The sequence below is a fragment of the Corynebacterium tuberculostearicum genome (assembly GCF_022347385.1).
Taxonomy (GTDB): domain Bacteria; phylum Actinomycetota; class Actinomycetes; order Mycobacteriales; family Mycobacteriaceae; genus Corynebacterium; species Corynebacterium tuberculostearicum_M.
This window is the reverse complement of the sequence record NZ_JAKRDT010000001.1, coordinates 57,401-172,743: the sequence shown is the minus strand read 5'-3', so window position 1 is coordinate 172,743 and position 115,343 is coordinate 57,401. Positions and strand designations below refer to the sequence as shown.

Sequence of the window (115,343 nt, the reverse complement as noted above, 5' to 3'; positions counted from 1 at the left end):
AGTACCGGATAGGGCCACGTCTGGGTGCTGTCGCGCCCCTGCCATTCGCGTGGATACCCCAATGACGTCTCGATGTGGTCAACGCCGTCCACATTCATGCGAGACGGCATATGAAGGTGCCCATAGATGACGGACTGCGCGTTATAGCGCCGCGGCCACGACCGCGTATGCCTAGTTCCGCACCACAAGGCAATTTCCGGAAAGCGCAACAGCATGGTTGGTTCTTGGACCAACGGCCAATGGTTAACCAACACAGTAGGACCATGTACTCGGGAAAGGCGCTTGATGGAATAGGCCAACCTGTCCCAACACCACGCCCGCACGTCTACGAAGGGGGCGATGGCGAACTCATCGGTCATCATCAGTTGTTTTGCGCGCGCCGCCTCAATGGCTTCGTCCACGCTAAGGCCATGCGGACGGAAACTGTAATCATACAAAGTAAATAGCGGAACGATGGTGGTCCCGTGAAATACCGGATACGGGTCTTCGGGAGTGATAACTCCAATCTCCCTGCACCTTTCCACTAGGTGCGCATACTTTTCTCGGCCTTGATACCGATCCTGGGAGCGGGAGAATAACTCATGGTTGCCCGGCACCCAGATGACCCTGGCATAGCGATCATTGAGCTGGCGCAAAATACGAATGATGAGATCGGTACGCTCTGCGACGTCCCCAGCTACAATCAGCCAATCCGCAGGATCGGGCGGAGTAAGCTGATCAATGCGCTCGCTATTGGCGCTGACCGCTCCATGCAGGTCAGAAACCGCCCACACTGTTGGCATAGGTTTCTCACCTGTCTTCCTAGAAGCTGCGCGCTGCACGTAGCCGCACACCACGCGAGAGTATCAACACGCCCACTTTAGCGCAGCTAGCCCTCCTGCACTACGGCCCATTTCATCGATCGGAACCGGTAGACGACACCCACCATGCGGAAAGCAATGAAGGCGGCGAGGCCACACCACACGCCGGTTAAGCCTGTGCCCATAAAGTGCGCCAAGATAACGCCCGGCAAAAATCCCACTAGGACCGAAGAAATGGTCAGCGTGCGCAGGAACGCAGCATCGCCGGCGCCGAGCAAGACACCATCGAAGGCGAAGACCACGCCACCGCCGATAACCATGGCTACCAGGATCCACCACGGCTTAGAGATGGCATCGAGCACTTCCGGAGAGGAGGTGAAGATGCGCGGAATAATCCCTGCACCAGCAGCAAATACGACAGCCAAGAGGCCAGAGAAAATCGTAGAGTACAACGCCACCTTGCTGCCCACACTGCGTGCGTGCCGCGCAGAGCCAGCACCTAGTGCAGCACCAGTCAATGATTGCGCGGCAATGGCCAACGAATCCAAGATGAGGGACATGAAGTTCCACAGCTGCATCATGATCTGGTGACCGGCCAAAGAAGCGGTACCAACGCGGGAAACCACAGCCGTGGCGGTAAGAAAGGCCACCTGGAAGCTGGCTGAACGCAAAATAAGATCGCGGCCTAAGATGAGCTGTTCGCGTACCACATGCCATTGAAATTGCCAGGAGCCGGTATGTTCCTTATGCAATTCGCGGACGAATAGCGCGGCAATAATGCTCATGCCTAATACCGTGGCAATGGCCGAGCCTGCCAGCCCCCAGAAATGGACGAAGATGGGCACCGCAATAGCGCCGGGAATCATGCCAGACAACGTAAAGTACAGCGGCTTCTTCGTATCTTGGACACCGCGCATCCAGCCATTTCCGGCCATTTCCACCAAAGTAACGGGAATAGCCAGTGCTGCGATGCGCAGCCACAAGGCCGTCCCGGCGGCCGTGGTGGGATCACCGGTTAAGGCGCGTGCAAATACGCCGCCAAAAATCCACATGATTACCGCGAGCAGCCCGCCTACTCCTAGGGCCACATAGGTGGCTTGCACGCCTTCAGCAACCGCAGCTTCGCGTTTGCCGGAGCCAAAGAGCCGAGCAGAACGAGCGGTCGTGCCGTAGGACAAGAAAGTCAACTGTGTCGTCACCACGGAGTGAATTGTGGTGGCTGCAGCAAGTGAGGCGAGCTCTTGGGCACCTAGACGACCAACAACCGCGGTATCTAGCAAAAGGTAGAGCGGCATGGCCGCAAGTACGCCAAGCGCGGGAAACGCGAGGCCAAAGACCTCGCGTGCGGTTACCGTGCCAGCGGTGGAGCGATCCTGAGCGTTCATTCCATCCGTCTGCCTATTTCTCATTGGATAGCGGCCACCAATTCCTTAATAATTTTTTCCGGAGCCCCGTAGGCGGTATAGCCCGCGGCCGGTACATGCCCGCCGCCGCCGAAGGTTAGCGCCACCGAAGAACAATCGATGCGAGAAGAACGCAAAGAAACTGCCCACACCTCCGGAGCTTGTTCCTTAAACACCACGCCGACGGTGGTTCCTTCAAGCGCGCGAACGAACTCCACTAGTGATTCGACAGCCGAATCGGAGTGTCCCTGGATATCTTCCAGCCGCGCGACGAGAATGCCTAGGGTGTGCTCCCCTGCTTCTTCGAGGCGCAAACCGGCCAATACCCTACCGATCATCTGAAGATCGTCCGGAGTGGTGGAATCTAACAGGTCAGCTGCGATCTGCTTGGTATCCAGATCGTAGTGCATGAGGCGGGTAGCAATATCGTGCATAGCCGGCCTACCCCAGCGGAAGCTGCCAGTATCGGTCATCAAACCGGCATATAAGCAGTGTGCAATATGACGGTCAATCTGAATCTCCAATGAATCCAAGATGCTCAGCAACACCACGGTGGTGGATTCACATTCAGTGTCCACCACATTGATGGCACCAAACCCTGGATTAGAAGAATGATGGTCAATGCACAGAACCCGGCCCTGCTGGGCTAGCTGCTCAATCCGATCCGCAAAAAAGCCCGTTCGGCCCAAAGAACCACAATCAACGGTGACGTAGAGGTCATAGCCTTCCGGCAGCTCACGACTAGTGGTGACGTCGTCGGCGGCAGGAATGGTGTAAAGGTTACGGGAAATTTCCCGCTCCTGGCCCACAACGGCACACACATCTTTGCCCCGTTGGCGCAGCGCGAGCAGCAACGCCGCAGCAGAGCCGATGGCATCGGCATCCGGCCGCAGGTGCGTCACAATGCAGATGCTATGAGCATCATGCAAAGCGGCAACTGCCGGCTGGTATTGCTTCTTAGTCACTTAAGCCTCGTCTTCATCGGAGGTCTTATACGGGTTCGCATCCCCTGCCGGCTGGGCGTTTTCCTTCAGCTTTGCCAGTTCTTCATCGCGGGCGCGAGCACGGGCCAGAAGTTCTTCCATATGAGCGGAGGCCTCCGGAACGGTATCGACCTCGAAGGTGAGCGTCGGGGTAAACCGCACCGAGAGTTGATCACCCACAATCTTGCGCAGTTGACCTTTAGCGCGCTTGAGGGCTTCTTCTGCTTGAGCGAAGTCTGGCTCGGAGTCGATGTCTTTTCCGCGCACGGTATAAAAAACGGTGGCATCGTGCAGGTCGCCCGTGACTCGAGTATCCGTAATGGTCACCAACTCGAGGCGGCGATCCTTAATCTGGCGTTCGATGGCGCTTGCCACGATTTCCTGAATGCGCTTGGCCATGCGCGCTGCGCGTGCGTGATCGACCATGTGAACCTCCCAGCTCGAAAAGAATCTATCTCTAAAATTACCGCCAACCGGTACAAGAAACCACCAGTTTAGTGCCGAATACCGGACAATGAAAACCCGTCGCGGCAGCGCCTGTAGGCAGCGGCGCCCACGGCGCCCTCAACTCACAGACGCAGGAATAGCACAAGGCCCGCTTCCCATCTCCCCGGGCCTTCCCTACTGAGTGCTGGCAGCACATTCAGTGGGGACGGCGGGAGCGGAAGCGGGCCTTGAGACGGCGGCGATTAGTCGCGCGGAACCTCGACCTCTTCGTAGGCCTGGATGATGTCGCCTACCTGGATATCCGGGTAAGAGAGCACCATACCGCACTCGTAGCCGGCCTTGATCTCGGTTGCGTCGTCCTTTTCGTGACGCAGGGACTCAATCTTGGCGTCGGCAGTGATGACGTTGTTATCGCGCAGCAGGCGAACCTTGCCGTTGCGGACAACCTTGCCCTCGGTAACCATGCAGCCGGCGATGGTGCCCACCGCGGAGGACTTGAACAGGGCGCGGATTTCGGCCGCACCGGTGTCGCGTTCCTCGTAAATCGGCTTGAGCATGCCCTTGAGCGCAGCCTCGACCTCTTCGATGGCCTTGTAGATGATCGTGTAGTAACGAATATCCACGCCCTCTTGGGTGGCCATCTCCGTCGCCTTGCCTTCCGCACGAGTGTTGAAGGCAATGATGACGGCGTCGGAAGCCGCAGCGAGAGAGACGTTGGTCTCGGTCACAGCGCCCACACCACGGTCGATGATGTTGAGCTCCACTTCGTCCTCGGTCTTGATATCCAGCAGGGCATCTTCCAGTGCCTCGACGGAACCGGCGTTGTCGCCCTTGAGGATGAGGTTGAGGGTCGAAGTCTCCTGCAATACCTTGTCCAGATCCTCCAGGGAGACGCGCTTGCGCTGCTTTGCCTGCAGGGCAGAGCGCTTGCGCGCATCACGCTGGTTAGCAATCTGGCGGGCAACGCGGTCATCTTCCACCACGAGCAGGTTATCGCCTGCACCCGGCACACCGGACAGACCCTGGACCTGCACCGGACGGGATGGGCCAGCCTCTTCGACGTCGCCGCCGAACTCATCAAGCATGCGGCGGACACGGCCGTGCGCATCACCGACGACGATGGAGTCACCCACGTGCAAGGTACCGCGCTGAACGATGACCGTTGCCACCGGACCACGGCCGCGGTCCAGGTGCGACTCAATGGCCACGCCCTGTGCGTCCATGTCTGGGTTAGCGGTCAGCTCCAAGGCGGCATCCGCGGTCAGGATGACCGACTCAAGCAGCTGGTCAATGTTCTTGCCTTGCTTCGCGGAGATATCCACGAACATGGTGTCGCCACCGTACTCTTCCGGAACCAGGCCGTACTCGGTGAGCTGGCCACGGATCTTATCCGGCTGAGCCTCCGGCTTATCCACCTTGTTCACGGCCACGACGACCGGAATATCGGCAGCCTTGGCGTGGTTGATGGCCTCCACGGTCTGTGGCATGACGCCGTCATCGGCGGCAACCACGAGGATGGCCAAGTCGGTGGACTTAGCACCACGGGCACGCATGGCGGTAAAGGCCTCGTGGCCCGGGGTATCCAGGAAGGTGATGGTGCGCTCGCCGTCCACGTCCACCGTGGTTTGGTAGGCACCAATGCCCTGGGTGATGCCGCCTTCCTCGCGGGCGCCCTCGTTGGTCTTACGGATGGCGTCCAACAGGCGGGTCTTACCGTGGTCAACGTGGCCCATAACGGAGACGACTGGAGGACGATTCTCCAGTGCTTCCTCGCCACCTTCATCCTCGCCGAACTTCAGGTCGAAGGACTCGAGCAGCTCGCGGTCCTCATCCTCAGGGGAGACGACCTCGACGTTGTAGTTGATCTCGGAGCCGAGCAGCTGCAGCGTATCTTCCGATACGGAAGCGGTTGCGGTCACCATTTCACCGAGGTTGAACAGTGCCTGTACCAGTGCTGCTGGATCCGCGCCGATCTTCTCGGCGAAGTCAGACAGGGATGCACCGCGACGCAGGCGGACGGTCTGGCCCTTGCCGTCGGGCAAGCGCACGCCGCCTACGACATGCTTCTGCTGCTCCTCGTACTCATGGCGCTTCTGACGCTTGGACTTCTTGCCCTTACGTGGAGCGCCACCTGGACGGCCGAATGCACCTGCGGTGCCACCGCGACGTCCGCCGCGTCCGCCTCCGCGGAAGCCGCCTGGACGGCCGCCACCTGGGCCACCGTGGCCTGGCCCGCCGTGACCGCCGCGACCGCGGCCGCCGCGTCCACCGCCGCTCGGTGCCTTAGACGGCATCGACGCAGGGTTCGGGTGGGACGGCATCATAGCCGGGGATGGACGGCGACCGCCGCCACCCTGGTTATTGCCTCCCTGGCGGCTATTTCCGCCCTCGTTCTGGCCGCCGCGCTTGCCGCGGTTATCGCCGGGCTTATTGCCGCCACGCTGACCCTTGGAGCCGCCTGGGCGGGGGCCCGGACGGTTGTCGCCGCCACCCGTGGAGAACGGGTTATTGGCTACGCGACGGGAACCGCCTGGCTTCGGCATTGGACGAGGCATGGAATTGCCTGGGGTCGGGCGCTCGCCCGACTTCTTGCCGCCAGCCTGGCCTGGCTTCGGTGCGCCCTGGCCAGGCTTCGGTGCAGCAGCCATAGCACCAGGCTTCGGCGCCTGAGCACCCGGCTTCGGGGCAGCTGGCTTTGCGCCGGGCTTAGCAGCACCCTGACCTGGCTTCGGTGCGCCCTGACCGGGCTTCGGGGCAGCGGCCTTCGCGCCCGGCTTAGGCGCCTCTGCGCCCGGTTTAGGGGCAGCAGACTTCGAGCCCGGCTTAGGGGCGCTCGCCTTTGCGGTGCTCTTAGCGGCACCCTTGGCAGGCTTATTGTCTTGCTTCTTCTCGGCGGCGTCATCGCCGCCGGACTGTGCTTCATAATGTGCTCGCATCTTCTTAACCACCGGCGGTTCGATGGTGGAAGAAGCAGTCTTTACAAACTCACCCTGTTCCTTCAGGGTGGCGAGCAGTTCCTTGCTGGTTACTCCGAGCTGCTTTGCGAGCTCGTGAACACGTAGCTTTCCGGGCACTTGTCTCCTCTTGGTATCGACTAGGAGTCAAGGCCGCGGAAACTGGCCTGACCCCTAGTTAGGTGTGTAGGACTTTCATCGCTGATGCTTCATCGTTGTGCGCTCATCAGTGTTCGGTCTTCCTTTGTAACTCTGGTTCGTACGAATCTAACGCGGCATCTTCCGCGCTAGGTACTTGTCGGCTATGCGCTTCCAAGTACTGCCGTACCTGACCTGTGTCCACGGGTGCGGACGTGCGAAGCGCGCGCTTGAAGGCGCGTTTGCGCTCCGCTAGCTCGAGTGCAGAAAGTGTGGGGCTAATCCACGCCCCGCGGCCGGGAAGCCGGCGGTGTGGATCTGCTACCAGACGGCGGCCGTGCGGATCATCACGGTCGATGACCACCCGTAGCAAGTCCGTATCTGGCAGGCGGCGGCGAGTAGCGATGCAGGTCCGGAGTCTTTGCCTCTCAGACATCCAACTCCTTACTTTTCGCGTCGCCAATATGCCCCAATCTGCAACTGGGCCGTTTACTAGCCTACGCTACAAAAGCGCAGATCCTTAATTAGCGTCAGCGTCCGAGTGAATATCGATCTTCCAACCGGTCAAACGGGCAGCAAGACGGGCATTCTGCCCCTCTTTACCAATAGCCAGGGACAGCTGGTAATCCGGCACCACCACGCGCGCGATTTGCGCCTCGTTGTCCACAACGGTGACCTTAACCACCTTCGAGGGGGCCAAGGCATTGCCTACGTAGACCGTGGGATCCTCGCTGAAGTCGATGATGTCAATCTTTTCACCGCCGAGCTGGCGCATGATGTTGTTGACGCGCTGACCGCGCGGGCCGATGCAGGCTCCCTTAGCGTTGAGGCCCTTGGCATGGCCCACAACGGCCACCTTGGAACGGTGGCCTGCCTCGCGGGCAATGGCAATCATTTCTACGCTGCCATCGGCAACTTCTGGAACTTCAAGCTCAAAAAGGCCACGCACCAGCTCCGGGTGAGTGCGAGAGAGATTGATCTGTACCTGGGCGCCATTGCGATTAACGCCTACGACATAGGCCTTAATACGGTCACCGTGCTCAAGCTTTTCGCCCGGAATCTGCTCGGCAGGCAGCAAGATGCCATCCTGGGACTCCAGCTCAGAGCCCAGCTGGACCACGACGATTCCGCGGGCATTAGCGCGCGCATCGCGCTGGACGATGCCGCTGACAACGCGGCCGGTAAGCTCCGAGTAGGAATCGTAGGTGCGCTCTGCCTCGGCCTCGCGCAGCTTGCGCAGAATGGCCTCGCGCACGGCCTGTGCGCCCACGCGTCCAAAGTTTTCCGGGGTGTCATCGTATTCGGTGGTTACTTCCCCAGTTTCTGGGTCGCGCTCCGAGACAATGACGCTGACTGCACCGGTTGTGGCGTCGATATCGACGCGGGACTTGGCACCTTCTACCTTGCCGCCAGCATTAGACTCGCGGTAATCCAGGTAGGAATACAACAAGGCACCCGCAATCGCTTCCAGCAAGTCCTTTACGGGGACGTTGCGCTCGGACTCGATGGTACGAAGTGCCTGTAGATCAATATTCACTTGTCATTCCTCTCGGTTGCCGGTTAATTCTCGGCTTCTTCAAACGTCTTGCGCACTGCCTCTAACTCCTGTTCGGACGGCTGTGCAAACTCAATTTCTACCACTGCCCGGGCAATGTTTTCCAATCGTTCAGCGCGCACCTGCACGTCCTTTTTGCTTGCCGTGATGAGGATTACGGCATCGGCGGCGTCGTTAAGCGCGCCAATGCGCGCCGATTGAGTCTTGCCATCGCCAAGGTCAAAGGAGACCTTGCGCCCCCGATTGCGGCGCCAGTGGCGCGGGGCGGTGAGCAGCAGGTCCACGCCGGGGGTGGAGACCTCCAAGGTATAGCCGGCGCCGAAGTTCAGCTCTCCTTGCGCTTCCTTGTCATCAAAGAAGGCAGAAATCTCGTTGGATACTTCCTCCAACACATCGGAGCTAGGGCGCTTATCGCCATCAATACGGATAATGACCTGGGATTTCTTTCCCGCCTTGGTGGTTTTAATGTCTTCTACGTCCAATCCCCGCTCAGCTAGTTTGGGTTGCAGGAGATCGGTCAATTGTTGTGCATCTGGGAAAGCCATGCCCACTAGCCTACGTGCTACGGGGTACAGTCTTTTGCGTGAACCGCCGACGTATAGCTTTGACCCTCGTAGCCACAACCGCCACCCTGCCCGCCTTGGCTGGGTGCCAAGCGGTTGATTCCGTCGTCGACTATTTTGGCCCGCGGCCAGAGAGCAGGCTGCTGGCGCTTGCCGACGCCGCCGCCACCGACGCCTTGTCCCTCAGCGGCGTCGATGACCATGCCGCAGGGCTGCGCAGCTCCCAGGCGGACGCCCTGTATGCCGAAATTACACGGCTATGCGGCACGGATGATGCTGGCAATCCCCCACGCTCCTGCGAGGTAGAGCGCCCTACCGAGGCCAATCACGCCGCAGACTCTGGCGAAATTATGGAAAATGCCGCCTCCGCTACCACCGAGGCAGCCGATGAGGTCACCGTTGAATCGCGCACCCTAGTTACCGAGCAGGCCATCGCGCTCAATGCTTGGCTGCCTGGCGATGCCCCCGATATCCCCGAGCTTTCCCAACCGGAGCAAAAAAGCGCTGCTGATCTCCTGAGCTGGGAGTATGAGCAGGTATACGGTCTAGATTTCGCGCGCGCCTACGTTGGCCCCGAGCACGAGGACAAGGTGGATCATCGCCTAGCTGTTCATCATCGCCGCATCGACGCCCTCCAGTATGCACTAGCCCGTTACGGCAACATTCCGCAGCCGGAGTCGGCCTATACTTCCGGAGAGCAAGAACTACCCCACGATTCTGCTTCCGCGCTGGGCTTTATCGATGGCCTTGCCGAAAACGACGGCCGCAAGTGGTCCGCCGCCGCCACAGGTGCAGCGCAAGAAGAATCCCCGGATCAGGAATGGGTTACGTGGCTCATTGGTATCGCGGCGGAGTCCCACGGCATGCGCTAGACCACTACCACCCCGGCCAGCCCCACCTGTCCATCCCCTGACAACGGGCCAGCGAAATGGCAGCAACCTCTACGGCCCTATGCATTGCCTCGGCTCCTCCAGCATGCGTAGGTTGGTTCACCATGAGCTTGCAGGAGATTCCGCAAGCTAAACAGACACAAAGAGAAGGAGTTTCCTCTCAATGCGTTCTAAGAAGACCATGTTGACCGTATCCGCCGCGGCACTCGGCCTTGCTGGCTTGGCCGCGCCTGCTGCTACCGCCGCACCGGCTAGCGCCTGGGATCAGGTAGCTGCTTGCGAGTCCGGCGGTGACTGGCACATCAATACCGGAAACGGTTACCAGGGTGGTCTGCAGTTCAACGCGCAGACCTGGGCTGCCAATGGCGGCACTCAGTACGCCCCGACCGCTGACCAGGCAACCCGCGAGCAACAGATTGCCGTGGCCGAAAGCGTCCTGGCCACCCAGGGTGCTGGCGCTTGGCCTAACTGCGGCGGCCCCGTCGCCGGCTAGTTTCTAGCTTCGGCATTTAACACGAAGCCGGCCTCCTCCCCTTCCCGCGGAACCCCGCGGAGCAAGGGAGGAGGCCGGCTTTTGTGTCCACCTGGCTGGCTAGCATGCAGCCATTGTGGCTTTAGGCCTCATGCTTGGCGATATTCCAGGCATACATCATCAACAACACCTGCAGCGGCTGGCGGATGATGTGGTAGAGCTTCTTTGGCCACCCTGCCTTGCGCTCAATCCAGGCGTGGTACATATTGGCCGGCCACACCGCAGCAAAGAGCGCGAGTGCGGAAGCACCGCCGAAGCCGCGGGTGGCGCGGCGGCGAAGCAAAGCACCGGTGGCAATCTCCCACAGGCCCGAAGCAAAGTTATAGAAGCGCGCAGGACCTGGCAGTTGCGGCGGGACAATGGATTCGAAAGTCTTCGGCTTCACAAAGTGCAGTACGCCCATTGCTGAAAGCACCGTGGAAAGCCCATTCTTTTGAAAGTTCATGCCTTCCACGGTACCCCGCCGCGGGCCCGTGCGAGGACAATTAGCCGCGCACGAGCTCGAGGATCTTGTCCACGATGTCCTCGGCAGGAACCTCGAGGGTCTCTCCCCCGCGGATGCGCAGCTCAATCTTGCCTTCCTTGAAGGCACGGCCCAAGATGGCCACGAAGGGCATGCCAAGGAGCTCTGCATCCTTGAACTTCACGCCTGGGGAGACCTTTGGGCGGTCATCGAAGAGCACCTCAAGTCCCTTGGCAGATAGCTCCTCTACCAGCTTGTCGCCGGCCTCCATGGCGGCGGCGTCCTTGTTAGCCACGGCCACGTGCACTTGGTAAGGAGTGACGGCAACCGGCCAGTTGAGGCCCTTGTCATCGTGGCGCTGCTCAGCCAGGACGGCCAGCATGCGGGTAATGCCAATGCCATAGGATCCCATGGTGGGAACGGCACGCTTGCCGTTCTCATCCAAGATTTGCACGTCAAAGGCCTCGGTGTATTTGCGGCCCAGCTGGAAGATATGGCCGAGCTCAATGCCGCGCTCCAAGGTCAAGGTGCCTTGGTTATCGGGAGCCAGGTCGCCTTCTTTAACCTCAGCGGCCTCAATGAACTCATCCACGGTGAAATCGCGGCCGGCTACGCAGCCAACCACGTGGCGCTCGCTCGCATCGGCGCCGGTAATCCACGCCGTACCCTTGACCACGCGTGGATCGGCCAGGACCTTGATGCCATTGGCATTTAGAGCGCGCGGGCCAACATAGCCCTTGACTAGGAAGTCATTGTCTGCAAAGTCCTTGTCCCCGGCCAACTCAAACTCCACCGGCTCGAGTGCGGCCTCAAGGCGCTTCTCATCCAACTCGCGATCGCCAGGGATGAGAACGGCAGCCAATTCAGACTCGCGCTCTTCGCTCTCTGCGGACGGGTGGTAGAGCTTGACCATCATGCACTTGAGGGTGTCTGCAGCGGTGGCCTCGCGGCCGTCGACAGTAATGCCTGCGCCCTGGGCCCATTCGACCAGCTTCTCAATGGTCTCTGCTCCCGGGGTGTCATGCTCCTGTGCCTCTGGCTGGCCCTCAATATCCTTCTCCGCCGGTGCTGGGGTCACCACGGCCTCGACGTTGGCTGCGTAGTCGCCCTCGGTGGAGCGCACAAAGGTATCCTCGCCTACCTCAGATACGGCGAGGAATTCCTCGGAGGCGGAGCCGCCCATGGCACCAGAGGTGGCCTTACAGATGGCGTAATCGATCTCTAGGCGGTTGAAGATATTCTGATACGCCTTGCGGTGGCGGCCGTAGGACTCGTCCAAGCCCTCATCGGTCATGTCGAAGGAGTAAGAATCCTTCATCGTGAATTCGCGGCCACGCAGCACACCAGCGCGGGGGCGCTCCTCATCGCGGTACTTGGTCTGAATCTGATACAGCGTGACCGGGAAATCCTTATAGGAGGAGTACATATCCTTGACCGCGCTGGCAAACATTTCCTCGTGGGTAGGGCCAAGCAGCATATCTGCGTTCTTGCGGTCCTTGAGGCGGAAGAGGTTATCGCCGTATTCCACCCAACGGTTGGTCTTTTCATAAGGCTCGCGCGGCAGCAGGGCAGGAAATAGCATTTCCTGGCCGCCAATGGCGTCCATTTCCTGACGGACTACATCTTCAATCTTGCGCAGGGTGCGCAAACCCAACGGCAGCCAGGTATACACGCCCGGCGCGACGCGGCGTACATAACCGGCGCGTACGAGCAGCTTGTGGCTAGGGACCTCGGCATCGGCGGGGTCCTCACGAAGGGTTCGGAGAAATAGTTCAGAAAGGCGGGTAATCATGCACAAAAATATACCCCGCTACCCTGTATATATGCTCATTATCCTCCCTCCTTCAGAAACTAAGGCCCATGGCGGTACGGGACAGCCCCTGAACTTCAGCCAGCTGTCCTTTCCGCAATTGCATGCCACCCGACGAGAAATTGCCGCTGAGCTGCAGTCTCTTCCGGTAGACGAGGCCATGGAGGTACTCAAGCTTTCGGAAAAGCTGCGCGGTGAGGCCGAATCCAACCAGGGGCTTTTTACCACCCCCACCATGCCGGCCGTGTTGCGTTATACCGGCGTGCTTTTTGATGCCTTGGATGCCCCTTCCCTGCCCACATGGGATCGCCTTGCTATTGGCGACGCCCTCTTTGGTGTCCTCCGCGCCAGCGACCCCATTCCGCATTACCGGCTTTCGGGTGGCTCGAAGCTTGGCGGCCGCACCATGAAGTCGCGCTGGGGCAAGCAGATTACGCAGGCGCTCGAGGGGGTGGACGAGCTTATTGTGGATCTGCGCTCGGGCACTTACCAGCAGCTCGGCCGGGTAAAGGATGCGGTAACGGTACGGGTGGAAAGCGTGCAGGACGATGGATCGCGCAAGGTGGTCAGCCACTTCAATAAGCACTACAAGGGCCTGTTAGCCCGCGAGTTGGCGCTCTCGCCTGCCGACGCCTATAGCGCCGCCGACGTTGCCGCCATCGCGCGCGCCGCGGGTATGACCGTTGAGGAGCCGGGGCCTGGGTCGAGTGAGCTTACGCTCGTCGTCAAGCGCTGAGCCCAACGCTGCCCGCTTAGCGCAGCTGCGGGTTATACAGCAGGCTATTGCGCTGTACCGAACATTCGGTAGCCACGCGGACCGAGCGGGCAACATGTCCGGACTCGCGCAAGGAATAAAGCTGGCTAACTACCCTATCACGCAGATCCCAGGGCGAGATGGTGTTGAGATAAATCTTGGTGCCGCCTTCGAATCCGGCAAGGGTAGAAATGCGGAGCTTGATGAGAATGCGCCATGGCTGAGCGACGTCGACATCGGCAGGCTTGTGGTGCCACTCCTCATTGCAGGGAACCTCGCGGCCGACAGCAGCGTGGGCAGCATGGACGAGGTCGCTCATGGCGCGGATTTCTTCTTCCGACTGCCGCCACGGCTCGCAGGTCGCGGACTTGGAGTAGACCTCCAAGGTGGGATAGCGGTGCCCAAAGCCGGCGAAGAGGACGGCATGGTCGTTTTCCGCAATGATGAGGTTGCGGCTAGCGGCATAGTCCACCGCCCACTCGTTGTACATATTCATATTGCTGCGCAGCATCTGTACCTCCCGGTGGGAGGCCATGCCGCGGTCATCGATGGCAACGAGTTGCTTGTGCAGGTGCTCAAAGGAGGCGCCGGCTGGCTGCAGCCAATTTTGGAAGGCCACCACATAGGGTGCGTAGCGGTTGCGTTCGTAGAGGTCGCGCATGGCGTCAATAGTCAGCTGCATAAAGAGCAGGTGCTCTTCGGCGCTGAGGGTGCCGGAAGATACCACTTGGGAATCATCCTGTGCACCGCGCTCAAAATGGCGGCCCGCCACGATGACGTCGTGGCCACCTGCGAAAAAGCCCGCCGCCTGTTCTATAAGTTCCTCGTCGCTTGCCTCGGGCAGGTGCGCTGCCTTTCGCTTCGTGCGCACGATATTGAGCACATGTTCACGGCCGGCAGGATCTGCAAGGTAGTTGTCCATGCGTTGGCGGGTCTCAGCATCCATGTCGAAGCCGTAGTTGGCGTGCCAATAGTCAAAGGAGACGATTTCAAACAGATTTGGAATGCGGCGAAAGGCCGGGACGGTGTGGCCGTATTCGCTCAAGGGCAATCCACGCACAATCCCGCCGGACGGCAGGATGCGGGCCTTTTCCGGCGGGGTATCAGTCATGCGCCCTGAACAAAAGGCGCAGCGGTGGGTGAAGTCTTCTTCCTGCAGTGGCTGCGGGTTAGCCACTGGCGTGGACAGCGGGCGGTTGCCGCGGCCCGGCACGGTCCACACTTCGGTCCCGGAGAACGGGTTGACCTGCTTGACCGTGCCATCCCGCATGGTCTGGATAGGTTCTATGCGGGCAAAAAGTGCATCACTCATGCCCACCAGCGTAGTTAGTTCTGGGAGTTATTTGGCGACGGACCGACGGCGGGACACTGCGCACGCACCGCCGACGCAGACTGCCAGCGTGACGCCCAGAATCAAAGCAGACACACCGCGGGAATGGTCCAAGGGGCCCAAATCGCTACCCAGGACCAAGGTCTGCATATTGGCGAAGGGCAGGCAGCTCAACAACGCTTCTGCCCACGAAGCGTCAAATGCCATAAGCGCAGTTTCAAGAACAAAGAACTCCACCACGAGGATCATCGCCGCAAATGTGCCGCTACGCAAGAGATAAGCCAACCCCATAGCCAGCAGGCTAAAGCCGGCCCATTCCAGGTAAGCAAACACCACTCGGTTGCAATCCGGCCACTGGTGAAAGCTTGTGAAGTCAATATCGCCGCCGAGTGCCGCAATCAGCAAGGTTCCCACAGCTATACCCAGCGTGGCAGCGAGCAAGAGTGATACCAGGATGACTAAGAATTGGCTGAGCACTATGCCAACGCGGCGATTGGAGGAAAGATAAGACCATGCAACGGTTCCCTTTCCCAGGTCACCTCCGACCATCATCGCGGATGCAAAGATCATCACCACCATGGCGAGGTCACTAGCTGCCAAGACATCACTGGATTGAAACTTGCCGTCCGCGGTGCCGTTGAAGTCATAGCCCCAGGCCGTAAGCACGCCGCCGGCGGCCATGCCGAGTGCCACGATGGCGAGGTAGACCCAGGTAGAGCGAAGAGAAAAGAGTTTGCGGGATTCTGAAACCACAGTATTCATTGAAAATCTGTCCTTAAAGGTTGAGTTATGCGTTTAGGCGGAGCGGTAGGCCACGTGGTCGGCGGTCGCGCCGAGGTAGGCCTCTTCCAAGGAGGGCTGTTTGCGTTCCAAGCTGGAGATAAGAATGCGGTTATCCAGGCAGATGCGGCCGATGTCGGAGCCTTCGAGGCCGCGCACGCGCAGGACCTCACCGTCAAAGGAGGTTTCCGCATCGGTGCCGTGCAATAGGCGCAGGAGTTCATCGGGCTGGTCAACGATGACTTCGAGGCTTGCGCCACCAGTTCCGTTGACGAATTCATCCATGGTGCCCTCGCCCAGCAGCTTGCCTTTGCCGATGACTACGAGGCGGTCTGCGGTGAGCTGCATTTCCGAAAGCAGGTGGGAAGATACGAGGACCGAGCAACCGGCCTCGGCGAATTCGCGGATGCGGGCACGCATCCAGTGCACGCCTTCGGGGTCGAGGCCGTTGACGGGTTCGTCGAGAAGCAAGTGCTTCGGCTCGCCGATGAGCGCACAAGCAAGGCCCAGGCGCTGCTTCATGCCTAGCGAATAGCCGCCCACGCGCTTAGTGGCTACCTGGGTAAGGCCGACGCGGTCCAAGGTGTCATCCACGTGGTTCATAGACACGCCCTGCAACGCGGCCATGTAGCCCAGGTGAGCACGGGCGCTGCGGCCCGGGTGGAACCAGTTCGCATCCAGCAAGGTGCCCACCATGGTGGCGGGATTGGACAGTTCACGGAAAGGCGTGCCATCAAAAGTCGCGGTGCCGGAAGTCGGAGTCTCCAGACCCACGCACATGCGCATGGTGGTGGACTTGCCGGAACCATTCGGTCCGAGGAAGCCGGTGACTTGACCGTCTGGAACCTCGAAGGAGAGGTCATCTACTGCTTTAAAGGAGCGGAAATTCTTGGAAAGGTGTGAAACTTTGAGCATGGTTCCCATCGTGCCGCCTGACCGGCACAAAGTAACCATCCTTGGGAGTGATTTAGCAGGTCATACCTAGGGATGAGAGAGCAGTTCCTCCACCGAAACCACGCCATGAGTAAGCGCGTAGAGCACGGCATGCACGCGGTCACGCGAGCCGGTTTTCGTCAAGATGTGGCGCACGTGAGTCTTGACCGTGGCCATGGAGACGAACTCGCACTCCGCGATTTCGGTATTCGAATACCCCAGTGCCATCAGCTTGAGGACGTCCAGCTCGCGTGGCGTGAGATCTTCGGCCGGAGGGGCGGTAGCTGCTGCTGCAACGGGGGTGGCATGTAAATCGGGCTGTGCTGCAGACTGCTCGCTGCGCAGTTGCTGCAGCACCTGGGCGGTAATGCGCGGTGATAGGACGGCCTCGCCGGAATGTACGGTACGAATAGCGGCGAGGAGCTCCTCCGGTTCGACGTCTTTAAGCAGGAATCCGGAGGCCCCAGCGGAAATTGCTCCGTGAACAAAGTTCTGGTCATCGAAGGTGGTTAACATAATGACCTGGGTGTCCGGGAATTCCGGCAGCAGCCTTTCTGTGGCGGCGATGCCATTGACGCGGGCCATCTGGACATCCATGAGCACAATATCGGCAGGTTGCGCGCGGGCGAGGTCGAGGACTTCATCTCCATCGGATGCCTGCCAGGCAACGTCCAAATCCTCTTGGGAGCCAAGGAGCATGGCGAACCCGGCGCGCACGAGGGGCTGATCATCGACTAGGCCGATACGGATGGGGCCAGCGGGCGCACCTGTTGGCTGCTCAGGGTTAGTCATTGGGTACCTCCACGGTAATAAAGAAGTGTCCATCCTCGGTGCGGGTAGCAACGCTGCCGCCATAGGCCTTGACACGCTCGCTCATTCCAATAAGTCCGTAGCCGGGCTTGTGATTATCCGGCATGCGTGCGGCCGGATTTTCGGCACTCAATACTAGGCCGTTTCCAGTAGAGCGGAAGCGCAGCACTCCCCTTTTATCGCGGGAATGCTTGAGCATATTGGTCAAAATCTCTTGCACCACGCGGTAGACGGTGAACTGATAGAGTTCGTCGCTTTCGGTCGGCAGGTCCTCCAGCCCGTGCACGATGATATCGAAACCGCTGCGGCGGGCTTCCGAGATGAGTCCTGCGATATCACTCGCGCCGGGCGCCTTGGTATCGGCGCGGGAATCTCCATCTCGCAGCACAGAGAGCAAACCGCGCATCTGCTTGAGGGAATCGCGGGAGGTAGAGGCGATGGTTTCCAAGGCTTCTGTGGCCGCTGCGGGATTTTTGGCGGCGGCGAACCGGGCGCCGTCGGCAAGAGCGATAACGCCCGCTAAGTTATGCGCCACGATGTCATGCATCTCGCGGGCAATGCGGTTGCGCTCTACCGCGCCGGCCATTTCCGCGCGCTCTTTCAGCAATTGCTGATCCTCGCGCTTTTTGCGGTCATTGGTGCCAAGCAAGAAGAAAAATCCCATGACCGGCCACGCGATGGCAATGACTGAGCCGAAAGCAGGCAGAGGGCCGATGCTGGCATCTTCCAGACCAAAGTCGATGCCATCTATGAGTCTCCGCCCATAAAGGTCCGCTGCAGTGGCCGCCAAGGTGCCTAAGGCAATCCACCCTATCCAGAACCGTTGTAAGCGCTTGGGTGAATGAGCGCCTATAAGAAATACGCAGTATGCCACTGGGAAGAAGTGAGCGTTACCCATTGCAGCCAGCGGGGTAAAGATGCACACCGTTAATGTGATCGCAATAAACCCAATGGCGTATTCCTTGAGCTTAGGATGTAGCCAGAGTGCTAGTGGAATACCGACTGCATAAACTACGAGAACCAGCTCCTGGAAAAGCGAGGTTCTATCAATAACACCTTCTGCCGCCGGCACCGAAGAAACCCAGAAAACCAACGGAATGATAATTCTCCACGGTGGGCCTACCCACGCGCGAAGTGCATCGGGCCATAGCTTCTTCATGATTTTCTAGGCTAGCGCAGGCTCTAAGCTTTAGTCCTCATCCCTGGGGCTGACTAGACTGGCGGGCATGCACCACGAGTTCTTTGAGGTTGATGTTTTTGCCACGGGTGCCTTTAACGGCAATGCCTTGGCGGTGATCGCGGGCGCCGACGGCCTAAGTACCGAGCAGATGCAGGCAATCGCGAACTGGACCAACTTTTCTGAGACTACCTTCTTGCTCAAACCTCACGACGCCCGCGCGGACTACCGCGTGCGCATTTTCACCCCGTACGAAGAGTTTGATTTTGCCGGCCACCCCACCTTGGGTAGCGCTGCCGCGTGGCGGGCGCTGGGCAATAGCCCGCAGTCAGAGGGAACTATCGTCCAAGAATGCGGCGTGGGCTTGGTAACCGTCCGCGAAGAGGGCGAAGTTTTTTCCTTCGCTACCCCGCCGCTGCGCCGCGAAGAACCGCTGAGCCCGGCGGAGCTGAAGGAGGCCTGCGCTGGGCTGGGGCTAGAAAGCTCAGATATTGTGGACCATGGCTGGGTGGACAATGGCCCGGGCTGGCGCCTGCTTCAATTGCGCGATGCCGCAGCGGTGCGCGCGATTGAGCCCCGGGCCGAGCGGCCCAAGGTCGGCGTAGTGGGCCTTAACCCCAAAGCCGCAAAGGGCGAGCCGGCCTATGAGGTGCGGGCCTTTACCACCCAATTCGAAGACCCAGTCACCGGTTCTTTCAATGGCGGCGCCGCGCAGTTTATGCGCTCGCGTAACTTGGTGCCGCCGCGCTATACAGCAACACAAGGCAGCCAAATTGGCCGGGCGGGCGAAGTATTTATCAACGATGACGGCACGGATATTTGGGTGGGCGGCCGCGCCCAGATTCGCGTGCGCGGAACACTGGAGGTTTAGATGCAGCTACACCACGATTTTGCCCAGAAGCTTCCCCACTTGGTTCGCCCCACCGAGGGTGAGGAGCAACCGAACCCACAGATGGTCATCCTGAACGAGGAACTAGCCAGGCAGTTGGGCTTTGACCCGGACTGGCTGCGCTCCTCCGAAGGCATAGATTTCCTTACCGGCCGAGCAGGCGGCCACGCCATGGCCTATTCCGGCTTCCAATTCGGCGCGTTTAACCCGCAGATGGGAGACGGCCGGGCCATGCTCTTGGGCGAGGTGGAAAAGGACGGCCGGCTGTGGGATCTCCATGCCAAGGGAACTGGGCTTACTCCCTTTTCCCGCCTCGGGTCCGATGGCCACGGAACGCTGTCTTCCATGCTGCGCGAGTACCTAGTCTCTGAAGCTATGCATGCCTTGGGCGTTCCCACCACCCGGGCGCTGGCGGTTATTTCCACCGGTCGGCCCATTCAGCGCGGGCACGTGCAACCGGCCGGCATTGTGGTACGGGTAGCGGCCAGCCATATCCGCGTCGGTACTTTTCACCTAGCCGCGCAGACGGATTACACCCGCCAGTTGGCCGACTATGCCATTGCGCGACACTACCCTGGCGCGGACTACCAGGAGTTTTTCACCCAGGTGATGGATGCGCAGATCCGCACCGTGTCCCACTGGATGCGCTTGGGCTTTATTCATGGCGTGATGAATACGGATAACACCACCATCTCTGGCGAGACCATTGACTATGGCCCCTGTGCCTTTATGGAGGCCTATTCGCCTGCGACGGTCTTTTCCAGCATCGATAGGCAGGGCCGTTACGCCTTTGGCAATCAGCCCTCCATTCTGGGATGGAACCTGGCCCGCTTGGCGGAATCCCTGCTGCCGCTTTTTGATTTGGACATGAATAAGGCCATGGACTTTGCTCAGGAATCCATCAACGGCTTTAGCGACCGCTTTGCGGACCAGCGCAGAGCAGATTTAGCACAGGCTTTGGACACCTCCCTGGAGGTCGCTTCTTCTTATGCGGCCGCCATGCAGCTCAACGGCCCAGATATCACGCTGGCTCACCGCGCTCTTGCCGACGCCGCCGCGGGCCACCCCACCCACGCCCGCGAGCTCTTTGCCGAGGGAGACTTCTTAGATGACTACCTTGCGTCCTCGCCCGATCCTTCCCGCGTCGATAGCGCCATGCCGCGGGTCATCCCGCGCAACCTCGCCGTAGAATCCGCACTAGATGCTGCCGAACGCGGGGAGATGGGCCCGTATCAGGAGCTCCTCCACGCGGTCACCCACCCGTGGGAGCCCAACCCAGCGTTCGAATCGCCGGATCCTCATGGTCTCGAGGGCTACCTCACCTACTGCGGCACCTAGGGCTGCCATTACCTGCCTAATACGCACGAAACCCTCGCACCGTCACGAAGGTGGTGCGAGGGTTTGTGAGGCCGAAAGCTAGCTCTTAGCGGTCCAGCTTCAGGGTCTTCTGGGTGTACTCCCACATCTCGTCGTACAGCTTCTCATCGTTGCGCAGCTTGATGCCATAAGACGGAACCATCTCGCGGATCTTGTCTGCCCAATCAATCATGTGCTCGCCGAAGCAACGCTCCAGCAGCTCCAGCATGACGGCCGGGGCAATGGATGCACCCGGGGAAGCACCGAGCAGTCCGGCGATATTGCCCTCCTGGTTATTCACCAAGGTGGTGCCGAACTCGAGGGAGCCGAACTGCGGAGCACCGGCAGGCTTAATCACCTGGACGCGCTGGCCAGCGATAACGGTCTCCCAGTCGCTTTCCTTTGCTTCCGGTACGTACTCGCGCAGGGCTTCCACGCGGTCCGAGAAGCTCTTGCGCACCTCATCGACCAGGTACTTGGTCAGGCCGAACTCCTGCACGGCAACGCCGAGGTAAGAGGTGATGTTGTCTGGGCGGATGGACTTGAACAGGTCCAGGTAGGTTCCCTTCTTCAGGAACTTCGGGCTCCAGCCACCGTAAGGTCCGAAGAGCAGGCCCTTCTCGCCGTCGATAACGCGGGTATCCAGGTGCGGCACGGACATTGGCGGGGCGCCCACAGCAGCCTTGCCGTAGACCTTTGCCTGGTGCTGCTCGATAAGCTCTGGGTTCTTGGAGCGCAGCCACAGACCGGATACTGGGAAGCCTGCGTAACCGGCAACTTCCTTCACCTTTGCCTTACGCAGCAGGTCCAGGGCGTAACCGCCGGCACCTACGAAGACGAACTTGGCCTTAACTACGGTGATGTCGCCGGTGTGCTTGTTCTTGGAGTACACCTTCCACGCGGAGCCATCACGCTTGATGTCGATGACCTCATGTCCGTAGCGGATCTCGGTGCCGGAGGCCTTGGCCGCGGTCAGGAACTGCTTAGTCAGTGCACCAAAGTTGACGTCAGTACCAGCGTCGGTCCAAGAAATGGCCACCTTATTGGAGAAGTCACGGCCCTTCGCCATCAGCGGCAGCTTTTCAGCAAAATCGGAATCGTCTGCGGAGAACTGCATGCCCGGGAACATGTGCTTCTCGCTCAGCACATCATAGCGGCGCTTGAGGTAATCCACCTGGATTTCGCCCTGTGCGAAGGACACATGCGGAACCGGGTTAATGAATTCGCTCGGGTCGGTGAGAATACCGTTGTTGAGCTGGTGGGACCAGAACTGGCGAGACTTCTGGAACTTCTCGTTGATGCCCAGAGCCTTGGAGATATCAATGCGGCCATTCTTCTCCGGGGTGTAGTTCAGCTCGCACAGTGCGGAGTGGCCGGTACCGGCGTTATTCCACGGGGAGGAGGATTCCAATGCGGGGCCATCCAGGCGCTCAAAGACCATTTGGGTCCAGCTGGGCTCCAACTCGCGGAGCATAGCACCCAGGGTGGCGCTCATGATGCCAGCACCGATTAGTGCTACATCGACCTCGTCTACAACCTGTGCTGTCTTCTTAGCGGAGGACACTGTGTTATTACCTCTTCGAATTGAAAATAGATATCCATCGGCGCGGTCTACGCCTTGATTTTTAGCGCTTAGCGCCCCGCGCCACCATTGCTACACTATGACAACCTGGCAGTGCGTCACGCATTAAGGCCTTACTCTACGCTTTTCTCATCCAATTTGGGATTTCTCCCCCAGACCAGTGGCGAAAATGTGGGAATTTCCGCCCCCACTATTTCCACCCCACCGGCAGCACCATAAATTCTTCATTGCACCTAGAATCGAAGCATGGTTACACACTCCCCGGTATGGGGCCCGGACAAACTTGGCCCTGACTATGAAGCTGCCACCATTGACTTGGGTACAGACCCCGATGGCGAGGGCGACGTGGTCACCACGCTGGTGCACTACGCGCCGGAGCACGCGGGTGGTACTGCACGTGAGTCAGCCGCCCCGTCTCGCCCGGCGCTGGTGTGGCTACACGGCATGACCGATTATTTCTTCCACACCCACGTAGCCGAGCACTTTGCCGCCGAAGGTTATGACTTTTATGCCATCGATCTCCGCAAGTGCGGCCGCTCGCGCCGCTCGGGCCAGTCGTGGCACTATGCTTCGGACCTGGCGCTGTACTTTACAGATCTCACCGCCGCACTTGATGCCATCCCCAATGAGGAGGTCATCTTCATCGCCCACTCCACCGGCGGCTTGATCGCCCCGCTGTGGATGGATCATCTGCGCCGAACTGACCAAGAACGCCACCAGCGCTTGGCGGGCCTCATCCTGAACAGTCCGTGGCTCGACATGATGGGCGTGCCCGGCCAGGTCCTCACTCCCCTCAAGCCGCTGCTCTACACATTGGGCCGCATCGCCCCCATGACTCCCCTGCCCGGTGGCAATCTCACTGCTTACGGCGAGTCCGTGCATAAGGATTTCTACGGCGAATGGGATTTTGATCTTCGCTTTAAGCCATTGGCCGGCCATAAGAAATATGTCGGCTGGATAGCCGCGGTATTCCACGGCTTTGATGCTATTCACAGCGGCCGCGTTGATGCCGGTGTCCCCATCTTGACGCTGCAGTCCACTCGCACCCAATTGGGTCAGCCTTACTCCGACAGCGTGAACCACGCAGATGTCATCATCGACGTTGCGCAAACGCGGCGCTGGGCAAAGGAACTTAGTGCCCACTACACCTTGCATCCCATCAAGGGGGCTAGGCACGATGTGTTCCTATCGCTTCCGGACCCGCTCCAAGAAGCTTTTGACGCCTGTGACAAGTGGCTGCCCACCGACCTAGAAACCCCACAATCTACTCAGTAATTAAGCCCCTATATATAAGGAATAAACGTGACTACTTCACACCAGTCCCACACGCCCGCTGCCGAGGAACATTTCGACCTCATCATCATCGGCACTGGCTCCGGAAACTCCATCCCTAGCCCGGATTTTGATGACCGGAGAATCGCCATCATTGAAAAGGGCACCTTTGGCGGGACCTGCCTCAACGTAGGCTGCATTCCCACCAAGATGTATGTCTACGCCGCCGATATTGCCCTAGCGGCGCGCGAGGCCGGCCGGCTCGGCCTTGATGCTCAGGTCACTAGCGTGGATTGGGATTCCATCGTGGACCGGGTCTTTACCAACCGCATCGACCAGATTGCCCAGGGCGGCGAACAGTACCGTCGCGGCGAAGAAACCCCGAACATTACCGTGTTTGATGAGCACGCCCGTTTCGTCGGCCCGAAGACCATTCAGACCGGCGAGCATGTCATCAGCGGCGACCAGATCGTCATTGCCGCCGGCTCCCGTCCGGTCATTCCGGAGGTCTATGCCAACTCGGGCGTGAAGTACTACACCAATGAAGACATCATGCGCATGGACCACCAGCCAGAAAGCCTCATCGTGGTAGGCGGTGGCTATATCGCCATGGAGTTTGCTCATGTCTTTGACGGCCTCGGCACCAAGGTGACCGTGGTCAATCGCTCCGAGACCTTGCTGCGCCACCTGGACGATGAACTGTCCAGCCGCTTCAACCAAATTGCTCGCGATCGCTTCGACGTGCGCATAGCCAATGGCACCAAGCTCGAGGAAACTGACACGGGCGTGCGGTTGGAATTGGACAATGGTGAGTCCATAGAAGCAGAGGCAATCCTGGTTGCCACAGGTCGCACTCCAAATGGCGATCAGATGGATGTGGATAAGGCAGGCATTGAGCTGCTTGCCGACGCCCGCGTGAGCACCGACGAGTTCGGCCGCACCACCGCCGAGGGTGTTTGGGCGCTTGGCGATGTCTCCTCGCCGTACATGCTAAAGCACGTAGCCAATGCGGAGACCCGCGCCGTGCAGCACAACCTGCTCCACCCCGAAGATCTCCGCCCACTGCCCCACGACAATGTCCCTGCCGCGATCTTTACCCACCCACAAATCGCCACAGTGGGCCTAACTGAGAAGCAGGCACGCCAGAAGGGCTTCGACGTCACCGTCAAGGTACAGAACTTTGGCGACGTTGCCTACGGCTGGGCTATGGAAGATAGCACCGGCATATGCAAGCTGGTGGCAGACCGCGATACCGGGCAGCTTCTCGGTGCTCACCTCATGGGTCCACAGGCCTCTACCTTGATCCAGCAATTGATTACCGCGATGGCCTACAAGTTGGACATGCGGGAGTTCACTCGCAACCAATATTGGATCCACCCTGCACTGCCAGAAGTGGTAGAAAATGCCCTTTTGGGACTGGAGTGGTAAAAGTAAATTGTTACGTGAGCTTTCTCACATTCTTCCAGTTTCTTTCCAGGTTTTAGGACGTTTTCCCACTTCACGCCAAGGAAGCCCCATTCACAATTTCAGGAAATTCACCACCATAAAGGGGCCCAAATTAAGTTAATCGCTGAACTTCCAGTCTTTGACGTGCAAAAGGACGGGAGTTTTACTAAATTCACTTGGGACACCGGCTCGAGCCGATACGAACACGGCTACCGCGTGTTTATGAATACCACCTGTGTATTCAATAACACTTTGGTTTCCCAGTGCGGAAGCCTTGCAAGTACGACTTTTAAGGAATTTTGATATGCGTATCCGCAATGCAGCAATCGCTGGCGCAACCGCTCTCGCCGTTGCCTTCGGCGGCACCACCGTCGCTTCCGCTGCCGACACCGTCAACCAGAACGGCAACAACGTCACCGTAGAGCAGGCTAACCCTTCCAAGACTGGTAAAGGCCAGGCCGAGGACCAGACTCCAGAGGACTACACCCCTTCCCTGTCCTCCAAGCTTGGCCACAAGCTCGAGGGCGACAAGGCAGCTAACGGCGTTGCCATCTTTGGTTCTTCCAAGGACTTCTCCGGCCAGCCAGCATGGGCAAAGGTCTTCTACGGTGCAACCGTTGTAGCAGGCGTTGGTGCCCTGCTCGGCGGCATCATCGGCCCTGTTTACAACTTCTTCGTACACGGCCCGTCCTTCTAAGCAACAGCCACACGGCTCAATCAAAACTTCCGAAAGGTAATTTTCACAATGCGTAACTTCCGCACCGCAGCCGTTGCTGCTGCTACCGCTGTCACCGTAGCTTTCGGCGGCGTTGCCGTCGCTTCTGCAGAGTCCTCCACCGCCAACGAGAGCACCGGTTCCTCCCTGTCCTCCAGCTCCTTCACCCAGAAGGGCAAGGAGTGGGGCGCATGGACTCCGGGCGAGGACGGCAAGCCGGTAGTAACTGCAGACAACCAGGTCACCGGCGAGGACATGTTCGGCAAGGAAACCTCCGAAACCATCCCGGAGTGGGCTTCCAACTGGAAGAAGGGTGCTACCGCACTGGGCATCACCTCCGTTATCGGCGCAATCATCGGCGCTTACAACTACGCTGTTTACAACGGCATCATCCCGCAGCACATCCTGGACCCAATCTTCCGCCGCTAATTGTTAGCCGCAGATTGGCTCTAGATAGCTAGGGCTTGCACGGGCCTCGTTCTTGTAACGAGGCCCTTTTTGCTATATATAGTCGCTCCGATACGGCCGACTGCTCCGTGGGAAGTCGGCAAGAATACAAAGGCCGCCTCCACTCCCCTTCTCTGGAAATGGAGGCGGCCTTCAGTTTGTTCTGAGACTAAGTACTAGTCCTCATCTGGAATGGTAAGGATTTCATTGCCGTCTTCGGTGATGACGAGGGTGTGCTCAAACTGGGCAGTGAACTTGCCGTCGGTGTTTTGGACGGTCCAGTCATCATCCCAGATCTCGTAATCCAAGGAGCCGAGGTTAATCATCGGCTCAACAGTTAGGGTCATGCCAGGCTCAAGGATGTCGCGGTACACGGTCGAGTCATGGTGTAGGACCACAAGACCGTTGTGGAAGGTTGGTCCGACGCCGTGGCCGGTGAAATCGCGCACGACGTTGTAGCCGAAGCGCTTGGCATAAGACTCAATAACGCGGCCAATGACGTTAATCTCACGGCCGGGCTTTGCGGCCTTGATGCCGCGCATGGTGGCCTCCTTGGTGCGCTCTACCAGCAGGCGGTGTTCCTCGGAGACATTACCGGCGAGGAAGGTGGCGTTATTGTCGCCGTGGACGCCGTTCTTATAAGCGGTGATATCGATATTGACGATGTCGCCATCCTCAATCACGGTGGTATCCGGGATGCCGTGGCAGACAATCTCGTTGAGGGACACGCAGCTGGACTTGGGGAAGCCGCGGTAGCCCAGCGTGGACGGGTAAGCGCCGTGGTCGCACATGTACTCGTGCGCCACGCGGTCCACGTAATCAGTGGTTACGCCCGGCTGCACGGCCTTTCCGGCCTCCTTGAGGGCGTTGGCTGCGATCTTGCAGGCCTCACGCATCTTCTCAATAACCTCTGGGGACTGGACGTAGGGCTCGCCTACGCCCTCCTGCACCTCGTCTTTCCACACGTACTCGGGGCGCTCGATGCTCTCCGGCACGGTGAGGATCGGAGTGGGCTTGCCTGGCTTTAGCTTTCCTCGATTACTCATGGTTTCCCATGGTAGTCCTCTGCGCCCATAATGCAGCAGCCGGGGTCACGAGGGCAGGCGGGGTTTCTACCCTTCGGCCGGCGGAGCCGCACCCTCGTGCGGTCCGGACCGGTAGTCATCGACCTTCTGCAAGAAGTTGCTAGTGATATTGACCGAGACATCGGAGCCGCCGCCCAAAACCACGAGGGTGGCAAAGGCGATATCGTCTTCTTCCCGGTAACCGGTAAACCAGGCGTGCGAGCCCTCGTTAATCTCGGCCTCACCGGTCTTGCCGTAAATCGTGCCGCCCGCCGCCATGCTGCGTGCGGTACCGCTAGTAACCACTTGGCGCATCATGGCGCGGACGTTATCTAGCACAGGCTTCGAAATCTGCTGCGGCTTATCGGAGGCTTTGGTTTCGTGGCCTTCGATAAGCGTGGGCGTAGGCGTCTTGCCATTGGCAACCGTTGCGGAGACAAGCGCCATGCCGAAAGGGCTAGCCAAGTCGTAACCCTGTCCATAGCCAGCTTCAGTGCGCTCGAGTGGTTCTTTGCCCTCCGGAATGGAACCGGTAATGGTAGTAAGGCCCGGTATATCGTATTCCACGCCGAAGCCAAACTTTTTGCCCATATCCTTCAACTCACCAGGCTTAAGCTTGGTGGAAATATCCGCGAAGGTAGTGTTGCACGATTGTGCAAAGGCTTGGCTGAGCGGAACGCTGCCTAGGGCGAAGGCGTTGTAGTTGGTCACCACGCGGCCAAAGATATCCATGGTGCCAGGGCACGGAACGATGGTATCGGTATTAAGCCCTTGCTTTTCTACGCCGGCCGCGGCGGTGAGAATCTTGAACACCGAGCCCGGAGGGTACTGGCCTTGGAGGGCTACGTCGCCATCTTCATCGGCCTTCTCGGTTTGGGCGACGGCCAAGATATCGCCATTGGAGGGCCGAATGGCTACGAGCATGGCCTGGGAATCGGCACGCTCATTGACCGCCTCTTGCGCGGCACGCTGCACGTCGTAGTCCAGACCTACCTTGATCGATGGCGCCGCATCAGGGTCGTGCTTTTCCACATCAGAGAGTGCTGCGCCATTCTCATTGACCACAGAAATGGACCAGCCGGTTTGGCCATCAACCTCATCCTGAACCGCGGAACGCACGCGCGACATCAGATCGGGTGCCAGGCCACGGTCGCGGGTGACCAGAGCCGGTTCTTCATTGAGGCGCACGCCGTCTATGCCTTCCACCTTGGGGCGCACGGTCTTGGCTTGATCCTCCGTAAACATGGTGACGGAAAAGGAGCCGTCTGCATCCTCCAATTTTTTCGCCAGATCCTTGGCATCCATCTCCGCAATGGAGTCATCCTGGCGGTGGGCGGCAGCCAGTGCGCCGCTGACCTTGGAAGCGGTGGGCCGCACATCATCCAGCGAGCTGGTATCTACCACCAGCCGGTAATTCAACCCCGGGCTCATCAATTCCACCCCGTTGGAAGAAACCACGCTGGCGCGCTCTGCTTCCAGCGCGCGCAGTTCCAGGTGCTGATTTGCTCCCAGGTCGGGGTGGATAAGGCTCGGCTTCCACCGCACCGTCCATTCATCCTCGGTCTTGGTCAGCGTCATCTGCGTGTCATAGCTCAAGGTACGATCCTTAGGCAGATCCCAGGTGACCTTGTAGTTCGCCGTGGCGAGGTTCTCATCCTGGTCCACGCCTTCAAGCTCCATGTCGAGCCCCTCGGCCTGCAGGCCGGAGTAGGTGGCATCGAGGGCGGAGGTGGCGTCCGAGGGGGCGTCGGTAAGCGCGGCTAAACCGTCATTATTCCGGGACTCCATCCCCCGGAGGAATTCCTCCGCCACCGGTTCCGCGGAAACCGGCTTCGGCGTACAGGCAACCACGCTGGTGGAGGCGAGCGTGATAGTTGCAACCAGCGCGACCAACTTCTTCATGTCTTGGCACTCTAGCAGCGCAAGCGCCAAAAAAGACTGCCCCACACCGAAGTGCGGGGAAGTCTGCTCAAAGTGGGTGAATTACTGGGTTACGCGAACCTCAGCCTTGGCGCCTTCCACGGCTTCCATACCCTGCTCATCGGCAATGCGCATGGCCTCTTCAATGAGGGTTTCCACGATCTTGTCTTCCGGCACGGTGCGAACGACCTCGCCCTTAACAAAGATCTGCCCCTTGCCATTGCCGGAAGCAACGCCGAGGTCGGCATCGCGGGCCTCGCCTGGGCCGTTGACAACGCAACCCATCACGGCAACGCGCAGCGGGAACTCCATGCCGTCCAAGCCGGCGGTAACTTCCTCCGCCAGCTTATAAACGTCCACCTGGGCGCGGCCGCAGGACGGGCAGGAGACGATCTCCAGCTTGCGCGGGCGCAGGTTGAGCGACTGCAGAATCTGGTCGCCCACCTTGATTTCCTCTACCGGCGGAGCGGACAGGGACACGCGAATGGTATCGCCAATGCCCTCTGCCAGCAGTGCACCGAAGGCAACCGAAGACTTGATGGTGCCCATGAACTTCGGACCAGCTTCGGTCACGCCGAGGTGCAGCGGGTAATCAGTCTTTTCCGCCAGCTGGCGGTAGGCCTCCACCATCAAAACCGGATCGGAGTGCTTAACGGAAATAGCGATATCGCCATAACCGTGCTCCTCAAAGAGGCCAGCCTCCCAAATAGCGGACTCGACGAGTGCCTCCGGGGTGGCCTTGCCGTACTTTTCCAGTAGGCGCTTGTCCAAGGAGCCACCATTCACGCCGATGCGGATGGGAATGCCGGCATCGCCTGCGGCCTTAGCAACTTCCTTCACACGGCCATCGAACTCGCGGATATTGCCCGGGTTTACGCGGATGGCGGCGCAACCAGCATCGATGGCCTGGAAGATGTACTTCGGCTGGAAGTGGATATCCGCGATCACCGGGATCGGAGACTTCTTGGCAATGGCCGGAAGTGCCTCCGCGTCGATGGGCTTAGGGCAAGCCACACGCACGATATCGCAGCCGGAAGCGGTCAGCTGTGCGATCTGCTGCAGCGTGCCGTTGATGTCGTGCGTCTTGGTATTGGTCATTGACTGCACCGAGATGGGCGAGTCAGAGCCGACGCCGACCGGGCCCACCTGCAGCTGACGAGTCTTGCGGCGCGGGTGCAGGACTGGTGGTGGGCCGTCTGGGATTCCTAGACCGATGGGGGTCGACATGAATTCTCCTTGTTGAAGCACAGTAAATACATACGGTGGGTGATTAACGCCCCCACTCTAGCACTGCTTGCTTTATGCCTGAAGTGCGCGCAGCGGGGGCTGCGGCGGCTAGCCAAATAGCCGAATGGGGTTGACCACATCGGCGACGATCACGATGGCCCCAACACCCATCAGCAGCGCGGCCATAACATAGGTCACCGGCATCAACTTGGTGTAATCGGCCGGCCCCAGAGCTGGCTTGCCCGCCAGTGTGCGGATGCCATCGCGCAGCTTTTCATAAATGATGACGGCGATATGTCCGCCGTCAAAAGGTGGCAACGGAATCAGGTTAAAGAGCGCGAGGAAGAAGTTCAGCGTGGCCAGCATCATAAAGAACATCGACCACAGGGAGCGCTCCGCCAATTCGCCGCCCACGCGGGAAGCGCCGACGACGGACATCGGGCCATCGGTCTCGCGTTCGTGGCCGAAGATGGAGGCCACCACACCCGGAATTTTGCCCGGGAATTGCTTCAGCCCGTCGATCGTTGCGCTCAGCGAGTAGGTGCTAAAGCGCCAGGTTGCCGGTAGGGCGTCGACGGCGCCGTGCTTTTCGACGACATCGATAAGCTGATTGCTCAGCCCGATCGAACCAGCATCCACTAGCTCGCCGTCTTTGTTCAACCGCTTGACCGTATCCAGGTGAACCGGGAAGTCCTTTTCTTCCCCACCGCGCTCAACCGTCAGCGTGATGGTCTCACCGGGGCGCTGCATTACCTCATCGCGCAGCTGGGTAAAAGAATCCAGCTTCTGGCCATCGAGGGCCACGATGATATCGCCCTCCTGCACGCCGGCCTTTCCTGCGGGGCCTTCACCCGTACACTTTTCCAGTTCTTGGTTCGGCTTCTGGTTGGCCGAGCAGGTCACCTCCCCCACGCGCGGGCGCACGTCAGCATCCGGGTTGGGTAGACCGGCCGTCATCGCCACAAAGTAAAGGATGACAAAGCCCAAAATCAGGTTGACACCGATGCCGCCGGCCATCACGATAATGCGCTGCCACCACGGCTTTTTATACATCGCATGGGGTTCTTCTTCCGCGGTGAGGAATTCGTCCTGGGCCGTCATGCCAGCGATATCGCAAAACCCGCCTACTGGGAAGGCCGCAAGTCCATATTCGGTGTGGCCCTTCCGGAAGGAAAATAAGCGCGGGCCAAAGCCAATAAAATAACGACGCACGCGCATGCCAAAGGCACGCGCGGTGAGCATATGGCCTGCTTCGTGGAGCGCTACGGTAAGCCCGATGCCAAGGGCGAAAAACACAATGCCCAGCAAGTTTGCCATGGTGTGAAAGCTTTCTATTCAGCCAGCGAATCAATCAGCGCATTCGCGCGCCTGCGCGCCTCGCCTTCTACCGCGAGGATTTCATCGAGGCTAGAGACTACACCAGCAAACTCGGATGCGGAATCAAGGATCGTGCCCACGACGTCCACGATCTCCGGGAAATGGATGCGCCCGGACAAGAACGCGGCCGCTGCCTCCTCATTGGCGGCATTATAAATGACCCCTGTTCCCTCGGCCGCGGCTCGGCGGGCGAGGTTGACGGCGGGAAAGGCGGCATCGTCAAGCGGCTCAAAACGCCAATCATGCGCCTGCGCAAAGTCCAAGGACGGCTGGGCACCTGGGACGCGGTGCGGCCAATTCAGCGCTAGCGAAATGGGCAGCTTCATCGACGGCGGCGAAACCTGGGCGATAGTGCAGCCGTCCTTGAAGGTGGCCATGGAGTGAATAATGGACTGCGGGTGCACGGTGACATCGATGCGCTCAGGTGCGATGTCAAAGAGCAGCGTCGCTTCAATAAGCTCCAGGCCCTTGTTAATGAGGGTGGCGGAGTTGAGGGTATTCATCTGCCCCATGGACCACGTAGGGTGCTGCGCTGCCTGCTCAGGGGTCACGTCCCACATCTCTTCGCGCGACCAACCGCGGAAGGGGCCACCAGAGGCGGTAAGGACAAGCTTATCCAGCTCCCCCTCCTCGCCGGCACGCAGACACTGCGCCATGGCGGAATGCTCCGAGTCAACAGGGATAATCTGGCCAGGGCGCGCCTTCTGCGTAACCAGCGTGCCACCCGCCACGAGGGATTCCTTATTGGCCAAGGCTAAATACTCGCCCATCTCCAGAGTGGCCAAGGTGGCCTTGAGCCCCAAAGACCCCACCAAGGCATTGAGTACCGTATCGGCCGGGGCCGAGCGCACTAGGTGCTCTGCAGCGTCGGCGCCACTCAAGACCGAACCGCCTAAAGCGGCCGACACCTCGGCGGCGGCGGCCTCGTTGGCCACGGCAACGTGGTCAAACGAAAGGTTGAGGCTACGGGCTTGTTCGATGATGAGCTGCGGGTTGGAGCCACCCGCAGCGATTCCCACGACGTCGAATTTATCGGGATTATCCGCAATGACTTCCAGAGCCTGCGTGCCGATTGAACCGGTGGAACCAAGAATGAGTATTCGCTGAGTAGTCACGCCTCCACCCTAGCGCCCACCACCATTGGGCGTGCGCGCCAGGTACGCCGCACTGCGACGGGGGTGTTTAATCGCCATCTCAGGTGCGATGTTTTAGAATGTGTAGCAGACAAATGGCATTGGTGTGCCCGCATGCCCATCGCACAGACGGACACACGCAGAAGCGAAGGAGAGCAAGTGTCTTCCCACAAGCCGGTACCGCAGGTATTTGACGGTGTTTCTACTGAGGACGTCCCATCCGCAGGATTCGGTTGGTCCCGCATCAGCCGCTCTGGCGTACAGATCGCCGGTTGGATCTCTGTCCTGTTCCTGCTTGCCTACAACTTTGGTAACCACAAGGGCCACGTTGAGACCATCTGGCTCATTGCCTTGGCTATCTTGATCGCCGTTGGCCTGCTCATCCACGCTTTCCAGCCTAAGTTGCACCAGGTCCGCACCGTGACCGCCCGCAACCAGCCGGTGGGCCACCAGGAGCCGGACTGGGTCTACGACCAGAAGACCAACACCGGCGTATACGCCGAGCTGACCGATTCCCAGCTGCGCGCGCTCAACATTGAGCCTTCCCGCGTTTCTCACCTGCGCGTTGAGCCAGGCACCAACAACGCCACCCCGGTTTCCTCCGGCAAGCACACGCTCTAAGCTTTTAGTACGCTTTAGCTACCGCCGCCCTTCCCCGCGAAGGTCGGTGGTTTCTTTATGCCTCCGCTTGGCGACGCCCCTCCTCCTCACCAACACATTCTGTCGTTTAGGACCCACTCCCAGCCCCACGGACCCAACCGCGCCCTGGGAGGGCAGCGATACGGCCACTGTCGCGGGGGCCGGAGGATTAAGACACCCAGTGCCCCACCTTGGCGTAAATCTCAGGCAGGGAGTTGTCCACGCGTTTTCCGCTTACCCGGAGGGCAACGATATAACACGCAACTGGAACCACGATGACGAGGATAAACCCCAGCGCAACCAGCGCCATATTCGAGCCGTAGCCGATGGCCATTGGGATGACGCCAGGGATGATCGGCGTCCAGCCAATAAACAAACTCAAGATTGCGCTTAAGAAGGCGCTGGCCGAGTAGCCGGATTTATCTGCCCACATGCTGCCAGCGGGCCGCGCGGTGGCAAAGGGATTAAAGGTGGAAAGCAGCAATGACAATCCCGCAGAAGAAATGAAAATTCCCAGTGCTACTACCATCAAGCACCCAGTAAGCGCTTTGTCGGCGCTCACCGCGAAAAGCACCGCCCCCGAGAGGACGAAAGTTATGGCTGTAGGCGCCAAGTGGGCCCTGTGCCGCGCGTAGAGAAACGTGCGCGGACGAACTGGGGCGGCCATCTTTACCCACAGGCTTGGACCGTCGTAACCGAAGTCATTGGTGGCTACAATTCCGCCGAAAAGTCCCAGAAATAGCACTCCTATAGACGGCATGACGGAATCAGTAGTAAAGCCCTGAATGATAAAAACGATTGCCAAAATCGGCTGCATGATGATGGTGCCGATAAGGCGGGAGTCACGGAAAATGTAGCGCAGCGAGCGCGTAAATTCCATGGCAGCTGGACCGCGATAGGAAAAAGAGCCCAAAGAAAAGCGGCTTATCCCCTTGGGCTTTTCGCGGCGTTGGTGCTTCGGAGACAAGAGTGTGCGGCGCTCGAATTGCAGGCGCAGCAACCGGTGCCACGCCCAGATGGCTGCGCCCAGCGACGCCGCAGCGATGAGAAACTGCAAGAAGGCTACTACTGGTTCGCCTTGGGCGAGCGCGAGCGCCCAGCCCACAGGTGCGCCTACGGGCGTCCACGCAAGGCCCTCTCCCACAGTTCCCAACGGGAAGTCAGAGCTAGCGAGGGAAGCAAGCCGATTCGAACCAAAGATGAGCAAGAACACCGCCAGCACACCCAAAACTTTGAGGGTGGTCGAGCTTAGCTCCGCGACAGTAGCCCCGACATAGACCGCGAGGTCCACTAAAACCAGCGTCAGAACTAGGTCAAAGAGCATGCCCAGGCAGAAGGGCAGGATGAATAATGCCTTGCCATTGGCCGCCAAGATCACACTTCCCGCCACCGCGTAGGCGATGGAGAGCAAGACTGATACTGGAGCGCGCAGATTGAGTACTGAGGCAATAGCTAGTGCCGGTGTGATGTCTTTTAACCGCACCGGCAACGCGGAAAGCTCACGGGCAGAAAGCTGATTCTCCCCGCTGGGCATGATGAGGGTGATAACGATAAAGGCCAGCGTGCCTACAGCAGGGGCCACGGCCAGCGCTTGCATTTTTCCAGTTCCGATGGAGATATCTGCCGCAGCAAGAGCTCCTAGCGATGCAAGGCCGATGAGCCCATAGAGCAATAGGCAAATAGGGATCATGACCGCCGCGGCATTCGCCTTGAGATTGCGCGCCCACAGTGTGCGGTGCAGCTTGAGGAGCGTCGAAGTCATTGCGCCTACGCCTCCCCTTCCCCGCGCTGCGGCTCGCCGCCTTCACGACGCAACCAATCGAAAGAGCCCGCATCAAAATCACTCCCACCGGCAAAGTGGATGAAGGCATCCGTCAGGCTGCCACCTTGGCGCACCTCCTCCACATGGCCAGCAGATAGCACCTGTCCTCCCGCGATAATGGCTACATGATCACACAAGCCCTCCACCAATTGCATGACGTGTGAAGACAGGATTACGGTGCCACCGCGGGCGGCATAGGCGCGCAAGAGCTCCTGAATGAGCTGGCCGGAGACTGGGTCCACCGCTTCCAAAGGCTCGTCGAGGATCACTACCTCTGGGTTATGCAGGAGCGCACCTGCCAAAAGGATCTTCTTAGTCATGCCGGCGGAATAGTCCGCGATGGGTTTATCGGCGGCGTCGGCAAGCTGCAAGGCATCCAGCAGCTGTGCGCTGCGATGCTCCACCTCGGCTTGGTTCATGCTGCGCAATGCGCCTAAATAGAACAGGTACTCCGGGCCAGACAAGCGGTCGAAAACGGGAGCGCCATCAATGAGCAGGCCCATCGCCGCCTTGGCCGCAATCGGTTCCTGCCACGTATTGTGCCCAGCGATGAACGCCTCACCGCTATCGGGGCGCAGCAGGCCGCACGCCATGGTCAGCATGGTGGTCTTGCCAGCTCCGTTAGGGCCGACGATGCCATAAATAGAGCCCCGCGGGATGTCGAGGCTCAAATTCGACACCGCGGGGCGTCCAGCGAAAGATTTATTCAGACCGCGCACGGCAAAGGCCTGCGCGGTGGGGTCATCTGCAAGCGGCGGATAATTTGGAATAATCATATCCGCCAATCTTATCAGTTAGGCGGACTTATCTTCCCGTTCATCCGCTGCGAGCTGACCACACGCCGCCGCAATCTCATCGCCCTTTGTATCGCGCACCGTGCAAGGAACGCCTTGGGCCTGCACGCGGCGCACGAACTCGTCTTGGCGGTCCTGCGGGGCTGCATCCCACTCCGAGCCCGGCGTGGGATTGAGCGGAATGACATTGACGTGAACCTTGGAGCCCAGCTTCTGATGCAGCTTGCGGCCCAGCATATCCGCGCGGAAATCCTGGTCATTCTTATCGCGAATCAGCGCATACTCAATGGACACGCGGCGAGCAGACTTATCCGCGTAATAGCGCGCAGCATCGAGCACCTCATCGACGGACCAACGGTTATTGACCGGCACGAGGCCATCGCGCAGCTCGTCATCCGGAGTGTGCAAGGAAACGGCGAGCGTGCAGGCCAAATCCTCGTCCGCCAGCTTACGGATTGCCGGAGCCAAGCCCACGGTAGACACGGTCACGTTGCGCTGGGAAAGACCAAAGCCGGCACCATCCTGGCCGGTAATCTGACGCACGGCCTGCACCACGCGCTTGTAGTTAGCCAGCGGCTCACCCATGCCCATGAAAACCACGTTGGACAGGCGGCCGCCTTCTGCCGCCATTGCGGCGGCAGCATGGCGGAACTGCTCAACGATCTCGCCCGTAGACAAGTTACGGTCCAGACCGCCCTGGCCGGTAGCACAGAACGGGCAGGCCATACCGCAGCCGGCTTGGGAGGAAATACACAACGTGGCGCGTCCTGGGTAGCGCATGAGAACCGACTCCAGCAGCGTGCCATCATGCAAACGCCACAGGGACTTAGTGGTCTCGCCATCATCCGTGGAAGTAGTCCGAATGGGCTTCATGAGCTCAGGGAAGAAAGCTTCCTTGACTGCTTCGCGCTTGCCGGCGGGGATATCGGTCATATCCTCTACATTGTCGGTATAGTGCTCGTAATAGTGCTTAGCCAGCTGCTTTGCACGGAATTTAGGTAGGCCAATTTCTGCGAGCTTGTCAATGCGCTCGGTTTCGGTCAGGTCCGCGAAGTGCTTAGGGGGAAGTCCGCGGCGCGGGGCGGAGAAGTTAAGTTTCACTGGTTGAGCCATAGTGTTGCCCATCTTTCCACGGTCTGCGTGGGTTTTTCCAATTGAAAGCCATGCCAAGTGGCATAATCGACAGGTTTAAAGAAATAATGGATGCATGACAAATCCGAATTACCCCGCAGATGACTTTTCTTCTTCCGACGCAGACCTCTCCTCGACGGAGCTGAACACTTCTGCACCGGAGACCGATTCTAGCCTAGAGCCGACGGTCTCTGACTCTACTTCTCACTCCACCCAGCCTTCCGGCAAGGCGAAGGGATCTTTCGCAGCCAGCACGTGGATCGCGCTCATCGTAGATTTCCTGCTCCTGATTGTCCTCATTGTTTTCATCATGCAAAACCAGCACGAGGTTCCCATGAACTTCCTGGGCTGGTCCGGTGAGTTCCCTGCCGGAATTGCTTTCCTCATCTTCGCCATTGGCGGAGCACTCATCATGGCGCTGGTGGGTGGCTGGCGCATGTTCGAGTTGCGCCGCCAGCTGCGCAAGCAAGCTCAGCAGGTATAAATCTCAAAAAGCCGCCGCTCCCCTTTTCCCGCCTTCTTAGGAAGGACTATTGGGGAGAGGCGGCTTTTGCGTACCCGCTGCTTCTATGGCGTAAACGTTGCCAGGAAGCTAATGGCCACCCAGGTAACCATGGCGGAAGGCAGCATGCCATCCAGGCGGTCCATCAGTCCACCATGGCCTGGCAGCAGGTCCGACATATCCTTGATTCCCAGCTCACGCTTAAACTGTGATTCCACCAAGTCGCCCAAGGTGGCGCAAATGACGAGGCCAAGGCCCATCAGGCCGCCCACCCAGGCATCGTGATGGAGCAGGAACTTCACGGTAAGCGCGCCGGTGACCACGCCGAAGACGATGGACCCGGCAAAGCCCTCCCACGATTTCTTGGGGCTTACTGCGGGGGCCATGGGATGCGAGCCAAACATCACGCCAGCGATATAGCCACCAGTATCGGAGGCCACCACGCACAACATGAAGACGACGATGGAAGCGGCACCACTGGCAAACGGGGTCGATACCAGCGACAGCATTGCTGCGAAGGTGGCAAAAAGCGGAATCCATGTCAGCACAAAAATGCCGACGGACATATCCCGCAGGTAGTTAATTGGCGGGCGATGGCGACCATTATGGAAGAGGCGACCAAACATAAGCGCCAGCACAGCGGTAACATAGACCGCCACAAGGCCGGGCGCGCCCAGTGGCCACGAGACCCACACCATGGCTTGGCCCAGAATAATGAGCAAGGTGCGCGGAATATAGTAGGAATGCTCCCGCAGGCGGCTGAGCACCTCCCACATAGCAACGCCAACTGCAAGGGCGACGACCGCGTACCACGCGAGCGGGCCGGCCCATACGGCGAGCACGACAAGTGCGCCGAGGCCTACGCCAACGCCGATAGCGGCCGGCAAATCGCGGCCTGCGCCATTCTTCGGCTGAGGCAATCGGCGGTTTATGGCGTCACTCACCGTGACCGGCTCCTTTCGCTGCTTCTTTCGCGCCCCCTCGCTAACGTTCACTGCTCGCCCTCCCCTACTCCAGACTTCGGAGCTGTAGGCCGCGGAACAGAAAAAGCGCCGCCGGCCGGGGACGGGCACGGCGGCAATGACGGGAGGTGCTAGACCTCCATCAGCTCGTTTTCCTTGTTTTCTACCAGCTTGTCCACCTGCTCGATGTAGCCGGAAGTAATCTTTTCCATTTCCTTTTCCGCTGCGATGACCTCGTCCTCGCCGGCGTCGCCGTCCTTCTGCAGCTTCTTCAACTGCTCCATGGCCTTGCGGCGAATATTACGGATAGCAATCTTGCCGTCCTCGCCCTTGCTCTTGGCCAGCTTCACCATTTCCTTACGACGCTCCTCCGTCAGCTGCGGAACGGTCACGCGCAGAACTTGGCCATCGTTGGTAGGATTCACACCCAAATCCGAGTTGCGGATGGAGTTTTCAATCTCATGAATCATGGACTGCTCATAAGGCTTGATGAGCAGCATGCGCGGCTCCGGTACGGAAATGGTAGCCATCTGGGTAATCGGGGTAGGTACACCGTAGTATTCGGCTACCAAGCCGTTGAACATGGTGGGGTTCGCGCGGCCGGTACGAATGGTCACCAGCTGCTCGCGGGTGTGCTCGACGGAAGCGGTCATGTGCTCTTCTGCTTCGAGCTGAATCTCATCGATCATGAGGTTAAATCATCCTTAAACGAATAGGGGTGGCTGTATAAAAAGGTAGCAGGTTCGCGGCCCTTACAGTATTAGGACTGCACCAGCGTGCCGATAACTTCGCCGCCTGCGGCACGGGCGATATTGCCCTCCTCCAGCAGGTTAAAGACCAAAATCGGCATATCATTGTCCATGCACAGGCTAAAGGCCGTGGCATCTGCAACCTTGAGGCCCTTTTCAATGACCTCACGCGGAGTGATTTCGGAGTACAGTTCCGCATCCGGGTTGGTGCGTGGGTCATCGGAGTAGACGCCATCGACTGCCTTGGCCAAGAAAAGAACCTCGGCACCAATTTCCAGGGCACGCTGCGCGGCAGTGGTATCCGTGGAGAAGTACGGCATGCCCATGCCGGCGCCAAAGATAACCACGCGGCCCTTTTCTAGGTGGCGGTCAGCGCGCAGCGGCAGGTACGGCTCGGCAATCTGTGCCATGTTGATGGAGGTCTGCACGCGGCAGTCGACGCCCTGCTGCTTGAGGAAGTCCTGCAATGCGAGGGAATTCATTACCGTGCCCAGCATGCCCATGTAGTCCGAGCGAGCACGGTCCATGCCGCGCTGGGAAAGCTCCGCGCCGCGGAAGAAGTTTCCGCCGCCGATAACCACTGCAATTTCGATTCCCTGGCGGGAGACCTCGGCGATTTGGCGGGCTACGTTTTCAACCACGTCTGGGTCGATACCGACCTTGCCGCCGCCGAACATCTCACCGCCCAGCTTCAGCATTACTCGCTTGTATCCGGTTCGCTTAATATCTGCAGCAGTCACGCCTACTTCGTCTCCTTAACGCGGGGCAGTTTCAATCTCCGCCCTATCTTACCCATATATCTTTCGCATCCTCACACCGCCTGCCGGTGCAGTCCACTAGGCAATTGCTACGTGCCGGACCCTCACCTGCGAACGGACGATCCGCACTAGTTGCCACGGTGAGCGCACAACAAAGCCCACGAAGGGTGGTCCTTCGTGGGCTAAGTGTTAAAGCGGGGTGGGCTTAAGCGCCAACCTCGTAGCGAACGAAGCCGGTGATGGTGGTGCCAGCTTCTTCAGCAACCTGCTTTACGGTCTTCTTGTTATCAGACAGGGAAGCCTGCTCCAGCAGAACGATGGACTTGAAGAAGCCGTTCAGGCGGCCTTCCACGATCTTCGGCAGGGCTGCCTCTGGCTTGCCCTCCTCACGAGTGGTGGCCTCAGCGATCTCGCGCTCCTTCTCGACGATCTCTGCAGGAACGTCCTCGCGGGTGAGGTACTCAGCGTTCATTGCAGCAATCTGCAGGGCTGCGGCGTGAGCGCCTTCCTCGCTGCCCTCGTAGGAAACCAGAACGCCCACTGCCGGCGGCAGGTCAGCGGAACGCTGGTGCAGGTAAACGGCAACGTTGTCGCCCTCTACGGTAACTGCACGGCGTGCCTGCAGCTTCTCACCGGTCTTTGCGGACTCCTCGTCCACGACCTCGGAGACCTTCTTGCCGTCGATCTCAATGTTGTTGAGCTCGTCAGCGGAGTTTGCCTTGGCCTCAGCAGCAGCGTCAGCAATCTTGGCTGCGAAGGTCTTGAAAGCCTCGTTCTTAGCAACGAAGTCGGTCTCACAGTTGATCTCGACCATGGTGTTGCCGGAAACGGCGATGAGACCCTCGGTAGCCTCACGGTCAGCGCGCTTGGAGACGTTCTTAGCGCCCTTGATGCGCAGGTACTCAACGGCCTTGTCGTAGTCGCCGTTGGACTCTTCCAGAGCCTTCTTGCAATCGAGCATGCCGGAGCCGGTAGCTTCGCGCAGTGCCTTGACGTCTGCAGCAGTGTAGTTCGCCATAGTTGGGGCGATCCTCCTTGAAAATCAAACAGTGTTCGTTCAAACAGCGTAGTCGACGCGGTGAAATCGCGCCGCTTTAGGGTGGCAGAAACCACCCCTTTCCCACCTATGCATGAAAGTGGAGCTGGTTTCAGCAGCACCCAGCATAGATAAAACCAACCCCCGCCGCCGTTAAAGCACGGTGGCGGGGGTTGGTAAACAGCCTTGGGCAGGAATTACTCCCTTGCTGCCCCACACCAAAAGTGCGTGGGGTATTCAGTTAAACGCAGGTAAGGAAGATTCCTAGCGAGAAGTTAAGACTACTTCTCGGCCTTGTCTGCGGATGCTTCCTCAGACTTTTCCGCAGAAGCTGGGTCGGAAGCTGCGGCAGCTGCCTCAGCGTCACGCTTTTCCTTCTCAGCGGAGTCGCCGGCAGCTTCCTTAGCTGCAGCCAGCTGACGCTCCTCACGAGCCTTCTTGCCTTCCTCAACAGCGGAGGCAACGATGCCGGAGAGCAGCTTGGTGGAGCGGATGGCGTCGTCGTTGCCCGGGATCGGGAAGTCAACGTCGTCCGGGTCGCAGTTGGTGTCCAGGATGGCAACAACCGGGATGTTCAGCTTGTGAGCTTCCTTTACCGCGATGTGCTCCTTGTTGGTATCAACAATCCACAGTGCGGATGGGGTCTTGGCCATATCGGAGATGCCACCCAGAACGCGCTCGAGCTTGGCGCGCTCACGGTTGAGCATGAGAACTTCCTTCTTGGTGCGGCCCTTGTAGCCGTCCTCACGCTCGTCCATTGCCTGAAGCTCCTTCATGCGCTTCAGACGCTTGGAAACGGTCTGGAAGTTGGTGAGCATGCCGCCCAACCAGCGGTGGTTGACGTAAGGCATACCGACGCGGGTTGCTTCCTCAGCAACTGCTTCCTGAGCCTGCTTCTTGGTACCAACGAACAGGATGGTGCCGCCGTGTGCAACGGTTTCCTTGACGAACTCGTAAGCCTCGTCAATGTAGGTCAGCGTCTGCTGCAGGTCGATGATGTAGATGCCGTTACGGTCGGTGAAGATGAAACGACGCATCTTCGGATTCCAGCGACGGGTCTGGTGGCCAAAGTGCACACCAGCGTCGAGGAGCTCGCGCATGGTTACAACTGCCATGATTCGCTCGCTTTCTTTTTATCTTGTCTTTCGGTTTTCCAATTGTGCGGTGTTTTATTCCGCACCCTAGCAACGAAGGCCCCGCTGACACCTTGTTTCCAAGGACCACGTCAACCGTCAGGCTGTCTCTTCCTTCCAGCAGGAAGCGACAACTTCGCCGCGCGTAGTCAATGCCTCCACGAGGTGGACACACTGCTGCCCCAAAGAATAATCCCTATACGCTGGTTTTTCCAAACCGAAGACAGCTTATCCACAACTTCGCCGCAGCCACTTTGCATCAATCGTCACAACCAGCTCAACCACATCATGCAACCCAAGTTGTCCACAGCTAAAAGGAACGGACTTCCCAAATGCTTGTCTCCGGCGGACACTGTGCCCATGAATCACTTTCTTTCCCCCTCCGCATTTCCCGCTTGCCGACGCCCCACCTTCCTCCCCACCACTTTCCTCACCCTTCTTTCGCTTCTTATTCTGTCTTGCCCACCGGCCACGGCCTATGTCGACCCTGCTTCCGGCAAACCTAGCCCGGCGCGGGTACTACGCGGATTCGACGCCCCAGAACAAAAGTGGAGCCCTGGCCACCGCGGCGTCGACATGGCCCTATCGGTGGGCTCACCGGTGGTAGCCTCCGAAGATGGCGAAGTCGCCTTTGTGGGCACGGTGGCCGGCAAACCAGTTGTCTCCATTGCTCACGCGGATGGAGTGAGAACGACGTATCAGCCCGTGCACGGCTCCGTAAAGCAGGGCCAAGAAGTCCGCGAGGGCCAAGTTATTGGCCGTTTAGGCAATCCCGTCGATGGCTATCCCGGACTGCACTGGGGCGCACTCATCGCAAAGGATACCTACATAGACCCTTTAACCCTGCTGGATATGCCGGTAATTCGCCTCAAACCGCTTTAGGCTCGGGGATGGGCTTGGCCGTATACGCGTTGCAAGCGCTGCGCGGACACGTGGGTATAAATCTGCGTGGTATTAAGCGAGGAGTGCCCCAGTAGTTCTTGCACTACGCGCAAATCTGCCCCGCCTTCTAAAAGGTGGGTTGCGGCAGAGTGGCGCACCCCGTGCGGGGTAAGCCCCTGTGTACCAGTGACTTTGGCGGCCTTTTCTACAATGCGGCGCACCTGGCGTTGATCGATGCGCCCTCCCCTGCTGCCAACAAAAACCGCTTCAGTATCGGCCGCAGCGATTTCTCCACGGCCTTTGTCAATCCACTGCTTTAAGGCGTCTTCCGCTGCGTGCCCGAAAGGCACTACACGCTGCTTATTACCCTTACCGGTGACGTGCAAGGTACCGCGTTGAAAATCAATATCCCCTAGATCTAGCCGGACCAACTCCGCCACGCGCATACCGGAGGCATAGAGCAACTCCAGGATGGCACTATCGCGAAGGAAGTGGACTTCATCGGCAGAGACCGCATTGCCCATAAGCTCGCCGGCCTGCTCAGGAGCGAGAACCGTGGGAAGGTGACGCCCCACTTTGGGCGTAACTAGGCGGGCAGCAACGTCTCGCTTCAGGTGCCCTTCGCGCACTGCCCAAGTAGAAAAACCCTTCGCTGCCGCGGTGCGCCGTGCCAGGGTGGAACGCGACTTTCCTTCCGTAACAGCTTCTGCCAACCATTGGCGCAAGCTGTTGAGGTCAAACTCCGCGAAGGTAGGCACGCTGCGTGCAAGGTCGCGCAAGTCGGAGCGATACCCGCGCACCGTCGCTTCTGCGCGGCCTTTGACATGTAGTTGGAAATCCGCGAAGTCCTCAATGGCCTCAGCCATCTGCCCCTCAACTTTCGGAGACTTCGCGGACTTTCCATCTTCACTCATGCCACAGCAGTGTACTCGCCCTACGCAGGTGCCATTTATTCCGTTTCCCGGCGCGCCCAGGTATTGCCATGGCGGACGACAACGCACATCTTTTCCAGTGCCAGTAGTAAGTGAACTGTCAGCGGTAAACGGAATCCCGCTTCGCGCGCAATGTCTTCTGCCGTTGCTTTCTCCTGTCCTAGCGGTGGCGTCGCGTCAAACACGCGCAACTCATTGCGGGAGAGGCGTTGGGTCATGGTTGCCGCAAAATTGATTTCGTACTGTGCGCCTGGGTCCACTTCCCCGGCGCGACTTACTAGAGCGCGAATTTCATCAGCACTGGTAACCAACTGTGCGCGGCCTTCTTGAATGCGCTGGTGGCAGCCCAACGAACCGCTAGTAGTTATCGGCCCGGGCACCGCCATCGCAACGCGCCCAAGCGCTTCTGCCCAGTTGAGGGTGTTCAATGCGCCCGATCGAAATGCCGCCTCCATAACGACCGTGCCGTGGCTCAATGCTGCCACTAAGCGATTGCGTGTTAAGAACCTGTGGCGCTTCGGCGCGGTTTCCGGTGCGAATTCAGAAACGATGCAGCCGTTATCTGCAATCTTGGCAAATAAGTTGGCATTGCGGGCTGGGTAATCCCTATCGATGCCACACGCTGCTATAGCTACCGTGCGCCCGTTGTTGTGCAACGCTGTTTCGTGCGCGACGGTATCCACTCCCAGCGCGCCGCCAGATATTGGAGTCCATTCATGCTGAACCAATCCGGACACGACGTTGTGGGTGGCCTGCCAGCCATAGCGAGAAATAGCACGAGTACCGACGATGGCCACAGCTTGAGCAACCTCTGCCTGCAATGGCGCACCGCGCACCCACAGGCTATGCGGTGGCAATGCTTGGTCATCAAAAGTAGCTGGGGCCTCCCCGCTGTGCTGATAGAAGCCGAATGCAGAGTCAAACTCTTCTGTGGGCCACTCTGGGCTTTCTGCCGTAATGAGCCGTGCCCCGACCCTTTCGGCTGCCGCCATGTCTTCGGCTTGCCGCAACCAGTCATAGCGAGAGGCCGTGCGCGCCAAAAGCGGACCAATCCAGTCAGCACGGTGATAGATTCCGTGGGCGATTTCCTCTGCTGGGTACTGCGTTAGCAAGGCCTGCAGAGCAGCAGAGGGGCCTTCCACCACTCGGTTGAGGTATACCCAGGTCGCATACGGAGTAGAGAGGTCGAGTTCGCTCATGCCGCGAGCCTCCCTACATTAATTGAGCCGCGCAGATCGAGCGCGCGCCCCACTTCATCCAGGTCCGGCTGCGCCTTTCCTGCTAGATCCGCCAGGGTCCAGGAGAGCTTCAATACGCGGTCCACTCCGCGCTGGGATATTTCGCCATCTGCCAAATAAGCGGACAGCATTACCATCGCGGCTTCGGCGGCTGGCCTCTTTCGGCGCAAATAGGACGAAGGCACTTCCCCATTGGTGCGCGCGGTGATGCCATCCGCCCACCAGCGCGCGGCGGCACGTTCACGGGCCGCGGCGACGCGCTCGGCGATAACTGCGGATTCCTCTTCTCCCTCCGCGTTAATAGTTGCCGCCTGCCCCGTTAGCGTGACCACCATATCCAGACGGTCTCGCAGCGGACCGGAGAGGTTGGATAGATAGTTCATGCGTTCATGCGGATTGCACCTGCACTTGGACGGGTCTTCGGCCGCACACCTGCACGGGTTTGCCGCCATGACCAGTTGGAAGCGAGCAGGATAGGTAACCTCGCGGCGCGAGCGCGCCAACCGCACGTGTCCTTCCTCCAGCGGTGCACGCAATCCATCGAGTACCGGCGCGGCTACTTCACTGGCCTCGTCGAGAAAGAGCACACCATTGTGAGCCAAGCTCACCGCACCAGGTCGCGGATGACCGGAACCGCCGCCAAGTAATGCGGCCCGAGTTACCGAGGCATGCGGGGCAATGAATGGGGCGCGTTCGATAACCTCACCTGGAGTTCCGGTTAGCGAATGAATCGCAGTGGTTTCTATCTGCTGATCTGGGGTAAGCGTAGGCAGGATGGTGGGCAGACGCGAGGCGATCATGGACTTTCCAGACCCAGGCGGCCCGATCATCATCAAGTGGTGGCCGCCGGCAGCAGCAACCTCGGCAGCCCATTTGGCATTGGATTGACCAGCGATATCGCTAAAGTCGAGTCGCGACGCCGCCGCAGGCGCGGGGCTGAGCGACCCCGAAAAGCTTCCAGCCTGCGGCAGCCCACGGTTACTGCAAGCCCAGCTGAAGGCTTCCTTCAACGACGACGCAACGAGTACGTCCATGTCCGGCACCAATGTGGCCTCTGCGGCATTGCCAGGCGGAACGATAAGAGTTGTTATTCCCTGTTCCCGTGCGGCGAGAAGAGCGGGGATAATGCCTGCTACAGACCGAACGGAGCCGTCGAGACCGAGCTCGCCCAGGACCAAGGTGCGCTGGAGACGTTGGGCGGGCGAGGGAGTACTGCCATAAGACGGGAAGTCGGCCTCCGCCTGTGCCGCGAGGATCGCAAGCGCTATGGGTAGGTCAAAGTGGGACCCGGATTTGGGAAGCGAAGCCGGGGACATGGAGACCACCACTTTGGTCTTGGGCCAGGGAAGATGGGAATTAAAGGCTGCGGTCCTGATCCGGTCCCGGGATTCGGAGATTGCGGTATCCGTCTGGCCTACAACGTGTATCCCTGGCAGCCCATGGCCAACGTTTGCTTCTACCTCAACCAACTGAGCTAGGACTCCATTGAGGGACATGGTCAAACAATTACCTAGAGCCATCTTCGACCGCCTTGAAGTGTTCCAGCGCAAACCCCTGCCCGCGCGCGACCAAGGCAATGACGTCGAATCGCACCTCAGACAGTGGCCTTCCGTCGAGCCACTGCGCCGCGGCTTTACGCAGGCGCGCGAGCTTCTGCGGGGTTACGGCCTCAGCTACCCCGTAGCTAGAATTGGCGCGGGTCTTTACCTCAACAAAGACGATGGTTCCGTTAGGTTCCCGGGCGATGAGGTCGATTTCTCCCACCCGATAAGAGACGTTGGCAGCGATGATTTCTGCTCCGCGCTCGCGCAGATAGCGCGCTGCGAAGGCCTCTCCCCTTTTGCCTAAGACTTGTTTATGGCGAGGCTTCTTCGTGGCCAAGCGGTGTTCTGAATTAAAGTGCATTGCGGTTTCCTTGTGCGTTGGGAAATTCATTGGCCAGCACAGAACACCGCAGTTGGCAAGGCTTATACAAGGGACGCAGTAGCAAAAAGGCCCTAGCTGTGGATAACCAGGCTCTGCACCTCTGTTATCCACAGCTAGGGCGCGGCGCTGTGTGCGCCGTCTTGACAAAGTTATTCCGGCATCATGAATTCCGGCTTATCCAGCTCCTCGATATTGACATCCTTGTATGTAATAACGCGGACGTAGCGCACAAAGCGCGCGGAGCGGTACATATCCCATACCCAAGCATCAGACATGCGCACCTCGTAGTAGACATCAGGCCCAGAGGTATGCGGAATGAGCTCTACCGCATTAGCCAGATAAAAGCGCCGCTCAGTTTCAACGACATAGGAAAACTGGCTGACAACGTCCCGGTACTCGCGGTAGAGGGACAGCTCTACCTCAGCCTCGTAGTTATCGAGTTCCTCTGCACTCACGGTGGACCTCCAGGTTGTGGGTTAGCTCGCTATAGCTTAGCGCGAGAAAGGCTAGATTTTAGCTAGGCACGCGCGGCAAACTCCGCATGAGCGCGGCGGACATTCTCATAGCTCATCCGGTGCTCCGGGCACGCTCCAAGCGCCGCAATTGCGGCCTCATGCGCCTTGGTTCCGTACCCCTTATGGCTGCCTAACCCGTAGCCGGGGTACCGCGCATCCAGCTCGTGCATCAGGTGGTCGCGGCTGACTTTGGCCAATACACTCGCCGCGGCAATGCACCGTGCGGCCGCATCGCCACCGATGATGGGCAGGTGGGGTTGAGTGAGGCCGGGGATAAAGAGGGCGTCGGTAAGCACATAGCCCGGAGGTGCCTCCAGGCGCGCAACCGCCCTGCGCATGCCGGAAATATTGGCGTGTTGGATGCCGCGCTTATCGATGTCCCCCGCACCTATGTGCACCACAGACCAGTCCACAGCCTTGTCTTTAATGAGTGGAAAAAGCTTCTCGCGCTGTTTGGGAGTGAGCTTCTTTGAATCTGTAAGCTCCGCCAACTCCTTGATCGGACGATCGGGCATGACGCAGGCTGCGATGGTAATTGGTCCACAGCAGGCGCCGCGCCCAGCCTCATCCACGCCGGCTACCGGGCCTAAACCGGCCTTGTTCAAAGCGACCTCGTAGGTGCGTCGCTGTTTAAGCCGCCGCATGCGAGATTTCCGGGTGTTGCACCCCGCCCCAACGCGAAAGCGGCAAAATGACGGCCTCGACGCGCCCGCGGACGTTGTCTACCGGCACGGTGCCCTGCAGGTGGTCGCCCAAGTGCGCACGGGAATCGAGGGAGTTGGTGCGATTATCACCCATCACCCAAAGGCTTCCCTCGGGGACGGTGACCGGGCCAAAATACTCGCCGCCGCACTCCTGCGAGCCCACGCTGGGGTCTACGGGAATCTCCGGCGGATCGAGGACGAAGGATTGGTCAATGGGCTTTCCGTCCACCATGACCGCGGGGTCGCCTGCCTGACAGCTCACCGTCTGCCCGCCGGTAGCAATGACGCGCTTTACCAGGATATTTTCCCCATTGGGAAGCAGACCTACGGCTGCCAAAGCGTTCTGCGCGCCGCGTACAAAAATATTGCGCGAGCGATTGACCTCAAACTCGTTATTCCACGACTCGGGCCCTTCAAAAACCACCACCTCCCCGGGCTTGGGGTCCGTGAAGTAGTAGCTGACCTTTTGCACGGCAATGCGATCATTTTTGCAGCCGGCACACCCGTGCAGGGTCGGTTCCATCGAAGCAGAAGGAATGACATACATCCGCCCCACCAGCGCCTGCAGGAGCACCAGCAGGACAAAGCCTGCCACCACGGGGATGAGAAAATCCCGAGTGCGCAGGCGTTGGGAGGAAGGCTTATTCCTGAATGTCCGGGTCATCGACCCCACCAATGCGGGTAAACGGCCAGAATACAAATTTCACCTTGCCGCGGACGTTTTCTACTGGAACCGTGCCGTGGAACTTATCGGTCATGTGGTAGCGCGAATCGGCCGAAGCGGTACGGTTATCGCCCATCACCCAGATATTGTCCTCTGGGACCTCGACGGGACCGAAGTACGGACCACCACAGGCCTCCGAGCCGGTCGACTCATCTACCGGGTACGTAGGCGGGTCTTGCACATAGTCTTGCTCGATGGGTTTGCCATCTACCATGACTGCAGGATCGCCCTCCTGGCAGGACACCGTCTGTCCGCCGGTAGCGACCACACGCTTGACCAAGGTGTTTTCATCTGGTGGTGTCAAAGATACGAAGCTCAACGCATCCTGCACGCCATGAATGACCGGGTTGGACGAGCGCGGCGAGACATAGCTGGAATTCCAGTCCTCGGTGCCCTTAAATACGACAACATCGCCTGGTTCAGGCTCTCCATCGCCGTAATAGGAGATCTTTTCCGTAAAGATACGGTCATTTGTGCAGCCCTCGCAGCCATGCAGTGTCGGCTCCATCGAACCCGATGGGATCACATACTGCCGGCCGATAAAGTTCTGGAATAGTCCGACGATCACGAGAACCGTCGCCACTACCAGAAGGGTTTCCAGCAGCCACGGCATTTCTTTCTTCTTAGTCGCCTCTTTGCTTTGCTGAGTGGCGTCGCCCTGTACTGGGTGGGCCCCCTCGCCTTCTGGCGGCTGTTCCTGCGAGATGCTGTCTTTATTCACGCGCTAGATCCTAGCAACCCCACGCACCGTTTCCGGTCTTATCCCCCTCGCTGCAGGGGGATTCACAGTGAACTTTCCGTTTAGATCATGCTTCTAACTTTGAAATAAGCGCAGTTGGGCATTAAAAATCCCCTTGCACCCACAGTTGGGTGCAAGGGGAAGCTGGCGCGCAGCGCGCTAGTACTAGCGACGCTCCTTGATGCGAGCCTTCTTGCCGCGCAGATCACGCAGGTAGTAGAGCTTCGCACGGCGGACGCGGCCACGGCGGGAGACCTTGATGGACTCCAGGTTCGGGGAGTGAACCGGGAAGGTACGCTCAACGCCGATACCGAAGGAAACCTTACGAACAGTGAAGGTCTCACGGATGCCGGAGCCCTGGCGACGGATGCAGATGCCCTTGAAGAGCTGTGCACGCTCGTTGTTGCCCTCGATAACCTTTACGTTAACGTCGAGGGTATCGCCTGGGCGGAAGGACGGGATATCGTCGCGCAGCTGTGCTGCATCGACCTTGTCAATAATGTTGGACATGCCAATATTCCTTTTCAGTTTGGGACAGAGGACCCTAGCGGCGTACTGCCTAACCGGTTCGTGCCCGTTACATAGAACGGTGCACAATTTTTCCACATACGCCAGCCGGAAACAAATTCTCATATCGCAAGCTTGCTTGCCCCGCCCAGGATTTGTCACCGCGGTGGGAGGCATCTAGAAGCCTGCCTTCTTCAGAGCATCGGCCATAGCTCCGCCACCGCCGGCGCTACCTGCCCTACCCGTGCGGCCGCGCGAGCCATTCCGGGATCCGCGCCCAGATTTGTGGCCAGAGCGCTTTCCTTCTCCCCTGCCGCCAGACTTGGCGGAACCCCGTGGGGAATCACCGCGGCGCTTCGGAGCCGGCTGCCCCGGTTCATCATCCAAGCGGAGGGAGAGACCGATGCGCTGGCGCTCCACATCAACCTCCATGACCTTCACCTTGACCACCTGGCCAGAGCGCACGACCTCGTGCGGATCGGAGACAAACTTGTGGCTCATGGCAGAAACGTGGACGAGGCCATCCTGATGGACTCCGACATCCACGAAGGCGCCAAATGCCGCCACGTTTGTCACCGTGCCCTCAAGAATCATGCCCGGGGTGAGATCGGAGACTTTATGTACGCCTTCTTTAAAGGTGGCGGTCTTGAACTCAGGGCGCGGGTCGCGTCCGGGTTTATCCAGCTCGGCGATGATATCGGTCACCGTAGGAATGCCGAAAGTCTCGTCTGCAAAGTCTGCTGGCGCAAGCGTGCTGAGTACGCGGGTATTGCCAATAAGTTCAGAAATCCCCAGGCCCGTCTTCTCCGCGATGCGGGAGACGACAGGATAGGCCTCTGGGTGCACGGCAGAGGAATCCAGCGGATCGGTGCCGCCGTTAATACGGAGGAAGCCTGCAGACTGCTCGAAGGCCTTAGGCCCCAGACGCGGTACCTTCTTCAGTTCCTTGCGGGAAGCAAAAGAACCGTGTTCATTGCGGTAGGCCACAATATTGGTGGCGATAGTGGAATTGACGCCCGCTACGCGCTCAAGCAGCGGGACGGAAGCGGTATTGAGATCTACGCCCACGCCGTTTACCGCACTTTCCACGACGCCATCGAGGGTGCGGGCGAGCGCCGTCTGGTTAACGTCGTGCTGGTACTGCCCCACACCAATGGCCTTCGGATCGATCTTGACCAACTCAGCCAAAGGATCCTGCAAGCGGCGAGCGATGGAAACCGCGCCGCGCAGTGAGACATCCATGTCGGGAAATTCCTCCGCCGCAAGCGGCGAGGCGGAATAGACCGAGGCGCCGGACTCGGAAACCACGACGGGCGTGGGTCGCTGGCCGCCGGCCTGTTTAATTAGGTCCGCAATTTCCTGAGCAAGCTTCTCGGTCTCGCGGGAGGCGGTGCCGTTGCCGATGGCCATAAGGTCTACAGAATGCTTGGCGCACAGGGTCGACAGCGTCTGAACTGCTTGACTCCACTGATTTTGCGGCTGATGCGGGTAGACAATGGCGGTGTCGAGCACCTTGCCGGTTTTGTCCACTACCGCGCACTTCACACCATTGCGGTAACCCGGATCCAAGCCGATGGTGGAACGTTGGCCAGCAGGTGCCGCGAGCAGCACGTCGCGCAGATTGGTGGCAAAGATCTTCAGCGCGCCTTCCTCCGCAATCTCTTTCAGCCGCATGCGAACGTCCAGGCTGGAGGAAATATAGAGCTTGGTGCGCCAGCCCCAATGGACGGCGTCGGCAAGCCACTTGGAGGAGCGATCCAGCTCGAAGCGGGAGGCGATTACATCCTCGTAATCGGCGTCATCGCCGGCATCTAGTTGCAGCTGCAGCACTCCCTCATTCTCGCCACGCAGCAGCGCCAAGATGCGGTGCGAAGGCAGCTTGTGGAAGGGCTCGTTGAAATCGAAGTAATCCTTAAACTTCGCACCGTCGGCTTCCTTGCCCTCAACAACGTGGGCGCCCATGGAGCCTTCAGTGAACATACGCTCGCGTACTTCACCCACCAGATCCGCGTCGAGCGCGAAGCGGTCTACCAAGATGGCCCGGGCGCCGTCGAGGGCCTTCTTGGTGTCTTCAAAGCCCTCGGTGATAAAGGCCTGTGCCAACTCTTCTGGAGTGGCGTTGGGATCCGCAATGAGCTTATCGGTCAGCTCCTCAAGGCCGGCTTCGCGGGCAATATCGGCCTTGGTTTTGCGGCGCTTCTTATACGGCAGGTACAGGTCCTCCAGGCGCGCCTTGGTCTCGCAGGCAAGGATTTGCTCCTTGAGGGCGTCGCCAAGCTTGCCCTGCTCTTCAATCGCCGCAAGGATGGTCTCCTTGCGCTCCTGTAGTTCCTTTAGATAGTTCGCGCGCTCTTCAATGGTGCGCAGCTGGGAGTCATCCAGCCCACCGGTGGCCTCCTTGCGGTAGCGAGCGATAAAGGGCACTGTATTGCCCTCCGCAAGCAGCTGCAACGCGGTAGAAACCTGCGATTCCTTGACGTTGAGCTCGGCGGCGATAGTGGCCGCAATATTCACGTGGTCTCCTCACTCTTTCTCGAGGTTAGGGATTAGACCCACCCAATTTACCGCACGGCCCCTCTACTGCCTTCGCTTGCCGACGCCCCCAAGACGCACAAAACCTCCTTTCCCCAGTAAGGAAAGGAGGTTGCCGTAGTGCGTTCTTAGTAGATAACCACGCGGGCGTTATCACCGCCGGAGCAGGAAACGCGCGAAGAGCTACCGGAGCAGTACATGGTGTAGGTACCACCTGTGGCCGGCGAGTAGACACTCAAGGTAGCGCCGGTTCCGCCGCCAGCGACCCAGTTATTCATAAACGCGGTATAGACGTTGCTGGCAAAGCCGCTGGAGGTCTTGCTGGTGGCTGCATAGTAGCTAGTGAAGTCACTCCAAGAGTGCCCATTGCTGCTGCCAGAAGACGCTGCCTGCGCCGGCGCTGGTGCTGGGGCGTCCTTGGTCTTGGTCACCGTGACCGGGCTGGAATCTTCATCCTCATCCTCAGCATCGTCCTTGGACGCGGAACCGGAGTGCTTGCTAGATCCGGAGCCGGAGCCGCTATTGGCATCAGCCTGCTGGAATTGACTATCGGCGGCCGCGCTAGTCGATGCATCGTCCTTGTTATTGGTCACGAACATGATGACCATGGCTGCCACCGCGATGACCGCCACAATGGCTGCGATAATCGCGGCGATCGTGGCGCCACCTACGCCACCGCTTTGCTGCGGCTGGGAATAATACTGCTGATTGTACTGGGGCGGCTGTTGGTTATATCCACCGTAGTTATTGCCGTTGGGAGCCGTCATATTTAAGGGACCACCTTGGGAATAGGAATCTGGAGGGATGTCCCCTTTACTATAACCCTAGAAGGAATATGCGCTGCAGTGTAGGCATGAAAAAGCGCTAAATAATTTTCCAAATTCCGCTTATAACCCAGAATCCGTCCGCCACACCGCCGGGGCACCAAGCCCCATCTCCGTAAAACCGATTTCCGCACTGCCCACCCACGAGGCTGCCGGCGGCAAGCAGTCTGCTACCAAGGAAGCCACTGCGGCCAGCGGCTGCGTGGCCTCTCCATTTACGATGAGCCGCCACACCGGAATTCCTTGTGGCCACTGGCCGAATCTGAAGCGATATTCCTGCGCTAGCGGGCTGCTTTCAGTGCACTCCTCCGCTACCAGGAGAGCGAAAATGCTTAGCGGCTCAAAGCCCCGTGCCCGCAGCGTCTCTGGCAAAGCTTCGATGCTATTCTCCCACTCCTGGGTTACTAGGAGTACCGAGAGGTCAGCGCTCACCTCCATTAGCCTTCACCCTGTGTGCTGGCTTCTTGTTCCAACTGCGCGATGAAGGCCTTGTCGTCCTTATCGAGCTCAGCCGCCTCCAAAAGTTCGGGACGACGTTGCCACGTGCGCAGCAAAGCCTGTTCCCTCCGCCATGTGTCTACCAAACCGTGGTTTCCCGAGGTGAGCACGTCCGGCACGGCTAGGCCACGCCACTCTCGCGGCTTGGTATAGCTCGGGCCTTCCAAGAGACCATCAGAAAAAGAATCTTCCTCATGAGAGCGCTTATTTCCCAGCACACCGGGGATGAGTCGCACCACAGCCTCAGCAATCACCAACGTTGCCACTTCCCCACCGATCAGCACATAATCGCCGATGGAAACCTCGCGCACACGGTAGCGCCGAGCGGCGTCATCCACCACGCGCTGATCGATGCCCTCATAACGCCCGCAGGCAAAAACAATGTGCTCCTCATTGGACCACGCCCGCGCATCTGCTTGGCTAAACGGTTTTCCCGTCGGCGTCGGCACGATAAGCAGTGGAAGGTCGCTATCCTCATCGGCCGTGGCATCAACCGCATAGGCTTGTGCCTCTACCCCTTCTAATTCATCGTGGCGCGGACGGTTTAGGTGTGGCAACGCAGACTCTAGATTGGGCGCACTTTCCCGCGCGGCGACGCTATCGAGCGCCGGCCCCCAAACTTCTGGCTTCATAACCATGCCGGGGCCACCACCGAACGGCGAGTCATCGACAGACTTATGCGCATCCGTAGCCCACTGCCGCAAATCGTGCACACCTACTTCAAGGCGACCTTGTTCGATGGCCTTCCCCAAAAGCGCATGCCGTAACGGGTCGAGGTACTCCGGAAAGATGGTGATGACGTCAAGCCTCATAGGTCAAGCAATCCTTCCGGCGGATCGATGGTGCACGTTCCGGCCTCAAGGTTCACCTCAGGAACAATGGCATGCACGAAGGGAATGAGCGCCTCCTTGTTGTTGTCGAGTTTTACCTCCAACAAATCCTGGCTTCCGCCGTGGATGACCGATGTGACCTCACCGATCTCCTCGCCTTCCAGAAGTACGCGGAGCCCTTCCAGCTCATGGTCATAAAAGCCATCATCATCACTGTCGAGCGGAGCGGCAAAGAACTTGGTACCGCGTAGGCTATCCGCCACTGTTCGGTCTTTGATCTCTTCAAAGGTAACGAGCAGCCTTCCCTTATGGCTCCGGACCGCCTTGATAGTTAGTGTGTGCTCCTTCTTGCCCTGCGTGCCATGAAGAACTTCCCCTACCGCAAAGCGCACCTCCGGTTCATCCGTAGTGGCTTCTACTACGACTTCACCTTTCACGCCGTGCGATTTAATCACGCGACCAATCATCAATTCCATAGCGGAAAGTCTACAACACAGACCTCTTTGCCCTTGTCAGTCACGAATTTTGGCGCTGTGGAAAGCAAACCCAGAATTTGAGTCTCATTGTCGTTAAAGTGGGTTCATGAGCGATCTACCCACCAACTCCCCGGACACGTTTGGCGCAGCTTCTCATTCAGGCGAGGATTCCGTAATGTCCGCACTAAACCTGCTGGACATCGCGCCTGATACCGATCCGCACCGCCCGCGCCCAGGCGTACAGCGCGTCTTGAGCGCCGATGGTGCCAACCTCATTCTCTTTAGCTTTGCACCTGGACAGTCCCTGCCCGACCATAAGGCCGCACATCCCATCACCGTGCAGGCGCTGCGCGGTGAGCTTGACTTCAGCTACGGCAGTGAAACCATCACGCTCACCCCCGGCTCTATCGTGCACCTTCCTGCATATGAAGTGCATAAGGTCGAGGCTACAAGCGAGAGCGGCAACCCTTCTACCCCCGCAATTTTGCTACTCACCATGCTAACCAAATAATTTATACAAGCATAAGTTTTGGTGATAAAATGAGTTTTATGGAAACGCACAATAAGCCCTACCATCATGGAAACCTCCACGATGAGCTGCTCCGTATCGCTGTTCAACTAGGCAAAAGAAGCGGCCCCGAAGCAATTACCGTTCGTGCGGTAACCCGCGAAGCAGGAGTGTCCCCTACCTCCGCATACCGCCACTTCAAGGACCAAGAAGAACTGCACGACAAGGTCGCCGAACTTGCCACCGATGAGTTGGTCCGGCGTTTACACGAGACTACCGAGACTGCAGAGGGCCTAGATTTTCCAGAGCACCTTATGCAAATTGGTTACGCTTACCTCGAGTTTGCCTTGGATGAGACCAATTTCTTCCGCTGCATGCTGGAGTGGAAGGCACTGCGTTTCATGCTTGGCGTCGATCCCAATACGGAAGATGATCCGAAGATGGATCACCTACAGCAGATTCGCGATTTCTTTGCCCTGTTGTCCCGCCACGCCGAAGCACTGGACAATACCACTGAGCCTACGTATTTCCTGCAAAATGCTCTGCTGGCCTGGTCGGCTATTCATGGATTTACCGTGCTTGCCATCAACGGCCCTATGTCGCAGCTTCCACGCGAGCAGATCCTCGAGCTTTTCACTCCGGTTGTTGCAGGCGCCCTGCGCGGCATGGACTTTAAGGATCCCTCTAACGTCTACAGCCGCTATTCCAACTACAAGCCACAGAACTAAGGGCGAACTGGCCTATCCCCGACATGGATGACGCACGTTTCCTAGCGCGTCACTGCCAGTAGCGACCGCGCACGCAGCCCCGTCAAGGACTAGAATGCGCGGTCGCTATCGTGTGCCAGCGTTCTTCCCTCCAAACTATAAAAGCCCCGCTACTACGACCAGTGATCGCAGCGGCGGGGCCCGAAGCTAGAAGCGCTTTGCGCTTAGCAAGGGAGGCAGATTACTCTGCGGATTCCTCGGAAGCTTCCTCAGCCTTCTCCTCGGCCTCAGCGTCAGCTTCGCCGGCGGCAGCAGCGGCAGCCTCTGCAGCAGCAGCTTCCTCAGCAGCCTTCTTCTCAGCCTCTTCCTTGGCCTTCTTCTTCTTTTCGGTGATGGCCTCGATGGTCGGGCCGTTGTTAGCCTCAGCCAGTGCCTCGTTGAAGATCTCCAGCTTGGACTTCTTCTCCTCAGCAACCTTCAGGGTGCCCTCTGCGCCCGGCAGACCCTTGTGCTTCTGCCAGTCACCGGTGACCTTCAGCAGAGCGAGAACCGGCTCGGTTGGCTGTGCGCCAACGGACAGCCAGTGCTGTGCACGCTCGGAATCGATCTGGATGAGGGAAGGCTCTTCCTTCGGGTGGTAGATGCCGATGTTCTCGATGACCTTGCCGTTACGACGGGTGCGGGCATCAGCAATAACAACGCGGTACTCAGCAGCGCGGACCTTGCCCAGGCGCTGCAGCTTGATCTTGACAGCCATGTTGGCTCCTTTACTAGTCACTGGGCAGTACAGACGCGCACTAGGTTGTGCGCCGGTTCAACCCTTGGATTTTATCTGCGCGTGACATACCGGCCGACCGTAGACGGGAACGGTGCTACGCAGAATATTACGTTCTTCAGTTTATCTAGCTCAGAATATCCGAGTAGATAACCTGGGATATTTTAGCGCGAGCAGCTGCATTTTCAAAAATTACTACGCCACGCACGCAGGTTCGTTATGCCTGCGATAGTTAAGCAGAGTACCCTTAAGGGCCGAATATAGACATTTCGTTTCATATGTATGGCGTGCCTTCCGCCCCACCATCCGGGCATAGGCGCACGAAAAGACAGTTTATGACTAAAGAATCACCGCGAAATTTCCGGTACCGCTATGACCTTGATGGTCTGCGCGGTATTGCCATCGGCCTAGTAGTTATCTACCACGTATTCGTCGGACGCGTATCCGGCGGCGTCGACGTATTCCTGCTGCTATCCGGCTACTTCTTCTTGGGCTCCCAGCTGCGCTACGCAAACAAGCCCAACGCCTCCCTGAACCCATGGTGGCCTATCTGGCGAACCTTGCGGCGCCTGGTACCAAGCTTGGTTTTGGTCATCGGCGTGACCTACATTCTGGTGCGCGTTTTCACCCCGCAGCTCATGCGCACCGAGCTCACCCAGCAGATTACAGCCACCATGCTGTACTACCAGAACTGGGAGCTAGCGGAACAAAACGCCGACTACACGGCGGCCGCGGCTGATACCTCACCGCTGCAGCACATGTGGTCCATGGCCGTGCAGGGTCAGTTCTACATCATGGGCATTGCCTTCGCGCTCATCTTGGCTGCCATCATGAAGTTCCGGCCGAAGCAGCAGCCTTTGGGCAAGCGCAGCTTCCCCACGGTCAACCAGATTGCTGGCCCGATCCTCATCGTGGTCACCATCGCCTCCTTCGCCTATGCTTCGCGCCACGGCCTCTACGGAACTCCGGAGAACTACTATTCCACCTGGTCACGCGCTTGGGAGTTGACCTTGGGCGCGGTCTTGGCCATCTACGGTTCCTCCTGGAAGATTCCAGCCCGCCTCTATGACCTCTTTACCGGCCTGGGCCTTCTGATGCTCATCTTTACTGGTGCCATCATCGCGGATACCACTGCGTATCCTGGCCCGCTTTCCCTCTTGCCACTAGGCGGCGCCGTGCTCATTATATTGGGCGGCGGTGGCAAAATTTCCAAGGCCATGGCCTCCAAGCAGGCGCGCTGGCTGGGCGATGTAGCCTACCCGCTCTACCTGTGGCACTGGCCATTGCTCATTTTGTCCACCTCCTACCTGGGTCAAGAAACCCCGTCGTGGTGGTTGGGCGTCATCATTATCGTCATTTCGCTAGTGTTGGCGGACCTCACGCACCGCTTTTTGGAAAAGCCCCTGCGCCAGCATCGCAAGCGCCCCACGGTCGAGGATCTGCCGGTACGTAAGGGCCTTTCGACCTTGCAGAAACCCGCCGGTGCCGCCCGCGGTGTGGGCGGCGTCGTAGTCGCTGCGGCTGTTGTCGGCCTCTTGGCTATCCAGCCACTGTGGATGCGCACCCTTGATGATGCTGATGCGGAGCTTTTGGATCCTGCCCTCTACCCCGGCGCAACGACGTTCATCAACGACATCACCCCGCCGGATAACGTGGAGGTCAAGCCTGATCCGATTCTGGCCGGCGGAATCCAGCCACCAGTAGCGACAAATTGGTGCTTCGTGCCAGATAGCCAGCCTGCTGACTTCTTCTTCGAAACCCGCAAGGATGGAAAGACCCCCTGCATTTTCGGTGACCTCAACGCAGAGAAGGAAGTCTATTTGGTGGGCGGTTCCCACGCGGAGCAGTATTCTGCCCCGCTGGACCGCTTAGGCAAGGAAATGGGCTTTAAGCTGGTACCGCTGCTGCGCCAGGGATGCCCGATTGAATTGGGTGACGATGTCACCGTGACCCCAGAGTGTGCCGAGTGGGGCAAGCTGGTCATGGATCGCATCGAAGAGGCGAACCCGGCCTTGGTTATCTCAAATACCACTCGCCCGCAAAATGAATTTGGCACCGGCCCCGATGCCGTGCCCGCCGGCTACCAGGCATTCTGGGAGGAATTGGCCGAACGCGATATTCCCTTCTTGGGCTTCCGCGATAACCCGTGGGGATTCGACGAAGAAGGCCGTCCACGCGAGTTTGATGAGTGCTACGTCGCTACTGAAGATGCCTACGGCTGCGGCATGCGCTTTGAGCAGGTCTACCAGCCTTATGACCCCGGTGCAGTCGTGCTGTCGAAGTACCAGAATATGCTCTCGATCGATACCGCTCCGTGGTTCTGCGATGCCAATGGTGACTGCCCGGTCATCATCGGCAATACGATGGTCTACCGCGACATGCACCACATCACCAACGCTTTTGCGGAATCAGCAATGCCGATGATTCGCGAGGCCCTAAAGCCCTTCCTCAACGGGGAAAAAGTCCAGCAGGAAGCCCCGGATATTCCACCGGAGCAGGCTGCAGGAGCCGTAGAGCAAGCACCCGCAGCACCTACCAACGCCGGCAAGCAGCATGCCAACCCCGTCCCCTACCCCAACGCTGCACAAGACGATGCCGTCTAGGCCATAGCTCGGTCGTGCACAAGCCCCGAGGGCGAAGGCGCCTCATGCGAAGGCGCGCTGGGGCTTAGGGCGGCGTCGGCAAGCGTATAAGAAGGAGGCTCCCGCAGCAACGCGGAAGCCTCCTTCTTTATGCCTTAAGGCTGGGGAACACTACTTTTTGCCCTTGCCAAAGTCCAGGTTATCGAGGTCGATATTTTCCATTCCCTTTGGCATCTTCGGCATGCCAGGCATACCGCCCGGCATGCCACCGCCGCCGCCCATTTGCTGCTGGAGCTTTTGCAGCTCCTCCATGGACGGCATGCCGCCGCCACCGGGCATTCCTGGCATTCCGCCCATGCCCGGCATACCGCCCGGCATCTTCGGGCCACGGTTGCCACCGCCGCCTTTGCCCTTCTTTCGCTTGCCATTCTTGCCTTTGCGACCCTTGGGCTTCTTCTTGGTAGCGGAGCGACCACCCATGCCGCCCATGCCGAATTGGCCGGCCATCTTGGACATCATTTTCTTAGCCTGGTTGAAGCGCTCAATAAGCTGGTTGACCTCGGAAACGCTGACACCAGAACCATTTGCAATGCGCTTGCGGCGCGAAGCATTGAGAATCTTCGGATCCTCGCGCTCCTGCGGCGTCATACCGCGAATGATCGCCTGGATGCGGTCCAGCTGCTTTTCATCCACCATGGCGGCCATTTCATTCATCTGCTTGCCGCCGGGCATCATCTTCAGCAGGTTGCCGATGGGGCCCATCTTGCGGATCATCAGCATCTGCTCAAGGAAGTCATTGAGCGTCAGCTCGCCAGAGCCCAGCTTAGAGGCTGCCTCCTCAGCTTTCTGGTGGTCCAGGGTTGCTTCAGCCTGCTCGATAAGGGAGAGCAAATCACCCATGCCCAGAATGCGGCTGGACATGCGCTCCGGGTGGAAGACATCGAAATCATCGAGCTTCTCACCGGTAGAGGCGTACATGATGGGCTTGCCGGTGACCTCACGGATGGACAGGGCCGCACCACCGCGGGCGTCACCGTCCAGCTTGGTGAGAACAACGCCGGTAAAGTCCACGCCATCGCGGAAGGCCTCGGCCGTCTGCACGGCATCCTGGCCGATCATGGAGTCGATGACAAAGAGGACTTCGTCCGGGTTGACGGCATCGCGGATATTGCGCGCCTGGGTCATCAGAGTCTCATCTATGCCCAAGCGGCCTGCGGTATCGATGATGACCACATCGTGCTGCTTCTGCTTGGCCTCAGCAATGCCCTGCTTGGCGACGTCCACCGGGTCCCCGTGCGAGGTACCCATTTCATGCTCGTTGGAGTCCAGGGAGGTTCCCGGATCCGGTGCGAAGGTCGGCACCTCAGCGCGCTCGCCGACGATTTGCAGCTGCTGCACCGCGCCTGGACGCTGCAAGTCACAGGCCACCAGCATCGGGGTATGGCCCTGCTTAGCCAGGTGCTTGGCCAACTTACCGGCCAGGGTGGTTTTACCAGCACCCTGCAGGCCGGCAAGCATGATCACCGTCGGCGGGTTCTTAGCCAGGTTCAGGCGGCGAGTTTCGCCACCCAGGATCTCAATGAGCTCCTCATTGACGATCTTGACTACCTGCTGCGCCGGGTTGAGCGCCTCAGAGACTTCCGCGCCACGGGCGCGTTCCTTGATGCGCTTGATAAAGCCACGGACGACGGTCAAAGACACGTCGGCTTCCAGCAGCGCGAGGCGGATCTCGCGAGCGGTGGCATTGATATCAGCCTCGGTCAGTTTGCCCTTACCGCGCAGGCCCGCCAGGGCTGACTGTAGGCGGTCTGATAGTGAGTCAAACACTACGGATGCGCTCCCTTAATTTAGATCGATCTAAAGTTCAACTATTCAATCTTAGTCCCTAGCCAGGGCCCTGGTCACATTCCCCACCACGGTAGCGCGAGAAACCTGCCCGGCGAGGTACACATTGACGATCATTGTCGCGCCCATAACCTCATGGCGCAGCCACACAAAGTCCGGCAGTGCCTCTACCAAGTGGCCTAAAGCGCCGATGCGCTCGACCGTCCGGATGACCAAAATACCGCCCACATCGAATGCCGCGGTGGTCACCTCCCCTGCTATGACCGGCAGCTCCGTATAAGTTCGTGAGTTATAGGACTGGATAAACCTTATCTCCTGCGCTGCTTCCTTTAGGGTCTGCTGCACCGTGCGGATGAAAAACTCCGCCTTATAGGCACCATCGTCCTCGCGAACGATATTCGCTCGCACGATGGTCCACCCCAGCGCCGATAACAAGGCGAAGATGCGCTTTAGCTCCCCTTGAGAGGTACCGCACCACGACACGCTGACTTCTTGGTCTTCCCAATCCACTTTGAGCGCAACGCCTTCGGTAGATAGGGGTACATGCACAGCAGGGCGGTCGAGAACACGCGGTTTGAGCGCCTCGAGTGCCCGCGCAACGATCAGCTTCTGTGCTTGCTCCACTCGCGGTGTCCACACGCCAGGCCCGGTCGATTGGGCATCCGCCTCTGCCAAAACCGCTAACAGGGAAATAGTTAGCTGATCATAATGCGCGGCAGCCAATAAGGTGTCGCGAGCGGCGTCGGAGGCCGGATCCATCGTCGCCGCTAACCGCGCCAAGGTGGTATGTTCTGCCACCAGGGTTTGGGCGCGCGACCTATCGGCGACGCTCAACCGCATACGGGCTGCCTGACGGGTAATCATCTCCGCACCTACTTGGGCATGAGGGAGCCCGTAGCCCTTGCCTATGTCATGGTAAAGCGCGGCCAAAAGCAATAAGTCCGGACGAGCCACCGAGGTACGCATTTCCGCACAGCGGGTAACCGTTGCGATGAGATGATGGTCCACTGCATGGACGTGGCTGCGCTCGCGCGGCAATAAGCCGCGCACATGCCCCCATTCTGGGACTAAGCGTTCCCATAGGCCATAGCGGTCCAAGTCTTGTATGACGCGCGGCGTGCATCGCGGGGAGGACAAAATAGCGAAGAAATCATCCACCGCTGCCCGCGGCCAGCGTGGCGGCAGCTCGGGCAGGTCTTGGAGCTGGTGCCACGTGGACTCGGCGATGATATATCCCGTGCGCGCCGCGGCAGCCGCCACGCGGGTGAGCAGCCACGGGTCCTCGACATTAGGATTGCGCGAAAGGTAAATGCTGCCGCCCTCGGACACCACGTCCACATCGAGCGGGCGTCGCCGGCCCCGGCCGGACACTGAAGCATTACGGCCTAGTACCCCACGGGCGGTTGCAAGGCCGCGCTCCACCGCCTTATTAACCGTGGCCGCAGCGCTGACCAAAGCTGCCGTCAAGGCATAACGACTTTCAAACCCCAAGTCCGCAGCTACATCCGCGGCGAACTCGGGATCCAAGATGTCCCGGTGGCGCCGGGCTGTGACGTGCAGGAGCGTGCGGGCGTCGAGAAGCAGCCGCTGCTCAACGTCCAAATCTGGAAAGTCGCACAGGTTTCCCAAGGCCATCGCGCGCAAGAGCTGAATATCGCGCAGTCCCCCGCGCCCATTTTTCAAGTCCGGGTTCGTCATCGCTGCCACCGCGCCCGAACGTTTCCACCGAGTAATCGCGGTATCCAAGAAATCATCAAAGCCGCGCTGCAGCTGGCGCCGCCAAGCAGCGAGCAATTGCGCCCGCGCCTCATCCACCAGGACCTTGCGCCCAGCGACAAAGGCCAAATCCAACTGGGCAAAGCCGGCAGAGGCATCTTCGGCAGCAATCGCCCCGCACTCTTGTGGGGTACGCAGGGCATAATCCAGGCGGTACTTGGCATCCCACACGGGATACCACAGCTGCTCCACCAGAGTCGGATCTGGCTCGTGGCCTTCCGGATAGATGAGGATGACATCAATATCCGAGTGCGGGGTCATCTCATTGCGCGCAAAGGTTCCGGTGGCAGCGAGCGCTGTTCCAGGTGGAAGCTCGAGACTGCGCAATACACGAAGCGCCGAGGCATGGGCCTCGGCGCGAATCTGTGCGGCGGTATGCATGCGGGCTTAAAGTGCCGCCTCGCCGCGCTCGCCGGTGCGCACACGAATGGCATCTTCAACTGGGGTTACCCACAGCTTGCCGTCGCCGATCTTTCCCGTGTAGGCAGCATCCACGATGGCGTTAATGATGTCTTCGACGTGGTCATCGGCCGCAACAACCTCCAGCTTGACCTTAGGCACGAAGTCAGTGGCGTATTCTGCCCCTCGGTATACCTCGCTGTGCCCACGTTGCTGTCCGAAGCCCTGGCTTTCTGTAACAGTGAGGCCGCGTACTTCCTGCTGCTCCAGAGCCTGGCGGATGTCCGGCAGGGTGAAGGGCTTAACGATGGCCGTGATGAGTTTCATTGTTACTCCTTGCTAACTCTTCGGGGCGGGTCTAGAGGCACCGAATAACGTGCATCCATTCTAGCCCGAGCACAGCAATTGCTGTGCAACTTTTCCACATTGTGAATCCAGGGCGCTGGTGGGCTCAGAAGACCCCACTGTGCAACCAGAAAAGCGGCGAGCTGTTCTGTTCTCCCCGCAGCTACGCACAGGAGCAGAAAAGGCTCGCCGCCAGAAGGAGCTGAAGAAGACTAGATATCGTCTTCCTCTGCTTGCACGGTCTGAACTTCCTTATTGGTGTGCTTGGCGTGCTTGACGTCGGTGACGGTTACGCCATAGATGGAGCGGCCCAGATAAAAGGAACCTACCGAGCCGATGATCCATACACCGAAGCAGGCGATCAGTGCCTGGATGAGCAGCCACAGCGAAAAGCCATCGCGGCCAAAATCTACGACCAATTTGGCCACGATAATCAGCGGTACCGCAAGTCCCACAGTGGGGCCCAGCAGGTTGGCCCGGGTCAAGGCATCGGGCGCTCGCCACAGAGACACCACCGTAGCGACCACCAAGAGCGTAGCGATGATAAGCAGGACCGAGGCGATAATTTCAGAAATGGCCATGGTTTATCGCCTACCCTTCGAAATGATGCGGGCCATCGATAGCGTCGGTAGCACACCGGCGGCAATGGCTCCAAGGAGTGCAATGTAATACGCCATCGGGGCGTTATAGGTCATCGACCACGCCAAATACATGCAGATCATGCCGTAGAAAACGATATCCGAGGTAATGGCGCGGGTGAGCTCATCGCGCGTGCGAAGCGCCAGCAGCACGCCGCACCACGTGGCGACGCCCATGATGAATACGCATACAAATACGACCCAGCCGAACGGGGACAATGTGGCAAAGTCAATCATCGCTCGGTCTCCTTTCTGCGTTGTACGTTGCGGGCGCGGCGCTTTGGCTTTTCGACGTCCGCTTCGCTTTCTGAAAGCGGAGTGTCCTCCGCCCGTGCTAAGTCAGGCGAGCGCATATAACGACCGACGGACTCGAGCGGATACTCGTAGAAAGCCTCATCCAATTCTGTAGTCTCCCCTTGACCCGGGACGCCGTAATCGATGTCCTTAACCCGCGGGGCGAGGCGCTGTTCCATATCAGCAAGATCAGCGACGATTCCCGCCGGGTCAGATCCTTGGACTGCCTGTACTAGCACGATGCGGGGCAGCCCCTTGCGGGGCGGTTCGCGCAAACCGAGTGAGAGCGTGCCCGGGGTTGCGGTAATGGAAGACGTAAACCAGAAGATCTCCCAGGCGCTAGTCACGCGCAGTGGGTAACGAATGATAACTGGGTTATATTCGTTATCCGGTTTGAAGGCCGCCAGTGCCAAGCTAATGCCGGCGACGAAAATCTCCTTGATGAGCCACAATGCATACACAATTGCGTTCATTTAACGGCCCTCCTGGATTTCATCGATAGTGGGAACGGCAATCGGCTCGTCGCCCAAGACGGTTTCAGTATATGCGTTAGTGTCCAAAAGCTGCTCCGCTGCAGCATCCACGACATCGAGGACGATGCCGGAGAAGATGAACATGCACAGCGAACCAAGGATGAGAGCGGCGGATGGGGCCATGAGCTTTTTGCGGATGACCAGTTCATCCGGAACCTTGTCCTCCGGCAGGCCCTTGCCCCAGAAGACCTTGCGCCACACGCGCAGCATGGCCAAGAAGGCAGCGAAGGAAGCGATGATGATGGCCGCGATAGCAATCCAGGCCCAAGCACCGCCCACGCGGGCAATCTCGAAAACAATCATCAGTTTGCCCCACATTCCCGAGAACGGTGGGAAGCCCACGACGGAGAATGCACCGGCAGCGAAAATCCACGCGATAATGGGGTCGCGGCGAGCAAGGCCGGAAAGCTTGCTGAGCAAGCCTGTGCCGTAGGTTTCCTCAATGGCACCAGAGGCCAAAATCAGCGAACCAACGGTCAGCATGTGGTGAATCGTGTACATGATGCCAGCTGCCAGTGCGCGACGTGGGTCATCAGAGGCAAACGCAAGCATGACCAAAATGAATGGCATGCCGTTGAGCATCTGGTAGCCGAGGACGCGGCGGATGGAATTTTCCGCTAGGCCGCCAAAGGCGCCGATCATCATGGAGATAATCATGATGACGATGATCAGCACATTCCAGCGCTGCTCCAGATCGAATAGCTGCACGTAGAGGCGGTAGAGCATGTAGACGGCTACTTTGGTGTGCAGGCCGGAAAACAGGCCCATCACCGCGGCGGAGGTTCCTGGGTAGGTGCGTGGCAGCCACGACTGCACGGGGAACACGCCGGCCTTGGCGGTAATCGCAATGAGGATCAAGCCTGCCGCCACGGTCACCGGCCCGTTGCCTGCCGCTGCGCCCTTCAGCGCGCCTAGGTTGACCGCACCGGTAACCGAATACATATAACCCACGCCAACAACCAACAAGGTGGAGGCGAAAAGGTTAACCAAGACAAAGGCACGGCCGGCTGCCAAGCGCGACCACGTACCAGACATGGTGATAAGGCCGTAGGACGGCAGAAGCATGACCTCAATGAAGACGAAGAAGTTAAAGAGGTCGGCGGTCAGCAATGCACCGCACACACCGGTGATCAAAATCAAGGTGAGCGATGGATAGTAGCGAGACTTAGTCTCCCCACCCACAATGGCAAACCAGTTGGCACCAAACGCGACGATCATCGTAGTAATGATCATCAACGCGGAGAAGGCATCCGCCGCAAACGGGATACCCACATTGCCTTGGTAGAGACCAACAGTATGGGCTACTACCCCATTGTTCATGGTGTAGATGAGCAGGCCCAGGCCGGCGAAAATTCCAACACCCGGGATGATAAGCATGATGGAATCGCGTACCGCACGCCACGGTGCCAGCAGTGCGAAGGCCGCTGCAATCAGCGGGACCGCTGGAAATAGCGGAAGGAGTTGAGCTACAGCATCAGCCATTATTTGTCATCCTCCTTCTGTTCAGTTACCCCGCGTTCTGCAACGGGAGTGTTGTGGTCCACCTGACCAATTCGGTCAAGCTGATTGGTGGATTCCTCCAAAATTTGGCGATTTTGGGCGTCGCGTCCCAAGGTCGAAAAGGCATGGTCGATGGTGTTGTCATCAACTGGTTCCACCACATCGGTGTCGTCGTTCTTGCCCATGGCCGCCATCGTCAACAAGATGGTCGAGGTTGCCATGGAAATAACAACGGCGGTCAGCACGAAGGCCTGCGGCAGCGGGTCGGCCATCTGATCGTGCGGAACCTGGGATGGGAAGGACTCTCCGCGGTAGGAATACACGCCCGTAGCCAGCAGCATCAGGTTGGCACCGTGGCCAAAGGCCATCATGCCCAGCACGATGCGTACCAAGCCGCGCTGCTGAATGAGATAGACAGCACTGCCGATGAGCAAAGCAATAGTCAATGCAAGGATCATTACTTCTCCCCTCCCCGGATAGCCGCGGAGCGCTTACTCTTCCTCTTCGTCTTTGCTTCCGAAGGCGTCAGCAAGGCCAACGGATCGGTCGAAGGGTTGATCGGGTCTGGGTACGGATCGTCGACGTCTTCAAGCGAAATGCGTGGAGTCGTCGGCAGCGCGGAACCATCATCATGAACCCATGGCAAGAAGTCACGCTCCGTGCCTGGGCGCAGGTAGCCACCCAACGCGTTAATCGCCATGGTCAACATACCTAGCACCGCTAGGTAGATGCCCAAGTCGAAGATGAGCGAGGTGGTCCAGTGTTGGCCAAAGGCTTCGGCATGGATTGCAGCCAAGAAGCCACCATTGCCAATGCCGTGGTGCAAGTAACCTACAAAGCCGGCGATCAAGGCGGTGATGATGCCGATACCGGTCAGGTGAATCGGAGTCATGCGGCCGAAAACAATTTCATCGGAGCCACGGGACAGATAGATAAGCCCGATTGCCGCGCCCATGATCAGCGCTGCGGGGAAGCCGCCGCCGGAGGCATTGTGCCCGCGGAAGAAAACGATGACGGACATAATGACCAACAGCGGGATAACCACGTGCACGCCCTTGCGCAATGGCACGGAGTTCAGCTGGGACTGGCCAAACGGCGCTGGGCGTGTACCCGACTTGAACGGGAATCGCGGCAACGTCGTGGTGATGGCTGCAATAACCACCGCAGCCATGCCCAGTACGGAAAGCTCGCCCAAGGTATCGAGTGCACGGAACTCCACGATGATAGTAGCGACAACGTTGTCGCCGCCGGTGATGTCCGGAGCATTGTCCAGGTACCACATGGCCAAATCGGAGCGCTCGTGTCGACCCATGAGTCCCCACACACCTAGGAACGCAGCCACGCCGGCCAAGACCGCAATGACGATGGAGCCGGTCTTGCGGGATTTGTTCTTCACCGGATGGAAGGTTTCTGGCAGGTAGCGCAGCACCATCATCATGACGATGACGGACAGGGCCTCCACCATAAACTGGGTCAGCGCCACGTCAGGTGCGCCCAGCAGGAACATCTGCAGGGTCACGCCCGAGCCGGCAATGCCAATCATGATGGCACCGGTCAAACGATTCTGGGTGCGAACCAGTCCAAACATCGCCAGGGCGATGATGCCCAGTGGCAGCAGGTCCCATGGGTTATCCAGACCATCCACCCGTGGTTGCAGCGCTACCCCGTCGACGCCATCGCGGATGAGGGTGGTGGCAGCCAGCACGATGATCAAAATGACAATCGGCAGCATGTGGCGGGATGGATTATGCGAGTCGGACATCTTGCCTAGGACGCGCCCCAACTGGGAGCAGCCCTTCATCAAGGAGTACAGCAAATCATTGCCGCTGCGCGGCATGAACTCGTGGGCTTCAAAGCTTGCCCACATCTTCTTGCGGGCAAAGATACCGGCAATACCGAGGATGAGGACCACTAGCGAGATAAGGAAAGGAACGTTGAGCCCGTGCCAGAGGGCAAGGTGCGAATGATGCTCCAATCCCACGGCAGCCACTGCATCATCGATCGGGGCATCAAAGAGCCCGAGCACAAATACCAGCGGCAGAGACATAAAGCCCGGCAAAGCTGCAGGTAGCCACAGCGACACTGGTGCTTCATGGACATCTCCCATGTCGCGAGGTCCGTCAAAGAAGGCGCCGAAGACAATCTTTGCGGAGTAAGTAAAGGTGAAGAACGCACCGATACCGGCAACGATCAGAAGGATTACCTGGCCCGCGCCGCCAATCGGGGCGTCTTCAAACGCGGTAAGCATTCCTTCCTTGGACACAAAGCCCAAAAGCGGTGGCACCGCAGCCATCGAGGCTGCACCGATTACTACGGAACCGAAGGTCCACGGCATCTTATTCCACAGCGGTCCAAGGCGGCGAATATCGCGCGACCCGGCCTCGTGGTCGATGACGCCAATGAGCATAAACAGCGAGGACTTAAACAGCGCGTGCGCCAGAGTATGGACCAGCGCTGCGGCGATAGCGAACGGGGTGCCCACACCGATGGTGGCAACAATCCAGCCCAGATGGGAGACGGTGGAATAGGCCGTAAGCTTCTTCAGATCCGTCTTCTGCACTGCAAATACCGCGGACATCACCGCGGTGCCCATGCCTACGACGATGAGCAACCAATTCCACACCGCCACATCGTGGAAGATGGTGGAAAAACGAATAAGCAGGTACACACCGGCCTTGACCACCGCTGCCGCGTGAAGGAAAGCCGATACCGGCGTGGCGGCGGCCATAGCCTCTGGCAACCAGAAATGGAATGGGAACTGCGCCGCCTTAGTAAAGGCGGACGCCGCAATCAACACGGCTACGGCTGCCGTTACCCCTGGGCGTTCCGTCCATACAGGGGACGCCAAGATCTCAGAAACGGTAGTCGTTCCGGTCACCGTCGCGGCGATACCCAAGCCGGTCAGCAGGGTCAATCCACCAATAAAGGTCAGGATCAGTGTGCGCTGCGAACCAGCCTCGCCGCCTGAACCGGAGCGAGCAATCAACATAAACGAAGCCAAGGAGACTAGCTCCCAAGCAAGGAACAAAACCACCACGTCGTTGGCCAGAACCAGCAACAAGATGGACAGCGTGAACGCTGTCATCAAGGTATAAAAGCTGGTGTTGCCCTCATTCTTGGGCAGATAGGCCGCCGAATAAGTGAAAACGACGGCGCCAATGACCAGCGCCAACATAGCGAAGAAGATGCTCAACGCGTCCCCGCGGAGAGCAAAACTTACGTCGACGCCTGGTGCGATGAAATCACGCACCCAAGTGGCGTGGAAACTTAATTCCTCCCCGGCTGCAATGGCAGGAAATTCCTTGGCGATGAGGACCGCTGCAATAAGAAAAAGGCCAGCTAGTGGATAGCCTGCCTTTCGGTCAATAACCTTTACGGTTACCGGTGCCAAGATCACTGCCAGCGCCGCGAGGAGGACTGCATAAAGTAGCGTCACGAAATACTTGCCTCACGAACCTTGGTCTAGGTTTAATGCGAATTTCGCATTAAATACAGCCCTTTCAGGCTACCATTCCCGCCAAGGTCAAACCACATTGCAGCATTCCCCTACGCTTCATAAAAGACAAGCACAACCGCCACAATTACGCTCGCAGGCAGAGAATTCACAGGCGCTCAGCAGGACTTATTCCCGCGCCAATTGCATAGGCCTTTTTGCATAGTCTGCGAACCGACAGCGAGATGAGAGCGAAAAGAATTCGCAAGATTGCTGCACGCTATAACTCGCCCATGAAAACGAAGGACTCCCCCAGCACACCGTGGCGCACGTACGTGGCACCCGATATGCAGGGGGAGCTACAAGCTTAGCTACTACTTCTCACCCAACAGGGCGTCGACGAAGCCTTCAACCTCGAATGGCGCGAGATCATCGGCGCCTTCGCCCAAGCCCACAAGCTTGACTGGTACGCCCAATTCTTCTTGTACCTGGAAGACGATTCCGCCCTTGGCAGTGCCGTCCAGCTTGGTGAGAACCACACCGGTAATATCTACTACCTCGCGGAAGATTCGTGCCTGCGTAAGGCCGTTCTGCCCCACCGTGGCATCCAATACCAGCAGGACCTCGTCCACATCGGTCTTCTTCTCCACCACGCGCTTGACCTTGCCCAGCTGGTCCATCAAGTCCGTGGAGGTATGGAGTCGGCCTGCGGTGTCGACCAAGACCACATCTACTTGCTGTTCCACGCCGGTTGCTACCGCATCGAAGGCTACAGATGCTGGGTCGGCACCTTCCTTGCCGCGCACGGTATCGGCGCCAACGCGGCGACCCCACGTCTCAAGCTGATCAGCAGCCGCAGCACGGAAAGTATCGGCAGCACCCAAAAGGACCTTGTGGCCCATGGCTACCAGCACGCGAGCAAGCTTGCCAGTGGTTGTGGTTTTACCGGTGCCATTGACACCGACGACCATTACGATTGCTGGCTTGCCCTCATTCGGCATGGCCTTAATGGAGCGATCCATCTCTGGGTGGCCTGCTTCAATCAGGCATTCGCGCAGCATGGCACGGGCCTCATCCTCGCTGGAGACGCCGCGCTCAGCGATCTTCTCGCGCAGGGAATCAGTCACCTTCATCGTGGACTTGGTGCCCAAATCCGCCATGATGAGCGTGTCTTCGACTTCCTCCCAGGCGTCTTCATCCAGATCGCCTGCGGACAAAATTCCCATAAGCCCTTGGCCGATGGCATTTTGCGAGCGCGAAAGGCGACCACGCAAGCGGCCGAGACGTCCACCGGCGGGTGCAATATCATCCTGCGGAGCTGGCGCTGGAGCAGGCTCACCTGTTGGAGCTTCGGTCTGTTCCTTGGCGGCTTCGGCTGCACCGGTTTGTGCCTCGGCAGCGGCCGCAGCTTCTTCGGCCTCCTCACGGTCATCGACCCGCTCTTCGATGTCTTCCGCATCATTGTCTTCAACAACCTCGTCGAAGACTGGGGACTCCTCTTCTACCTCGGCATTCTCCACGGAGACAACGTCTTCTGGATCTTCTGCCTTTTCAGCAGTTACCGGCTCCTCCGGCTTGGGTGCAGCTTCTGGCTCCTCGGCCGTTTCCGGGGCACGGTCCGCGTGTGATTCTTCGCTTTCCGACGCCCCAGCTGCCGCACCCGCTACTCCTGCCGCGCCAGCAGCCGCCGCCGCGGCCGCAGCGCCAGTTCCCTTGGACTGTGGTTTGTCTGCCTTATCAGCGGAAGATTCTGCCGCTTGCTTCTTCTCCTCCGCTGGCGCTTTGACCTCGGCGGGCTTAGTAGGCTCTGCCGGTTTGTCGGTTTTCGCCGTCTGAGCCTGCTGAGGTGCCGGTTTGGTTTCTGGTTCCTCTGCCACAGGCTTGCCTGCCACAGGCTCGTCGGCCACGGGCTTGTTTGCCGCAGCATCAGTCGTGGACTGAGCAGACTGTGGCTTATCAGCCTGCTCCTGCGGTTTAGCCTGCGCCTTCGGCTTCTCCTTCGACTGTGGGGTCTTGCCGCTGAGCTGCTCGTTGGCGATGTCGGTAGCATTCGGCTCTGCCTTAGCGGCCTTCTGCGGCTGAGCCTGCTTTTCTGGGGCTGGCTTGTTCGCAGCGGGTTTATCCGCCTGAACCGGGGCTTTCTGCGCTTCCTTAGCGCCGCCAGCAGGAGCGAAGTTAAAGCCGGACTTGGCTTGATAGTTGCCGGACTTTTGCTCCTGGGTCAGCTGCTTCGGTTCTTCCTCAGCAGGCTTATCAAAGGACACCTTCTTGGCGTCGCCGCGCTTTTTGCCGATTACCACGAGAAGAATAATCAGCACGATGACGACGATCGCAATGCCGATCCATAACCATAAAGAATTCATGCCTCTATAGTGCCAGTCTTCTCAGCTCGCGGCACGCCAAACCCCCTCCTATAGCGGAAGGAAGTCTGCGGGAAGTCGACGAGCCCAGGCTACTTCCCCGCCTCGTCACCACGGGGAGCATCTACGCCCAAGCGAGTGGCATCCTCGCTGGCTTGCTCCGTTCCAGGGGCGCTGCCTGCGGGATTCATGCGCTGCGAAATCACGCGAGTAACACCATCGCCGCGCATGGTTACGCCATAGAGGACGTTGGCGACATCCATCGTCGGCTTTTGGTGCGTAATCACGATTAGCTGCGAGTCTTTACGCAGCTCCTCAAAGAGGGCAATGAGGCGGCGCAGGTTGACGTCATCAAGCGCTGCCTCAACCTCGTCCATGACATAGAACGGGCTGGGGCGGGCGCGGAAGATAGCTACCAGCATCGCAAGGGCAGTAAGCGACTTCTCGCCACCAGATAGCAAGGACAGGCGCTTGACCTTCTTTCCCGGTGGGCGCGCTTCCACCTCGATGCCGGTGGTGAGCATGTCCTCTGGCTCTGTGAGAATGAGGCGTCCCTCGCCACCGGGGAAAAGGGTCTGGAAAACCTTTGGAAATTCTGCCTCGACGTCGTGCCACGCATCGGTAAAAAGCTGCAAGATCTGCGCGTCTACGTCTTCGATAACACCCGCAAGATCCTTGCGGGCTTGGATGACATCCTCCAACTGAGTGGACAGGAAGGAATAGCGCTCCTCCAAAGCCTTGTATTCCTCCAACGCGAGCGGGTTGACCTTGCCTAGTGAATTGAGGTCCTTTTCCGCTTGCTTCAGGCGCGCGTTTTCCGCCCCGCGGTCGAAATCTTCGCCTGGAGTGTAGTCCTGCAAGAGATCCGAAATCGCAATGCCCAGCTGTTCCACGATCTTGGCTTCTGCTTCGTCCACGCGCACCTGGGCCTGGGAGCGAGCAATTTCCGAGTCATGGGCGCGGTTGGTCAGCCGGTCCAGCTGCTGCCGCGCAGCCGAGACGTGTTGCTTGACCTGCTGCAGCTGTGAGTTTAAGGAGGTGCGCTGCGCAAAGTAGTCATCACGCTCAGAGGTAGCGCGCTCGAGCAGCTGCGTGGCACGCGCGGCCAGATCGCGTGAATGCTTGGCTACCGCACCAGCCAACTCGCCCTGGGCCTTGCGCCGCGCCATGGCTTGCTCATGGCGGGCCTTGGCTTGGCGTTCATGCTGCGCTTGGCGACGCAACGCCTCCCCCTTCCCGGCTACCTGACCCACGTGGTCTTGGGCCGAGCGGGCTGCCACCTGCGCCTCCATTTCCATGGACTTGACCTGCTCTAATGCTGCGGAGGCCTCGTCGCGTTCTACCGAAGAGGGCTCGTCGGGCTGCTCGTCCGCATCGACGCGGGCGAGCCTATCGCGGGCGTCGGCAAGCTGCGTGCGAGCCTCGGTGAGCTTGACCTCGATCTCGGTTGCCCGCGCCGCGGCCTTCTCGTGCTCGTTCTTATTGGCCTCGTACTGCTTGAGCAGGCGCTGGTGATCGCGTTTCCACGCATCAACTTCGGTATCGTGCTCGCGCAAGGCAGCCTTCGCCGAGGCTGCAGTCACGCGGGCATCCTCCGCCGCGATCTTCGCGCCCTCGAGCGTGCCGGATAGTTCTTCCAGCTCCTGCGTGGCGGATTCCAGCTGCTCCTCTGCCTCCGCGATGCGGGCGGAAACCTCGACCGTGGATGAGGCACCGGTGCCTACTTCTACCCAACCTTCACCCAACACCACGCCGGATTCGGTGACGGCACGCAAGCGGGGGTCCTCGGCCACCAACTTTTTCGCCTCCGCGACATCGGAGACGAGCACGACATCCGCAAGGAGGCGGTGCAGCGCAGCGGATACCTCGGGGACCACCGCAATATGGTCGAGCAACCACGAGGTGCCTGCGGGCAAAGTCGCATCCACGCGCCAGGAAGTGGCGGGGGCGGCAACGGAGACGTCGATAAGCGCGGAGCGTGTTCCCTTTTCTAAGTCTGCAATCAGCTGGGCAGAAATCTCGCCGGCCTGGGCCTCTGCAAAAGCACCCAACGCGGCAGCTACCGCGGTCTCGTACTTGGTAGTAATGAACTCGGCCAACGGTTGGAAATGCTCGCCTACCTCAATCTTTTCCGGCGCGGTCTGGGCCAAGGTATCGATGCGGGAACGCAAGGTATAGACAGCGCGCTCACGCTCGCGCTGCTCATCGCGAAGCTGCTCCAAACGCTTATCGGCCGCACCCGATTCACTGGCCGCCCGCACATGGGCTTCCTCGAGCGGCTCACGCTCGCCGGCCAAAGACTGCAACCTATCTGCAACCTCATCGGCCTCCGCCTGGGCAGCTTGGGTGCGCTGCTTGGTAGAAGTCAGGGTCTCTTCCTGGCGCGCCAGCTCCTCTTCTGCCGAAGTAACCTGGCCTGCCGCTTTTTCCTCTGCGGCGATGAGGCGGACGACGCCCTCGCGCCTATCCGCAATGGCACGCAGCTGCGCCATGTGCTCGCGCTCAGCGGCCTCGAATGCTTCACGGCGCTCTGCTACCTCTTCGCGGATAGCCTCCAGGCGTTCCGCAGCTTCCTCCGACGCGGCGAGAAGCTCTGCATGTTCTTCGTCCGCGCGGGCAGCCCGTGCCTCTAGGTCATCCGGATCCTGGCCGGAATAGGCCACCTGCGCGCCGGCATTGGCCGCTCGTTCCTCCGCAATGCGCTGGGTCGCGGAAATACGCTCGGACAGCGTGGACAGGTCGAACCACAGCTTTTGGGCAGCATCCGCTTTGGGGTTTACCTCCTCTAGCTGGGCTTCCACTTCTAACTGAGAACCCGTTGCTTCTTCCAGCTGCGCGGTAACTTCTTCTACCTGCTCGGCTAAGACCTCTGCCGCGCGCTCGGCCTCCTGGAACTTGCTGCGCAGGCGCACCACCCTATCTCCTGCCAGCCGCAGGCGGGCGTCGCGCAGATCAGCCTGCACAGTGGCGGCGCGCTGCGCGGCCTCAGCCTGGCGGGCCAAAGGCTTGAGCTGTTTTCCCAACTCATCAGTAAGGTCCTGCAGGCGATCCAAATTGGCCTGCATGCCGGTGAGCTTGCGCTGCGCTTTTTCCTTGCGGCGGCGGTGCTTGAGTACACCCGCGGCTTCTTCGATATACGAGCGCCGATCCTCAGGCCGCGATTCTAGGATCTCAGAAAGCTTGCCCTGGCCGACGATAATGTGCATCTCGCGGCCAATACCGGAATCAGATAGCAGCTCCTGAATATCCATCAGGCGCGCTTTGGAGCCATTGATTTCGTATTCGCTGGCACCATCACGGAACATGCGGCGGGTGACCGACACTTCCGAGTATTCGATCGGCAGCGCACCGTCCGCATTATCGATGGTGAGGGTGACCTCGGCGCGCCCCAGAGCCTTGCGGTCGCCGGCGCCGGCAAAGATGACATCTTGCATCTTTCCGCCGCGCAGCGTCTTGGCGCTTCCCTCACCCATTACCCAGGCCAGAGCGTCCACCACATTGGACTTGCCGGAGCCATTCGGCCCGACGACGGCGCAAATTCCTGGCTCGAATTTCAGAGACGTCGCCGACGCGAATGATTTGAAGCCTTTCAGCGTCAGCGATTTCAGGTGCATTTGGGTAAGTTTAGCAAGCCTTGAACGCAGCTGCCCAGCCGAGCCTCGGGGTTCGCTCGACCCGGCTTGTGCTGCGAGTTAACGTTCGATGAAACCAGATTCGCCCTTAGGGGCAGCCCATTGTTCGACAACCAAGTCCACCGTTCCCGGGCGGCGGGTCGTACTCGGCTGCTCATTGAGGAGTCCCAGCAATTCCTCGCATTTCTCCCGCGGACCTTCTGCTACCACCTGCACCCGGCCATCTCTCAGATTGGTGGCATGCCCGCTCAAACCGAGCTCCAAGGCCCGGGAGCGCGTCCACCAACGAAAGCCCACTCCTTGGACGTGCCCATGGACAAAAGCGGTCATTCTCTCCAGTGCCATGCGGCCTCCCAAACTTCTAATAGCGGTCGTGGTGTCCCTTATCGCGCAACACGCGGCGATCCTCCTCGCTGCGGCGAGTGACAGGATCCGATCCGTCCCAGCACTCTACGCCCTTCAGTTCCGGCATCATATCGCGGTGGAATACCGGGTCAATGCCGTGGCTGCGCTGTTCGTTGTAATTCTTGAGCAGCTTAATCGCCACACCGGATAGCGGCACGATGGCGATGATATTGAGGATCACCATGGTTGCCGCACCGGTATCGGCCAACGCAAAGACCAGCGGCAGGGAGCCCACTGCGCCAAACCAAACGAAGAAGAGAACGACGAGGCGGAAAATCACCAACGCAGGCTTGCTCTGGGTGAGGTATTCCAGGTTAGATTCCGCCAAGTAGTAATTGCCCAGGATGGAGGAGAAAGCCAGGAAGAAGAGGATGAAGCTAACGAAGTGGATGCCCCAGTCGCCCACCTCAGAAGACAGTGCCGCCTGAGTCAAGGAGACGCCTTCTGCTTCGGCGCCGTAGGCAATCTCTGGTCCCAGCAGGATGATAAAGGCGGTGATGGTACACACCACCAAAGTGTCAAAGTACACGCCGAGGGTTTGAACCAAACCCTGCTTGACCGGGTGGGACACTGCCGCGGTAGCGGCTGCGTTCGGAGCAGAGCCCTCACCAGCTTCGTTGGAGAACAGTCCGCGCTGAATACCCTTCATCATGGCCGCACCAAGACCGGCGCCAGCGATTTCCTTTATACCCAGAGCGTGGCCGACAATATCGCCAACCATTCCCGGCACCTTGTCAAAGTTCGTGATGACTACAAAACCGCCGACAAGCAGGTAGGCCACCGCCATAAAAGGCACGATGATCTGGGTGATATTGGCAATGCGGTTAACACCGCCAAAGATGATGAGGCCTGCAACCACGGCGATAACAACACCGATGATGGCACGGAACATGGTGTCATCGCGGTCAAAAGAGAAGGACACCGCATCCGCGATGGCGTTGGTCTGGAAGGCGTTGTAGACCAAACCAAAGGTAAAAGCGATAGCGATGGAGAAAAGAACGCCAAGCGGGCCCCAGCCCAAACCGCGCTTCATGTAGTACGCAGGGCCACCACGGTAACCATCACCATCGCGTACCTTCCACAGCTGCGCCAGGGTGGATTCGATGAATGCAGTTGCACCACCAAGGATGGCGATGAGCCACATCCAAAAGACAGCACCTGGGCCGCCCACGGAAATGGCCACGGCCACTCCGGCCACGTTGCCAGTGCCGACGCGGGAGGCGGCCGAAATAGTGAAGGCCTTAAAAGCAGAGATACCCCCATAGTCCTCGTCCTCATCGCGACCTTCCCCCTTGGGTCGCTCGACGACGGCGCGGAACATATCTGGCACCATGCGCACCTGCACCAAAGCGGTACGGATGCCGAAGAATAGGCCCGCAGCGATGAGCAGCCAGGGCAGAATCCACGACCATACGCCGTCATTAAATGTCGTTACGACATTTTCAAGAAAATCCATGCAGAATAATTTACTGCCTTGAGGTTCACAACGTGAACCCCATGCGCCATAACTTATTGGCAATGGGGGCAGAAATGGGTGGAACGCCCTGAAATTACGCAGCGCTCCAAGGGCGTACCACACCGCTGACAGGGCTGGCCAGCCCGCCCATACGCGGCCAGGGACCGCGAGAAGTATCCCGATTCACCATTCACGTTGACGTACAAGGAATCGAAGCTCGTGCCACCCACTTTTAGGGCGGCGGCCATGACCTCTTGGGCCGCTTCAAGCAGAGCTACGGCATCCTTTTGCCGCAACGTCGATGCCCTTTTGCGGGGCGGAATCTGTGCCGCCCACAGGGATTCATCGGCATAGATATTGCCGATTCCAGAAGCCAAGGTTTGATCCAATAGTGCAGTCTTTACTGCAGTCTTCTTGGCCCGCAAGCGCCGTGCGGTTGCCACAATGTCGAAGTCTGGTTCCAACGGGTCAATGCCAATGTGCGAGATCTTCGCCCACGGTGCATAGAGCCAATAGCCAAAGGTGCGCTGGTCTACAAAGCTAAGCTCTACCCCACCGCTTAGCTGAGCGCTAATGCGCAGATGCGGCGAATCGGTCGTGCCGATTCGAACTTGGCCCGACATGCCCAAGTGGATGAAGAGGACGTCGCGGTGGGGATCCATGGAATCTTCGCCCACAAATTCCAGCCACATGAACTTTCCCCGCCGAGCCACAGCGGCGACCTCTTTACCGATAAGAAGACCGGAGAGTGGCTCATCTTGGCCACGGTTGGCACGCGGGTGCAGGACTTGCACAGACTCAAAAGTCCGCCCCACCACGTGGGGCTCAAGACCCCGGCGGACGGACTCGACTTCCGGCAGTTCCGGCATGCTTAGCCTTCTTTATGCGCAGTGCCCTGCACCAAGAGAGGAGTCTCACGCAAAGTCTGGCACGCCTCTTGAGCTGCTTGCTGCTCGGCCAGCTTCTTATTGTGTCCCACTCCATTGCCCACGGTCAGACCAGCGACGGTAGCTACCGCGTTAAAGGTCTGGTCATGTTCTGGGCCGGTGGAGGTAGCCGAGTAGACCGGCATCGGTGCCTTAAGCTCGGCACACAGCTCCTGCAAAGTGGTCTTCCAATCCAGATGGCGGCCACTCACGGTCGCATTGTCGATCTTTTCTGCAAATAGGCGCAGGATGACATCTCGCGCAGTTTCGAATCCATGCTCGCGGTAGATAGCGCCAAAGATTGCCTCGGTGGTATCGGCAAGGATGGAATCCTTATCGCGTCCACCAGTGGACTGCTCGCCCTTGCCCAGCAAAATGTGCGGGCCGAGGTTTATCTCACGAGCGATATCCGATAGGCCATAGCGCGAGACGATCGAGGCACGCATCTTGGAAATATCCGATTCCGGACGAGAAGGATAAGTGATGTATAGCTGGGAGGCCACCGACAGGCCCAGCACCGCATCGCCCAAAAACTCTAAGCGCTCGTTATTAGGCAAATGCCCATTCTCATTGGCAAAAGAGCGGTGAGTAAGCGCTAGGCGCAGGTGTTCTGGCTGCAAATCCACGCCAAGCGATTCCAACAATGGGGTGTGGTCTACGGCAGCAAACTCGGCTGCCAGCGCTTCTTCCCCGGTTAGCTTCTTTTTGCGGCTCATAGGAACTTCTCCAAACCAGCCCAGCGGGGATCGACCTTGTCTTCCTCTTCTTCGCCAGAGATACCGGTGGTCACACCTTCAGGCGTGTCAATCTCACAGCCATCTTCACATACCGGCGCAAAGGGAAGGTTGAGTCCTGCCTCATCGATCACGGCCTGCAAAAGGTTCAGCTCATCATCCTCGATCTCCGGAATCTCATCTCCGGAGCCTTCATCATCGGCTGCAGGATCATCGCCGGAGACGAAGGATTCATCGGCGGCAAAGACCTGCGTGACATGCAAGTCCAGCTCTGGGTGCAGTTCCTTCAAGCACCGGGAGCATTCCCCTGTCAGCCGTCCAGATACGTTGGCGTCCACCAAGACACCTGCACCAAGTGGGGTCAAGGTGGCGTCTACGGTAAGCTCTTCGCCCTTCGGAATGGCGATCATCTCGACGCCAATCCTCTCAGGTGCGGGGCCGGTCTGGGTGCGTTGCTCCGGCAGTGCGTCAGCGCCTTGGGCGTTCAACAATTCGCCCACATCGAACTTCAATGGTGATGTCATAACACTAGGTAGTCTACCTTGCCCCGCAAACTCCGCCTAGCGGCCAGCACAGGCAAACTTTCTGTCAAGAGTCTGTCGTTTAAAGTAAAAGGGCCTATGCCTTTCCGGATTAGCCTTTGCCCAAGCCAATGCCGTCTTTAGTGTGGAGGCATGACTTACCACTTGGCGCTAGCCTCCACGGATCCACGCAGCATCGCACTCGGATTCGCCGTGTTTAGCTGCCTTCCTGCCGCGGTATTAACCATTGCCGGCACGCTCGTGCACGCGACTCCACGGCCGGACCGTTCAGGAATCTATGGCGCTAGTGGGATTCGCCTCTTTACTGCACTCATCTGCAGCATCATTGCTGGTTTGATAGCTGGCACCATCCTGGTATTGCCCACTGGCATGGACCTTTCGGTGCTCACCGGCGCACTCATCTTTTCCCTAAGCGCAGGCGCCATTACCTGGTTTTCTCGGGAGACCATTCCCACGGCGCTTATTTCTGTAGGCACCATGCTGGTTGCCACAGGTGCGCTAGTGAGTATGTGCGCCGTGTGCTTTCCGCAGAACTTTAGTGATAGTTCTTTGACGTCACTGTCTTCCTATTTCTTTACCGCACTCGTTGCATTCCTTTTCCCTGGATTAGTGACCACAATCATTGCAGCATGTATGGCCGTCCAATCCGCCGCGCCTGCGCGTCTCACATCGAGGAAGGAAAGCAGCGCCACGTCCACACACACGCCGTTAACAGCTGCTCCCCATGCACCGAATACGGCAGTGCCCACCACACAGCCTCGCTCCCGCGCAACCTCCTGAACTGCCTGCGCTGGTAGGAAAACATAAAGGCTCTGGTGGGTGGGCAGACGGTGTACGACAAACCGTCTGCCCACCCACCAGAGCCTTTGGCCGTGCCTGATATAAGGGGCTAAACCACCCCTCACCCCTTAAGCTCCTTAGCCCGGGTGCCTCCGGGAAATGAAGCTTAAGGGCAGAAAGAATTTAAAGGTTTAGCGCTCGTTATAGCGACGCTCGTAGGCCTCGCCTTCTGCGTAGCGGGAGCCGCCCGCAACGCCGCCGGCACGTCCCGAGGGCTGGTAGTCGCCGCCGCGGGAACGGACCCCGGCACCGCCGCGCAGTGCAGAGCGGTCGGAGCTTACGGTGCGCAGCAGCCCATTGAGGGTGGTTTCAAATTCGCTTAGCTTGCCGTCTACAAACTCATCGCATTCACTGCGCAGACGGTTGGACTCAGTGTGGGCGGACTCCACGATGCGGTGTGCTTCCTCATCAGCGCGGCGCACAACTTCAGATTCCGAAACCATACGCTCTTGCTCGGCACGGCCTTCTGCCACGGAACGCTCATATTCATCGTTGGCCTGAGCGATGGTGCGGTCTGCTTCCGCGCGGGCCTGTTCCACCATGGACTGAGCGCGAGCTTCAGCATCAGCTACCAACTTGGCGGCATGCTGTTCTGCGTGGGAGACCGTGGCATCCGCCTCCTCGCGAGCATGGCCCACGATGTCATCAGCCTGCGCATTAGCGTCATTGATGGTCTGGTCCGCACGCTCTTCGGCGCCGTGCAGGATTTCATCCTGCTTATCCAAGACATCCTGCGCGTCATCAATCTCAACGGGCAGGGCGTTTCGGAGGTCGTCGAGAAGCGCGAGCATTTCATGGCGCGGAACCATGCAATTAGAGGTCATGGGGAGGCTATGGGCCTCTTCCAAGTGCTGGACTAGTTCATCTAGGGACTCAAAGACACGGTACATGCTGCGAATTTTACATGCCCTCACGTGCCAGACGTGGAGGCCACACACCGAGTGTGTACTGCGGATTTCCCCTCCAGTGCAAACAATCGCCTTCCACCCACCCACTCACACAATCTATGGCGCGTATTTACAGCACAAACTCCCCTTCTCCACTACACAAAGGCAGCACAGAAAGGGAGCTTGAAAGAAGAAGTGAGCAGCTAGATAACGCCCTGTGCCAACATGGCGTCCGCTACCTTCTTGAAGCCAGCAATATTTGCACCGGCAACGTAATCGCCTTCACGGTCATATTCCTTGGCCGTACTATCGATGTTTTTAAAGATATTGGACATGATCGCGTGGAGGCGATCATCGGTGTAATCAAACGACCAAGAGTCGCGGGATGCGTTTTGCTGCATTTCCAGCGCGGAGGTAGCAACGCCACCAGCGTTGGCTGCCTTGCCCGGCGCGAAGTTGATCTTGGATTCTTGGAAGACGTGGACCGCCTCTGGGGTAGACGGCATATTGGCACCTTCGGCTACGTAACGCACGCCGCCGTCAACGAGCTTCTTGGCAGAATCGCCATCGAGCTCATTTTGGGTGGCACACGGCAGAGCTACGTCTGCCTGCACTTCCCAGATATTTCCCCCCTTGTGGAATTCCACGCCGTTTCCAGCTTCTTCGGCGTAGGTGGAAATACGTTCACGGCGGGTTTCCTTGACGTCCTTGAGCAGCTCAATGTCCACGCCGTTAGGGGTGGTGATGTAGCCGGAGGAATCGGACATGGCCACTACAGTAGCGCCAAGCTCTTGGGCCTTGGCTGCGGCGTAGATGGCCACGTTGCCAGAACCGGAGACGATAACCTTGGCGCCGTCGAAAGACTCGCCGTGCGTCTTCATCATCTCATTGGTGAGGTAGACCGTGCCAAAGCCCGTGGCCTCAGTACGAACCAGGGAGCCACCCCAGGTCAATCCCTTGCCGGTGAGGACGCCGGATTCGTGCTGCGTGGTCAGTCGGCGGTACTGGCCAAAGAGGAAGCCGATCTCGCGGCCGCCGACGCCGATGTCACCGGCCGGCACGTCGCGGTATTCGCCAATATGGCGGTGCAGCTCCGTCATGAAGGACTGGCAAAAGCGCATGACCTCTACCTCGGACTTGCCCTTGGGATCAAAGTCAGAACCGCCCTTGCCGCCGCCGATGGGCAGGCCGGTCAGGGAGTTTTTGAAAATCTGCTCAAAGCCAAGGAACTTGATGATGCCCAGGTTGACCGAGGGGTGGAATCGCAGGCCACCCTTGTAGGGGCCGAGCGCGGAGTTGAACTGAACGCGGAAGCCGCGGTTGACCTGGATGTCGCCACTATCGTCGATCCATGGCACGCGGAAGATGAGCTGGCGTTCAGGCTCGCACAGGCGCTCCACCAGGCCGTAGTCCGCGTACTGCGGGTCTTTTTCTAGGACAATTTTCAGCGAATCCAGGACCTCAGAAACCGCTTGGTGGAATTCCGGTTCTCCCGCATTGCGCTTGAGCAATTTGTCGTAGTACTCAGAGATTTGGCTATCTACTGACATGGTGTGCATTCCATTCTGTGGGCTTGTAAGAACAGATACCAGTTTCCTATCAAACTACCGATAATGCAAGCAGGCTCGAGGCTTTAGGGAGACATACAACGCCTTTTACCAGCGACAATAAAGTTAAATATTTTCTGTAGACCGTTCGAATCTTAAGTCGCACCGTGTCCCAGCGCGGGCGGGCTTTATAATCACGGGCATGCATATTGTTGTCGCCCCAGACTCATTTAAAGGCACCGCCTCCGCGCCCGAGGCCGCAGCCAGCATTGCTATGGGGGTGCGCCAAGCGCTTCCCGACGCCACGGTGACCACCCTGCCCATGGCCGATGGCGGCGAGGGCACCGCTGCCGTCCTCGCGCAGGCAGCAGCGGCCGGCGGACAATCCGCCGAGACCATTACCCTGCCCACTACCGACGCCATTGGCCGCTTGACTCAGGCAAGCTATGTCCTCGCCGGAACCACTGCGTTCATTGACGTCGCCGCTGCCACCGGGCTGCCCGCTGTACAGGACAGCCTTGATCCGCTGCACGCCGATTCCTATGGCACCGGCGTCTTGATCGCGGACGCAGAAACCCGCGGTGCTACCTCGATCGTGCTGGGATTGGGCGGCACCGCCAGCATTGACGCCGGGATGGGCATCCTCACCGCACTCGGCGCCGCCGCGCACGACTCCCGCGACTATGCCCTACCCAAGGGCGGCGCTCCCCTAGTTCAGCTGGACCACATCGATACCGCGCAGCTCAATATCAAGGCGGGCATGCTCGACTTCACCTTGTTGGCAGATACCCGCGCTACCCCAGTGCAGGCGGCAACCATGTACGGCCCCCAAAAGGGAGCTAAAGGCGAACAAGTAGCGCTGCTGGCCGGCGCCATGCTCCAAGCATGCGCGGTTACCGGCACCGATGCAGATTCTGTATTCTATGGCGCCGCGGGTGGCCTTCCCATTGGCCTGTCCTGGCTCTCGCGCACCCTCTGGGGTGCAGACGAACACGTGCGCGTCCTGTCCGGCGGCACGCACGTGGCCGCTGCACTGGGCCTTCCGGAAAAGATCGCTTCGGCCGATCTCGTCATTACCGGCGAGGGCCGCTTTGATGAACAGTCTCTGACCGGCAAGGCAGTCGGAACCATCACGGATCTCGCCCGGCAAGCCGGAACTCCCGTGGGCATCATCGCCGGCTCCTTCGAGCATGACACCGACGCCTACTGCGTTCCCCTTAGCCAAGAAGGCTCGTTGGCCCAGCAGCTGGCGGCGGCCGCCGGGGACATCGTCAAGCAGCTCTAAGGCCGAATGGACAGCGACCACGGGAAGATTGCGGGCCGCTCATGCGCCAGCTCATCTTCAAGCAATACGTGGTCCTTGGGCAGGACTGCATGCGGGGTGAGAAGGCGCGAGAGCACCATGCCCAGCTGGTTAACCGAGCCACTCACGCCCGCCACCGCGATGTCATAGCGGTGCACGCTCGCGTCCGCAAGGTCGCGGTCCTCATGCTCGTCGCGATAATTTTGCCGCAGCTGCTCTTCCAAGCCCTCTGGAAACTGCGGCGCCTTGGGGCGGGTAACGTCAGCTGAGGAAAGCGAACCGCTCTCCACCAGCTTGTCGGTGGCGGTGGTAAAGATGTCCGCGACGCGCTCTGCTTGCGCGTTGGGAACCAAAACATCAAATTGAATAACCGGCATAGCGCCAACCCTACCCAATCCCTAAGGTGTGAAACCATGTCTGATTCTGCCCGCATCGCCCAGCTCGTCACTTCCCAAGAAGCCGATCTGGGGTGGCAGCAGGACTTTTATGAGGACCTGCACCGCCACCCCGAGCTTTCGCATGAAGAGGAGCGCACCGCCGGTCGCATCCGCGCCAAGCTCGCCGATTTTGACTGCGAGGTAGTAGAAAACATCGGCGGCTTTGGTATGGTCGCTATCTTCCGCAACGGCGATGGGCCTACCGCCCTGCTGCGCGCAGACTTCGATGGGTTGCCTGTCGAGGAAGCCACCGGCGTGTCCTATGCCGCCACTAATGGAAAGATGCACGCCTGCGGGCACGATATGCACACCACGGCGCTGCTGGGCGCTTGCGCGCTTCTCGACGCCTCCCGGAGCTCTTGGTCCGGCACTTTCCTCGCCCTTTTCCAACCGGCTGAAGAATCCTCCATGGGAGCAAAGGACATGTTGGCCGATAAACTCATCGAGCGCGTGCCGCGTCCCGATATTTGCCTTGGCCAACACATCATGCCCGGCCGAGCTGGCACTGTGCGCCACACCGCAGGCCCCATCATGGCCGGCTGCGATTCCCTGCGCATTCGCGTCTTTGGAAAGTCGGCCCATGCTTCCATGCCCCATAACTCCATCGACCCCACCTATATCGCGGCCATGATCGTCACCCGCCTCCAAGCTATCGTGGGCCGCGAAGTTGCCCCACACGAGTTCTTTGTCATCTCTGTAGGCGAGCTACACTCCGGCGATAAAAACAACATCATTCCCGAATCCGCCGAGCTCGTACTCAATACGCGCTACTACGATCCCGCACTCGCGGAAAAGATCTATGCCTCCCTCGAGCGCATGGTCAAGGCCGAGTGTGTGGCGTCCGGAAGCGAACAAGACCCAACCTTTGAGTACTACGCTCACGGCGAGGTCACCGATAACGACGCCACGGCCCACGCACCAGTGGCCGAGGTTTTCGATGCCGCCTTCGGCTCCAATTCGGTCATCGCCTCCCCTTCTACCGCCTCTGAGGACTTTTGCTATCTACCACAGGCATGGGGCGTACCTTATGTCTTCTGGCACATCGGCTGCACCCCGGAAAATGAGTTAGAAGATCCGCCTGTCAACCACCAGGCGACCTTCCTTCCGGACTACGCCCCGACCGTCTATGCCTCCACCCGGGCAGCATATGGTGCGGCATTGACCTACTTGGCAAAGCCCTAGGTACCCGGCGCGCCTTTCCCTATCCCCATTACGTTGTTAGCAGTTCCACCTCAGGGCGCCGAAGATTCATGGTCTGTCCCCCGATTGGGCGGGTTATGTTTATTTCCGTTCCCTCCGTCTGAAAGGACAGTGAAACTAGTCGTGTGATGTCTAGCGACTTTTTGGACAGGGAGTCCAGGATGTTTTTGGACGGGATGTCTAGTGGCTTTTGGACGTTTGCGGCGGTGGAATAGCTGGATGGCTATTCCATTGCATAAGCGTAGAAAGGTCGCAGATTTCGATCCCGTTCGTGACGGCAAGACGGTCACACAGTTTTGCAAAGAATTAGGAATCTCGCGGCAGACGTACCACAACATCAAAAGCCGGATAGCGCAGAAGGGTCGCGCAGGTATTGTGCCTGATTCGACTGCCCCGAAGAATCCGATTAAGAAATTTGACGAGGCCGATAAAATCGCAGTCGTCCACGCCAGGCAGGAGTTGATGGAGCAAGGCTTGGATTATGGGCCTTGGTCGATCTACTACTTCTTGGTTGACACTGTAGGCCCAGATTCCACACCGTCGCGTTCTACAATCGCCTCGTGGCTTCATGAGCTGGGATTTGTTGATGCCAATGCCCGCAAACGGCCACGCAGCTCCTATAAGCGCTTCGCCCGTGATCTCGTCGGTGAACTCTGGCAAATCGATGGACTGGTCTACCGCCTCTTTGACCATGCCCACACACATATCACGATTTACCAGATTATCGATGATGCCAGCAGATTCGATGTCGGAACCACAGCGTTCGCTCTGCCAGAAAACGGTACTGATGCCCGCGCCGCACTGGCCGCAGCGTTCGCCGCCTACGGCACTTAAGATGCCAGAGCCGCTTTCTTATTCCGACACCGCCGGATTTCCGCAGCTGCACATGAGCAGGGTCATCGACGCCGATTTCGATACCGCAGCCCACCGGCTCTTTCGCTGGGGCATCCAGCGCAGCGGCCTATTCCGCGTGAGCCCCACCCACCCAGTCGTACAAGAAGGCGCCGAGGTCACCATGGGCCTTGGCCCGTTCGATTTCCACTGCCGCGTGGTCGAGACCTTCACCGACGATGGCCGCTGCGGCTTTACCTACGGCACCTTGACCGGCCACGTCGAGCGCGGCGAGGAAACCTTCACCTTAGAGCGCCTGCGGGATGGGCGGACGCTGCTGCTTATCGATGCCGCCTCCAAGCCCTTCCTGCCCTTCTTGCGCCCGCTTGTCGATATCCCCCGCCGCATCCTTATCCGCCGGTTCTACCTGCACGCGCTGGACTAGCGCGGCAGCACAAAGGCCGCTGCCTCTCCCCCTACGGGAAAAGCAGCAGCCCAGACGTAGTTAACTACTTGCGCTTCTCGTCGAGGTTATCGCGAGCCTCGCGCACAACGTCTTTCACGCGGTTAAAGAAACCGCCCTTCTTGCCGGATCCGTCCTGGTATTCCTGCACCTTGTCTTCCAAGAAGTCCTCAGCGCGGTTGATGGCTTCTTCAACGACATTGCCGGCCTCGGTGACCTTGTCCTTCAGGTCATCGAATTCATCGCGTTCATCATCTGCCGCATCCTCTTCCGGCTGCTCCGGGGCGGTGCCGATGGTGTTCTTCTTCGGCCTCGCCCACGACGTGCTCTGAGGGCTCATAGTCCGCGTTGTCCTCATCCAGCTTTTCCTGCAGATCCGGCTGCTCGGACGCGGCGGCGACGTGTTCTTCCTCAGCACCAGCAACGACGTGGTTCTTCGGCTCGTAATCACTCTGGGTCACGGAATCATTCTGCTCATCCGCGTTCGCCGTTGCAGCGGCACCGGCAGCTACGGTTCCGGCTGCACCGGCCCCCGTTCCACCAGCTCCCGCTGCAGCAACCTTGCCGGATTCAATCTTGTTGCCCTCGGCATCAGTCGATGCCAGGTAAGTAAACTTCTCGCGGTCCACGTCTACTTCGTACCCAAGGGCGCGTGCAGTTTCTTCAGCCATTGCTTTGTACTCCTTAACTAGATCTATTCTTTCTCATCCTGGCGTTCCAGAAAGTTAAAGTGCGTGCACGGGGAACCGGAATTGGAAAACCGGAAGGCTCATTTGTGATTTCGGTGCTCCTCCCTTCAGTAAGAGATACGGCTGAGCCTCAGGCTGTCCAAAACAACCGCGTTTCGCCAAAAATCGGGCCAGAAAATGGACAAACGCGGTTACTTTATACGCTTTCCGCTCTTTACCACGATCATCTCGCCAAAATTAGCGTGCAATAAACACGCGTGCACTAGACACGCGTGCACTCCGCATGTATTCTGCCGGCATGGACACTCCAAGCAAACAAGTCGCCGACGCACTGGGACTACTTTCCCAGCGCAGCCTCCGCCGACGCATGTACGCCCACCTCACCCAGGGGCTCGGTGAAGAAATCAATGAATCCACGTATTTAGTACTCAGCGGCCTAGACCGCTGCGGTCCCTCCACTCCGAAAGAGCTCGCCACCGTTATCGGCCTGGACCGCTCGGTGGTATCCCGCCACGCCTCGGCCTTAGAAAAAGCCGGGCTCATCGCGCGCGCTACCGATCCCCGCGACGCGCGGTGGATACAACTGTCGCTAACCCCACTGGGCCAAGACAACGTCGCCGTGATGCGCTCGCGCCTGACCCAAAAATTGGAAGAGTTCCTCGCCCGCTGGCCGGAGCCCGCACAACAACAATTCGCGGAAATGCTCACCGACCTCACCAACGACGGACCGTTCGCCCACTAAACCACACACCACCATCACTCTCTCCATCATGACCACACCTCACCACGCCTTGTGAGCACACACTTCGAAGGGAACCCCTCATGCAGGAAGAAGAAAAACTCGACCCCCAGACTAGGCGGGTCGTCATCGCCCTAGTCTTCGGCTCAATTTTGCCGCTGCTAGATATCAGCATCGTCAACGTCGCCATTCATTCCATTGGCGAGGATTTCAACGCACCGATAGTTCTCGCCCAATGGGTCATTACCGGCTACGGGTTGGCCTCCACTATGGCCATTCCTCTCAGCGGCTGGGCAACGCGCCGCTTCGGCGCCAAAAATCTCTGGATTACCGCGCTGGCAGTCTTCACCATCGCTTCAATCCTGTGCGCGGTCTCTACACATATAGACATGCTCATCGCCTTCCGCATCCTGCAGGGATTCGCGGCAGGCTTCTCGGTAGCGGTGATGCAGACCCTCATCGTCACCAACGCTGGGAAGGATCAGGCCACGCGCGCCATTACCGCAATCGGCCTCCCTGCGGTCATTGCACCCGCGATTGCCCCATTACTGGGCGGGCTGCTTGTCGATGCCATCGGCTGGCGCGCCATCTTCCTCATCAACGTTCCCATCGGCATCGCAGCGATTGCGCTGGCTACCCACTACCTAGAACGGACTCCAGCAGACACAGCAGCCCAGCTGGACCGCACGGGATACCTCCTGCTCGCCCCGGGTTTGCTCGCAGTGGTCTATGGCTTTACCACCATCGGACATATGAACTCTTGGACAAGCATAATTGTCCTCGCCGCCGGAGCAGGGCTGATTGGCTACTTTGTCCTGCATGCGCTCCGGGCGCCGTCGCCGCTTATCGATGTCCGCCTATTCGCCCACCCCTCTTTTGCCTCAGCGTGGGCAACGCTGGCCATTGCGAGCACCGTGTTTTATGGCGGACTATTCCTCATTCCGCTGCATTATCAGGGCAACTACGCCTACACCGCATTGGATGCGGGACTTCTGCTGGCCCTACAAAGTGTGGGTGCGTATTTCAGCCGCTCGGCGTCGAAAAAGTTTATCGCTCGATGGGGTACGCGTAAGACCGTCTACATGTGCATTGCCGCCACTATTATCGGAACGCTACCTTTCGCCTTTCCCATCGGCCAGGCGACATGCTGGCTCATCCTTCAAGGCTGCGGGCTATTCGTGCGCGGCGGCGGCATCGGAGCCCTTACTGTGCTCACGATGTCCGCGACCTACCACGGCTTAACCAAAGATGAAGTCGTCCATGCCAGTGCTGCAGGCCGCATAGCGACCCAACTTGGCAGCGCACTCGGCGTATCCGTCTGCACGGTGCTGATGACCCTTACCCACGGGGTCGGATGGTCGACCTTCGCCTACTTCACCGTGTTCACCACGCTTATGGCGGCCACGGCCACCCGGCTCCCGCGCGGGACCGTGGTCCGGAAATAAATGGTAAAGCTCGAGGCGTTTGGCCCACCGAGGCTCCTCTTTAGGAATTCGCTTCTGCCTCCAGAACGAAAAGATGTTTACCCCAGCCAACAGCCGTGGCAGAAGAAATAAGACCGCCGCTATCAGCGACAACAGCGTTGACATCTTCCTGTGTCGGCACCTTGGTGCCGAACATGGAAAGCCTCACCAAGTCCTCTTCATAGGAATGCTCATCGCCGCCGGTTTCCTCCAGAACCTCGGAAAGGATATAAGCCCGATGGAACGCATCCCCGTGAGTGGCGCGGTCTAATTGGGCAGTCACCTCTGCGTTGCCAAAGATACTCCAGGGATCAATGAAGACTACATCAGTTGCCCACGCATAGTCCGCATCAGTGGGATTAAAGCCAGTTCCATCGCCACTCGTTTCGCACCGTTCACGAGAAGCTCCTGCGATTTCCCGTAGCACTGCTTCCGAGGAAGCATCGGTGATAACCCTGCTCTGGGCATGCTCACATCGCCGGAGAATTTCATCTGCATATACTGCACCTCCCTGGCCAATAATCAGAACGCTAGCGGTGTCATCCAGGTGCTGCTGCATCGTCTGTGCTGCGGACGGAGCAGTCCAGCCAGCGCTCATATTCTTTTGCTCAATGCGTTCGGCCGCGAGTTGCGGGTCACGGCATACATATTCTGACCACGGCAATCCCCTCTCGCCTTGAGGAGCCGCCTCACCGGTACGAAGGCTGTGTTCAAGACGCATCAGTGCCATCGCCTCAAGATGCGCAGGCCCGCTTAGCCAACGCACCACATTGGAGTCCGGGTCCGCCAGTTCCAGTCCCATTGCGGTCAGCGCGAGGGTGCGCTCGCGTACTTCGACGAGTTGAAGAGCCGCCAGGTAACGGATAAACCTCCGGAGCGCCTCCTCGTGCAGTTCTGTCGCAGCAGCAAGAGCAGGGACTGTAGTGGCACCCGCATCGATTTCTTGGAAGAGCCCTAAACGCACGGCAGTGCGGAGCGCAAAGGCTGAATTCAACTCAGCCAGATCATGGATATTGTGCAAAACACTATTGCTGCTGCTCGATGCGCTTTCTTTAGCGTCGCTCTGGCTGGTACGCCGCCAGTAGCCTGTGATTTCCCTATGCTCAGGGGAATTTCCGGAAGCTTTGAACAATCGCCGCAGTGTTTTCAGCCGGGACGCCTCCCCCGCCGCCCATACGTATGCTTCTCCAGTAGGCAATTGTGAATCAGCAGTCTCTTCAAAGAGCACACTAGTTTTTGCTACGAAGTCGTCGCCTTGGTCACGTATCGCCCAGTGGACGTGAACTGAATCTGGAATGTCTAAGTCTTGAATATCAGCACTCATCGGAACCTCTATCACCGCAATCGCATCATGCCCAGACGGGAGCGACTCGAGGCAGCGGCCGATTGCTGGGAGCGCAGTCTCGTCTCCGGCCAAGAAAAGCCAATCGGTATGCGTGGGTAACTGTGCACACGACTTTGGACCTGCCACAAAAATAGCGTCACCGATCCGGACATTCTGTGACCAGTTTTCGGCCAAGCCCTCGCCATGGCGAGCGAAATCAATTGCTAACCGCCCGTTAACAGCGTCAAAGTAGCGAACCGTGTATGTGCGGAAGAGATTTTTAACAGTTTCTGGCCACAGGAGGTTGCCATCTTTTTGGGCGATTGGGTGCGGCCGTTCCCCAGTTTCCGGATCCGGGAAGATGAGCCGAACGTCGTCGTCAAAACCATGGCTTATCAGCGAAGGAACGGAAATACCATCGTGTTCGTGCTCCTGGAGCTGCTCCCCGCTAAGCGTAATACGCCGCACGGATGGCGATATATCTTCGATATCTTCCACGTATAATTCCCGGTAAGAAATTGGATAGATTTCCCTGCTCCGACTGTTCCTTGGCATATTTGAGACCATTCCCCTCTCGGTCTAGATGGCTTTTAATTCACTTTGTTCGATGGCCTATTTTCTTATTAAGTTTTGCCGATACTGTGCACGCCTCTCCCAGCCCTAAGCATTTTCCGGCCCACCTACGCACCTTTTAGTGCAGTCATCGTGCTGCGCCGGTGAGCGAAGATGCGGAAAGACTGACGCTGGTTTTCCGTGCCGGAAAGGCAAGAACGGACGCACCACTACCTTTGATGCAGTCCATTGAAGAGAACGCCTTCCGATAAATCGGAAGGCGTTCATGACAACCTGCTGCAAAGGAGCGGGCCCTATCTAGCAAGTATCGGAGCCGTGCGGACCTTGACTACTTTCCAACTTTTCCAGCGTCGGCATTGTCTTGTCCAGCACCCAAGCTCGGCTCAGGCTCGTCGGGTTGTTGAGTCCAGCGACGACCGCCTCGTCACCAGCGAGAGTCGCACCGGAATTCACCTGCGGCAAATCTTTGTATCCCGGAGTATTTTCAACTTCTTCGATTGAGCCGGTGCGGTTATAAATAACCATAAAATCAGCGGCCAGGTAGGATACGTTTTCCGGAGAAAGCGTGACGCGGCCTTTATCAACTGGAACCGTACCGTCAGTCAGCTTATCCGGGAACTTCATGCCCAAATCGTAGATGAAGGATGCACCCGGATCCTCAGGGTCTGCAACGGCACCAAAGGATCCCTGGGCGAATTGAGAAACAATGCCGATTTTACCCGCGAGGTTCGGCAATTTTTCCTTCACGTCAGCGAAACGCTTCTGATCCTCATCATCGCTAGGAGGCATACACCCATGGCCTATGACTTCGTCATTGGCGTGGACGTCGGCAGATACTTCCACCACGCCTGCGTCCTCGATCCCCAAGGCAGACAAGTCCTGTCCAAACGTATCGACCAGCATGAAGGCGCGCTACGCAAGCTCTTCGGCCAATTCCTCGCCGACAATGCCTCGGTCCTTGTCATTGTCGATCAACCCAATAACATCGGCCGGTTGACCGTCGCGGTCGCCCAAGACATGGGGGCAGACGTTCGCTATCTACCGGGGCTTGCGATGCGACAGCTCTCTCGCATCCACGTCGGCAACTCCAAGACCGATGTACGCGACGCCTACGTCATCGCCCATGCCGGTCTTAACCTTCCGGACGCCCTGCGCAGTGTCGACCGCGTTGAGGAAGTCTTTATCCAGTTGAAAGTTCTCAACGGTATCGACGAAGACCTCGCCCGGGCCTACACACGCCTGATTAACCAGATGCGATCCGCGCTCGTAGGAACCTATCCTGCCTTCGAACATGTCCTGCGCGGACAAATGATTCACCGAAAGTGGATCCTCCACCTACGTGCAAAATACGGTGGCCCCACCAAGATTCGACGCATCGGCAGAACACGCCTGGCAGCCTTTGCACGCAGCCACAAAGCGCGCAATCCTGAGCCTGTCATCGATGCCATGCTTGCCGCCATCCACGCCCAGACCGTGTCCATTGCCGGCGCAGAATACGCCGAACTAGGCGTAGCAATGTCCGCCAAAGACGCGCTAGCCAAACTAGAGCATCGCAAGCAAATCGAAGCGCAGGTACTCAAGCTCATTAAGGACATTCCTCAAACCGAGATTCTTTTATCGATGCCCGGCATCGGCCCGCGTAGTGCTGCGCAGATCCTCATGACTGTTGGCGATATGTCCGACTTCCCCGATGCAGCGCACCTAGCGTCCTATGCAGGCCTATCACCACGGACAAATCAATCAGGAACGTCCATTATGTCGAATTCGCCCAACCGGGCTGGCAACAAAAACTAAAGAACGCCCTATGGCAATCGTCTTTTGCATCGATCAGATTCCACGAGCGTTCCCGGCAATTCTATGAACGAAAACGCAAAGAAGGCAAAAGACACAACGCCGCAGTCGTCGCACTCGCACGCCGACGCTTCAACGTTCTCTTCGCCATGATGCGCAGCGGCGAGCTCTACCGAGACATCCCCACAGCGCAGGAGGCCACAGCAGCCTAAAACCACCAGAACCGCTCCTCAAGCCGATTGAGCAGCAAGCCCAATCGGCTCCTCAACGGGCCCGAAAACAACATCGCCGAAGTGAAGCAGAAGCCCTCCACACCCCCAACAACCTCACCCATGAAGTTGACAACCTATATAGGAACACCCCCCTGCAAGGCTGCGCCAATCCTATTAAGCTGGCAGACGTTTCGTGACTTCCCACTAACTTAAGGTTTCACATGAGCCAGCCACGGCACTCTGTTTTCGAATCCACCGTTCCCTCCCATGTTCGTGCGGCCTCCGGTGTGAGCCCGCACAGCGCTTCCTACCGCAAGTTCTGGTCGGGCCTATCCGGCGCCGTCATGGAGCAGATTGCCGATAACTGGGAGCGCACCCGTTCCGCCTATGCCGCGACCCGCCAGCAGCATTACTTCTCTGCGGAGTTCCTGCAGGGCCGCGCGCTGCTCAATAACCTCACCAACCTGGGCTTGGTCGACGATGCCAAGGCAGCGGCCACCGCTGCCGACCACGAGCTGAGCGATGTCCTCGAAGCTGAGCACGATGCCGCGCTTGGCAACGGTGGCCTCGGCCGTCTTGCCGCTTGCTTCCTCGATTCCGCTGTCACCCAGGACTACCCCGTCACCGGTTATGGCCTGCTTTACCGTTACGGCCTGTTCCGCCAGTCCTTTGAGAATGGCTTCCAGAAGGAACAGCCTGATGCGTGGATGGAAAACGGCTATGACTTCATCATCCGCCGCGCCTCCGAACAACGCCACGTCCACTTCGATGACATGGACGTGCGCGCCATTCCCTATGACATGCCTATCACCGGCTATGGAACCGATAACGTAGGCACGCTACGCCTGTGGAAGTCCGAGCCCATCGATGAATTCGATTACGATGCCTTCAATTCCCAGCGCTTTACGGAGGCCATTGTCGATCGCGAGCGCGTCATGGACATCTGCCGCGTGCTCTACCCCAACGACACCACCTACGAAGGCAAGGTGCTGCGTGTGCGCCAGCAATACTTCTTTGTCTCCGCATCCCTGCAGACCATGGTGGATAACTACATTGCCCAGCACGGCGAGGACCTCACCGGTTTTGCGCAGTACAACTCCATCCAGCTCAATGACACCCACCCAGTGCTCGCCATCCCAGAGCTCCTGCGCATTTTGCTTGATGACCATGGACTGAGCTGGGATGCGGCGTGGAAGATCGTCACCGAGACCTTCGCCTACACCAACCACACCGTGCTCGCAGAGGCCCTGGAGAGCTGGGAAGTGTCCATCTTCCAAAAACTGTTCTGGCGCATCTGGCAGTTGGTGGAAGAAATCGATCGCCGCTTCCGCGAAGATATGGCCCATCGCGGCCTGGATCAGGGTCGCATTGACTACATGGCGCCGGTGTCCAACGGACAGGTTCACATGGCCTGGATCGCCTGCTACGCCGCTTACTCCATTAACGGTGTCGCCGCCCTGCACACGGAAATCATCAAGGCCGATACGCTGTCCGAGTGGCATGAGCTCTGGCCAGAAAAATTCAACAATAAGACCAATGGCGTCACTCCGCGCCGCTGGCTGAAGATGTGCAACCCGCGCCTGGCAGAACTGCTCACCCAGCAGGCTGGTTCCGATGCGTGGGTTACAGATCTCACCCAGCTTGCCCAGCTCGCCGAGAAGGCAGACGATGCTGACCTACTACGAGAACTGATCGCCATCAAGCAGGCCAACAAGCGCGACTTTGCTAACTGGGTAAAAGACCACCAGGGCGCCGACGTTGATCCCGGTTCCATCTTTGATGTACAGATTAAGCGCCTGCACGAGTACAAGCGCCAGCTGATGAATGCCCTCTACGTCCTTGACCTCTACTTCCGTATCAAGGACGAGGGCGAAACCGTGCCGAAGCGTACTTTCATCTTTGGTGCCAAGGCCGCGCCGGGCTATGACCGCGCCAAGGCGATTATTAAGCTCATCAACACCATCGCAGACCTGGTCAATAATGACCCGGCCACCAAGGACATCATCCGCGTCGTCTTTGTAGAGAATTACAACGTCTCCCCCGCAGAGCACATCATCCCGGCCGCTGATATCTCCGAGCAGATTTCTGTGGCTGGCAAGGAAGCCTCCGGCACGTCCAATATGAAGTTCATGATGAACGGTGCCCTGACCTTGGGCACCATGGATGGAGCAAACGTAGAAATCGTCGAGGCGGTTGGCGAGGACAACGCTTATATCTTCGGCGCCCGCAATGAGGAGTTGCCGCAGCTGCGCGCCGAGTACAACCCGGGCGAGCTTTACCAGAGCGTGCCAGGCTTGGCCCGCGTACTGGATGCGCTTGTCGACGGCACCCTGGGCGCAGACAATGCCGGTATCTTCGGCGATCTGCGCGCCTCGCTTCTCGACGGCTTCGGGGAGCACGCCCAAGACCAGTACTACGTCCTAGGTGACTTCGCCGACTACCGCGAAACCCGTGACCGCATGGCTGCCGAATACGAGGCAGACCAACTTGCCTGGGCCAAGAAGGCGTGGCTGAATATCTGCTATTCCGGTCGTTTCTCCTCGGACCGAACCATCGCCGACTACGCAAACGAGGTGTGGAAGATCCAACCGACCCCGATTTCCCAGCGCTAAGAAAAGGTCCTGCCCTTCGCTTCCACGGCGAAGGGCAGGACCTTTATGTAGGCGGTGTGCCTGATGCTGTTTAGCGCAGGCCCACGCGCTTGAGCTGCTCATAAATAGGCTTCAAGTCAATGTTAAGCACACCCATCTGCGTAGCTAGGAAGCCGAGGCCGCCGACAACTGCGCCCAGAATCCCCAGACCCGTAGCTAGACCAGCAGCAAAGCCCTTGCTGCTGCCTTCCTTGCCGGCATCAGCGTCATCGGACGGGTTGGCAGCGTCTTCTGGCTGCTCTGGGTCGCCTGCTTGGCCGGTGCCATCGTTCCACCACTCATCAAAGGTCAAGTTGGCTACCAGGGTGTTATCGATGTAGTCACCGCGGACCGAATCGGTTCCAGAGGTACGGGCCATGATGTCCTCGGAGCCGGCGCCCTTGAAGAAGAACGGCACCAACTGGTTGGTGTGCTGACCGGAGTACCAACCGTGGCGAGCAACCTTGCCCTTCTCACCTTCCATAGCGTTGAAGCGGTTATCCGCCTCAGGGTTATCCTCAGTCGGAGCCTCGTTCGCACCGGAGAGATAGCCGGTTTCGTGGTCTGCGGTAACAACCAGCAGGGTCTCCTCCCACGAAGAGTTCTCCTCTACCCACTTGATGGCGGCATCGACCGATTTGTTGAAGTCCTGGGTCTCTTCGATGTCGCGCACCGGGTTATTGCCGTGTCCAGCCCAGTCGATGGCACCGCCCTCGATCATGACGGAGAATCCATCCTCATCCTGCCCCAGTGCGTTGAGTGCGCCGGTGGTCATGGTGGGGAGATCCACGACGTCGTTAAGCGGGTCAGAGTACGGCTCCTTCGTCTCGCCAGAGCGGGAGTTCTGCAAGGTGGATCCTACCTGTGCGATACCCCAGTACTTCTGGCCCGGCTTGACGTCGCCTTCCGCCAGTTTCTTGAAGTCATCGTTGGACTCAAAGTAGTTCCAGTCGGTCTCGCCGGCGGAAAGCTTGGCGTAGTCCTCCTCGTACATAAAGCTGTAGTCCGGAGTATCGACCTTTTGGTGGTCATTGTCGTAGAACGGGTGACCAGCTGCCATGACAACGTCAAGGTCGCTGCCGAGCATCTCACGGCTAATGTCCTGCAGCTTATCGCGGTCCTTGTTGTGCGCGGCCCACGCCGCCGGAGTGGCTTCGGAATAGAGAGTGTCTGATGGTTTGTGTGTGGGTACCTAACCCGCATAAGGAGATGGACCAGAATGACTACTGTGGCGAGACGAGATCCGGCTGATAAGGCCAAGATTGATGCGATTGAAAAGAAGCTTCTTGCTAACCCTGAAATCGCGAAACTGATTGATAACCTAGGCACATCCACCACGGATGCCAACGACCTAGTTCGCGGCATGCTACAAGCCTCGATTACCAGAGGCCTCAACGCTGAAATGGATGCCCACCTAGGCTACGAGTCTGGCGACAGGAGCGCTAAAGCTGCAGCTAGAACAGACAATCACCGCAACGGGTCGTATCCAAAGACCGTGGATTCTAACTACGGGCCAGTCACCGTTGATGTGCCAAGAGATCGGGCTGGAACATTCTTGCCAACTATGGTCCCTAAAGGCTCGAGGAGATTGACTGATGTCGATGACATGATCGTTAGCTTGTACGCCGGTGGGATGACAATTAGGGATATCCAGCATCATATGGCAACGGCGATGCGTGTTGATATTTCCCATGAGACGATTTCAGCGGTTACTGACGCCGTCCTCGATGAGGTCATGATCTGGCAAAACCGCCAGCTAGACGAGTTCTACCCGGTCATTTTTCTCGATGCGTTGCGCATTAAAGTCCGCGACGGCGGCCGAGTAGTCAACAAATCTGCGTACATGGCAATCGGCGTGGACCTGGACGGTATTAAGCACATTTTGGGATTGTGGATTGCCAAAGAAGAAGGCGCTTCATTTTGGGCGCAGGTATGCGCCAATCTTTCTAACCGTGGGGTTAAAGACGTCTTTATCGTCTGCTGTGACGGGCTGAAAGGCTTGCCGGAAGAAGTAAAGGCAACCTGGCCGAACTCTATGGTGCAAACCTGTATCGTGCACCTGATTCGTGCCGCTAACCGGTGGGTAGCCTACGGAGATCGCCGGGGCGTATCGGCCGCGTTGAAAAAGATTTACACCGCCACGGACGAGTCCACAGCTAAGGCTGCCTTAGACGAATTTGAAGCCTCTGAATTGGCAGAAAAGTATCCACGCTCAGTCAAAGTCTGGCGAGATGCATGGGCGCGTTTCGTACCGTTTCTCCAGTTCCCACCAGCAGCCAGCAAGGTCATTTACACGAAGAATTCGATTGAATCATTCAACAATGAACTGCGGAAAGCTACCCACAACAGGGTGCAGTTCACTAACAATGAATCAGCGCTCAAGACGCTATGGTTGATGATCTGCAACATCGAAGACAAACGAGCCGCAAAGAGGGCAAAGCAAGGCAAACGAGTCTCAGCAACAGCCGGCAGACTCATGGAAGGAGCCCGAGTTTCCGGCTGGAAACAAGCCATTAACCAAATGGCCGTGGCCTACCCCGACAGCTTCGACAAATACCTATAAACCTAGCCCCACACACAACCAACTTGATACCCTCCGAACAAGCAAGCATTGATAGATGCAGGTCTGCACTACATTTTGTCGGTGAAACCCCACCGTGCCTGAGGTGATTGAAACCTGGCGGCGGGAAATCCCTGGTGAAGCCTACGCCCACGGCCAGATCTGGACACAAGCCTCGGCAAGCGATGCGCGCAAACACACAACCCCGAATACGGTGACCCACTTCCAGTACTCCTATGATCGGGCCAGACGCGGCCTGCGCGGAATCAAAGAGCAAGTCGCAAAAGCCAAACGCGCTGTTGACGGCGAAATCGCCATTAAGCGCAACCGCTATTTCGATCTTTCCACCCCGAACAAGAAGGTCAACTACGCTCTTGCTGCCAAACACCGAGCCCTAGCCGGAATTAAAGGCTATGAAACCGACCTGACCGCTCTTCCCGCCCAGGAGGTTATCGGGCATTACCGCAGGCTATTCCACATTGAAAATGTCGTATCGGATGTCGAAATCAGACCTGAAAGCACGCCCAATCTATGCGAGGAAACAAAACTCGATCACAGCACATCTCAATATTGTGATGGCAGCACTAGCCGTGACCCACCTGATGGAGACCCGCAGTGGTCACTTCATCAAACGCCTCGTGAGAACACTCAAGAAATACCGCAGCTTTCAACTCGTCGTTGGCGGCGAAACCATTCACGCCGCCGTACCATTCCCGCCCGACCTCACTGCCACCATCCAAGTAATCACCGGCCGCGAACTTCCGCACAAAATTGGCCTAAGTCAGGTTAGAAGGGAATCAGCACACCGTCTCGTGGGATTCGTGCTCTGGGTGCTCAATCTGGATGGTGGAGTGCTCGATACCGTGTTCGCGCAGGGCCTGCTGGGCGGCATCCAACAGCGGGCCGGTGCCGACGGTGCCGTCGCGCACGATATGCACGGTCGTGAGCACGTTCACGCCGTCCAGGCTCCACAGGTGCAGGTCGTGGATGTCAGCAACGCCCTCGACCTGCCGCAGCGCGGGCTCGATCGCACTGGCGTCGAAGTCCGCCGGGACTTGCTCGAGCAGCACGCTCGCCGAAAGCCGCATGAGCTGCCAAGCGCGCGGCAGCACCATCGCCGCGATCGCTAGGGAGGCGATCACGTCCGCCGCCACAAACCCCGTGGTCAGTACCACGATGCCGGCCACGATTACTGCGATCGAGCCGAGCATATCCACTAACACGTGCAAGAACGCGCCCTCCACGTTGATCGAGGATTTGCGGTGCCGGTGCAGAACCCACGCCGATAGCGCATTCGCCACCAGGCCGATCACCGCGATGATCAGCATCGTTTTTCCCTGCACTTCGGCCGGGCTCTGCAGGCGGCGCACCGCCTCGACGACAATCCACACCGAGATCGCCAGCACCATCACTGCGTTCGCCAGTGCAGCAAGCACCTCCACTCGTCGGTAGCCGTACGTGGCCTGAGCCGATGCTTGTCGGCGCCCAACCAACACCGCTAACACCGCGATGATCAACCCCGCAGCGTCGGAAAGCATGTGCATCGCATCCGCCATCAGCGCCATCGAACCCGCCAACCAGCCGCCGATCAGCTCCGCGAAGAAGACGGTGCCGGTAATGCCTAGCGCAATCAAGAGTGCGCGCAGCGGCGTGCTGGAGTGATCGTGGTCGTGGTGCTCGTGTGCCATGCACTCAGCCTATCCCCGTCGACGCTTATTGACAATTAATTGAAAATGGATGGCGGTAAGCGCAGCCACTGAGGCCAAGTCGGCCTGATTTAGGTCATTGTGCAGTTGTCCTTTGAATGTGTAGAGAAGCTGAAACATGAACAACCAAAAAGTACTGCAGCCGCATGTCAGGAAAGCAACCGCTGAGTGTACTCGAGGTAAATATAAATCTACATTTGTATAAATGTATATAGAAAAGCGCCGCGAGCCGTGGAACGTGTTAAAGGGTGGGTCGCGGCGCTCGTGCCAAAAATCTACTTCTTGGTTTCACCCAACAAGTGACACTGAATCATGTTGGTGTTGCCAGCAATTCCTGGAGGAGTACCAGCAATGACGACAATCATGTCGCCTTCCTCGTACCTGTCCATCTCCAGCAATGCATCATCGATAGCTTCCATCATGTCATCGGTGGACTTAACGTGCGGGCTCAAGAAGGTCTCAGCACCCCACGTCAAAGCTAGCTGGGAGCGAACCGCTGGGTCCGGCGTAAACGCCAACAGCGGAAGCTGGGAGTGCAGGCGAGCCACGCGCTTAGCGGTATCGCCGGAGGTAGTAAAGGCTACGATGGCCTTTGCATTGAGGCGCTCGGCAATATCGCGGGCGGAATAGGACACCACACCACGCTTGGTGCGCGGAACGTGGGACAGCGGTGGAACCTTGCCACCATCTTCAGCATTAGCCACGATCTTGGACATGGTGCGCACGACGTTCTGCGGGTCAATACCCACGGAAGTCTCACCAGAGAGCATGACGGCATCGGCGCCGTCGAGAACGGCGTTAGCTACGTCAGAAGCCTCTGCACGGGTCGGGCGCAGGTTGGAAATCATGGAATCCAACATCTGGGTAGCCACGATGACCGGCTTAGCGTTCTCGCGAGCAATCTGGATAGCGCGCTTCTGGAACAGTGGCACGCGCTCCAGCGGCACCTCAACACCGAGGTCGCCTCGAGCAATCATGATGGCATCGAATGCCAGCACGATGGACTCGAGCGCGTCTACCGCCTCGGGCTTTTCCAGCTTGGCAATGACCGGAACGCGGCGGCCCTCTTCGTCCATAATCTCGTGGACCTTATCCACGTCTGCTGGGGAGCGGACGAAGGACAGCGCCACGAGGTCAACGCCAAGGTTCAAAGCGAAGCGCAGGTCAGCGATATCCTTTTCCGACAAAGCCGGCACGGAGATATCCATGCCAGGAAGGGAAACGCCCTTGTTATTGGAAACCGGGCCACCTTCGGTGACCTCACAGACGACGTCGTTGCCGTCGACTTCCTTGCAAACAACGGCAACCTTGCCATCGTCGATCAGCAGGCGGTCACCTGGCTTGGCGTCCTTGGCCAGGCCCTTGTAGGTGGTGGAAACGCGGTCATGGGTGCCTTCGATATCGTCCACGGTGATGCGGACGATCTGGCCGTTATCCCACTGCTCCTCGCCGTTGATAAAGCGGCCAAGGCGAATCTTGGGACCCTGAAGGTCCGCCAAGATACCTACGGCGCGGCCGGTCTTATCGGTGGCCTGGCGCACCCAGTTGTAATTCGCCTCGTGGTCTGCATGCTCGCCGTGAGACATATTCAGGCGGGCAACGTCCATGCCGTCCTGTACGAGGCGCAAGATGCCGTCCTCGCTAGCAACGGCAGGGCCGAGAGTACAAACAATCTTCGTTCTTCTATCCAGCATTATTGGCCTATTCCGTCGGGGGAAATTGAACACTCCCCAACCTACTCCTTCGAAAAGATTGGGGCCACAATTTTTTGGTTCCATTTTCTGAACGGACACCACAAAATGCCCCATTTCCCACAAAACCAAATCTAACCGGGCAAACTTGGGCAGTATTTACGTCGATAATGAACCCGGTTGCTGCCCATCAGATACCGCGTGCTCAGGGCTGTGCTCATCAGTATCCCGGCGCTCCGCCCAATACTTAGGATCTACCTCTTCGGGGGACTCTGGCCCCTGGCGGTGTCTATCAAGCACGAAGAAGACAATCGCGGCGATGATAAAAATCGCTAGGGAGACGATGATATTCACGCGGATCCCAAAGATATGGGTCGCCTCATCGGAACGCATCCCTTCAATAAAGAAGCGGCCCAATGTATATCCCATGACATAGAGGGCAAAGACGCGGCCGTGGCCCAACTTCCAGGCCTTATGAGCCCACAAGAGGAAAAGGCAGACCAGGACATTCCACACGAGCTCGTACAGGAAGGTCGGGTGCACCGACGTCATGACCTCACCCGTGGAGTGTCCGGAAACGGGAGCATAGCCGCCGTTCTCATTGACGCGGTAATAGATATCTAAAGCCCACGGAACGTCGGTCGGGCGCCCATAGAGCTCTTGGTTAAACCAGTTACCTAGGCGTCCAATCGCCTGCGCAAGGACGAGGCCTGGCGCCACCGCATCAGCAAAGGGGCCGAGCGGCACCTTCTTCACTTTGAAAAGCACCCACAAAGCTAGTGCGCCCAAGGCTACGGCGCCCCAAATGCCCAGGCCGCCATTGGTAATCTTCAGCGCGTCCGCGGGATTGCAGCTATCACAGAAGTACTTCTGGTTATCGGTAATGACGTGGTAAAGACGCCCGCCAATGATGCCGGCTGGAATGACCACGATGGCGGCATCCCATACTGTGTCTGGGTTACCGCCGCGTGCGGTGTAGCGGCGTAAGGTCATTCGCAGGGCGACGATAATCCCTACGATGATGCACAGCGCATAGGCACGAATGGGAATGGGTCCCAACTGCCACACGCCCTGCGGTGGAGACGGAATATTTGCAAGAATTTCTGTGTGCACGTAGCTAGTGTGCCTTATCCCCCACCCCACCAGCTAGTTGGGGCCTTAATCTATCTTGCGCGCGGGGCACGCTGGATGCTGCCCGGCAGCCACCAAGGAGCGCGCCAGCGCCGTAGGATCTTGGGCAGCCATGACGGATTCGCCCACCAAAACTGCATCGGCGCCGCGTGAAGCATAGTGAAACAGATTGCGCGCGTTGTTTACCCCGCCTACTGCGATGCGCAGGATGGATTCTGGCAGGCCTGGGGCGATATCATTAAACGCCTCGCGGTTAATGGCATCCGAAGCCAACGACCACGCATTGATGGCGATGACGCTACTTCCTGCCTTGATTGCGCGGTCGACCTCTGCGCAGTTGCGTACCTCTACGATGGCGGTCATACCGAGCGATTCCACGCGGTCTAAAAGTGCCTCCAGGCGAGCTTGCTCTAAGAGCTCTACCTGCAGCGGAATGGCATCGGCCCCAAAGCACCTGGCTTCATGAATTTGGTAAGGGTCCACGATGAGATCGCGCGACATCATGGGAATATCAATCGCAGCACGGGCAGCTGCCATGTCTTCTAAAGAACCGTGGAAGCGGCGGAAATCAGTCTGGCATGCCATGAGATGTACGCCGCAGTGTTCAAAGGTGCGGGCCCATTCCGCCATCTGTTCCGCAGAGCCAACATGAGCGATCTCGCCGCCGTAGGGTACGGCGCGCTTGAGCTCCGTGATGACCGAGCAGCCTGTACGCAGCAGAGCCGCGCGGGCATCCCGGGGAGGTTCCATGTCACGCGAGCGCGCCTTCACCTCTTTGAAGGACACGCGAGCTTCCCGTGCAGCGACGTCCTCCAAGACTCCTGCAACAAGGTGGTCAACGGCAATGGGCGTAGGCATCAGCACCTCCCTCCACGGGCGATTAAGATCACACTTAGGTTAACCTGCTCGCGTGCCGTTCCGGAAATTACACAGGAAACGGGGCTATTTTTTGTCCATATCAGTGGGATCGATATCACTATCAAGCGCGTCCCACATCACACGGCCAGAGTCAGATGAGGTTTCCAAATCCTCCTCCAGCTTTGCTTGTCGTGCTGCTGGGGTTTCGTATTTGCTAGACGCCTTAGCCTTATCCACGCCTGGATTGCGCGCAAGCATCACTGCACCGAATAGGGCTGCTGCCGCACCTATGAGGGCCAGAATTGGTCCCAGGGAATGCACCTCGGTGGAAACGACGGTGGCCCAGTCAGAGATCTGGGCAGAATCAACGGCGTTTTCATTGGCCGAAGCTCCCTGCAGGATCTTCTGCGCGCGCTCGGCGTCCGCGCCCGCAGTCAGCAGGCTCACCGGGGTCCATGCGCTGGCCGCGGCCGCGAGGGCGCACACAACCCCCACCACTCGCCTACCGACGCGCCGCAGCGCCATCCCCGCGACGGCACCGGCTACCAGAACGAGGGTCAAGGCCATGATCTCCAGCGACCATGCCGAGCCAATGATGTCATTGGCCGCAGAGCCGGCCTTGTCGTCCTCGCTGGCGGCGACCACCCACGTAGCACGGGAGGACAGCCACACTACGATGGCTCCAACAGCGATAAGTAGTGGTCCAAGGCGTCTAGCCTTCACGGTTGCCCTCCTAGGAGATCGGTGGCGTCAAAGCACGTGCGGTCGCCGGTATGGCAGGCGCCGCCGCGCTGCCGCACGGTCAGCAGAATAGTATCTCCATCGCAGTCAAGGCGAACGCCCAGCACCTCTTGGGTATTTCCAGAAGTTTCTCCCTTGACCCAATGCTCATTGCGCGAGCGCGAAAAATACGTTGCCTTGCGGGTGGCGAGGGTATGGGCCAAAGCGTGGTCATCCATCCAGGCCATCATCAGCACCTCACCAGACTCAGCTTGGGCAATGGCCGGCACCAAGCCTTGGTCATTGCGCTTGAGCTGCTTGGCGATGCCCCCGTTAAGTTCATAGTTGCCCGGGGTACTCATCGGCGCACCTCGTAGCCAGCAGCGTCCAGGGCGTCTTTCACGTCGCTGATTTCTACCTCACCGAAGTGAAAAATGCTTGCTGCCAAGACGGCATCGGCGCCGGCTGCAACGGCCGGTGGGAAGTCTGCGGCGTTTCCCGCGCCGCCAGAGGCGATAACGGGAATGGTCACCGCCGCGCGCATGGCGCGCAGCAATTCCAGGTCAAATCCTTCCTTTGTGCCATCCCCATCCATTGAGTTGAGGAGGATCTCCCCTACGCCGAGTTCTTCGCCGCGGCGTGCCCATTCGATGGCGTCGATCCCGGCCGATTCCGTACCACCGTGAGTGGTCACCTCAAAGCCGGATGGCGCATACTCTTCGCGGCACCGGCGAGCATCAACAGACAGCACGATGCATTGGGCCCCGAAAGTCTCAGCCATTTCGCGCAGCAGTTCCGGATTCTTAATGGCCGCGGTGTTTACAGAGACCTTATCCGCCCCAGCGCGCAATAATTCCCTGACGTCATCAACGCTGCGGACTCCGCCACCCACCGTCAACGGGATAAATACCTGGTCTGCGGTGCGGCGCACGACCTCGAGCATGGTGGAGCGGCCTTGTTTAGAAGCAGAGACGTCCAAGAAGGTAAGTTCATCGGCTCCTAGGGCGTCATAGCGCGCGGCCAGCTCCACTGGGTCGCCGGCATCGCGCAGGTTGTCAAAGTTGATGCCCTTGACCACGCGACCTTGGTCCACGTCTAGGCAGGGGATCACGCGTACGGCTACAGCCATGGCGGCCGCCTCCTTTTTAGGGTTTAAATTTTAGCGGTGAACAGTACCGGTATGACGAGACAAGATATCCACGATGGTGGCATGAACCTGCGGGGTACCTGCCACCATGCCGCGCGACTGCGCGGTCCACGGATTTCCTTCCGGATCGGTGACAACGCCACCAGCGGCCTGGATCTGCAGTGCGCCCGCGGCGTTGTCCCATGGATGCGGAGAGAAGTTAATCGCGCCATCGAACACTCCCTGCGCGACGAAGGCATTATCAAGTCCTACGGAACCGGTCATTCGCGGGCGCAGTCCGGTCTCGCGCAGCTCGTGGAAAATGTCGGTGGGCAGGTGGGAAGAGCAGCCCACGTGGCCGCGTGCTTCATCAAAGCCCATCGCGTCTTCCCCACCACCGAAACCAGCGGCAGGCCCACCTACTGAGCGCAGTGGGGAGCCATCGCAGGTGACCAGACGGCGCCCCAGGAGCGGGAAGTCAGATACCGCGGCAACGGGCGCACCCTCATGAATGAGCGCCACTAGGATGCCGGCCATGGGGTTTCCGGCAGAGTAGTTTGCGGTGCCATCGATCGGATCTACCACCCACACGGTATCGAGCACGCTGCCGCCTGATTCTTCTCCATAGACCGGGATGCCGGTCATCTGGGTCAAGATATCGCGCAGCTGTTGCTCGATGACGAGGTCTACCTCGGTGGCGAAATCTCCCTGCCCCTTAAAACGGGCGGGCGCAGCTCCGAGGCCGGAGCGAAAAATGGGTTTTACTTGGTCTACGGCCGCCTCCGCGAAGGCCACCAACTCGCGGGGTTCCATCATGACTTAGTTGTCCTCAGGGTCGTAAGGGTCAATGGTTTCTTCCGCCGGCAGCGGCTCTACCTCGGCCACCGCAGCGAGTGCTTCGTCGAGGGTGAAATTCCCCTCGTACAGGGCCCTGCCAATAATGGCGGAATCGATGCCCTCATTTTCATAAAGCGCGAGCTCGCGCAGGTCTTCCAGGCTAGAAATGCCACCAGAGGCGGTGATTTTTGCCTCCGTTGCCATCGCCACCTCGCGCAGGAGCTCAATATTAGGTCCGGTGAGCATGCCGTCTTTCGACACGTCGGTCACCACAAAACGTTGGCATCCGGCTGCATCCAGGCGCTCGAGTACCTCCCACAGATCGCCGCCATCGGAGACCCAGCCATTGCCGGCGGTACGCCATTCGCCGCCATCTTCGCGCACGGCGAGATCCACGGCGACCTTATCTCCGTAGCGCGCCAGGATGTCCTCGATCCATTCCGGCTGCTCTAGAGCAGCCGTGCCGATACTAATGCGCTGCGCGCCGGTAGCCAGCGCGCGCTCCACCGCGGCATCATCCCGGATGCCGCCACTAAGCTCCACATGTACGCCCAGCTCACGAGTAATCGTCGCCATTTCTGCGTGATTGGAGCCCCGGCCGAAAGCCGCATCCAAATCCACAAAGTGCAGCCAGTGTGCGCCTTGGGATTGCCACTTTTGCGCGGCATCGCGCGGGGAACCGTACGAGGTTTCGGTGCCTGCTTCGCCTTTATCTAGGCGCACGGCTTGGCCTTGAGATACATCGACTGCTGGCAAAAGCGTAAAAGTCATATCCTTCATCCTACCTAGAGCGTGCGCATCCAGTTTTCCAAAAGCTGTGCACCGGCGTCCCCGGATTTCTCCGGGTGGAATTGGGTCGCCCACAGGGCACCGTTTTCTACCGCCGCGACGAACCTATCACCCGCGTGCTCGGCCCAGCTCACCTGCGGCGGACGGGTGATTTCCGTTTCCAATTCCCATCGGCGAACGCCGTAGGAATGCACGAAATAAAACCGCTCGTCTTCGGCTACCCCGGCAAACATATCGCTGCCGACGGGTACCTCTACGGTATTCCACCCCATGTGCGGCAGCACCGCAGACTGCAGCTTTTCCACGGTGCCGGGCCACTCGCCGCAGCCGGTGGAGTTGATGTTGTGTTCCACTCCGGCGTCGAAAAGCACCTGCATGCCTACGCAAATGCCCAACACCGGCCGCTCTCCTGCCAAGCGCTGGCCGATGACCCGAGGGCCCTGCACCGCCCGTAGCCCGCGCATGCAGGCAGCAAAGGCACCCACGCCAGGGACAAGCAGACCGTCCGCTTCCACCGCTTCTTTAGGGTCCGCGGTAACGGTGACGTCCGCGCCCACTCGCTCCAGCGCGCGCTGGGCCGAGCGCACATTGCCCGCGCCATAATCCAATAATGCGACCGTCTTTGCCATGGGCTATACCTTACGCATGCGGCGCAGGCGCGTCCGGATATCGTTGGTTTCGCTCACGCGGGTGCGCCCGAGGACAAAATCTGCCAACGTCATCACAACGCCTGCGACGAGGATGACCACGCCGGCCCCAAAAGCCCCCGCATAGCCGTAGCCGGCAACCAAGGCGCCCAAGAGGGTCGAGCCCAAGCCGGTGCCGCCGTCATAGAAGATATTCCAGATGGCCGAAGCCTCCGAGACGCGTTCGCGCGGCAGGCGGTCAAACATCGACAGCAGGGCCTCATTTTGCGCAATACCAAAGGCACCGCCAAAGAGGAAGGCACCCAGCACGAGCCACCACACGGAACCATCGAGATAAAGAGGAACGGCAATGGCAAGCACGCCCAGGATCGCCATTACCTGGCTGGGAATGTAGAGCCGGCCAGGAGTGCCCACGCGGTCTGCCACCATGCCGGCAAAGTAGCGGAAAATCATGGCGGCGCCGCCCACGATGGACAGCATGAAGCCGGCCAAGCTAGCGCCGCGCTCGGCATCAAGTTCTTGCACCGCCGGCGGCAGGAAGGATGACACGGCGCCATAGCTCATTGAAAATGTCGTTAGCGCCAGCGCAGGAACGAGCACCAGCTTCCACGTAGGAACGCGGATCAGGTTCGGCTCCTCTTCAGTATCGGAGGCGAGGGTGACCTTAATCTTGGGAATGCGCAGGCACAGACCAAAGCCCACAAAGCCAATGATGCCGGCGGTGATATACGTCGAGGCATAACCCAGCTTTTCCGCCATGATCAATCCCAGGGGCAAAAAGACCATCTGGCCCAGGCCGGTAAAGACACCAATCATGCCAGTAGCCTTGCCCAGCAAGCGTACGGGCGCCAGTTCCGCAATAAGCGCGGACTCAGAAACGGTCAGCGCGCCAAAGCCGACGCCGCGCATGGCAGAAAAGAGCAGGACTACCCAGGCATCAGTTCCCAGTAGGTGGCCAAAGGCAGGTACACCCAGGGTGAAAGCGGACAGCGCCATCACACGGCGGTAGCCCCACCGGCGCAGGAGCCATGGGGAAATGATCTGGGTCAGCACGGTAAAGGCCATGAAGATGCCTGTGGATGAGCCCGCCAAGGTTGCTGAGCCGCCGGAGTCAATAACCGCTAGCGGCACCACTGGAAGGAGGATGGACCACGCACCGAAGGCTGCGGCGATAGCCAACATGGTCGCGGTATAGCCCGGAACCTTCCAGATATTAGTTTCTTGGGTTGTGCTCATTTACCAAACGCTCCTACCATCCACGAGATTGCTGCTACCACGGTGATTGCGGCCAAAAGAGAGGCTACTACTGTCATTGCCTTCGACCCCTGTTGGTAGGCAGACCATGCGCCTCCCACCAGCATGCCAGCCACGAGAAAGAGGACCAAGATCATAAAGTGCATGCGTTCTAGAGTGCTCCCTTCGTCGATGGAATTCCAGTCTGGCGGGGGTCGAATTCCACCGCACCGCGCAGTGCACGCGCTACGGCTTTAAACTCCGCTTCCGTAATGTGGTGCGGATCGCGCCCATAGCGCACGTTGAGGTGGAGCGTTACCGCAGCGTGGGTGGCGAGTGTTTCAAAGAAGTGGCGGTTTATCACGGTGGCGTAATGCCCACCGATGGTCTGCCACTGCAGGTGCTCTGGTTCGCCGTTCATGACGAAATAGGCGCGACCAGAAAAATCTGCAACCGCTTCCACCAAGGCCTCATCCATGGGCAAAAGCTGGGAGCCAAAGCGGCGAATGCCGGCCTTATCCCCCACCGCCTTACGCAGCGCAGTGCCGAGCACGATGGCGGTATCTTCCACAGTGTGGTGGGCGTCTACCTCCACATCGCCCTCTGCGCCCACGGTGAGATCGAAACTGCCATGGGTAGCAAAGGCCGTGAGCATGTGATCAAAGAAAGGCAGGCCAGTAGAAATATCGCTACGCCCAGTGCCATCGAGGTCGATGACCACAGAAATCTGTGATTCCGACGTCGCCCGCTGGGCGCGCCCTACGCGGTTGCTCATGCTTCGCTCCTTTCATCTGCGACCGAGGAGTCAGCCACTACTGTATCCGCAAGGTCCTCGGCTACGGCCAAAAAGGCCGAATTTTCTTCTGGCAGCCCCACCGTCATGCGCAGGTGGCCTGCGATGCCAACATCGCGAATGAGCACTTCCTTATCCAAGAACTGTTGCCACACGCGCTGTTGGTCAGCAAAGCGGCCGAAGAAGAGAAAATTAGATTCGCTAGGCAGGACGGTATAGCCCAATTCGCGCAAGCGAGCGGCCACCCGCTCGCGTTCGGTGGCAATCTTTTCCACCGTGGCGAGCGTATCCGCACTATGGCGCAGCGCCACCGTCGCCGCTGCTTGGGAAAGCACGGATAGGTGGTACGGCAAGCGCACCAGCATCACGGCCTCCACAAAGGCCGGGTCCGCCACGAAATAACCGAGGCGGCCGCCGGCAAAATCGAAGGCCTTAGACATGGTGCGCGAGACCACCAGCTTCGTGGGGTATTTCTCCAGCAGCGTCACCGCAGATGGCGAGGAAGAAAATTCGCCATAAGCTTCATCGACGATGAGGATGCCCGGGGCGGCGTCGGCAAGCGCGGCAATATCGTCCACGCTGGTCACCCCACCGGTGGGGTTATTCGGCGTAGTCACAAAGATGATATCCGGCTGGTGCTGCGCCACGGCTGCGAGCGCCCGGTCCATATCAATGCGGAAATTCTCATCGCGCGGGCACTCCACAAACTGCGTATGGGTGCCGTCCGCGAGGATAGGGTGCATGGAATAAGACGGGGTGAAACCGAGCACGCTGCGGCCTGGACCGCCGAATGCCTGCAACAGCTGCTGCAAAATCTCATTCGAGCCATTGGCCGCCCACACCTGCGCATAACCCACGCGCACGCCGGTTTGTTCAGATATATAGTCCGCCAAGGATTGGCGCAGCTCCACCGCATCGCGCTCCGGATAGCGATTGAGCGTGGTGGCAAGGCGCCGGGTCTCCGCCACCAAGTCATCCACTAGCGCCTGCGAGGGCGGATAAGGATTTTCGTTGGTATTGAGCTGGTAGGCCACATGGAGTTGCGGCGCCCCATAGGCAGACTTGCCGCGCAGCTCCTCGCGCAGGGGAAGATCATTCAAGTGCGTCATTTAATTCTCCTCAAATCGGGCGCGGATAGCCTCACCGTGGGCAGGCAGCCCCTCAGCCTCTGCAAAAGCGATAAGGTGCGGGGCAATCTCTTCCAACGCAGCTCGGTCATAATCAATAAGGTTGACCGGCCGCATAAAGGTATGGGTAGACAGGCCGGCAGAAAAGCGCGCGGTACCGGAGGTGGGCAATACGTGATTGGAGCCGGCCGCGTAATCTCCAAGCGGCACTGGAGCAAAGTCCCCTACAAAGATGGCACCGGCGTGCTTAATCTGCTCGGCCACCGCGCCGGGCTCTGCGGTGTGGATTTCCAGGTGCTCAGCGGCATAGGCATTGGCCACCGCCACCGCTGCATCCAGGGAATCGACCAACACAATTCCGGATTGCTCGCCGCCTAGAGCCTCGGCCGCCCACTGCGCATTAGCGGTGGCGCCGTAGCGCGCCTCTACCTCTGTTTTCACACGCTGAGCTAGGCTTGGAGATGCCGTAATGAGCACACTCGCGGCCATCGGATCATGCTCGGCCTGGGAGATAAGGTCATAGGCCACATACACCGGATTCGCGGTGTCATCAGCGATAATGGCGATTTCGGTCGGCCCGGCCTCGGCATCAGTGCCCACCACGCCGCGCACCAACCTCTTGGCTGCGGTGACGAAGATATTTCCAGGACCGGTAATCATGTCCACCGGGGCTAGTTCGGCGTCATCATCGCCGTAGGCCATCAGCGCGATGGCTTGGCCGCCTCCTACCGCCCAGACCTCGTCCACGCCCAGCATCTGGCACACGGCCAGCACCGTGGGGTGCGGCAGACCGCCGAATTCCTTTTGTGGCGGCGAGGCTACCACTAAGCTTTCCGAGCCGGCCGCCTGTGCTGGCACGGCGTTCATAATCACCGAGGACGGATAGACCGCCTTGCCTCCCGGCACATATAGCCCAACGCGCTCGATGGGGCGAAAGACCTCGGTCACCGTGGCACCTGGTGCCAGCTCGGTGGTGTGCGCGGCCGGCTTTTGCTCGGCGTGAACCTTGCGGACCCTCTCGATGGAAGCCTCAATCGCTTGGCGCACCTGCGGGTCTAGACCGGAAGCGGCCTTCTCCAACTCCGCTTGGGGCACCCGCAGGTGGGTTGGGCGCACGCCATCGAATTGCTCGCCATAGTCCAAGGCGGCCGCAGCGCCTTCGTGACGTACTCGATGAACCAGCGGCGCCACCTTGTCCACCACGGCGGCGACGTCGGTGCCACCGCGCGGCAAAACTCGCCGCAGCTGGGCGGGGCGCAGCTCTTGGCCACGCAAATCGATGGTGCGGAGCATTCCCGGATCCCCTCTTTGCCAATCGGATTTCTGTTATTAAACCAATATCCTAATGGCCAAACGCCAGCGAGGGGGCCGGTTTGGGCTATAGACTCGGTGTCAACACAGCTTTAAGGTGGTGGCAGCGATGAGCGAGATTGAACCCTCTCTTCTGCTCGCGCATGCCTGCACCATCGCCCGCGATAATGATGTTTCCTGCTGGACCCTGCCCACTGGCGAGCTTCTCGTTCCTCATGCGGCGGGTGGCTCCACTTTCATTTTTGTAGACCAGCTGGAAGAACCGGTGCTCCACCTGCACACCAGCCCCCGCGGCGGCGTCGATCTCAGCGAGATCTCTGAGCTCGCGCACTTGGCCAACGAGTGGAATCACGATTGCCTCTCCCCGGCCGTCGTGGTTGATTATGACCAGCCCGACTGCGTGAGCGTGTCTGGCCATAGTTATCTGCCGGCCGACACCTCCCCCAGCCGCGAACAGCTCGCGGCATTCCTCCTACCGGCGCTGCGCAACGCGGAGGTCCTCATGGATCTGCTCGCTCAGTCGCACCCCGGCCTCGTGCGCGAAGCCTCACCGGAGCTTGCCCCGCTTGCCGACGCCCCCTTAGAACCCTTCACCCTCGATAGCGTGGCCGAGATCCTGCCGCTTATCGGCATCCAACGCTTCCAAAGCGACGGCGCCACCGCCATCTACGCCTGGGTCAATGACGTCCTTTTCGCCTTCGCACTGGACAACGGGCCCAGCCTCATTCTCAAAGGGCATTGGGACCCCAGCCTGGACGAGGCGGAATTTACCCGGCTATTCCTCATTTGCAATGACTGGAATCGCGCCCACCACGGCGCCGTGGCATTTTGCCACCACACCTCCGAGGGCCTGCAGGTGCGGATGGATGCCGCCACCATTACCGCCGCGGGA

At 58.9% G+C, this 115,343-nt stretch carries 106 protein-coding genes and 4 pseudogenes (2 of these 110 running past the window's edge); 27 read left to right on the top strand and 83 right to left on the bottom strand.

The genetic code is table 11. The features are described 5' to 3' along the window. The 8 genes from MHK00_RS00815 to rimP form a co-directional block, all read right to left on the bottom strand. On the bottom strand, positions 1–782 hold the 5' portion of the coding sequence (locus MHK00_RS00815) for a metallophosphoesterase family protein (RefSeq protein ID WP_005325166.1). It extends 31 nt beyond the left edge of the window; only the first 782 of its 813 coding nucleotides appear in the window; its start codon is at positions 780–782; its stop codon lies beyond the left edge, outside the window. 86 nt (positions 783–868) lie between these two features. After that, positions 869–2,185, bottom strand: a complete 1,317-nt coding sequence (locus tag MHK00_RS00810) for an MATE family efflux transporter (RefSeq protein ID WP_040425272.1) — start codon at positions 2,183–2,185, stop codon at positions 869–871. Positions 2,186–2,205: 20 nt separating this feature from the next. Continuing rightward, entirely contained in the window at positions 2,206–3,168 is a 963-nt protein-coding gene (locus MHK00_RS00805; protein WP_250408343.1) for a DHH family phosphoesterase, read from the bottom strand. Beyond that, on the bottom strand, positions 3,169–3,612 hold the full coding sequence (gene rbfA / locus MHK00_RS00800; protein WP_239194447.1) for a 30S ribosome-binding factor RbfA: 444 nt from the start codon (positions 3,610–3,612) through the stop codon (positions 3,169–3,171). A gap of 263 nt (positions 3,613–3,875) precedes the next feature. Beyond that, positions 3,876–6,707, bottom strand: coding sequence for a translation initiation factor IF-2 (gene infB / locus MHK00_RS00795; RefSeq protein WP_250410052.1), 2,832 nt, complete (start codon positions 6,705–6,707; stop codon positions 3,876–3,878). A 106-nt stretch (positions 6,708–6,813) separates the two neighbouring features. Beyond that, a complete protein-coding gene (locus MHK00_RS00790; protein ID WP_049361181.1) occupies positions 6,814–7,161 on the bottom strand; it encodes a YlxR family protein in 348 nt (115 codons plus the stop codon). Between the two features lie 84 nt (positions 7,162–7,245). Continuing rightward, on the bottom strand, positions 7,246–8,262 hold the full coding sequence (gene nusA, locus MHK00_RS00785; protein ID WP_005328685.1) for a transcription termination factor NusA: 1,017 nt from the start codon (positions 8,260–8,262) through the stop codon (positions 7,246–7,248). 23 nt (positions 8,263–8,285) lie between these two features. Further along, entirely contained in the window at positions 8,286–8,825 is a 540-nt protein-coding gene (gene rimP, locus MHK00_RS00780; RefSeq protein ID WP_250410051.1) for a ribosome maturation factor RimP, read from the bottom strand. 38 nt (positions 8,826–8,863) lie between these two features. On the opposite strand from rimP, the gene MHK00_RS00775 reads away from it, so the two are divergent. Further along, the gene (locus MHK00_RS00775; protein WP_250410050.1) at positions 8,864–9,715 is read left to right on the top strand and encodes a DUF4439 domain-containing protein; all 852 of its coding nucleotides are present in this window, start codon (positions 8,864–8,866) and stop codon (positions 9,713–9,715) included. A 181-nt stretch (positions 9,716–9,896) separates the two neighbouring features. After that, positions 9,897–10,226 carry a transglycosylase family protein gene (locus MHK00_RS00770; protein WP_285439594.1) on the top strand — a complete coding sequence of 110 codons (330 nt, stop codon included), beginning with the start codon at positions 9,897–9,899 and terminating at the stop codon, positions 10,224–10,226. 121 nt (positions 10,227–10,347) lie between these two features. On the opposite strand, the gene MHK00_RS00765 is transcribed toward MHK00_RS00770, so the two are convergent. Both MHK00_RS00765 and MHK00_RS00760 read right to left on the bottom strand, forming a co-directional pair. Next, positions 10,348–10,710 (bottom strand): DoxX family protein, encoded by a 363-nt coding sequence (locus MHK00_RS00765; RefSeq protein WP_034668463.1) that lies wholly within the window; start codon positions 10,708–10,710, stop codon positions 10,348–10,350. Between the two features lie 40 nt (positions 10,711–10,750). Then, on the bottom strand, positions 10,751–12,520 hold the full coding sequence (locus tag MHK00_RS00760; protein WP_250410049.1) for a proline--tRNA ligase: 1,770 nt from the start codon (positions 12,518–12,520) through the stop codon (positions 10,751–10,753). Between the two features lie 31 nt (positions 12,521–12,551). Between MHK00_RS00760 and yaaA the strand changes: the two genes are divergently transcribed. Further along, a complete protein-coding gene (gene yaaA, locus MHK00_RS00755) occupies positions 12,552–13,274 on the top strand; it encodes a peroxide stress protein YaaA (RefSeq protein ID WP_250410048.1) in 723 nt (240 codons plus the stop codon). Positions 13,275–13,290: 16 nt separating this feature from the next. Here yaaA and MHK00_RS00750 read toward each other — a convergent pair whose 3' ends face one another. The 5 genes from MHK00_RS00750 to MHK00_RS00730 all read right to left on the bottom strand — a co-directional run bounded on the left by MHK00_RS00750 (position 13,291) and on the right by MHK00_RS00730 (position 18,304). Then, positions 13,291–14,604, bottom strand: a complete 1,314-nt coding sequence (locus MHK00_RS00750; RefSeq protein ID WP_040425276.1) for a DUF4921 family protein — start codon at positions 14,602–14,604, stop codon at positions 13,291–13,293. A gap of 27 nt (positions 14,605–14,631) precedes the next feature. Then, a complete protein-coding gene (locus MHK00_RS00745; RefSeq protein WP_250410047.1) occupies positions 14,632–15,384 on the bottom strand; it encodes an ABC transporter permease in 753 nt (250 codons plus the stop codon). A 33-nt stretch (positions 15,385–15,417) separates the two neighbouring features. Then, positions 15,418–16,317, bottom strand: coding sequence for an ABC transporter ATP-binding protein (locus MHK00_RS00740; protein ID WP_040425320.1), 900 nt, complete (start codon positions 16,315–16,317; stop codon positions 15,418–15,420). A 66-nt stretch (positions 16,318–16,383) separates the two neighbouring features. Beyond that, positions 16,384–17,127 (bottom strand): response regulator, encoded by a 744-nt coding sequence (locus MHK00_RS00735; protein ID WP_200435505.1) that lies wholly within the window; start codon positions 17,125–17,127, stop codon positions 16,384–16,386. Then, positions 17,120–18,304, bottom strand: coding sequence for a sensor histidine kinase (locus tag MHK00_RS00730; protein WP_250410046.1), 1,185 nt, complete (start codon positions 18,302–18,304; stop codon positions 17,120–17,122). The genes MHK00_RS00735 and MHK00_RS00730 overlap by 8 nt, the downstream gene beginning before the upstream one ends. 67 nt (positions 18,305–18,371) lie before the next feature. On the opposite strand from MHK00_RS00730, the gene MHK00_RS00725 reads away from it, so the two are divergent. Together MHK00_RS00725 and MHK00_RS00720 are read left to right on the top strand one after the other, a co-directional pair. Beyond that, positions 18,372–19,193: a PhzF family phenazine biosynthesis protein gene (locus tag MHK00_RS00725; RefSeq protein ID WP_250410045.1), complete on the top strand. Its 822-nt coding sequence runs from the start codon at positions 18,372–18,374 to the stop codon at positions 19,191–19,193. Continuing rightward, positions 19,194–20,549, top strand: a complete 1,356-nt coding sequence (locus MHK00_RS00720; RefSeq protein ID WP_250410044.1) for a protein adenylyltransferase SelO — start codon at positions 19,194–19,196, stop codon at positions 20,547–20,549. It begins immediately after the preceding gene. An 85-nt stretch (positions 20,550–20,634) separates the two neighbouring features. Here the strand turns inward: MHK00_RS00720 and mqo are convergent, their stop codons facing one another. Continuing rightward, on the bottom strand, positions 20,635–22,131 hold the full coding sequence (gene mqo / locus MHK00_RS00715; RefSeq protein WP_005325195.1) for a malate dehydrogenase (quinone): 1,497 nt from the start codon (positions 22,129–22,131) through the stop codon (positions 20,635–20,637). Between the two features lie 264 nt (positions 22,132–22,395). On the opposite strand from mqo, the gene MHK00_RS00710 reads away from it, so the two are divergent. The 4 genes from MHK00_RS00710 (at position 22,396) to MHK00_RS00695 (ending at position 26,011) form a co-directional block, all read left to right on the top strand. Further along, positions 22,396–23,424 carry an alpha/beta hydrolase gene (locus MHK00_RS00710; protein WP_250410043.1) on the top strand — a complete coding sequence of 343 codons (1,029 nt, stop codon included), beginning with the start codon at positions 22,396–22,398 and terminating at the stop codon, positions 23,422–23,424. Between the two features lie 27 nt (positions 23,425–23,451). Then, entirely contained in the window at positions 23,452–24,849 is a 1,398-nt protein-coding gene (gene mtr / locus MHK00_RS00705; protein ID WP_250410042.1) for a mycothione reductase, read from the top strand. Between the two features lie 322 nt (positions 24,850–25,171). Next, positions 25,172–25,564: a hypothetical protein gene (locus MHK00_RS00700; RefSeq protein WP_005328705.1), complete on the top strand. Its 393-nt coding sequence runs from the start codon at positions 25,172–25,174 to the stop codon at positions 25,562–25,564. 48 nt (positions 25,565–25,612) lie between these two features. Beyond that, positions 25,613–26,011 carry a hypothetical protein gene (locus MHK00_RS00695; protein ID WP_005328707.1) on the top strand — a complete coding sequence of 133 codons (399 nt, stop codon included), beginning with the start codon at positions 25,613–25,615 and terminating at the stop codon, positions 26,009–26,011. Positions 26,012–26,205: 194 nt separating this feature from the next. Here MHK00_RS00695 and map read toward each other — a convergent pair whose 3' ends face one another. The 5 genes from map to dxr form a co-directional block, all read right to left on the bottom strand. Beyond that, positions 26,206–27,075, bottom strand: a complete 870-nt coding sequence (gene map, locus MHK00_RS00690) for a type I methionyl aminopeptidase (protein WP_250410041.1) — start codon at positions 27,073–27,075, stop codon at positions 26,206–26,208. A 66-nt stretch (positions 27,076–27,141) separates the two neighbouring features. Beyond that, a complete protein-coding gene (locus tag MHK00_RS00685) occupies positions 27,142–28,995 on the bottom strand; it encodes a penicillin-binding transpeptidase domain-containing protein (protein ID WP_250410040.1) in 1,854 nt (617 codons plus the stop codon). 81 nt (positions 28,996–29,076) lie between these two features. Next, the gene (ispG, locus tag MHK00_RS00680) at positions 29,077–30,240 is read right to left on the bottom strand and encodes a flavodoxin-dependent (E)-4-hydroxy-3-methylbut-2-enyl-diphosphate synthase (RefSeq protein ID WP_179386645.1); all 1,164 of its coding nucleotides are present in this window, start codon (positions 30,238–30,240) and stop codon (positions 29,077–29,079) included. Between the two features lie 108 nt (positions 30,241–30,348). Further along, positions 30,349–31,557 carry a M50 family metallopeptidase gene (locus MHK00_RS00675; RefSeq protein WP_250410039.1) on the bottom strand — a complete coding sequence of 403 codons (1,209 nt, stop codon included), beginning with the start codon at positions 31,555–31,557 and terminating at the stop codon, positions 30,349–30,351. A 14-nt stretch (positions 31,558–31,571) separates the two neighbouring features. Then, positions 31,572–32,732: a 1-deoxy-D-xylulose-5-phosphate reductoisomerase gene (dxr, locus tag MHK00_RS00670; RefSeq protein WP_250410038.1), complete on the bottom strand. Its 1,161-nt coding sequence runs from the start codon at positions 32,730–32,732 to the stop codon at positions 31,572–31,574. Between the two features lie 132 nt (positions 32,733–32,864). Between dxr and MHK00_RS00665 the strand changes: the two genes are divergently transcribed. After that, positions 32,865–33,371 (top strand): DUF2631 domain-containing protein, encoded by a 507-nt coding sequence (locus MHK00_RS00665; protein WP_005325215.1) that lies wholly within the window; start codon positions 32,865–32,867, stop codon positions 33,369–33,371. A gap of 187 nt (positions 33,372–33,558) precedes the next feature. Here the strand turns inward: MHK00_RS00665 and MHK00_RS00660 are convergent, their stop codons facing one another. Genes MHK00_RS00660 through rlmN form a run of 3 tightly spaced genes read right to left on the bottom strand, consistent with a single transcriptional unit; the run spans position 33,559 to position 37,118 of the window. Next, entirely contained in the window at positions 33,559–35,151 is a 1,593-nt protein-coding gene (locus MHK00_RS00660) for a hypothetical protein (protein ID WP_250410037.1), read from the bottom strand. A 5-nt stretch (positions 35,152–35,156) separates the two neighbouring features. Further along, a complete protein-coding gene (locus MHK00_RS00655; RefSeq protein WP_250410036.1) occupies positions 35,157–35,987 on the bottom strand; it encodes an ABC transporter ATP-binding protein in 831 nt (276 codons plus the stop codon). Positions 35,988–36,005: 18 nt separating this feature from the next. After that, on the bottom strand, positions 36,006–37,118 hold the full coding sequence (rlmN, locus tag MHK00_RS00650) for a dual-specificity RNA methyltransferase RlmN (protein ID WP_408923807.1): 1,113 nt from the start codon (positions 37,116–37,118) through the stop codon (positions 36,006–36,008). Between the two features lie 94 nt (positions 37,119–37,212). Here rlmN and MHK00_RS00645 point away from each other — a divergent pair, with 94 nt between their 5' ends. Next, positions 37,213–37,620 carry a LapA family protein gene (locus MHK00_RS00645; RefSeq protein WP_005325219.1) on the top strand — a complete coding sequence of 136 codons (408 nt, stop codon included), beginning with the start codon at positions 37,213–37,215 and terminating at the stop codon, positions 37,618–37,620. An 83-nt stretch (positions 37,621–37,703) separates the two neighbouring features. On the opposite strand, the gene MHK00_RS00640 is transcribed toward MHK00_RS00645, so the two are convergent. The 5 genes from MHK00_RS00640 to rpsB form a co-directional block, all read right to left on the bottom strand. Next, on the bottom strand, positions 37,704–38,582 hold the full coding sequence (locus MHK00_RS00640) for a phosphatidate cytidylyltransferase (RefSeq protein WP_179386650.1): 879 nt from the start codon (positions 38,580–38,582) through the stop codon (positions 37,704–37,706). 149 nt (positions 38,583–38,731) lie between these two features. Beyond that, positions 38,732–39,289, bottom strand: a complete 558-nt coding sequence (frr, locus tag MHK00_RS00635) for a ribosome recycling factor (protein ID WP_005325221.1) — start codon at positions 39,287–39,289, stop codon at positions 38,732–38,734. Positions 39,290–39,360: 71 nt separating this feature from the next. Beyond that, on the bottom strand, positions 39,361–40,047 hold the full coding sequence (gene pyrH / locus MHK00_RS00630) for a UMP kinase (RefSeq protein WP_023027755.1): 687 nt from the start codon (positions 40,045–40,047) through the stop codon (positions 39,361–39,363). A 265-nt stretch (positions 40,048–40,312) separates the two neighbouring features. Then, positions 40,313–41,125, bottom strand: a complete 813-nt coding sequence (gene tsf, locus MHK00_RS00625) for a translation elongation factor Ts (RefSeq protein ID WP_005325225.1) — start codon at positions 41,123–41,125, stop codon at positions 40,313–40,315. 299 nt (positions 41,126–41,424) lie between these two features. Beyond that, positions 41,425–42,258: a 30S ribosomal protein S2 gene (gene rpsB, locus MHK00_RS00620; protein WP_005325233.1), complete on the bottom strand. Its 834-nt coding sequence runs from the start codon at positions 42,256–42,258 to the stop codon at positions 41,425–41,427. Between the two features lie 378 nt (positions 42,259–42,636). Here rpsB and MHK00_RS00615 point away from each other — a divergent pair, with 378 nt between their 5' ends. After that, positions 42,637–43,158, top strand: a complete 522-nt coding sequence (locus MHK00_RS00615) for a M23 family metallopeptidase (protein WP_250410034.1) — start codon at positions 42,637–42,639, stop codon at positions 43,156–43,158. Here MHK00_RS00615 and MHK00_RS00610 read toward each other — a convergent pair. From MHK00_RS00610 to rimM, 14 genes are all read right to left on the bottom strand, one after another. Further along, positions 43,155–44,072 carry a tyrosine recombinase XerC gene (locus MHK00_RS00610; RefSeq protein WP_250410033.1) on the bottom strand — a complete coding sequence of 306 codons (918 nt, stop codon included), beginning with the start codon at positions 44,070–44,072 and terminating at the stop codon, positions 43,155–43,157. The genes MHK00_RS00615 and MHK00_RS00610 overlap by 4 nt on opposite strands. Positions 44,073–44,107: 35 nt before the next feature. After that, positions 44,108–45,289 (bottom strand): DNA-processing protein DprA, encoded by a 1,182-nt coding sequence (gene dprA, locus MHK00_RS00605; RefSeq protein WP_150850565.1) that lies wholly within the window; start codon positions 45,287–45,289, stop codon positions 44,108–44,110. Then, a complete protein-coding gene (locus MHK00_RS00600) occupies positions 45,286–46,848 on the bottom strand; it encodes a YifB family Mg chelatase-like AAA ATPase (RefSeq protein WP_250410032.1) in 1,563 nt (520 codons plus the stop codon). Before MHK00_RS00600 ends, dprA begins: the two co-directional genes overlap by 4 nt. Next, positions 46,835–47,233 carry a YraN family protein gene (locus tag MHK00_RS00595; protein ID WP_250410031.1) on the bottom strand — a complete coding sequence of 133 codons (399 nt, stop codon included), beginning with the start codon at positions 47,231–47,233 and terminating at the stop codon, positions 46,835–46,837. The genes MHK00_RS00600 and MHK00_RS00595 overlap by 14 nt, the downstream gene beginning before the upstream one ends. 170 nt (positions 47,234–47,403) lie before the next feature. Then, the gene (locus MHK00_RS00590; protein WP_005325239.1) at positions 47,404–47,709 is read right to left on the bottom strand and encodes a DUF2469 domain-containing protein; all 306 of its coding nucleotides are present in this window, start codon (positions 47,707–47,709) and stop codon (positions 47,404–47,406) included. A gap of 62 nt (positions 47,710–47,771) precedes the next feature. Then, positions 47,772–48,413 (bottom strand): ribonuclease HII, encoded by a 642-nt coding sequence (locus MHK00_RS00585; RefSeq protein ID WP_250410030.1) that lies wholly within the window; start codon positions 48,411–48,413, stop codon positions 47,772–47,774. Continuing rightward, positions 48,400–49,137, bottom strand: a complete 738-nt coding sequence (lepB, locus tag MHK00_RS00580; RefSeq protein ID WP_250410029.1) for a signal peptidase I — start codon at positions 49,135–49,137, stop codon at positions 48,400–48,402. Before lepB (MHK00_RS00580) ends, MHK00_RS00585 begins: the two co-directional genes overlap by 14 nt. Next, on the bottom strand, positions 49,115–49,918 hold the full coding sequence (gene lepB / locus MHK00_RS00575; RefSeq protein WP_250410028.1) for a signal peptidase I: 804 nt from the start codon (positions 49,916–49,918) through the stop codon (positions 49,115–49,117). Before lepB (MHK00_RS00575) ends, lepB (MHK00_RS00580) begins: the two co-directional genes overlap by 23 nt. A gap of 183 nt (positions 49,919–50,101) precedes the next feature. After that, entirely contained in the window at positions 50,102–50,446 is a 345-nt protein-coding gene (gene rplS / locus MHK00_RS00570; RefSeq protein ID WP_005325245.1) for a 50S ribosomal protein L19, read from the bottom strand. Between the two features lie 174 nt (positions 50,447–50,620). Continuing rightward, on the bottom strand, positions 50,621–52,957 hold the full coding sequence (locus MHK00_RS00565; RefSeq protein ID WP_250410027.1) for a Tex family protein: 2,337 nt from the start codon (positions 52,955–52,957) through the stop codon (positions 50,621–50,623). A 146-nt stretch (positions 52,958–53,103) separates the two neighbouring features. Continuing rightward, positions 53,104–53,742: a hypothetical protein gene (locus MHK00_RS00560; protein WP_250410026.1), complete on the bottom strand. Its 639-nt coding sequence runs from the start codon at positions 53,740–53,742 to the stop codon at positions 53,104–53,106. Between the two features lie 120 nt (positions 53,743–53,862). Continuing rightward, on the bottom strand, positions 53,863–54,237 hold the full coding sequence (locus tag MHK00_RS00555) for a hypothetical protein (RefSeq protein WP_250408294.1): 375 nt from the start codon (positions 54,235–54,237) through the stop codon (positions 53,863–53,865). Beyond that, positions 54,237–55,109, bottom strand: coding sequence for a tRNA (guanosine(37)-N1)-methyltransferase TrmD (gene trmD / locus MHK00_RS00550; protein WP_250410025.1), 873 nt, complete (start codon positions 55,107–55,109; stop codon positions 54,237–54,239). Before trmD ends, MHK00_RS00555 begins: the two co-directional genes overlap by 1 nt. Continuing rightward, positions 55,106–55,603, bottom strand: a complete 498-nt coding sequence (rimM, locus tag MHK00_RS00545) for a ribosome maturation factor RimM (RefSeq protein ID WP_250410024.1) — start codon at positions 55,601–55,603, stop codon at positions 55,106–55,108. The genes trmD and rimM overlap by 4 nt, the downstream gene beginning before the upstream one ends. Positions 55,604–55,709: 106 nt before the next feature. Here rimM and MHK00_RS00540 point away from each other — a divergent pair, with 106 nt between their 5' ends. Together MHK00_RS00540 and MHK00_RS00535 are read left to right on the top strand one after the other, a co-directional pair. Further along, a complete protein-coding gene (locus MHK00_RS00540; RefSeq protein ID WP_084771662.1) occupies positions 55,710–56,114 on the top strand; it encodes a cupin domain-containing protein in 405 nt (134 codons plus the stop codon). Between the two features lie 38 nt (positions 56,115–56,152). After that, positions 56,153–56,839 carry a TetR/AcrR family transcriptional regulator gene (locus MHK00_RS00535; RefSeq protein ID WP_250410023.1) on the top strand — a complete coding sequence of 229 codons (687 nt, stop codon included), beginning with the start codon at positions 56,153–56,155 and terminating at the stop codon, positions 56,837–56,839. Positions 56,840–57,059: 220 nt separating this feature from the next. On the opposite strand, the gene rpsP is transcribed toward MHK00_RS00535, so the two are convergent. Further along, entirely contained in the window at positions 57,060–57,575 is a 516-nt protein-coding gene (gene rpsP, locus MHK00_RS00530) for a 30S ribosomal protein S16 (protein WP_005325261.1), read from the bottom strand. Between the two features lie 353 nt (positions 57,576–57,928). Here rpsP and MHK00_RS00525 point away from each other — a divergent pair, with 353 nt between their 5' ends. Beyond that, complete coding sequence (locus MHK00_RS00525; protein ID WP_250410022.1) at positions 57,929–60,196, top strand: acyltransferase family protein; 2,268 nt, start codon at positions 57,929–57,931, stop codon at positions 60,194–60,196. A 150-nt stretch (positions 60,197–60,346) separates the two neighbouring features. On the opposite strand, the gene ffh is transcribed toward MHK00_RS00525, so the two are convergent. From ffh to MHK00_RS00445, 16 genes are all read right to left on the bottom strand, one after another. After that, complete coding sequence (ffh, locus tag MHK00_RS00520; protein ID WP_250410021.1) at positions 60,347–62,002, bottom strand: signal recognition particle protein; 1,656 nt, start codon at positions 62,000–62,002, stop codon at positions 60,347–60,349. 51 nt (positions 62,003–62,053) lie between these two features. Next, complete coding sequence (locus MHK00_RS00515) at positions 62,054–64,177, bottom strand: [protein-PII] uridylyltransferase (RefSeq protein WP_250410020.1); 2,124 nt, start codon at positions 64,175–64,177, stop codon at positions 62,054–62,056. A 6-nt stretch (positions 64,178–64,183) separates the two neighbouring features. After that, the gene (locus MHK00_RS00510; protein WP_250410019.1) at positions 64,184–64,522 is read right to left on the bottom strand and encodes a P-II family nitrogen regulator; all 339 of its coding nucleotides are present in this window, start codon (positions 64,520–64,522) and stop codon (positions 64,184–64,186) included. 230 nt (positions 64,523–64,752) lie between these two features. Beyond that, positions 64,753–65,121 carry a Na+/H+ antiporter subunit G gene (locus MHK00_RS00505; protein WP_005325266.1) on the bottom strand — a complete coding sequence of 123 codons (369 nt, stop codon included), beginning with the start codon at positions 65,119–65,121 and terminating at the stop codon, positions 64,753–64,755. Positions 65,122–65,124: 3 nt separating this feature from the next. Further along, a complete protein-coding gene (locus tag MHK00_RS00500) occupies positions 65,125–65,415 on the bottom strand; it encodes a cation:proton antiporter (protein WP_250410018.1) in 291 nt (96 codons plus the stop codon). After that, the gene (locus tag MHK00_RS00495) at positions 65,412–65,945 is read right to left on the bottom strand and encodes a monovalent cation/H+ antiporter subunit E (RefSeq protein WP_005325271.1); all 534 of its coding nucleotides are present in this window, start codon (positions 65,943–65,945) and stop codon (positions 65,412–65,414) included. The genes MHK00_RS00500 and MHK00_RS00495 overlap by 4 nt, the downstream gene beginning before the upstream one ends. Beyond that, entirely contained in the window at positions 65,946–67,487 is a 1,542-nt protein-coding gene (locus MHK00_RS00490) for a monovalent cation/H+ antiporter subunit D family protein (protein ID WP_250410017.1), read from the bottom strand. It abuts the gene before it with no gap. Next, positions 67,487–67,963, bottom strand: a complete 477-nt coding sequence (locus MHK00_RS00485) for a sodium:proton antiporter (protein WP_250410016.1) — start codon at positions 67,961–67,963, stop codon at positions 67,487–67,489. The genes MHK00_RS00490 and MHK00_RS00485 overlap by 1 nt, the downstream gene beginning before the upstream one ends. Continuing rightward, positions 67,963–70,941: a DUF4040 family protein gene (locus MHK00_RS00480; protein ID WP_250410015.1), complete on the bottom strand. Its 2,979-nt coding sequence runs from the start codon at positions 70,939–70,941 to the stop codon at positions 67,963–67,965. The genes MHK00_RS00485 and MHK00_RS00480 overlap by 1 nt, the downstream gene beginning before the upstream one ends. Positions 70,942–71,312: 371 nt before the next feature. Then, complete coding sequence (gene ftsY, locus MHK00_RS00475; RefSeq protein ID WP_250410014.1) at positions 71,313–73,301, bottom strand: signal recognition particle-docking protein FtsY; 1,989 nt, start codon at positions 73,299–73,301, stop codon at positions 71,313–71,315. Positions 73,302–73,390: 89 nt separating this feature from the next. Continuing rightward, complete coding sequence (gene smc, locus MHK00_RS00470) at positions 73,391–76,912, bottom strand: chromosome segregation protein SMC (RefSeq protein WP_250410013.1); 3,522 nt, start codon at positions 76,910–76,912, stop codon at positions 73,391–73,393. 78 nt (positions 76,913–76,990) lie between these two features. Then, positions 76,991–77,275 (bottom strand): acylphosphatase, encoded by a 285-nt coding sequence (locus tag MHK00_RS00465; RefSeq protein ID WP_005325281.1) that lies wholly within the window; start codon positions 77,273–77,275, stop codon positions 76,991–76,993. Positions 77,276–77,291: 16 nt separating this feature from the next. After that, entirely contained in the window at positions 77,292–78,791 is a 1,500-nt protein-coding gene (locus MHK00_RS00460; RefSeq protein WP_005325282.1) for an alanine/glycine:cation symporter family protein, read from the bottom strand. 53 nt (positions 78,792–78,844) lie between these two features. Beyond that, positions 78,845–79,660 (bottom strand): bifunctional DNA-formamidopyrimidine glycosylase/DNA-(apurinic or apyrimidinic site) lyase, encoded by an 816-nt coding sequence (mutM, locus tag MHK00_RS00455; protein ID WP_005325283.1) that lies wholly within the window; start codon positions 79,658–79,660, stop codon positions 78,845–78,847. Between the two features lie 2 nt (positions 79,661–79,662). Continuing rightward, on the bottom strand, positions 79,663–80,433 hold the full coding sequence (gene rnc, locus MHK00_RS00450; RefSeq protein WP_005328787.1) for a ribonuclease III: 771 nt from the start codon (positions 80,431–80,433) through the stop codon (positions 79,663–79,665). After that, positions 80,430–80,975: a YceD family protein gene (locus MHK00_RS00445; protein ID WP_005328789.1), complete on the bottom strand. Its 546-nt coding sequence runs from the start codon at positions 80,973–80,975 to the stop codon at positions 80,430–80,432. Before MHK00_RS00445 ends, rnc begins: the two co-directional genes overlap by 4 nt. A 150-nt stretch (positions 80,976–81,125) precedes the next feature. Between MHK00_RS00445 and MHK00_RS00440 the strand changes: the two genes are divergently transcribed. Continuing rightward, entirely contained in the window at positions 81,126–81,773 is a 648-nt protein-coding gene (locus tag MHK00_RS00440) for a hypothetical protein (RefSeq protein ID WP_005328791.1), read from the top strand. 191 nt (positions 81,774–81,964) lie between these two features. On the opposite strand, the gene MHK00_RS00435 is transcribed toward MHK00_RS00440, so the two are convergent. Together MHK00_RS00435 and gdhA are read right to left on the bottom strand one after the other, a co-directional pair. Continuing rightward, entirely contained in the window at positions 81,965–82,723 is a 759-nt protein-coding gene (locus MHK00_RS00435; protein WP_005328793.1) for a DivIVA domain-containing protein, read from the bottom strand. Positions 82,724–82,923: 200 nt separating this feature from the next. Then, a complete protein-coding gene (gdhA, locus tag MHK00_RS00430) occupies positions 82,924–84,270 on the bottom strand; it encodes an NADP-specific glutamate dehydrogenase (protein ID WP_040425289.1) in 1,347 nt (448 codons plus the stop codon). 199 nt (positions 84,271–84,469) lie between these two features. On the opposite strand from gdhA, the gene MHK00_RS00425 reads away from it, so the two are divergent. Beyond that, positions 84,470–85,552 carry a glycerate kinase gene (locus tag MHK00_RS00425; RefSeq protein ID WP_250410012.1) on the top strand — a complete coding sequence of 361 codons (1,083 nt, stop codon included), beginning with the start codon at positions 84,470–84,472 and terminating at the stop codon, positions 85,550–85,552. Here MHK00_RS00425 and MHK00_RS00420 read toward each other — a convergent pair. After that, a complete protein-coding gene (locus MHK00_RS00420) occupies positions 85,549–85,947 on the bottom strand; it encodes a hypothetical protein (RefSeq protein ID WP_250410011.1) in 399 nt (132 codons plus the stop codon). The genes MHK00_RS00425 and MHK00_RS00420 overlap by 4 nt on opposite strands. Positions 85,948–85,983: 36 nt before the next feature. Here MHK00_RS00420 and MHK00_RS00415 point away from each other — a divergent pair, with 36 nt between their 5' ends. From MHK00_RS00415 to MHK00_RS00400, 3 genes and pseudogenes are all read left to right on the top strand, one after another. Next, the gene (locus MHK00_RS00415) at positions 85,984–87,189 is read left to right on the top strand and encodes an amidohydrolase (protein WP_250410010.1); all 1,206 of its coding nucleotides are present in this window, start codon (positions 85,984–85,986) and stop codon (positions 87,187–87,189) included. Positions 87,190–87,426: 237 nt separating this feature from the next. Further along, positions 87,427–88,035 (top strand): annotated as a pseudogene (locus MHK00_RS00405) (transposase family protein); the annotation flags it as partial. 7 nt (positions 88,036–88,042) lie between these two features. After that, positions 88,043–88,483: a DUF1990 family protein gene (locus MHK00_RS00400; RefSeq protein ID WP_250410009.1), complete on the top strand. Its 441-nt coding sequence runs from the start codon at positions 88,043–88,045 to the stop codon at positions 88,481–88,483. A gap of 64 nt (positions 88,484–88,547) precedes the next feature. Here MHK00_RS00400 and MHK00_RS00395 read toward each other — a convergent pair whose 3' ends face one another. Beyond that, complete coding sequence (locus tag MHK00_RS00395) at positions 88,548–88,841, bottom strand: hypothetical protein (RefSeq protein WP_250408709.1); 294 nt, start codon at positions 88,839–88,841, stop codon at positions 88,548–88,550. After that, on the bottom strand, positions 88,753–89,172 hold the full coding sequence (locus MHK00_RS00390) for a hypothetical protein (protein WP_250408707.1): 420 nt from the start codon (positions 89,170–89,172) through the stop codon (positions 88,753–88,755). Before MHK00_RS00390 ends, MHK00_RS00395 begins: the two co-directional genes overlap by 89 nt. Positions 89,173–89,488: 316 nt before the next feature. On the opposite strand from MHK00_RS00390, the gene MHK00_RS00385 reads away from it, so the two are divergent. Together MHK00_RS00385 and MHK00_RS00380 are read left to right on the top strand one after the other, a co-directional pair. Further along, positions 89,489–89,932, top strand: coding sequence for a MarR family winged helix-turn-helix transcriptional regulator (locus MHK00_RS00385; protein ID WP_158522254.1), 444 nt, complete (start codon positions 89,489–89,491; stop codon positions 89,930–89,932). A gap of 80 nt (positions 89,933–90,012) precedes the next feature. Further along, a complete protein-coding gene (locus MHK00_RS00380) occupies positions 90,013–91,374 on the top strand; it encodes a DHA2 family efflux MFS transporter permease subunit (RefSeq protein WP_250408705.1) in 1,362 nt (453 codons plus the stop codon). 40 nt (positions 91,375–91,414) lie between these two features. On the opposite strand, the gene MHK00_RS00375 is transcribed toward MHK00_RS00380, so the two are convergent. Further along, complete coding sequence (locus tag MHK00_RS00375; protein ID WP_250408704.1) at positions 91,415–93,214, bottom strand: siderophore-interacting protein; 1,800 nt, start codon at positions 93,212–93,214, stop codon at positions 91,415–91,417. Positions 93,215–93,586: 372 nt separating this feature from the next. Next, positions 93,587–94,078 carry a substrate-binding domain-containing protein gene (locus tag MHK00_RS00370; protein ID WP_250408703.1) on the bottom strand — a complete coding sequence of 164 codons (492 nt, stop codon included), beginning with the start codon at positions 94,076–94,078 and terminating at the stop codon, positions 93,587–93,589. A 6-nt stretch (positions 94,079–94,084) separates the two neighbouring features. Here MHK00_RS00370 and MHK00_RS00365 point away from each other — a divergent pair. Both MHK00_RS00365 and MHK00_RS00360 read left to right on the top strand, forming a co-directional pair. Next, positions 94,085–95,292 (top strand): annotated as a pseudogene (locus tag MHK00_RS00365) (IS110 family RNA-guided transposase). 221 nt (positions 95,293–95,513) lie between these two features. After that, positions 95,514–97,904 (top strand): glycogen/starch/alpha-glucan phosphorylase, encoded by a 2,391-nt coding sequence (locus MHK00_RS00360; RefSeq protein WP_250410008.1) that lies wholly within the window; start codon positions 95,514–95,516, stop codon positions 97,902–97,904. A 70-nt stretch (positions 97,905–97,974) separates the two neighbouring features. Here the strand turns inward: MHK00_RS00360 and MHK00_RS00355 are convergent. After that, positions 97,975–99,069, bottom strand: a pseudogene (locus MHK00_RS00355) (alkaline phosphatase); the annotation flags it as partial. Between the two features lie 72 nt (positions 99,070–99,141). Here MHK00_RS00355 and MHK00_RS00350 point away from each other — a divergent pair. Then, positions 99,142–100,485 carry an IS256 family transposase gene (locus tag MHK00_RS00350; RefSeq protein ID WP_250410007.1) on the top strand — a complete coding sequence of 448 codons (1,344 nt, stop codon included), beginning with the start codon at positions 99,142–99,144 and terminating at the stop codon, positions 100,483–100,485. Positions 100,486–100,521: 36 nt separating this feature from the next. Further along, a pseudogene (locus MHK00_RS00345) lies at positions 100,522–101,249 on the top strand (IS1634 family transposase); the annotation flags it as partial. A 30-nt stretch (positions 101,250–101,279) separates the two neighbouring features. On the opposite strand, the gene MHK00_RS00340 reads toward MHK00_RS00345, so the two are convergent. From MHK00_RS00340 to hisD, 15 genes are all read right to left on the bottom strand, one after another. Beyond that, positions 101,280–102,170 (bottom strand): cation diffusion facilitator family transporter, encoded by an 891-nt coding sequence (locus MHK00_RS00340; protein ID WP_005324622.1) that lies wholly within the window; start codon positions 102,168–102,170, stop codon positions 101,280–101,282. A 293-nt stretch (positions 102,171–102,463) separates the two neighbouring features. Then, positions 102,464–103,879 (bottom strand): pyruvate kinase, encoded by a 1,416-nt coding sequence (pyk, locus tag MHK00_RS00335; RefSeq protein ID WP_100067822.1) that lies wholly within the window; start codon positions 103,877–103,879, stop codon positions 102,464–102,466. Between the two features lie 159 nt (positions 103,880–104,038). Continuing rightward, positions 104,039–104,992, bottom strand: a complete 954-nt coding sequence (lgt, locus tag MHK00_RS00330; protein ID WP_250410006.1) for a prolipoprotein diacylglyceryl transferase — start codon at positions 104,990–104,992, stop codon at positions 104,039–104,041. 45 nt (positions 104,993–105,037) lie between these two features. Next, complete coding sequence (locus MHK00_RS00325) at positions 105,038–105,868, bottom strand: indole-3-glycerol phosphate synthase TrpC (protein WP_179386685.1); 831 nt, start codon at positions 105,866–105,868, stop codon at positions 105,038–105,040. An 84-nt stretch (positions 105,869–105,952) separates the two neighbouring features. Continuing rightward, the gene (locus tag MHK00_RS00320) at positions 105,953–106,591 is read right to left on the bottom strand and encodes a TIGR02234 family membrane protein (protein ID WP_250410005.1); all 639 of its coding nucleotides are present in this window, start codon (positions 106,589–106,591) and stop codon (positions 105,953–105,955) included. Next, positions 106,588–106,950, bottom strand: a complete 363-nt coding sequence (gene hisI, locus MHK00_RS00315) for a phosphoribosyl-AMP cyclohydrolase (RefSeq protein ID WP_250410004.1) — start codon at positions 106,948–106,950, stop codon at positions 106,588–106,590. Before hisI ends, MHK00_RS00320 begins: the two co-directional genes overlap by 4 nt. Next, complete coding sequence (gene hisF / locus MHK00_RS00310) at positions 106,947–107,717, bottom strand: imidazole glycerol phosphate synthase subunit HisF (protein ID WP_250410003.1); 771 nt, start codon at positions 107,715–107,717, stop codon at positions 106,947–106,949. The genes hisI and hisF overlap by 4 nt, the downstream gene beginning before the upstream one ends. Positions 107,718–107,747: 30 nt before the next feature. Continuing rightward, positions 107,748–108,530, bottom strand: coding sequence for an inositol monophosphatase family protein (locus tag MHK00_RS00305; RefSeq protein ID WP_250410002.1), 783 nt, complete (start codon positions 108,528–108,530; stop codon positions 107,748–107,750). A 3-nt stretch (positions 108,531–108,533) separates the two neighbouring features. Further along, entirely contained in the window at positions 108,534–109,322 is a 789-nt protein-coding gene (priA, locus tag MHK00_RS00300) for a bifunctional 1-(5-phosphoribosyl)-5-((5-phosphoribosylamino)methylideneamino)imidazole-4-carboxamide isomerase/phosphoribosylanthranilate isomerase PriA (protein WP_200435462.1), read from the bottom strand. 14 nt (positions 109,323–109,336) lie between these two features. Continuing rightward, positions 109,337–109,969: an imidazole glycerol phosphate synthase subunit HisH gene (gene hisH / locus MHK00_RS00295; RefSeq protein WP_179386691.1), complete on the bottom strand. Its 633-nt coding sequence runs from the start codon at positions 109,967–109,969 to the stop codon at positions 109,337–109,339. A gap of 3 nt (positions 109,970–109,972) precedes the next feature. Next, positions 109,973–111,223, bottom strand: coding sequence for an MFS transporter (locus MHK00_RS00290; protein WP_250410001.1), 1,251 nt, complete (start codon positions 111,221–111,223; stop codon positions 109,973–109,975). After that, positions 111,220–111,387, bottom strand: coding sequence for a CG2302 family histidine operon protein (locus MHK00_RS00285; protein ID WP_005324605.1), 168 nt, complete (start codon positions 111,385–111,387; stop codon positions 111,220–111,222). Before MHK00_RS00285 ends, MHK00_RS00290 begins: the two co-directional genes overlap by 4 nt. Before the next feature lie 5 nt (positions 111,388–111,392). Beyond that, complete coding sequence (hisB, locus tag MHK00_RS00280; RefSeq protein ID WP_250410000.1) at positions 111,393–111,995, bottom strand: imidazoleglycerol-phosphate dehydratase HisB; 603 nt, start codon at positions 111,993–111,995, stop codon at positions 111,393–111,395. Continuing rightward, entirely contained in the window at positions 111,992–113,122 is a 1,131-nt protein-coding gene (locus MHK00_RS00275; protein WP_250409999.1) for a histidinol-phosphate transaminase, read from the bottom strand. Before MHK00_RS00275 ends, hisB begins: the two co-directional genes overlap by 4 nt. After that, complete coding sequence (gene hisD, locus MHK00_RS00270; protein ID WP_250409998.1) at positions 113,123–114,433, bottom strand: histidinol dehydrogenase; 1,311 nt, start codon at positions 114,431–114,433, stop codon at positions 113,123–113,125. A 127-nt stretch (positions 114,434–114,560) separates the two neighbouring features. Here hisD and MHK00_RS00265 point away from each other — a divergent pair, with 127 nt between their 5' ends. Beyond that, positions 114,561–115,343: the 5' portion of a YbjN domain-containing protein gene (locus tag MHK00_RS00265; protein ID WP_179386696.1), read on the top strand. The gene runs 114 nt beyond the window's last position; only the first 783 of its 897 coding nucleotides appear in the window; the start codon lies at positions 114,561–114,563; its stop codon lies beyond the right edge, outside the window.

What these genes read in the sequence shown, in the direction of transcription:
- rpsB (WP_005325233.1), bottom strand. Translation starts at nt 42,258, where the DNA reads ATGGCAGTTGTAACCATGCGCGAGCTCCTCGACGCTGGTGTGCACTTT.
- MHK00_RS00720 (WP_250410044.1), top strand. Translation starts at nt 19,194, where the DNA reads ATGCAGCTACACCACGATTTTGCCCAGAAGCTTCCCCACTTGGTTCGC.
- map (WP_250410041.1), bottom strand. Translation starts at nt 27,075, where the DNA reads ATGAGTAATCGAGGAAAGCTAAAGCCAGGCAAGCCCACTCCGATCCTC.
- MHK00_RS00400 (WP_250410009.1), top strand. Translation starts at nt 88,043, where the DNA reads ATGCCAGAGCCGCTTTCTTATTCCGACACCGCCGGATTTCCGCAGCTG.
- tsf (WP_005325225.1), bottom strand. Translation starts at nt 41,125, where the DNA reads ATGGCGAACTACACTGCTGCAGACGTCAAGGCACTGCGCGAAGCTACC.
- MHK00_RS00445 (WP_005328789.1), bottom strand. Translation starts at nt 80,975, where the DNA reads ATGACATCACCATTGAAGTTCGATGTGGGCGAATTGTTGAACGCCCAA.
- rnc (WP_005328787.1), bottom strand. Translation starts at nt 80,433, where the DNA reads ATGAGCCGCAAAAAGAAGCTAACCGGGGAAGAAGCGCTGGCAGCCGAG.
- rimP (WP_250410051.1), bottom strand. Translation starts at nt 8,825, where the DNA reads ATGGCTTTCCCAGATGCACAACAATTGACCGATCTCCTGCAACCCAAA.
- MHK00_RS00760 (WP_250410049.1), bottom strand. Translation starts at nt 12,520, where the DNA reads ATGATTACCCGCCTTTCTGAACTATTTCTCCGAACCCTTCGTGAGGAC.
- MHK00_RS00675 (WP_250410039.1), bottom strand. Translation starts at nt 31,557, where the DNA reads ATGGCAAACTTGCTGGGCATTGTGTTTTTCGCCCTTGGCATCGGGCTT.
- MHK00_RS00285 (WP_005324605.1), bottom strand. Translation starts at nt 111,387, where the DNA reads ATGCACTTTATGATCTTGGTCCTCTTTCTCGTGGCTGGCATGCTGGTG.
- MHK00_RS00685 (WP_250410040.1), bottom strand. Translation starts at nt 28,995, where the DNA reads ATGAAGAAGTTGGTCGCGCTGGTTGCAACTATCACGCTCGCCTCCACC.
- hisD (WP_250409998.1), bottom strand. Translation starts at nt 114,433, where the DNA reads ATGCTCCGCACCATCGATTTGCGTGGCCAAGAGCTGCGCCCCGCCCAG.
- MHK00_RS00730 (WP_250410046.1), bottom strand. Translation starts at nt 18,304, where the DNA reads ATGAAGAAGCTATGGCCCGATGCACTTCGCGCGTGGGTAGGCCCACCG.
- MHK00_RS00595 (WP_250410031.1), bottom strand. Translation starts at nt 47,233, where the DNA reads ATGCACTTTAATTCAGAACACCGCTTGGCCACGAAGAAGCCTCGCCAT.
- mutM (WP_005325283.1), bottom strand. Translation starts at nt 79,660, where the DNA reads ATGCCGGAACTGCCGGAAGTCGAGTCCGTCCGCCGGGGTCTTGAGCCC.
- ispG (WP_179386645.1), bottom strand. Translation starts at nt 30,240, where the DNA reads ATGTCGACCCCCATCGGTCTAGGAATCCCAGACGGCCCACCACCAGTC.
- MHK00_RS00490 (WP_250410017.1), bottom strand. Translation starts at nt 67,487, where the DNA reads ATGGCTGATGCTGTAGCTCAACTCCTTCCGCTATTTCCAGCGGTCCCG.
- MHK00_RS00770 (WP_285439594.1), top strand. Translation starts at nt 9,897, where the DNA reads ATGCGTTCTAAGAAGACCATGTTGACCGTATCCGCCGCGGCACTCGGC.
- MHK00_RS00745 (WP_250410047.1), bottom strand. Translation starts at nt 15,384, where the DNA reads ATGAATACTGTGGTTTCAGAATCCCGCAAACTCTTTTCTCTTCGCTCT.
- MHK00_RS00665 (WP_005325215.1), top strand. Translation starts at nt 32,865, where the DNA reads ATGCCCATCGCACAGACGGACACACGCAGAAGCGAAGGAGAGCAAGTG.
- MHK00_RS00505 (WP_005325266.1), bottom strand. Translation starts at nt 65,121, where the DNA reads ATGGCCATTTCTGAAATTATCGCCTCGGTCCTGCTTATCATCGCTACG.
- MHK00_RS00585 (WP_250410030.1), bottom strand. Translation starts at nt 48,413, where the DNA reads ATGCGGCGGCTTAAACAGCGACGCACCTACGAGGTCGCTTTGAACAAG.
- MHK00_RS00415 (WP_250410010.1), top strand. Translation starts at nt 85,984, where the DNA reads ATGTCTGATTCTGCCCGCATCGCCCAGCTCGTCACTTCCCAAGAAGCC.
- MHK00_RS00645 (WP_005325219.1), top strand. Translation starts at nt 37,213, where the DNA reads ATGACAAATCCGAATTACCCCGCAGATGACTTTTCTTCTTCCGACGCA.
- MHK00_RS00700 (WP_005328705.1), top strand. Translation starts at nt 25,172, where the DNA reads ATGCGTATCCGCAATGCAGCAATCGCTGGCGCAACCGCTCTCGCCGTT.
- MHK00_RS00765 (WP_034668463.1), bottom strand. Translation starts at nt 10,710, where the DNA reads ATGAACTTTCAAAAGAATGGGCTTTCCACGGTGCTTTCAGCAATGGGC.
- MHK00_RS00500 (WP_250410018.1), bottom strand. Translation starts at nt 65,415, where the DNA reads ATGATTGACTTTGCCACATTGTCCCCGTTCGGCTGGGTCGTATTTGTA.
- MHK00_RS00380 (WP_250408705.1), top strand. Translation starts at nt 90,013, where the DNA reads ATGCAGGAAGAAGAAAAACTCGACCCCCAGACTAGGCGGGTCGTCATC.
- MHK00_RS00560 (WP_250410026.1), bottom strand. Translation starts at nt 53,742, where the DNA reads ATGACGGCTCCCAACGGCAATAACTACGGTGGATATAACCAACAGCCG.
- MHK00_RS00600 (WP_250410032.1), bottom strand. Translation starts at nt 46,848, where the DNA reads ATGGCTCTAGGTAATTGTTTGACCATGTCCCTCAATGGAGTCCTAGCT.
- MHK00_RS00275 (WP_250409999.1), bottom strand. Translation starts at nt 113,122, where the DNA reads ATGACGCACTTGAATGATCTTCCCCTGCGCGAGGAGCTGCGCGGCAAG.
- MHK00_RS00615 (WP_250410034.1), top strand. Translation starts at nt 42,637, where the DNA reads ATGAATCACTTTCTTTCCCCCTCCGCATTTCCCGCTTGCCGACGCCCC.
- hisI (WP_250410004.1), bottom strand. Translation starts at nt 106,950, where the DNA reads ATGAGTACCCCGGGCAACTATGAACTTAACGGGGGCATCGCCAAGCAG.
- MHK00_RS00390 (WP_250408707.1), bottom strand. Translation starts at nt 89,172, where the DNA reads ATGGCTGAAGAAACTGCACGCGCCCTTGGGTACGAAGTAGACGTGGAC.
- MHK00_RS00515 (WP_250410020.1), bottom strand. Translation starts at nt 64,177, where the DNA reads ATGCATACCGCCGCACAGATTCGCGCCGAGGCCCATGCCTCGGCGCTT.
- MHK00_RS00495 (WP_005325271.1), bottom strand. Translation starts at nt 65,945, where the DNA reads ATGAACGCAATTGTGTATGCATTGTGGCTCATCAAGGAGATTTTCGTC.
- MHK00_RS00660 (WP_250410037.1), bottom strand. Translation starts at nt 35,151, where the DNA reads ATGACTTCGACGCTCCTCAAGCTGCACCGCACACTGTGGGCGCGCAAT.
- rpsP (WP_005325261.1), bottom strand. Translation starts at nt 57,575, where the DNA reads ATGGCTGTCAAGATCAAGCTGCAGCGCCTGGGCAAGGTCCGCGCTGCT.
- rplS (WP_005325245.1), bottom strand. Translation starts at nt 50,446, where the DNA reads ATGTCCAACATTATTGACAAGGTCGATGCAGCACAGCTGCGCGACGAT.
- MHK00_RS00325 (WP_179386685.1), bottom strand. Translation starts at nt 105,868, where the DNA reads ATGCCTACGCCCATTGCCGTTGACCACCTTGTTGCAGGAGTCTTGGAG.
- rlmN (WP_408923807.1), bottom strand. Translation starts at nt 37,118, where the DNA reads ATGGCTCAACCAGTGAAACTTAACTTCTCCGCCCCGCGCCGCGGACTT.
- MHK00_RS00435 (WP_005328793.1), bottom strand. Translation starts at nt 82,723, where the DNA reads ATGTACCGTGTCTTTGAGTCCCTAGATGAACTAGTCCAGCACTTGGAA.
- MHK00_RS00540 (WP_084771662.1), top strand. Translation starts at nt 55,710, where the DNA reads ATGAGCGATCTACCCACCAACTCCCCGGACACGTTTGGCGCAGCTTCT.
- MHK00_RS00340 (WP_005324622.1), bottom strand. Translation starts at nt 102,170, where the DNA reads ATGGCACACGAGCACCACGACCACGATCACTCCAGCACGCCGCTGCGC.
- rbfA (WP_239194447.1), bottom strand. Translation starts at nt 3,612, where the DNA reads ATGGTCGATCACGCACGCGCAGCGCGCATGGCCAAGCGCATTCAGGAA.
- MHK00_RS00440 (WP_005328791.1), top strand. Translation starts at nt 81,126, where the DNA reads ATGACTTACCACTTGGCGCTAGCCTCCACGGATCCACGCAGCATCGCA.
- lepB (WP_250410029.1), bottom strand. Translation starts at nt 49,137, where the DNA reads ATGACCCGGACATTCAGGAATAAGCCTTCCTCCCAACGCCTGCGCACT.
- MHK00_RS00305 (WP_250410002.1), bottom strand. Translation starts at nt 108,530, where the DNA reads ATGATGGAACCCCGCGAGTTGGTGGCCTTCGCGGAGGCGGCCGTAGAC.
- MHK00_RS00810 (WP_040425272.1), bottom strand. Translation starts at nt 2,185, where the DNA reads ATGAACGCTCAGGATCGCTCCACCGCTGGCACGGTAACCGCACGCGAG.
- MHK00_RS00510 (WP_250410019.1), bottom strand. Translation starts at nt 64,522, where the DNA reads ATGAAACTCATCACGGCCATCGTTAAGCCCTTCACCCTGCCGGACATC.
- MHK00_RS00485 (WP_250410016.1), bottom strand. Translation starts at nt 67,963, where the DNA reads ATGATCCTTGCATTGACTATTGCTTTGCTCATCGGCAGTGCTGTCTAT.
- MHK00_RS00425 (WP_250410012.1), top strand. Translation starts at nt 84,470, where the DNA reads ATGCATATTGTTGTCGCCCCAGACTCATTTAAAGGCACCGCCTCCGCG.
- MHK00_RS00750 (WP_040425276.1), bottom strand. Translation starts at nt 14,604, where the DNA reads ATGAGTGATGCACTTTTTGCCCGCATAGAACCTATCCAGACCATGCGG.
- MHK00_RS00695 (WP_005328707.1), top strand. Translation starts at nt 25,613, where the DNA reads ATGCGTAACTTCCGCACCGCAGCCGTTGCTGCTGCTACCGCTGTCACC.
- hisB (WP_250410000.1), bottom strand. Translation starts at nt 111,995, where the DNA reads ATGAGCAACCGCGTAGGGCGCGCCCAGCGGGCGACGTCGGAATCACAG.
- MHK00_RS00465 (WP_005325281.1), bottom strand. Translation starts at nt 77,275, where the DNA reads ATGGCACTGGAGAGAATGACCGCTTTTGTCCATGGGCACGTCCAAGGA.
- MHK00_RS00420 (WP_250410011.1), bottom strand. Translation starts at nt 85,947, where the DNA reads ATGCCGGTTATTCAATTTGATGTTTTGGTTCCCAACGCGCAAGCAGAG.
- frr (WP_005325221.1), bottom strand. Translation starts at nt 39,289, where the DNA reads ATGATCGATGAGATTCAGCTCGAAGCAGAAGAGCACATGACCGCTTCC.
- hisF (WP_250410003.1), bottom strand. Translation starts at nt 107,717, where the DNA reads ATGGCTGTAGCCGTACGCGTGATCCCCTGCCTAGACGTGGACCAAGGT.
- MHK00_RS00710 (WP_250410043.1), top strand. Translation starts at nt 22,396, where the DNA reads ATGGTTACACACTCCCCGGTATGGGGCCCGGACAAACTTGGCCCTGAC.
- ftsY (WP_250410014.1), bottom strand. Translation starts at nt 73,301, where the DNA reads ATGAATTCTTTATGGTTATGGATCGGCATTGCGATCGTCGTCATCGTG.
- MHK00_RS00460 (WP_005325282.1), bottom strand. Translation starts at nt 78,791, where the DNA reads ATGGATTTTCTTGAAAATGTCGTAACGACATTTAATGACGGCGTATGG.
- MHK00_RS00725 (WP_250410045.1), top strand. Translation starts at nt 18,372, where the DNA reads ATGCACCACGAGTTCTTTGAGGTTGATGTTTTTGCCACGGGTGCCTTT.
- yaaA (WP_250410048.1), top strand. Translation starts at nt 12,552, where the DNA reads ATGCTCATTATCCTCCCTCCTTCAGAAACTAAGGCCCATGGCGGTACG.
- smc (WP_250410013.1), bottom strand. Translation starts at nt 76,912, where the DNA reads ATGCACCTGAAATCGCTGACGCTGAAAGGCTTCAAATCATTCGCGTCG.
- MHK00_RS00555 (WP_250408294.1), bottom strand. Translation starts at nt 54,237, where the DNA reads ATGGAGGTGAGCGCTGACCTCTCGGTACTCCTAGTAACCCAGGAGTGG.
- MHK00_RS00525 (WP_250410022.1), top strand. Translation starts at nt 57,929, where the DNA reads ATGACTAAAGAATCACCGCGAAATTTCCGGTACCGCTATGACCTTGAT.
- trmD (WP_250410025.1), bottom strand. Translation starts at nt 55,109, where the DNA reads ATGAGGCTTGACGTCATCACCATCTTTCCGGAGTACCTCGACCCGTTA.
- MHK00_RS00360 (WP_250410008.1), top strand. Translation starts at nt 95,514, where the DNA reads ATGAGCCAGCCACGGCACTCTGTTTTCGAATCCACCGTTCCCTCCCAT.
- MHK00_RS00655 (WP_250410036.1), bottom strand. Translation starts at nt 35,987, where the DNA reads ATGATTATTCCAAATTATCCGCCGCTTGCAGATGACCCCACCGCGCAG.
- rimM (WP_250410024.1), bottom strand. Translation starts at nt 55,603, where the DNA reads ATGGAATTGATGATTGGTCGCGTGATTAAATCGCACGGCGTGAAAGGT.
- pyrH (WP_023027755.1), bottom strand. Translation starts at nt 40,047, where the DNA reads ATGCTGAAGCTGGGCGGTGAGATGTTCGGCGGCGGCAAGGTCGGTATC.
- MHK00_RS00610 (WP_250410033.1), bottom strand. Translation starts at nt 44,072, where the DNA reads ATGAGTGAAGATGGAAAGTCCGCGAAGTCTCCGAAAGTTGAGGGGCAG.
- MHK00_RS00385 (WP_158522254.1), top strand. Translation starts at nt 89,489, where the DNA reads ATGGACACTCCAAGCAAACAAGTCGCCGACGCACTGGGACTACTTTCC.
- priA (WP_200435462.1), bottom strand. Translation starts at nt 109,322, where the DNA reads ATGACTTTTACGCTTTTGCCAGCAGTCGATGTATCTCAAGGCCAAGCC.
- dprA (WP_150850565.1), bottom strand. Translation starts at nt 45,289, where the DNA reads ATGAGCGAACTCGACCTCTCTACTCCGTATGCGACCTGGGTATACCTC.
- MHK00_RS00370 (WP_250408703.1), bottom strand. Translation starts at nt 94,078, where the DNA reads ATGCCTCCTAGCGATGATGAGGATCAGAAGCGTTTCGCTGACGTGAAG.
- hisH (WP_179386691.1), bottom strand. Translation starts at nt 109,969, where the DNA reads ATGGCAAAGACGGTCGCATTATTGGATTATGGCGCGGGCAATGTGCGC.
- gdhA (WP_040425289.1), bottom strand. Translation starts at nt 84,270, where the DNA reads ATGTCAGTAGATAGCCAAATCTCTGAGTACTACGACAAATTGCTCAAG.
- MHK00_RS00740 (WP_040425320.1), bottom strand. Translation starts at nt 16,317, where the DNA reads ATGCTCAAAGTTTCACACCTTTCCAAGAATTTCCGCTCCTTTAAAGCA.
- MHK00_RS00535 (WP_250410023.1), top strand. Translation starts at nt 56,153, where the DNA reads ATGGAAACGCACAATAAGCCCTACCATCATGGAAACCTCCACGATGAG.
- MHK00_RS00350 (WP_250410007.1), top strand. Translation starts at nt 99,142, where the DNA reads ATGACTACTGTGGCGAGACGAGATCCGGCTGATAAGGCCAAGATTGAT.
- MHK00_RS00290 (WP_250410001.1), bottom strand. Translation starts at nt 111,223, where the DNA reads ATGAGCACAACCCAAGAAACTAATATCTGGAAGGTTCCGGGCTATACC.
- MHK00_RS00395 (WP_250408709.1), bottom strand. Translation starts at nt 88,841, where the DNA reads ATGAGCCCTCAGAGCACGTCGTGGGCGAGGCCGAAGAAGAACACCATC.
- MHK00_RS00735 (WP_200435505.1), bottom strand. Translation starts at nt 17,127, where the DNA reads ATGACTAACCCTGAGCAGCCAACAGGTGCGCCCGCTGGCCCCATCCGT.
- MHK00_RS00790 (WP_049361181.1), bottom strand. Translation starts at nt 7,161, where the DNA reads ATGTCTGAGAGGCAAAGACTCCGGACCTGCATCGCTACTCGCCGCCGC.